This is a genomic window from Rhodococcus sp. OK611 (assembly GCF_003050885.1).
In the GTDB taxonomy this organism is placed as follows: Bacteria; Actinomycetota; Actinomycetes; order Mycobacteriales; family Mycobacteriaceae; genus Rhodococcus_G; species Rhodococcus_G oryzae.
Map to the genome: position 1 here is coordinate 1 of NZ_QAOZ01000014.1, position 111,161 is coordinate 111,161.

The 111,161-nt window shown below is 70.0% G+C and carries 113 protein-coding genes, 1 tRNA gene and 4 riboswitches (1 of these 118 running past the window's edge); of the genes, 75 read left to right on the forward strand and 39 right to left on the reverse strand.

All coding sequences use genetic code 11. From position 1 onward, the window contains the following. The first annotated feature begins 70 nt into the window (after positions 1-70). Positions 71-1,006, forward strand: coding sequence for a hypothetical protein (locus tag C8K38_RS18045; RefSeq protein ID WP_146179118.1), 936 nt, complete (start codon positions 71-73; stop codon positions 1,004-1,006). A 15-nt stretch (positions 1,007-1,021) separates the two neighbouring features. On the opposite strand, the gene C8K38_RS18050 is transcribed toward C8K38_RS18045, so the two are convergent. Further along, positions 1,022-1,471, reverse strand: a complete 450-nt coding sequence (locus C8K38_RS18050; protein ID WP_097212966.1) for a cupin domain-containing protein — start codon at positions 1,469-1,471, stop codon at positions 1,022-1,024. 101 nt (positions 1,472-1,572) lie between these two features. Between C8K38_RS18050 and C8K38_RS18055 the strand changes: the two genes are divergently transcribed. Next, positions 1,573-2,055 (forward strand): MarR family winged helix-turn-helix transcriptional regulator, encoded by a 483-nt coding sequence (locus C8K38_RS18055; protein WP_179800621.1) that lies wholly within the window; start codon positions 1,573-1,575, stop codon positions 2,053-2,055. After that, on the forward strand, positions 2,052-3,308 hold the full coding sequence (locus tag C8K38_RS18060; RefSeq protein WP_097212812.1) for an MFS transporter: 1,257 nt from the start codon (positions 2,052-2,054) through the stop codon (positions 3,306-3,308). Before C8K38_RS18055 ends, C8K38_RS18060 begins: the two co-directional genes overlap by 4 nt. Here C8K38_RS18060 and C8K38_RS18065 read toward each other — a convergent pair. Together C8K38_RS18065 and C8K38_RS18070 are read right to left on the reverse strand one after the other, a co-directional pair. Then, positions 3,287-4,399, reverse strand: coding sequence for an ArsA family ATPase (locus tag C8K38_RS18065; RefSeq protein ID WP_097212813.1), 1,113 nt, complete (start codon positions 4,397-4,399; stop codon positions 3,287-3,289). The two genes, C8K38_RS18060 and C8K38_RS18065, sit on opposite strands and share 22 nt — an antisense overlap. Continuing rightward, positions 4,396-5,412, reverse strand: a complete 1,017-nt coding sequence (locus C8K38_RS18070; RefSeq protein WP_097212814.1) for an ArsA family ATPase — start codon at positions 5,410-5,412, stop codon at positions 4,396-4,398. The genes C8K38_RS18065 and C8K38_RS18070 overlap by 4 nt, the downstream gene beginning before the upstream one ends. Before the next feature lie 54 nt (positions 5,413-5,466). Here C8K38_RS18070 and C8K38_RS18075 point away from each other — a divergent pair, with 54 nt between their 5' ends. From C8K38_RS18075 to C8K38_RS18125, 11 genes are all read left to right on the forward strand, one after another. Further along, positions 5,467-5,631 (forward strand): DUF4177 domain-containing protein, encoded by a 165-nt coding sequence (locus tag C8K38_RS18075; protein WP_072750449.1) that lies wholly within the window; start codon positions 5,467-5,469, stop codon positions 5,629-5,631. Between the two features lie 6 nt (positions 5,632-5,637). Further along, positions 5,638-6,096, forward strand: a complete 459-nt coding sequence (locus C8K38_RS18080) for a RidA family protein (protein ID WP_097212815.1) — start codon at positions 5,638-5,640, stop codon at positions 6,094-6,096. Positions 6,097-6,218: 122 nt separating this feature from the next. Next, positions 6,219-7,004: an MBL fold metallo-hydrolase gene (locus C8K38_RS18085; protein WP_097212816.1), complete on the forward strand. Its 786-nt coding sequence runs from the start codon at positions 6,219-6,221 to the stop codon at positions 7,002-7,004. Positions 7,005-7,086: 82 nt separating this feature from the next. Beyond that, entirely contained in the window at positions 7,087-7,980 is an 894-nt protein-coding gene (locus C8K38_RS18090) for an LLM class flavin-dependent oxidoreductase (RefSeq protein WP_097212817.1), read from the forward strand. Between the two features lie 76 nt (positions 7,981-8,056). Further along, the gene (locus C8K38_RS18095; protein WP_097212818.1) at positions 8,057-9,532 is read left to right on the forward strand and encodes a 2-hydroxymuconic semialdehyde dehydrogenase; all 1,476 of its coding nucleotides are present in this window, start codon (positions 8,057-8,059) and stop codon (positions 9,530-9,532) included. Between the two features lie 2 nt (positions 9,533-9,534). After that, positions 9,535-10,350, forward strand: coding sequence for a 2-keto-4-pentenoate hydratase (locus C8K38_RS18100; RefSeq protein ID WP_257017569.1), 816 nt, complete (start codon positions 9,535-9,537; stop codon positions 10,348-10,350). Between the two features lie 11 nt (positions 10,351-10,361). After that, positions 10,362-11,120: a 2-keto-4-pentenoate hydratase gene (locus C8K38_RS18105; protein ID WP_097212968.1), complete on the forward strand. Its 759-nt coding sequence runs from the start codon at positions 10,362-10,364 to the stop codon at positions 11,118-11,120. Further along, positions 11,117-11,572 carry a RidA family protein gene (locus C8K38_RS18110; RefSeq protein ID WP_097212819.1) on the forward strand — a complete coding sequence of 152 codons (456 nt, stop codon included), beginning with the start codon at positions 11,117-11,119 and terminating at the stop codon, positions 11,570-11,572. Before C8K38_RS18105 ends, C8K38_RS18110 begins: the two co-directional genes overlap by 4 nt. Continuing rightward, entirely contained in the window at positions 11,569-12,090 is a 522-nt protein-coding gene (locus tag C8K38_RS18115) for a 3-hydroxyanthranilate 3,4-dioxygenase (RefSeq protein WP_097212820.1), read from the forward strand. Before C8K38_RS18110 ends, C8K38_RS18115 begins: the two co-directional genes overlap by 4 nt. A 3-nt stretch (positions 12,091-12,093) precedes the next feature. Continuing rightward, positions 12,094-13,089 (forward strand): amidohydrolase family protein, encoded by a 996-nt coding sequence (locus tag C8K38_RS18120; protein WP_097212821.1) that lies wholly within the window; start codon positions 12,094-12,096, stop codon positions 13,087-13,089. A 215-nt stretch (positions 13,090-13,304) separates the two neighbouring features. Then, positions 13,305-14,645 carry an MFS transporter gene (locus tag C8K38_RS18125; RefSeq protein ID WP_097212822.1) on the forward strand — a complete coding sequence of 447 codons (1,341 nt, stop codon included), beginning with the start codon at positions 13,305-13,307 and terminating at the stop codon, positions 14,643-14,645. 82 nt (positions 14,646-14,727) lie between these two features. Here C8K38_RS18125 and C8K38_RS18130 read toward each other — a convergent pair whose 3' ends face one another. From C8K38_RS18130 to C8K38_RS18145, 4 genes are all read right to left on the reverse strand, one after another. Beyond that, on the reverse strand, positions 14,728-15,660 hold the full coding sequence (locus C8K38_RS18130) for a LysR substrate-binding domain-containing protein (protein WP_097212823.1): 933 nt from the start codon (positions 15,658-15,660) through the stop codon (positions 14,728-14,730). Positions 15,661-15,747: 87 nt separating this feature from the next. Beyond that, positions 15,748-16,677, reverse strand: a complete 930-nt coding sequence (locus C8K38_RS18135) for an alpha/beta hydrolase (protein ID WP_245221063.1) — start codon at positions 16,675-16,677, stop codon at positions 15,748-15,750. Positions 16,678-16,849: 172 nt separating this feature from the next. Further along, positions 16,850-17,524 (reverse strand): Crp/Fnr family transcriptional regulator, encoded by a 675-nt coding sequence (locus C8K38_RS18140; RefSeq protein ID WP_077043064.1) that lies wholly within the window; start codon positions 17,522-17,524, stop codon positions 16,850-16,852. Between the two features lie 179 nt (positions 17,525-17,703). Further along, positions 17,704-17,970 (reverse strand): hypothetical protein, encoded by a 267-nt coding sequence (locus tag C8K38_RS18145; RefSeq protein ID WP_097212824.1) that lies wholly within the window; start codon positions 17,968-17,970, stop codon positions 17,704-17,706. Between the two features lie 185 nt (positions 17,971-18,155). Here C8K38_RS18145 and nth point away from each other — a divergent pair, with 185 nt between their 5' ends. The 4 genes from nth to C8K38_RS18165 are packed head-to-tail and all read left to right on the forward strand — an operon-like array spanning position 18,156 to position 21,427. Next, positions 18,156-18,836 (forward strand): endonuclease III, encoded by a 681-nt coding sequence (gene nth / locus C8K38_RS18150; protein ID WP_097212970.1) that lies wholly within the window; start codon positions 18,156-18,158, stop codon positions 18,834-18,836. A gap of 7 nt (positions 18,837-18,843) precedes the next feature. After that, positions 18,844-19,518: a TlpA family protein disulfide reductase gene (locus tag C8K38_RS18155; protein WP_097212825.1), complete on the forward strand. Its 675-nt coding sequence runs from the start codon at positions 18,844-18,846 to the stop codon at positions 19,516-19,518. Between the two features lie 14 nt (positions 19,519-19,532). Continuing rightward, a complete protein-coding gene (locus tag C8K38_RS18160) occupies positions 19,533-20,240 on the forward strand; it encodes an NUDIX hydrolase (RefSeq protein WP_097212972.1) in 708 nt (235 codons plus the stop codon). Beyond that, complete coding sequence (locus tag C8K38_RS18165) at positions 20,237-21,427, forward strand: MarP family serine protease (RefSeq protein ID WP_097212826.1); 1,191 nt, start codon at positions 20,237-20,239, stop codon at positions 21,425-21,427. Before C8K38_RS18160 ends, C8K38_RS18165 begins: the two co-directional genes overlap by 4 nt. Before the next feature lie 62 nt (positions 21,428-21,489). On the opposite strand, the gene C8K38_RS18170 is transcribed toward C8K38_RS18165, so the two are convergent. The 3 genes from C8K38_RS18170 to nhaA are packed head-to-tail and all read right to left on the reverse strand — an operon-like array spanning position 21,490 to position 24,275. Next, positions 21,490-22,419 (reverse strand): alpha/beta fold hydrolase, encoded by a 930-nt coding sequence (locus C8K38_RS18170; RefSeq protein WP_097212827.1) that lies wholly within the window; start codon positions 22,417-22,419, stop codon positions 21,490-21,492. 33 nt (positions 22,420-22,452) lie between these two features. Beyond that, positions 22,453-22,986: a phage holin family protein gene (locus tag C8K38_RS18175; RefSeq protein WP_077043945.1), complete on the reverse strand. Its 534-nt coding sequence runs from the start codon at positions 22,984-22,986 to the stop codon at positions 22,453-22,455. 2 nt (positions 22,987-22,988) lie between these two features. Then, positions 22,989-24,275 carry a Na+/H+ antiporter NhaA gene (nhaA, locus tag C8K38_RS18180; protein ID WP_097212829.1) on the reverse strand — a complete coding sequence of 429 codons (1,287 nt, stop codon included), beginning with the start codon at positions 24,273-24,275 and terminating at the stop codon, positions 22,989-22,991. Positions 24,276-24,483: 208 nt separating this feature from the next. On the opposite strand from nhaA, the gene C8K38_RS18190 reads away from it, so the two are divergent. After that, positions 24,484-25,884, forward strand: coding sequence for an MFS transporter (locus C8K38_RS18190; protein WP_097212831.1), 1,401 nt, complete (start codon positions 24,484-24,486; stop codon positions 25,882-25,884). On the opposite strand, the gene C8K38_RS18195 is transcribed toward C8K38_RS18190, so the two are convergent. Both C8K38_RS18195 and acs read right to left on the reverse strand, forming a co-directional pair. Next, on the reverse strand, positions 25,881-27,068 hold the full coding sequence (locus tag C8K38_RS18195) for a S1 family peptidase (protein WP_097212832.1): 1,188 nt from the start codon (positions 27,066-27,068) through the stop codon (positions 25,881-25,883). The two genes, C8K38_RS18190 and C8K38_RS18195, sit on opposite strands and share 4 nt — an antisense overlap. A gap of 233 nt (positions 27,069-27,301) precedes the next feature. Next, a complete protein-coding gene (gene acs / locus C8K38_RS18200) occupies positions 27,302-29,245 on the reverse strand; it encodes an acetate--CoA ligase (RefSeq protein WP_097212833.1) in 1,944 nt (647 codons plus the stop codon). 377 nt (positions 29,246-29,622) lie between these two features. On the opposite strand from acs, the gene C8K38_RS18210 reads away from it, so the two are divergent. From C8K38_RS18210 to C8K38_RS18235, 6 genes are all read left to right on the forward strand, one after another. Further along, entirely contained in the window at positions 29,623-31,215 is a 1,593-nt protein-coding gene (locus C8K38_RS18210) for a peptide ABC transporter substrate-binding protein (RefSeq protein WP_373560271.1), read from the forward strand. A 33-nt stretch (positions 31,216-31,248) separates the two neighbouring features. Next, positions 31,249-32,175 (forward strand): ABC transporter permease, encoded by a 927-nt coding sequence (locus C8K38_RS18215; protein WP_097212836.1) that lies wholly within the window; start codon positions 31,249-31,251, stop codon positions 32,173-32,175. Beyond that, complete coding sequence (locus tag C8K38_RS18220; protein WP_097212837.1) at positions 32,168-33,148, forward strand: ABC transporter permease; 981 nt, start codon at positions 32,168-32,170, stop codon at positions 33,146-33,148. The genes C8K38_RS18215 and C8K38_RS18220 overlap by 8 nt, the downstream gene beginning before the upstream one ends. 60 nt (positions 33,149-33,208) lie before the next feature. Further along, the gene (locus C8K38_RS18225) at positions 33,209-34,900 is read left to right on the forward strand and encodes a dipeptide ABC transporter ATP-binding protein (protein ID WP_097212838.1); all 1,692 of its coding nucleotides are present in this window, start codon (positions 33,209-33,211) and stop codon (positions 34,898-34,900) included. A gap of 48 nt (positions 34,901-34,948) precedes the next feature. Next, positions 34,949-35,416, forward strand: a complete 468-nt coding sequence (locus C8K38_RS18230; RefSeq protein WP_097212839.1) for a VOC family protein — start codon at positions 34,949-34,951, stop codon at positions 35,414-35,416. A 61-nt stretch (positions 35,417-35,477) separates the two neighbouring features. Beyond that, the gene (locus tag C8K38_RS18235; protein ID WP_097212840.1) at positions 35,478-36,230 is read left to right on the forward strand and encodes an oxidoreductase; all 753 of its coding nucleotides are present in this window, start codon (positions 35,478-35,480) and stop codon (positions 36,228-36,230) included. A 448-nt stretch (positions 36,231-36,678) separates the two neighbouring features. Here C8K38_RS18235 and C8K38_RS18240 read toward each other — a convergent pair whose 3' ends face one another. Continuing rightward, entirely contained in the window at positions 36,679-37,509 is an 831-nt protein-coding gene (locus C8K38_RS18240; protein ID WP_373560274.1) for an HAD-IB family hydrolase, read from the reverse strand. Between the two features lie 378 nt (positions 37,510-37,887). On the opposite strand from C8K38_RS18240, the gene ssd reads away from it, so the two are divergent. The 10 genes from ssd (at position 37,888) to C8K38_RS18290 (ending at position 45,211) form a co-directional block, all read left to right on the forward strand. Then, complete coding sequence (gene ssd, locus C8K38_RS18245) at positions 37,888-39,003, forward strand: septum site-determining protein Ssd (protein WP_097212842.1); 1,116 nt, start codon at positions 37,888-37,890, stop codon at positions 39,001-39,003. Beyond that, positions 39,000-40,190: a TadA family conjugal transfer-associated ATPase gene (locus C8K38_RS18250; RefSeq protein WP_097212843.1), complete on the forward strand. Its 1,191-nt coding sequence runs from the start codon at positions 39,000-39,002 to the stop codon at positions 40,188-40,190. Before ssd ends, C8K38_RS18250 begins: the two co-directional genes overlap by 4 nt. Next, on the forward strand, positions 40,187-40,969 hold the full coding sequence (locus C8K38_RS18255) for a type II secretion system F family protein (RefSeq protein WP_257017590.1): 783 nt from the start codon (positions 40,187-40,189) through the stop codon (positions 40,967-40,969). The genes C8K38_RS18250 and C8K38_RS18255 overlap by 4 nt, the downstream gene beginning before the upstream one ends. Then, complete coding sequence (locus C8K38_RS18260; protein ID WP_097212845.1) at positions 40,966-41,550, forward strand: type II secretion system F family protein; 585 nt, start codon at positions 40,966-40,968, stop codon at positions 41,548-41,550. The genes C8K38_RS18255 and C8K38_RS18260 overlap by 4 nt, the downstream gene beginning before the upstream one ends. A gap of 72 nt (positions 41,551-41,622) precedes the next feature. Continuing rightward, positions 41,623-41,826 (forward strand): DUF4244 domain-containing protein, encoded by a 204-nt coding sequence (locus C8K38_RS18265; protein ID WP_097212846.1) that lies wholly within the window; start codon positions 41,623-41,625, stop codon positions 41,824-41,826. 14 nt (positions 41,827-41,840) lie between these two features. Then, positions 41,841-42,194: a TadE family type IV pilus minor pilin gene (locus tag C8K38_RS18270; protein ID WP_257017579.1), complete on the forward strand. Its 354-nt coding sequence runs from the start codon at positions 41,841-41,843 to the stop codon at positions 42,192-42,194. Beyond that, positions 42,191-42,535: an Rv3654c family TadE-like protein gene (locus C8K38_RS18275; RefSeq protein ID WP_097212847.1), complete on the forward strand. Its 345-nt coding sequence runs from the start codon at positions 42,191-42,193 to the stop codon at positions 42,533-42,535. Before C8K38_RS18270 ends, C8K38_RS18275 begins: the two co-directional genes overlap by 4 nt. A 126-nt stretch (positions 42,536-42,661) precedes the next feature. Then, positions 42,662-42,773: riboswitch (SAM riboswitch) on the forward strand. 22 nt (positions 42,774-42,795) lie between these two features. Continuing rightward, on the forward strand, positions 42,796-43,611 hold the full coding sequence (locus C8K38_RS18280; protein WP_097212848.1) for an AfsA-related hotdog domain-containing protein: 816 nt from the start codon (positions 42,796-42,798) through the stop codon (positions 43,609-43,611). Then, positions 43,608-44,354 carry an HAD family hydrolase gene (locus C8K38_RS18285; RefSeq protein WP_097212849.1) on the forward strand — a complete coding sequence of 249 codons (747 nt, stop codon included), beginning with the start codon at positions 43,608-43,610 and terminating at the stop codon, positions 44,352-44,354. The genes C8K38_RS18280 and C8K38_RS18285 overlap by 4 nt, the downstream gene beginning before the upstream one ends. Beyond that, positions 44,351-45,211, forward strand: coding sequence for a hypothetical protein (locus C8K38_RS18290; protein ID WP_097212850.1), 861 nt, complete (start codon positions 44,351-44,353; stop codon positions 45,209-45,211). Before C8K38_RS18285 ends, C8K38_RS18290 begins: the two co-directional genes overlap by 4 nt. A 126-nt stretch (positions 45,212-45,337) precedes the next feature. On the opposite strand, the gene C8K38_RS18295 is transcribed toward C8K38_RS18290, so the two are convergent. The 3 genes from C8K38_RS18295 to C8K38_RS18305 all read right to left on the reverse strand — a co-directional run bounded on the left by C8K38_RS18295 (position 45,338) and on the right by C8K38_RS18305 (position 48,444). Next, the gene (locus C8K38_RS18295; protein WP_097212851.1) at positions 45,338-46,489 is read right to left on the reverse strand and encodes a phosphoribosylaminoimidazolecarboxamide formyltransferase; all 1,152 of its coding nucleotides are present in this window, start codon (positions 46,487-46,489) and stop codon (positions 45,338-45,340) included. Between the two features lie 24 nt (positions 46,490-46,513). After that, positions 46,514-46,590, reverse strand: a riboswitch (ZMP/ZTP riboswitch). A 26-nt stretch (positions 46,591-46,616) separates the two neighbouring features. Next, the gene (locus tag C8K38_RS18300) at positions 46,617-47,840 is read right to left on the reverse strand and encodes an MFS transporter (protein WP_218840985.1); all 1,224 of its coding nucleotides are present in this window, start codon (positions 47,838-47,840) and stop codon (positions 46,617-46,619) included. Then, a complete protein-coding gene (locus C8K38_RS18305) occupies positions 47,818-48,444 on the reverse strand; it encodes an FMN-dependent NADH-azoreductase (RefSeq protein WP_097212852.1) in 627 nt (208 codons plus the stop codon). The genes C8K38_RS18300 and C8K38_RS18305 overlap by 23 nt, the downstream gene beginning before the upstream one ends. 101 nt (positions 48,445-48,545) lie before the next feature. Between C8K38_RS18305 and C8K38_RS18310 the strand changes: the two genes are divergently transcribed. Further along, positions 48,546-49,127, forward strand: coding sequence for a TetR family transcriptional regulator (locus C8K38_RS18310; RefSeq protein ID WP_097212853.1), 582 nt, complete (start codon positions 48,546-48,548; stop codon positions 49,125-49,127). On the opposite strand, the gene C8K38_RS18315 is transcribed toward C8K38_RS18310, so the two are convergent. Beyond that, positions 49,124-49,900, reverse strand: coding sequence for an SDR family oxidoreductase (locus C8K38_RS18315; protein WP_097212854.1), 777 nt, complete (start codon positions 49,898-49,900; stop codon positions 49,124-49,126). The genes C8K38_RS18310 and C8K38_RS18315 overlap by 4 nt on opposite strands. Positions 49,901-50,089: 189 nt before the next feature. Continuing rightward, a riboswitch (SAM riboswitch) is annotated at positions 50,090-50,203 on the forward strand. 320 nt (positions 50,204-50,523) lie between these two features. On the opposite strand from C8K38_RS18315, the gene C8K38_RS18320 reads away from it, so the two are divergent. From C8K38_RS18320 to C8K38_RS18360, 9 genes are all read left to right on the forward strand, one after another. Further along, positions 50,524-51,672, forward strand: a complete 1,149-nt coding sequence (locus C8K38_RS18320; protein WP_097212855.1) for an ABC transporter substrate-binding protein — start codon at positions 50,524-50,526, stop codon at positions 51,670-51,672. Beyond that, the gene (locus tag C8K38_RS18325) at positions 51,669-53,504 is read left to right on the forward strand and encodes an ABC transporter permease (RefSeq protein ID WP_097212856.1); all 1,836 of its coding nucleotides are present in this window, start codon (positions 51,669-51,671) and stop codon (positions 53,502-53,504) included. The genes C8K38_RS18320 and C8K38_RS18325 overlap by 4 nt, the downstream gene beginning before the upstream one ends. Then, complete coding sequence (locus C8K38_RS18330; RefSeq protein ID WP_097212857.1) at positions 53,485-54,384, forward strand: ABC transporter ATP-binding protein; 900 nt, start codon at positions 53,485-53,487, stop codon at positions 54,382-54,384. The genes C8K38_RS18325 and C8K38_RS18330 overlap by 20 nt, the downstream gene beginning before the upstream one ends. Further along, the gene (locus C8K38_RS18335) at positions 54,371-55,114 is read left to right on the forward strand and encodes an ABC transporter ATP-binding protein (RefSeq protein WP_097212858.1); all 744 of its coding nucleotides are present in this window, start codon (positions 54,371-54,373) and stop codon (positions 55,112-55,114) included. The genes C8K38_RS18330 and C8K38_RS18335 overlap by 14 nt, the downstream gene beginning before the upstream one ends. A gap of 1 nt (position 55,115) precedes the next feature. Then, on the forward strand, positions 55,116-56,138 hold the full coding sequence (locus C8K38_RS18340; protein ID WP_097212859.1) for an LLM class flavin-dependent oxidoreductase: 1,023 nt from the start codon (positions 55,116-55,118) through the stop codon (positions 56,136-56,138). Next, positions 56,135-56,632: a CMD domain-containing protein gene (locus C8K38_RS18345; RefSeq protein WP_143548490.1), complete on the forward strand. Its 498-nt coding sequence runs from the start codon at positions 56,135-56,137 to the stop codon at positions 56,630-56,632. Before C8K38_RS18340 ends, C8K38_RS18345 begins: the two co-directional genes overlap by 4 nt. Next, complete coding sequence (locus tag C8K38_RS18350; RefSeq protein WP_097212861.1) at positions 56,629-57,231, forward strand: peroxidase-related enzyme; 603 nt, start codon at positions 56,629-56,631, stop codon at positions 57,229-57,231. Before C8K38_RS18345 ends, C8K38_RS18350 begins: the two co-directional genes overlap by 4 nt. Positions 57,232-57,444: 213 nt before the next feature. Beyond that, a complete protein-coding gene (locus tag C8K38_RS18355) occupies positions 57,445-59,253 on the forward strand; it encodes an amino acid transporter (protein WP_257017591.1) in 1,809 nt (602 codons plus the stop codon). 13 nt (positions 59,254-59,266) lie between these two features. Continuing rightward, on the forward strand, positions 59,267-61,684 hold the full coding sequence (locus C8K38_RS18360) for a lysylphosphatidylglycerol synthase domain-containing protein (RefSeq protein ID WP_097212863.1): 2,418 nt from the start codon (positions 59,267-59,269) through the stop codon (positions 61,682-61,684). Here the strand turns inward: C8K38_RS18360 and C8K38_RS18365 are convergent. Then, entirely contained in the window at positions 61,681-64,011 is a 2,331-nt protein-coding gene (locus C8K38_RS18365) for a DEAD/DEAH box helicase (RefSeq protein WP_097212864.1), read from the reverse strand. The two genes, C8K38_RS18360 and C8K38_RS18365, sit on opposite strands and share 4 nt — an antisense overlap. Positions 64,012-64,399: 388 nt before the next feature. On the opposite strand from C8K38_RS18365, the gene C8K38_RS18370 reads away from it, so the two are divergent. The 4 genes from C8K38_RS18370 to C8K38_RS18385 all read left to right on the forward strand — a co-directional run bounded on the left by C8K38_RS18370 (position 64,400) and on the right by C8K38_RS18385 (position 69,134). Continuing rightward, positions 64,400-64,603, forward strand: a complete 204-nt coding sequence (locus C8K38_RS18370) for a cold-shock protein (protein WP_005248460.1) — start codon at positions 64,400-64,402, stop codon at positions 64,601-64,603. A gap of 141 nt (positions 64,604-64,744) precedes the next feature. Continuing rightward, on the forward strand, positions 64,745-65,329 hold the full coding sequence (locus C8K38_RS18375) for a hypothetical protein (protein WP_097212865.1): 585 nt from the start codon (positions 64,745-64,747) through the stop codon (positions 65,327-65,329). 101 nt (positions 65,330-65,430) lie between these two features. Next, a complete protein-coding gene (gene topA / locus C8K38_RS18380) occupies positions 65,431-68,355 on the forward strand; it encodes a type I DNA topoisomerase (RefSeq protein WP_097212866.1) in 2,925 nt (974 codons plus the stop codon). A gap of 29 nt (positions 68,356-68,384) precedes the next feature. Next, positions 68,385-69,134, forward strand: a complete 750-nt coding sequence (locus tag C8K38_RS18385) for a helix-turn-helix domain-containing protein (protein ID WP_097212867.1) — start codon at positions 68,385-68,387, stop codon at positions 69,132-69,134. Here C8K38_RS18385 and C8K38_RS18390 read toward each other — a convergent pair. Beyond that, positions 69,071-69,460, reverse strand: a complete 390-nt coding sequence (locus tag C8K38_RS18390; protein WP_097212868.1) for a VOC family protein — start codon at positions 69,458-69,460, stop codon at positions 69,071-69,073. The genes C8K38_RS18385 and C8K38_RS18390 overlap by 64 nt on opposite strands. 91 nt (positions 69,461-69,551) lie before the next feature. Here C8K38_RS18390 and C8K38_RS18395 point away from each other — a divergent pair, with 91 nt between their 5' ends. The 3 genes from C8K38_RS18395 (at position 69,552) to C8K38_RS18405 (ending at position 71,152) form a co-directional block, all read left to right on the forward strand. Next, positions 69,552-70,745, forward strand: a complete 1,194-nt coding sequence (locus C8K38_RS18395; protein WP_097212869.1) for a DNA polymerase III subunit delta' — start codon at positions 69,552-69,554, stop codon at positions 70,743-70,745. Positions 70,746-70,814: 69 nt separating this feature from the next. Then, positions 70,815-70,890: transfer RNA gene (locus C8K38_RS18400), tRNA-Thr, on the forward strand. 76 nt (positions 70,891-70,966) lie between these two features. Continuing rightward, on the forward strand, positions 70,967-71,152 hold the full coding sequence (locus C8K38_RS18405) for a hypothetical protein (protein WP_097212870.1): 186 nt from the start codon (positions 70,967-70,969) through the stop codon (positions 71,150-71,152). A gap of 12 nt (positions 71,153-71,164) precedes the next feature. Here C8K38_RS18405 and C8K38_RS18410 read toward each other — a convergent pair whose 3' ends face one another. Further along, positions 71,165-71,980: an MBL fold metallo-hydrolase gene (locus tag C8K38_RS18410; protein ID WP_257017580.1), complete on the reverse strand. Its 816-nt coding sequence runs from the start codon at positions 71,978-71,980 to the stop codon at positions 71,165-71,167. A gap of 123 nt (positions 71,981-72,103) precedes the next feature. Between C8K38_RS18410 and C8K38_RS18415 the strand changes: the two genes are divergently transcribed. Both C8K38_RS18415 and C8K38_RS18420 read left to right on the forward strand, forming a co-directional pair. Continuing rightward, positions 72,104-72,739 (forward strand): TetR family transcriptional regulator, encoded by a 636-nt coding sequence (locus C8K38_RS18415; protein WP_097212871.1) that lies wholly within the window; start codon positions 72,104-72,106, stop codon positions 72,737-72,739. Between the two features lie 39 nt (positions 72,740-72,778). Next, positions 72,779-73,465 (forward strand): EthD domain-containing protein, encoded by a 687-nt coding sequence (locus C8K38_RS18420; protein ID WP_097212872.1) that lies wholly within the window; start codon positions 72,779-72,781, stop codon positions 73,463-73,465. On the opposite strand, the gene C8K38_RS18425 is transcribed toward C8K38_RS18420, so the two are convergent. After that, positions 73,455-73,820: a PH domain-containing protein gene (locus tag C8K38_RS18425; protein ID WP_077043026.1), complete on the reverse strand. Its 366-nt coding sequence runs from the start codon at positions 73,818-73,820 to the stop codon at positions 73,455-73,457. The two genes, C8K38_RS18420 and C8K38_RS18425, sit on opposite strands and share 11 nt — an antisense overlap. Positions 73,821-74,031: 211 nt before the next feature. Here C8K38_RS18425 and C8K38_RS18430 point away from each other — a divergent pair, with 211 nt between their 5' ends. The 6 genes from C8K38_RS18430 (at position 74,032) to C8K38_RS18455 (ending at position 78,642) form a co-directional block, all read left to right on the forward strand. After that, on the forward strand, positions 74,032-74,766 hold the full coding sequence (locus C8K38_RS18430) for an RDD family protein (RefSeq protein WP_097212873.1): 735 nt from the start codon (positions 74,032-74,034) through the stop codon (positions 74,764-74,766). 30 nt (positions 74,767-74,796) lie between these two features. Beyond that, positions 74,797-75,219, forward strand: coding sequence for a DUF2752 domain-containing protein (locus tag C8K38_RS18435; protein ID WP_245221061.1), 423 nt, complete (start codon positions 74,797-74,799; stop codon positions 75,217-75,219). A gap of 201 nt (positions 75,220-75,420) precedes the next feature. Beyond that, entirely contained in the window at positions 75,421-75,618 is a 198-nt protein-coding gene (locus C8K38_RS18440) for a hypothetical protein (RefSeq protein WP_097212874.1), read from the forward strand. A 63-nt stretch (positions 75,619-75,681) separates the two neighbouring features. After that, positions 75,682-76,338, forward strand: a complete 657-nt coding sequence (locus tag C8K38_RS18445; RefSeq protein WP_097212875.1) for a GntR family transcriptional regulator — start codon at positions 75,682-75,684, stop codon at positions 76,336-76,338. Between the two features lie 98 nt (positions 76,339-76,436). Then, entirely contained in the window at positions 76,437-77,612 is a 1,176-nt protein-coding gene (locus C8K38_RS18450; protein WP_245221819.1) for an MFS transporter, read from the forward strand. Between the two features lie 103 nt (positions 77,613-77,715). Next, positions 77,716-78,642, forward strand: coding sequence for a barstar family protein (locus C8K38_RS18455; RefSeq protein WP_097212877.1), 927 nt, complete (start codon positions 77,716-77,718; stop codon positions 78,640-78,642). 74 nt (positions 78,643-78,716) lie between these two features. Here C8K38_RS18455 and C8K38_RS18460 read toward each other — a convergent pair whose 3' ends face one another. Both C8K38_RS18460 and C8K38_RS18465 read right to left on the reverse strand, forming a co-directional pair. Then, positions 78,717-80,054, reverse strand: coding sequence for a M1 family metallopeptidase (locus tag C8K38_RS18460; protein ID WP_097212977.1), 1,338 nt, complete (start codon positions 80,052-80,054; stop codon positions 78,717-78,719). Positions 80,055-80,056: 2 nt separating this feature from the next. Next, a complete protein-coding gene (locus C8K38_RS18465) occupies positions 80,057-83,947 on the reverse strand; it encodes a Pls/PosA family non-ribosomal peptide synthetase (RefSeq protein ID WP_097212878.1) in 3,891 nt (1,296 codons plus the stop codon). 257 nt (positions 83,948-84,204) lie between these two features. Here C8K38_RS18465 and C8K38_RS18470 point away from each other — a divergent pair, with 257 nt between their 5' ends. The 3 genes from C8K38_RS18470 to C8K38_RS18480 all read left to right on the forward strand — a co-directional run bounded on the left by C8K38_RS18470 (position 84,205) and on the right by C8K38_RS18480 (position 86,504). Next, positions 84,205-84,909, forward strand: a complete 705-nt coding sequence (locus tag C8K38_RS18470; RefSeq protein ID WP_097212879.1) for a YciI family protein — start codon at positions 84,205-84,207, stop codon at positions 84,907-84,909. Then, on the forward strand, positions 84,910-86,127 hold the full coding sequence (locus C8K38_RS18475) for an RNA polymerase sigma factor (RefSeq protein WP_097212880.1): 1,218 nt from the start codon (positions 84,910-84,912) through the stop codon (positions 86,125-86,127). Positions 86,128-86,213: 86 nt separating this feature from the next. Beyond that, positions 86,214-86,504 carry a DUF1905 domain-containing protein gene (locus C8K38_RS18480; RefSeq protein ID WP_097212881.1) on the forward strand — a complete coding sequence of 97 codons (291 nt, stop codon included), beginning with the start codon at positions 86,214-86,216 and terminating at the stop codon, positions 86,502-86,504. 10 nt (positions 86,505-86,514) lie between these two features. On the opposite strand, the gene C8K38_RS18485 is transcribed toward C8K38_RS18480, so the two are convergent. From C8K38_RS18485 to C8K38_RS18500, 4 genes are all read right to left on the reverse strand, one after another. Then, positions 86,515-87,174 carry an SDR family oxidoreductase gene (locus tag C8K38_RS18485; protein ID WP_097212882.1) on the reverse strand — a complete coding sequence of 220 codons (660 nt, stop codon included), beginning with the start codon at positions 87,172-87,174 and terminating at the stop codon, positions 86,515-86,517. Positions 87,175-87,260: 86 nt separating this feature from the next. Beyond that, complete coding sequence (locus C8K38_RS18490) at positions 87,261-87,734, reverse strand: iron chaperone (protein ID WP_097212883.1); 474 nt, start codon at positions 87,732-87,734, stop codon at positions 87,261-87,263. A 67-nt stretch (positions 87,735-87,801) separates the two neighbouring features. Next, positions 87,802-88,020 (reverse strand): hypothetical protein, encoded by a 219-nt coding sequence (locus tag C8K38_RS18495; protein WP_097212884.1) that lies wholly within the window; start codon positions 88,018-88,020, stop codon positions 87,802-87,804. A gap of 56 nt (positions 88,021-88,076) precedes the next feature. Beyond that, positions 88,077-88,433 carry a VOC family protein gene (locus tag C8K38_RS18500; RefSeq protein WP_097212979.1) on the reverse strand — a complete coding sequence of 119 codons (357 nt, stop codon included), beginning with the start codon at positions 88,431-88,433 and terminating at the stop codon, positions 88,077-88,079. A 177-nt stretch (positions 88,434-88,610) separates the two neighbouring features. Here C8K38_RS18500 and C8K38_RS18505 point away from each other — a divergent pair, with 177 nt between their 5' ends. Further along, entirely contained in the window at positions 88,611-91,412 is a 2,802-nt protein-coding gene (locus tag C8K38_RS18505) for an ATP-binding protein (protein ID WP_097212885.1), read from the forward strand. Between the two features lie 20 nt (positions 91,413-91,432). Here C8K38_RS18505 and C8K38_RS18510 read toward each other — a convergent pair whose 3' ends face one another. From C8K38_RS18510 to C8K38_RS18520, 3 genes are all read right to left on the reverse strand, one after another. Next, on the reverse strand, positions 91,433-92,050 hold the full coding sequence (locus C8K38_RS18510; protein WP_097212886.1) for a LysE family translocator: 618 nt from the start codon (positions 92,048-92,050) through the stop codon (positions 91,433-91,435). 42 nt (positions 92,051-92,092) lie between these two features. Beyond that, on the reverse strand, positions 92,093-93,124 hold the full coding sequence (locus C8K38_RS18515; protein ID WP_097212887.1) for an oxidoreductase: 1,032 nt from the start codon (positions 93,122-93,124) through the stop codon (positions 92,093-92,095). 76 nt (positions 93,125-93,200) lie between these two features. Further along, positions 93,201-94,274 (reverse strand): Glu/Leu/Phe/Val dehydrogenase family protein, encoded by a 1,074-nt coding sequence (locus C8K38_RS18520; RefSeq protein ID WP_097212888.1) that lies wholly within the window; start codon positions 94,272-94,274, stop codon positions 93,201-93,203. A 295-nt stretch (positions 94,275-94,569) separates the two neighbouring features. Here C8K38_RS18520 and C8K38_RS18525 point away from each other — a divergent pair, with 295 nt between their 5' ends. The 4 genes from C8K38_RS18525 (at position 94,570) to C8K38_RS18535 (ending at position 97,213) form a co-directional block, all read left to right on the forward strand. After that, a complete protein-coding gene (locus C8K38_RS18525; RefSeq protein WP_097212889.1) occupies positions 94,570-94,851 on the forward strand; it encodes a hypothetical protein in 282 nt (93 codons plus the stop codon). Positions 94,852-94,985: 134 nt separating this feature from the next. After that, positions 94,986-95,101: riboswitch (SAM riboswitch) on the forward strand. Positions 95,102-95,148: 47 nt separating this feature from the next. Next, positions 95,149-96,429, forward strand: a complete 1,281-nt coding sequence (locus C8K38_RS18530) for an aminotransferase class V-fold PLP-dependent enzyme (RefSeq protein ID WP_097212890.1) — start codon at positions 95,149-95,151, stop codon at positions 96,427-96,429. A gap of 9 nt (positions 96,430-96,438) precedes the next feature. After that, positions 96,439-96,531 (forward strand): putative leader peptide, encoded by a 93-nt coding sequence (locus C8K38_RS28110; RefSeq protein WP_354578721.1) that lies wholly within the window; start codon positions 96,439-96,441, stop codon positions 96,529-96,531. 46 nt (positions 96,532-96,577) lie between these two features. Beyond that, the gene (locus C8K38_RS18535) at positions 96,578-97,213 is read left to right on the forward strand and encodes an LLM class flavin-dependent oxidoreductase (RefSeq protein WP_097212891.1); all 636 of its coding nucleotides are present in this window, start codon (positions 96,578-96,580) and stop codon (positions 97,211-97,213) included. Between the two features lie 64 nt (positions 97,214-97,277). On the opposite strand, the gene C8K38_RS18540 is transcribed toward C8K38_RS18535, so the two are convergent. The 5 genes from C8K38_RS18540 to C8K38_RS18555 all read right to left on the reverse strand — a co-directional run bounded on the left by C8K38_RS18540 (position 97,278) and on the right by C8K38_RS18555 (position 100,246). Then, complete coding sequence (locus tag C8K38_RS18540; protein WP_077043011.1) at positions 97,278-97,814, reverse strand: winged helix-turn-helix domain-containing protein; 537 nt, start codon at positions 97,812-97,814, stop codon at positions 97,278-97,280. A gap of 121 nt (positions 97,815-97,935) precedes the next feature. After that, positions 97,936-98,487 carry an NADH:FMN oxidoreductase DszD gene (gene dszD / locus C8K38_RS18545; RefSeq protein WP_077043010.1) on the reverse strand — a complete coding sequence of 184 codons (552 nt, stop codon included), beginning with the start codon at positions 98,485-98,487 and terminating at the stop codon, positions 97,936-97,938. Positions 98,488-98,551: 64 nt separating this feature from the next. Then, positions 98,552-98,623: a putative leader peptide gene (locus C8K38_RS28115; protein ID WP_354578845.1), complete on the reverse strand. Its 72-nt coding sequence runs from the start codon at positions 98,621-98,623 to the stop codon at positions 98,552-98,554. A gap of 41 nt (positions 98,624-98,664) precedes the next feature. Then, the gene (locus tag C8K38_RS18550; protein WP_077043934.1) at positions 98,665-99,138 is read right to left on the reverse strand and encodes a YbaK/EbsC family protein; all 474 of its coding nucleotides are present in this window, start codon (positions 99,136-99,138) and stop codon (positions 98,665-98,667) included. Positions 99,139-99,199: 61 nt separating this feature from the next. After that, positions 99,200-100,246: a hypothetical protein gene (locus C8K38_RS18555; RefSeq protein WP_373560272.1), complete on the reverse strand. Its 1,047-nt coding sequence runs from the start codon at positions 100,244-100,246 to the stop codon at positions 99,200-99,202. A 131-nt stretch (positions 100,247-100,377) separates the two neighbouring features. Between C8K38_RS18555 and C8K38_RS18560 the strand changes: the two genes are divergently transcribed. Then, a complete protein-coding gene (locus C8K38_RS18560) occupies positions 100,378-100,956 on the forward strand; it encodes a TetR/AcrR family transcriptional regulator (RefSeq protein WP_097212982.1) in 579 nt (192 codons plus the stop codon). A 39-nt stretch (positions 100,957-100,995) separates the two neighbouring features. Here the strand turns inward: C8K38_RS18560 and C8K38_RS18565 are convergent, their stop codons facing one another. After that, entirely contained in the window at positions 100,996-102,432 is a 1,437-nt protein-coding gene (locus tag C8K38_RS18565) for an amidase (protein ID WP_097212892.1), read from the reverse strand. A 124-nt stretch (positions 102,433-102,556) separates the two neighbouring features. On the opposite strand from C8K38_RS18565, the gene C8K38_RS18570 reads away from it, so the two are divergent. Beyond that, positions 102,557-103,522, forward strand: coding sequence for a helix-turn-helix transcriptional regulator (locus C8K38_RS18570; protein ID WP_179800625.1), 966 nt, complete (start codon positions 102,557-102,559; stop codon positions 103,520-103,522). Here C8K38_RS18570 and uraD read toward each other — a convergent pair. Further along, positions 103,516-104,037, reverse strand: a complete 522-nt coding sequence (uraD, locus tag C8K38_RS18575) for a 2-oxo-4-hydroxy-4-carboxy-5-ureidoimidazoline decarboxylase (RefSeq protein WP_097212894.1) — start codon at positions 104,035-104,037, stop codon at positions 103,516-103,518. The two genes, C8K38_RS18570 and uraD, sit on opposite strands and share 7 nt — an antisense overlap. Positions 104,038-104,163: 126 nt before the next feature. Between uraD and C8K38_RS18580 the strand changes: the two genes are divergently transcribed. The 3 genes from C8K38_RS18580 (at position 104,164) to C8K38_RS18590 (ending at position 107,362) form a co-directional block, all read left to right on the forward strand. After that, entirely contained in the window at positions 104,164-104,991 is an 828-nt protein-coding gene (locus tag C8K38_RS18580; RefSeq protein ID WP_097212895.1) for a crotonase/enoyl-CoA hydratase family protein, read from the forward strand. Between the two features lie 119 nt (positions 104,992-105,110). Next, on the forward strand, positions 105,111-105,668 hold the full coding sequence (locus tag C8K38_RS18585; protein WP_257017583.1) for a MarR family winged helix-turn-helix transcriptional regulator: 558 nt from the start codon (positions 105,111-105,113) through the stop codon (positions 105,666-105,668). Then, positions 105,665-107,362: an MDR family MFS transporter gene (locus C8K38_RS18590; RefSeq protein ID WP_097212898.1), complete on the forward strand. Its 1,698-nt coding sequence runs from the start codon at positions 105,665-105,667 to the stop codon at positions 107,360-107,362. The genes C8K38_RS18585 and C8K38_RS18590 overlap by 4 nt, the downstream gene beginning before the upstream one ends. A gap of 60 nt (positions 107,363-107,422) precedes the next feature. Here C8K38_RS18590 and lexA read toward each other — a convergent pair whose 3' ends face one another. Next, entirely contained in the window at positions 107,423-108,076 is a 654-nt protein-coding gene (lexA, locus tag C8K38_RS18595) for a transcriptional repressor LexA (RefSeq protein ID WP_097212899.1), read from the reverse strand. A gap of 108 nt (positions 108,077-108,184) precedes the next feature. After that, positions 108,185-108,676 (reverse strand): inorganic diphosphatase, encoded by a 492-nt coding sequence (locus C8K38_RS18600; RefSeq protein WP_031939457.1) that lies wholly within the window; start codon positions 108,674-108,676, stop codon positions 108,185-108,187. A gap of 117 nt (positions 108,677-108,793) precedes the next feature. Here C8K38_RS18600 and dacB point away from each other — a divergent pair, with 117 nt between their 5' ends. Both dacB and C8K38_RS18610 read left to right on the forward strand, forming a co-directional pair. Further along, on the forward strand, positions 108,794-110,212 hold the full coding sequence (gene dacB, locus C8K38_RS18605) for a D-alanyl-D-alanine carboxypeptidase/D-alanyl-D-alanine endopeptidase (RefSeq protein WP_097212900.1): 1,419 nt from the start codon (positions 108,794-108,796) through the stop codon (positions 110,210-110,212). Further along, positions 110,197-111,161 carry the 5' portion of a zinc-dependent metalloprotease gene (locus C8K38_RS18610; RefSeq protein ID WP_373560275.1) on the forward strand. Its footprint extends 112 nt past the window's final position, so only the first 965 of its 1,077 coding nucleotides appear in the window; its start codon is at positions 110,197-110,199; its stop codon lies off the right edge, out of view. Before dacB ends, C8K38_RS18610 begins: the two co-directional genes overlap by 16 nt.

Below are 111,161 nucleotides of genomic sequence, written 5' to 3' on the forward strand. Positions count from 1 at the left end.
CGTGAACCGGACGGCGTCGATCCCGCAAGAACAGGACGACAACAGACCGAGTCGAGGCAAGGAGAAGGGCATGCGTGATTTCACGGAGATCCGCGGTCGGCGACCCGAGCCGCAGCCTCCCCGCGACGAGGTCGTCCTCCGAGCGAGAGAGAACCTGATGCGCACCATCGAGACCGAGACCGCCCCGCAGCCACCCGCCGTCGAGGCCACTGATTCCCCCGCCCCGGTCGTTCGACTCGACCAGCGCCGGCGGCGAATGTGGCGGGTCGTGGCAGGCGTGGGTGCCGCCGCCTGCGTTGCTGTCGCCGCGTCGATATTCGTCGTCGGAGACGACGGACTGGGCGAGTCCGGGCAGGTGCAGGTCATTGAAGCCGGCCCGCAGTTCACCCTGCGGCAAGCGGCACTGGTTGCGGAGAAGTCGGAATTGGTCGGGGCCGGACCGATCCGGCACATGCGGTTCGTCAACCTCACCGACGAGGGCCAGCCGACATACGACGCCTACGTGCGTCCGGACGGAACCGCCCTCGTCGGCAAGGCCGGGGGCGACCTCCAAGAAACGTCCGGGTACCTGACGAGCGCGCAGTTGGCCGAGCTCCCCGCAGACCCCTACCAGCTGCGGACACGAATGTTGAGCCTGTCGAGCGAGCTCGGGCTTGGGTACCCCGGGGAGGCTCCGGATCGGGCGCTGTACCGGTTGGCGACCGAACTGCTGCCTGACCCGGAGGTCACCCCCGAGATCAAGGCGGGGATCTACCGGGTGCTGGCCGGGCTCGACCTCGAGGCGATCAGGGCACGTGATCTGGGTGTCGGCGCGGACCGGGCAGGGCGGCCCGGCGATGTCCTGGAGTTCACCTTCGAGGAGGGCTACGTAGACCGGCTGGTGATCGACCCCCAGACCGGAGCGTTGCTCAGCACCGAAACGGCGGACCGCGAAGGGCAGCCTGCCGGCGGTCAGGTCTACGTATCGGCCGAGATGGTCGACACGATGCCGCTGGCCTACGCCTGAGAATCCATCCGAGAGCTAGCCGTCGGCCAGCCGGAAGTCGGCGAAGTCGAATCCCGGTACGACCACGCAGCTGACCAGGATCGGTTCGTCACCGGCCGGGCGGGCTCGCTGCCAGTGCCGCGCCGGGACCAGGAGCTGCGGGGCCTGACCGGCAACGATGTCGGGGCCGAGGAGGTGTTCGGTGACCCGGCCGGGCCGGTCGCCGTCCCCGCCGAGGTCCAGCAGGAGCGGGCCGCCGCGGTGGTGCAGCCAGATCTCCTCGCTGCGCACCGTGTGCCACGCGGACTGTTGGCCCGGCATCAGCAGGAACAGGATTGCGGTCCCGGCTGCCCGGGCTCCGGGATAGTCGCCGGGCAGGGAGGTCGCCGGGACGGTGATGCCGCTGCGCCAGGTCTCCCGATACCAGCCGCCCTCGGGGTGTGGCGCGAGGTTCAGCTCGCGCGCCCAGTCGGGCAGCTCCGTCATGGCACCGATCATTGCAGCGCCTGCCGTTCCCGTCAGGCGGTCGACACGTTTCCCCCGGAGTTATATGCTTGCCGATAGGCAACTAAACGGGAGGGGTAACGATGGCGACGGTGCACTCGGAGGACGAGGTCACCCGCCTCAAGATCGCCCTCGGCCGGATCGCCCGGTTGGTCGACCGGCAGGTCTCGGGTGACGGCATGACCCGGACGCAGCTCTCCGTGCTCGGGACCGTCGGGCGACTGGGCCCGCTGCGGTTGGGCGCGCTGGCCGAGACCGAGGGGCTGAACCCGACCATGCTCTCGCGGGTGGTCGGCAAGCTCGAGTCCGACGGCCTGCTCGAGCGTTCGACGGACCCGGGGGACCGCCGGGTCGCGCAGGTGCAGGTCACCGAGGCCGGCGAGCGGATGCACCGCCGGCTGCGCGGCGAACGGACCCGACTGTTCACGGACGCGCTCTCTCGGCTGCCGGAGGAGCAGGAGCAGGCCCTTCGATCCGCCCTGCCCGCGCTCGAGTCGCTGGCCAGGGAGATCGCGCCGCAGCCCGCCGGATCCGGTTCGGGCACCGCCGCGCGCGGCCGGCCGTGACCACGCTCGCGGCGACCGCGCACCGGACCTTCGCGTCCCTCGCCACCCCGAACTTCCGCCGGTACTACGGCGGGCAGGCGGTGTCGATGGTCGGTACCTGGATGCAGGCCGTCGCGCAGGCGTGGTTGGTGCTCCAGCTGACCGGGTCTGGCACCGCGCTCGGCCTGGTGATCGCGCTGCAGACCCTGCCGGTGCTGCTGTTCGGCCCGTACGGCGGCGTCGTCGCCGACCGCCTGGACAAGCGCAGGCTGATGATCGGGCTGCAGTCGATGATGGGCGTGCTCGCGCTGGTGCTCGGGATTCTCACGGTGACCCAGACGGTGACGCTGTGGCAGGTGTACGTGCTCGCGTTCCTGCTCGGGGTGAACAACAGCTTCGAGAACCCCGCACGACAGGCATTCGTGCTGGAGATGGTCGGGCCCGAGAACCTGCGCAACGCGGTCAGCCTGAACTCGGTCCTGGTCAACGTGGCCCGCGCGGTCGGGCCCGCGATCGCAGGCATCATCATCGCGGCGGGCGGGCTCGGACTCTGCTTCCTCCTGAACGCGGTCAGCTTCGTCGCGGTGGTCGTGTCGCTGGTCACCCTCGACCTCGGCGCCCTGCGTCCCTCGCCGCCCGCGCACCGGGGGCCGGGTCAGCTGCGGGAGGGCCTGCGGTACGTGCGGCGCACCCCGGCACTGCTGGTCCCGCTGATGATGATGGCGCTGGTCGGCTGCCTGGCCTACGAGTTCCAGGTGGTGCTGCCGGTGCTCGCGCGGGACACCTTCGGGGGCGACGCCAGCGTCTACGGATTCATGACCGCCGCGATGGGATTCGGTGCGGTGGTCGGCGGGCTGTTCGTCGCCGCCCGCGGCAAGACCGGGATCCCCGCGCTGATCTCGGCGGCGACGTCGTTCGGGGTGCTGATCGCCGCGGCCGCCGTCGCCCCGACCTTCTGGCTCGAACTGGTGATCCTGGTGCTGGTCGGCGCCGCGAGCGTCGGATTTCTCTCCATCGGGAACAGCACCCTGCAGCTCGAGGCCGAACCCGGCATGCGCGGCCGGGTGATGGCCCTGTGGTCGGTGGCCTTCCTCGGGTCGACGCCGATCGGCGGGCCGATCGCGGGTGCCGTCGCCGAGCAGTTCGGCGGCCGCGTCGCGCTCGCGATGGGCGCGGCCGCCTGCCTGGTCGCCGCAGGCGCCGCCGCTCTCGTGGTGCGGCAACCCCGGCAGGCGGTGGTCGACGAGGTCGGTCAGCCCCGGCCGGTCAGCTGATCGGCGACCGCCCGCAGCGCCTCGAGGTCGGAGACCTCGAAAGGCAACGACGGCACGCCGACCACGGGCACCCGGGGATGCGCGCCCGTGAACCGGCCGAGCAGCCGCAGCTCCCGCTGCGCGGTGCGGGCCCGTTCGGCGTGGATCTTCAGGACCGCCGCCGTCAACGGGTGCTCGCCCCGTTCCTTCAGCTGATCGGCCGCGGCCGTCGCCCGATCCGCCGACAGGGAGCTCAGGGTCGGATGGGTCCGGTTGAGCACCAGCCCCGCCAGCGGCATCCCCTCGGTGGACAGCCGATCGACGAAGAACGACGCCTCTCGGAGCGCGTCCGGCTCGGCGGCCGCGATGACCAGGAAATGGGTGCCCTCCGCGCGGAGCAGTTGATAAGTGTGGTTGGCCCGCTCCCGGAACCCGCCGAACATCGACTCGAAAGACTGCACGAACGCCGATGCGTCGGACAGCATCTGGCTGCCGACGATGGTGTTCACCGCCTTGAGCGCCAGGCCCATCGCGCCGGTGACCAGGCGTCCGATCCCTCGGCCCGGAGCCGAGAGCATCCGGATCATCCGGCCGTCGAGGAACGCGCCGAGGCGTTGCGGGGCATCGAGGAAGTCGAGCGCGTTGCGCGAGGGCGGGGTGTCCACGACCACCAGATCCCACTCGTCGCTGGCGGCCAGCTGACCCAGCTTCTCCATGGCCATGTACTCCTGCGTGCCGGAGAAGGACGTGGCCACCGTTTGATAGAAGGGGTTGGCGAGGATCTGCTGCGCGGTGTCCGGGGCGGAGTGCTCGAGCACCATGTCGTCGAACGTGCGACGCATGTTCAGCATCATCGCGTGCAGCTCACCGGTGGCGCCAGGGGCCAGCTGCACCGGCTGCGGGGAGTTGTCGAGCTCGCGCACCCCCAGCGCCTGGGCGAGCCTGCGGGCGGGATCGATGGTGAGCACCACGACCCGGCGCCCCTCCTCGGCCGCGCGCAGCGCCATCGACGCGGCGGTGGTCGTCTTGCCGACGCCGCCCGCCCCGCAACACACCACGATCCGTGACGCGGGGTCGGTGAGGATCTCGTCGATGTCGAGAGTCGTGGTCATCGGACGCCCTGCTCGGCCAGCTGCTCGGCCAGCTCGTACAGCCCACCGAGGTCGATGCCGTCGGTCAGCGCCGTCAGATGCAGCCGCGCGACGTCCAACTCGTCGAGGGTGGCGGCGCTGTCGTCCTGGGCGCGCAACGTCGAGGCGTACTCGATGGTCTCGGTGAGCAGGCCCGCGAAGTCGGCTTCGGACAGCGAGATCCCGGCGGCGTCCAGCCCGGCCCGGACCGCGTCCGCGTCGATGGTGCCGTCGGCGGCCTGAGCCATCGCCTTGGTCGGCAGGTAGGCGGTGCCGCTGCGGTTGACGATCACCGTGCCCAGCCGAAGGTCGGCCGCCTCCAGCTCCTCGACCGCGTCGGTGGTCTCCTGCACGGGCAGGGCTTCGAGCAAGGTCACCAGGTGCACCATCGTCTCGTCGGAGTGCAGCAGCCGGACCACCCCCTCGGACTGCGAATACACCGGTCCGCCCTTGGCGAGGTCGGCCATCGCCTTCGTCACGTCGAGGAAGCTGCCGATCCGGCCGGTGGGTGGGGAGTCGACGACGACCTCGTCGTAGATCCGGGCGCCCGACTTGTCCGTGCGCACCACGCACTCCTTGATCTTGCCGGTGACCAGCACGTCCCGCAGGCCGGGCGCGATGGTGGTCGCGAACTCGATGGCGCCGAGCTTGCGCATGGCCCGACCGGCGAAGCCGAGGTTGTAGAACATGTCCAGGTACTCGAGGAACGCGTGCTCGATGTCGAGGGCGAGCGCATAGACCTCGCCGCCGTCGTCGGCCGTGGCGATCTTCGTTTCCTCGGGCGGCAGCGGGGGCACGTCGAAGAGCTGCGCGATGGACTGCCTGCCCTCGACCTCGACGAGCAGGACCCGTCGGCCGCCCGCGGCCAGCGCGAGCGCCAAAGCGGCCGCGACCGTGGACTTTCCGGTGCCGCCCTTCCCTGAGACGAAATGCAGGCGAGCTTTGTCCGCCTTGGCGGGCCACTCGTATACGGGTGCTGTCGCGGGTGCTGCCACCCCCCGAGCCTATAAGTCGCGGGAGCGCGGCGTCGGCCGACTAGGCTCAGCGGCATGAGCGAATTGACTACCTGGGAATATGCCACCGTTCCGCTGTTGACCCATGCGACCAAGCAGATCCTCGATCAGTGGGGTGGCGACGGCTGGGAACTGGTGTCGGTGCTGCCCGGCCCGACCGGCGAGCAGCACGTGGCCTACCTCAAGCGCCCGAAGGGCTGATCGAGCATGACCGACTGGACTGCAAGGCTCGCTGAGCTGCGGATCGAGCTGCCCGACGTGGCGGCACCGGTCGCGGCCTACGTTCCCGCGGTGCGGACCGGGAACCTCGTCTACACCTCCGGCCAGCTGCCCTTCATCGACGGTGAACTGCAGCAGGCAGGCAAGGTGGGCGGCGCGGTCTCCGTGGACACGGCGAAGGCCGCCGCCCGCACCTGCGCGCTCAACGCACTCGCCGCGATCGACGCGCTGGTCGGGCTCGACTCGGTGGTGCGCATCGTCAAGGTGGTCGGCTTCGTGGCCTCCGCGGAGGGGTTCACCGGGCAGCCCGGCGTCATCAACGGCGCCTCCGAGCTGTTCGGCGAGGTATTCGGCGACGCGGGTGTGCACGCCCGGTCCGCGGTCGGCGTGGCCGAGCTGCCGCTGAACGCGCCGGTCGAGGTCGAGGTCATCGCGGAAGTCCGCTAGCTGCGGTGCGCCCGCGCGCGATCGGCCCGACAATCGGTGGGCCAGCGCGCGGGCGTCGGCGCGAGTTTCAATCAGCATGTGGCCCAACGCCCGCGGCGCCGCCGGGGTCGTACAGTGAGCCCATGACCACGGCACATCCGGCGTACGCCCAGCTGCGCCAGGTCACCCCGATCGCGGCGGTGATGCTGGAGAACAACCCGGGCATGATGACGCTCGACGGCACCAATACCTGGATCCTGCGGGCGCCCGGCCGCGAGGAATGTGTGGTGATCGATCCGGGTGACGCCGACGAGGATCACCTGCTGCGGGTGGCGGCGGTCGGCCCGGTGGCGCTGACCCTGATCACCCACCGGCACGGGGACCACACCGGGGGCGCCGAGCGGTTCGCCGCGCTCACCGGCAGCCCGGTCCGTTCCGTCGACCCGCGGTTCCGCACGCACACCGACGCGGGCCTGCCGGACGGTGAGCTCATCGAAGAGGTCGGTCTCGCGATCCGGGTGCTGCGCACCCCAGGCCACACCAAGGACTCGACCTCGTTCGTGATCGAGGGAGAGGGGTCGGTGCTGACCGGCGACACCATCCTGGGCCGGGGCACCACCGTCCTGGACGCCTCCGACGGCGATCTCGGCGATTACCTGGCCTCGCTGCGCGCCCTCATCGACCTGGGCACGGGCCGCGCGGTGCTGCCCGGGCACGGTCCCGACCTGCCGGACCTGCAGACGGTGGCGAAGCAGTACCTGAGCCATCGCGAGGAGCGACTCGATCAGGTCCGCGCGGCGCTCGAGATCCTCGGCGCCGACGCAGGCCCACGCGCGGTGGTCGAGCACGTCTACTCCGACGTCGATCAGAGCCTGTGGCCGGTCGCCGAGCAGTCCGTGCGCGTGCAGTTGGAGTACCTGCGCCGCTGAGCCGGCCTCGGCGACCGTTGCGCATTCGGGCCACGTCGGTGACTGTGGACATCAGGCGCAGTCGAGACCGAGGAGCGCGGCGATGACCGACTACGGACGTCCACTGCAGTTCGGCATGTTCCCCACCCCGGATGCCGACCGGGTCGACGAGATCCTCGACCTCGTCGCGATGGCGGATGACGAGGGGCTCGATCTCGTCGGGATCCAGGACCATCCGTATCAGAAGCGGTTCCTGGACACCTGGTCCCTGATGGCCCTGGTGCTGGCGCGCACCACCCGGGTCCGGGTGTTCCCCGATGTGGCGTGCCTGCCACTGCGACCGCCCGCGGTGATGGCGAAGGCGGCTGCGAGCCTGGACGTGATCTCGGGCGGGCGGTTCGAGCTGGCGCTGGGGGCAGGTGCGTTCTGGCCGGCGATCGGGGGGATGGGCGGACCGGAACGCACGCCAGGCGAGGCCGCGGGCGCGTTGTCCGAGGCCGTCGACGTCATCCGGCTCATGTGGTCGGACCAGAAATCGGTGCGGTACGAGGGTGTTCACCACCGGCTCTCCGGTGCGCATCCGGGGCCGCGGCCCGCGCACGACATCGGGCTGTGGCTGGGGGTCGGGGGTCCGCGGATGCTCGGGGTGCTCGGACGCTCGGCCGACGGCTGGGTCCCGTCGGTCAGCTACTTCCCGCCGCCGGTGCTGCCCGGTCTGCACGCGCGCATCGACGAGTCCGCGAGGGCGGCCGGCCGTGACCCCGCGGCGATCCAGCGGATCTACAACGTGTTCGGCGCCATCACCGACGGACCGAGCAGCGGGTTCCTCAACGGGCCGGTCGAGCAATGGGTCGACGAGCTGACCGAGCTGGTGCTCGAGTCGGGCATGGACACCTTCGTGTTCGGCGCCGAGGACGATGACCCGCACCAGCACGAGAAGTGGGCGGTTGAGGTGGTTCCTGCGGTTCGCGAGGCGGTCGCCGGCCAGAGGGGGTGAAGCTATGTCGATATGTGCATAGCTTGCGAGGAAATTCGCATTTGTTCGGCATGGATTCCCCGCCAATCATGAATGCATGACCACACCCCGCGAAGCCTGGATTCGCAATTACGTGGACGGCAGCTTCGTCGACCCGGACCCGGAGCGCAGCTTCGAGAATCTCGACCCCGCCACTGGGCAGCTGGTGGCCCGAGTGCACGAGGCGGACATCGCTCTCGTCGACCGCGCCGTGCGATCGGCGCGGCGCGCGCTCGACAACGGGTGGGCTGATACGCCCGTGCGGGAGCGGGCGGCCCTGCTGCGCAGGGCGGCAGATCGGATCGAGGAGCGGTTCGAGGAGTTCGTCGCCGCGGAGATGGCCGACACCGGAAAACCGATCACGCAGGCCCGCGAGCTCGACGTGGCCCGCGCGCTGACCAACTTCCGCACCTTTGCGGACGTGGTCGCCGCGGCGGGGCAGGAGTCGTTCCTCACCGACCTCGGCGGCGGGCGGCAGGCGTTGAACTACGCGGTGCGCAAGCCCTTGGGTGTGGTCGCGGTGATCGTGCCGTGGAACCTGCCGCTGCTGCTACTGACCTGGAAGGTGGCGCCCGCACTGGCCTGCGGGAACGCCGTTGTCGTCAAGCCGAGCGAGGAGACGCCCTCCACCGCGACGCTGCTCGCGGAGGTCTTGGAGGAGGTTGGGCTGCCTGCGGGTGTCTACAACGTGGTGCACGGATTCGGTGGGAACTCGGCCGGGGAATTCCTCACAGATCATCCGGACATCGACGGGGTCACCTTCACCGGCTCCTCGGCGACCGGATCCCATGTGATGAAGACGGTCGCGCCGCGAGTCCGTCCCGTCTCCTTCGAACTCGGCGGCAAGAATGCCGCGGTGGTGTTCGACGATGTCGACATCGACGAGGCCCTCACCGGCCTGACCCGCTCGGTGTTCGCGAACACCGGGCAGGTGTGCCTGTGTACCGAACGGGTGTACGTGCAGCGCAACATCTTCGACGACATCGCGGCCGGGTTGGTCGAGCGCGCCGAGGGACTTCGGCTCGGCGCGCCAACCGACGCCACGACCACCACCGGGCCACTGATCTCCCAGGCGCACCGCGAGAAGGTCCGAAGCTACTTCGAGATCGCAGAACAGGCCGGGGCCAAGGTGCTCACCGGCGGCGGGATCCCCGACCTGGGCGCCGACCTCGCAGGCGGCTCCTGGATCGAGCCGACCCTCTGGACCGGCCTGACGAACGCCGATCGTGCAGTGCGAGAGGAGATATTCGGCCCGGTTGCGGCGCTGATCCCGTTCGACACCGAGCAGGAGGCGATCTCGCTCGCCAACGACACCGAGTACGGACTCGCCGCGGCGGTCTGGACGAACGACCTGCGCCGCGGGCACCGCGTCGCGCAGCAGATGCGTGTCGGGATCTCCTGGGTGAACACCTGGTTCACGCGCGAGCTCCGCTCGCCGTTCGGTGGCGCGGGCCTCTCCGGGATCGGCCGGGAGGGCGGCGAATCATCACTCCACTTCTACACCGAACCCACGAATGTGTGTGTGCAACTGTGACTGTGACATCGGGATCGACCACGGCTCTCGATGCGGCCGCAGAGCGGCTCATCGCCGCCAGGGCGTCGCTGGTGCCTGCCGCGCCGGTGCGGGAGTTCCTGGGCGAGAGCGACCTCGACGCCGCCTACGAGGTCCAGCGTCGGGTCGTCGCCGCCGAGGTGGGTCGCGGGGCACGCGTGGTCGGCGCGAAGATCGGGCTCACGGCGCCGGCGGTGCAGAAGCAGTTCGGTGTCTTCCGGCCGGACTTCGGCGTGCTGCTCGACGACATGATGTACGGCCACACCGAGCCCGTGCCCGCCGCCCGGTTCCTGCAGCCGCGGGCCGAGGGCGAGATCGCGTTCGTGCTCGGCCGGGACCTCGATCGGCCGGGAGCGACCGTCGCCGACGTCCTGCGCGCGACCGACTTCGTCCTGCCCGCCATCGAGATCGTCGACTCGCGGATCGCCGACTGGGACCTGGCGATCACCGACACGGTCGCAGACAACGCGTCGAGCGGAGCCGTCGTCCTGGGGACCACCCCGTACTCGCTGACCGGGCTGGATCTGTCACGGGTCGGGATGACACTGGAACGGGACGGCGAGCAGGTGTCCTTCGGTGCGGGTCACGCCTGCCTCGGCTCCCCGGTCGTGGCCGTCGCCTGGTTGGCCAGGGAGCTCGTCACACGTGAGCAGCCGTTGCGGGCAGGCGACATCGTCATGTCCGGTGCACTGGGTCCCATGGTTCCGATCACCGAGGCCGGCAGCTTCCGGCTTCGGCTCGATGGGCTGGGCGAGGTCGACGCCGTGATCGAGTCGGCATTGGTAGGACGTGAGAAGTGAAGGAGCTCAACATGATCAAAATCGACGGGCTCGCGGATCGCCTGGATCTCGCCCAGCGGACCGTGACCGACACGCCCAGCCTCGCGGACAGCCATGAGGTCGACATCGACGATGCCTACCGGATCCAGAACGCCCTGGTCGGCCGCCGGATGGGCCGAGGGGAATCCATCGTCGGGGTGAAGCTCGGGTTCACGAGCAAGGCCAAGATGGCCCAGATGGGTGTGTCCGACGTGATCGTCGGGCAGCTCACCGACGCCATGCGGATCGAGGACGGCGGCGACGTGGACCTGGCCCGGTTCATCCACCCGAAGATCGAGCCGGAGATCGCGTACCGGCTCGCCCGCGACGTGGACCCGGGCGATCCGGCCGTGGACATCGTCTCCTGCGTGGACGCGGTGGCGCCTGCGATGGAGATCATCGACTCCCGCTACCGGGACTTCCGATTCACGTACACCGACGTGGTTGCCGACAACACCTCGGCCGCCGGCTATGTGGTCGGGCAGTGGCAGCGGATGCAGGATGTCGACAACCGAGCGGTTCGGCTGGAGGTGGGTAGCCAGGCCATGGTCGGATCCACCTCGGCGATCCTCGGCAATCCGGTGCGCGCGCTGCACGCGCTGGTGGACATGGCGCGTCGTCGGGCGATCCCGCTGCGGGCGGGGCAGGTGGTGCTCGCGGGTGCGGCCACCGCGGCCGTCACGCTGACCGCTGAGGTCGCGCAGTGCCACATCGCCGGGCTAGGCCGCGTCAGCGTGAGGGGAGTGAAATGAGCGAAGCAAAGGTGATCGGGCGGCTGGCCACGCCACGGGGCCGGTTCCCGCACGTCAAGGTCGCCGGGGATTTCGTGTACGTCTCGGGAACCAGTTCGCGACGGCCGGACAACACGTTCGTCGGCGTCGCGGTCGACGAGATGGGTACCACCTCGCTCGACATCCGCGCCCAGACGCGCGCGGTCATCGAGAACATGCGCGCCATCCTCGCCGAGGTCGGCGCCGAGCTCTCCGACCTTGTCCAGGTCACCTCGTACCTGGTGTCGATGAACGACTTCGGCGGCTACAACGAGGTGTACGCCGAGATGTTCGACGAAGCAGGTCCCACCCGCACCACCGTCGCGGTACACCAGCTCCCGCACCCCCACCTGTTGATCGAGATGCAGGGCGTCGCGTACCGACCCGTCGCCCGCTCGCAGAACCGAACCGCCACATCGGAGGCCACGTCATGACCCGAGTCCCGCCGACCATCAACTTCCAGAAGTGGATCGCCGACAACGAGCATCTGCTCAAGCCCCCGGTGAACAACCAGACCATGGCCCTCGGCAGCGACTTCATCGTCCAGGTGGTCGGTGGGCCGAACCAGCGCACCGATTACCACCTGGATCCGTACGAGGAGTGGTTCTACCAGCTCGAGGGTGATATCCACGTCAATGTCATGACGGAGAACGGCCCCGAGACCGTGCACATCCGTGAGGGCGAGACCTGGCTGCTGCCCGGCAACCTGCCTCATTCGCCGCAGCGTCCGACCGCGGGCTCGATCGGCCTGGTCATCGAGCGCGTGCGCGAGGAGGGCACGCTCGAGAAGTTCCAGTGGTACTGCATCGACTGCGACGCACTGATCCACGAGGTCGAACTCCAGGTCCGTGACATCGTCGCCGACCTGCCTCCGGTGTTCACCCAGTTCTACGAGAGTGTCGAAGCCCGCACCTGTGGGAACTGCGGAACCCTCCATCCGGGCAAGGGGTGAGAGGTGAGCGGAATGATCGACGTCCACACCCACTACGTGCCGAACGGCTGGCCCGACCTGACGGCGGTGGCGGGTCCGGAGGCGCCATGGCTGCGGATCGAGTCCGAGTCCGAGGCGATGATCATGATGGGCACGAAGGAGTTCCGCCGGATCCAGGCGGACTGCTGGGATGCCGAGATCCGGCTGCGGGACATGGACGCGGACGGTGTCCGTACCCAGGTGGTCTCGCCGACCCCGGCATTCTTCAACTACGGCCGGACCGGCGAGCAGGGCGAGCGGATCGCACGGATCTTCAACGACCTGGCGCTGGAGATCGTCGCGCCTGCCGCGGATCGGCTGATCCCGTTCTGTCAGGTTCCGTTGCAGGACACCGATGCCGCGTGCCGCGAGCTCGAGCGGTGCGTCGCCAACGGACATCGGGGCGTCGAGATCGGCAACCACGTCGGCGACCTGGACCTCGACAGCGAGGGCGTGGTCACCTTCCTGCAGCACTGCGCCTCACTGGGGGTGCCGGTGTTCGTGCACCCGTGGGACATGGCGAACTCCCCTCGGTTGGATCGGTGGATGGCGCAGTGGCTCACCGCGATGCCTGCCGAGACCCACCTCTCGATACTGGCGTTGATACTCGGCGGCGTGTTCGACCGGATCGACGAGAGTCTGAAGATCGGATTCGCGCATGGCGGTGGATCTTTCGCCTTCTGGCTGGGGAGGATGGAGAACGCCTGGCACGGGCGCAACGACGTGATCGGAACGTCCGAATTCCCGCCGTCGCACTACCTCGGGCGCTTCTATGTCGACTCCGTGGTCTTCGACGAACGGGCGCTGCGGCTGCTGGTCGACACGGTCGGTGTCGAGCGGGTGATGGTCGGCAGCGACTACCCCTATCCGCTCGGGGAACGTCCGGTCGGAGAGGTGGTGCGCAAGAGTGAGTTCCTCGATGATGCTGCACGGCAACTCATTTCCCGCGGCAATGCCGAGCGGTTCCTGGGGCTGAGCTGACCGGCCGGTGGGCGGGCCTGCAGGCTGTGCGGTACCGATCCTGTTATATCGAAATAGGTATGGCAGATCAGCAAATCGGCATTTGTGTGTCATGGCTCACAGGGTGAGACTGTGATCGTCACCGCTTCCCGCCCTCGGTCCCTCGATGAGCGGAACTTCGACTCGCGCGGCTATCGCAATCACATTCGCTGTCTCCCAACATGATAGGTCCCACGATGAACGAGAACCCGGAACACCGTCCCGGCCCTGCCGCGGCGGCTCGCAGCCGGGTGGCCATGGCCACCCTCGCGGGCACGACGCTCGAGTGGTACGACTTCTTCCTCTACGGCACCGCAGCAGCGCTCATCTTCAACAAGCAGTTCTTCCCCAGCCTGAGCCCGACGGTGGGCACCCTCGCCGCGTTCAGCACCTTCGCGGTCGGCTTCATCGCGCGGCCCCTTGGCGGCCTGGTGTTCGGGCACTTCGGTGACCGCATCGGTCGCAAGGCGACACTGGTCGTATCGCTGGTGATGATGGGCGTCGGATCCACGCTCATCGGTCTCATCCCCAACTACGACTCGATCGGCTTCTGGGCCCCGGTCCTGCTGGTCGCGATGCGGATCGTGCAGGGCATCGGTCTCGGCGGCGAGGGCGCGGGCGCCACCCTGATGTCGATGGAGCATGCGCCCGAGGGCAAGAAGAACCTCTATGCCGGGTTCCCGCAGATGGGCACCCCAGCCGGACTCGTGCTCGCCAACGCCATCTTCCTGACGACGAACGCGGTGCTGTCGGATGAGGCCTTCGAGTCGTGGGGCTGGCGCATCCCGTTCCTGCTGAGTTTCGTGCTGGTCGCGATCGGCCTCGTGATCAGGCTGCGGGTGACCGAATCTCCCTCGTTCGCAGGCATTCTCGAGAAGGGCGACGTGGTCCGCTTCCCACTGAAGGAGTCGCTCAAGGTCGGGTTCCCCCGGCTTTCGCTGACCCTGCTCGCGGTGGTGGCCAACTCCGCGGTCGCGTACGCCTTCATGGTGTTCACGCTCTCCTATGGCACCCAGCACCTGGGATATGACAAGCAGTTCCTGGTGCTCAGCGTGACCGCCGCCGCCGTGTTGTGGTTCGCGACGATCCCGGTGTGGACGACGGTCGCGGACCGCTACGGCAGGCGGACGATGTTCATCGCGGGGTCGGCGGCCATCCTGCTGTGGTGCATCGCGTTCTTCCCGTTGCTCAACACCGAGAACTCGGTGCTCGCGGTGATCGCCTTCCTCGGGATGGGCCTGATCATTCCCGTCACGCACTGCGTGCAGGGCAGCATCATCGCGGACACCTTCCCGGCCCGGGTGCGCTACTCCGGATCGTCGCTCATCCTGCAGACCGCGGCCATCCTCGGTGGTGGGCTCGCGCCGATGATCTCGACGGCGCTGCTGAATGCGACCGGTTCCTCGGTCGGTGTCACCTGGTACCTGGTGGTCATCTGCTCGATCAGTCTGGCCGGTGCGATCGCGCTGTTCCGGCTCGTCCCGTCGAGCTCGAGGGGGCCGGAGTTCCCGGCCGCTGCGGAGCGCGCACACGTGTAGGCCGCATCCGTCCAGGCGCATTCGACGAGCCGCTCACCCGACGGGTGGGCGGCTCGTCGCTGTTCGGTGTCGGGGGAGCGGCTCACCGATCTGTCGGTGCGATCTCCGCCGCGATGCGGCGCAGGTTGCCGACGAGCGCCTCGGCCGAAGGGCTGAGGGTGCGTCCGGGAGAGAGTGTGATCCCGACGCGGTGCCCGATCGGATCCAGCGTCACCGGGAGGGTGGTGAGCCGAGCGTCGTCGCGCGGGATCAGGCTCGGCAGCACCGCGATCATGTCGGTCTCGATGAGCAGTTGGCGGACGGTGAGAAACGAGGTTGCCTCGACCCGGTTCTCGGGCAACGGCATACCGTTCCTGGCGAAGAACTCCTCGAGTTCGCGGCGCAGCGAGGTCTCGACACCCGGCAGGATCCAGGGGTAGTCGGCCAGGTCCGCGAGGGTCAGGCCGTCGAGCTCGGCCAGTGGGTGGTGTGCGCGGGTGACCAGTTCCACCGATTCCTCGTAGAGGGTGTCGCGGATGGCGGACTGGTCGGTGGGGGAGGTGAGCCGGCCCACGATCAGGTCGACACGGCCGGCCTCGAGCTCGACGAGCAGCGTCTCCGGGGTTCCCTCGCGCACGATCACCGTGAGCAGCGGTCGTTCCACCTTCAGGCGCGCGATGGCTCCCGGGAGCAGGACGTTCGATCCGGCGAGGTGGGTGCCGACCACCACGGTCCCGCGATCGGCGTCGGCCAGCTCGACCACATGCCTGCCGGCCTGGGTCAGCTGTGCGATGACGGCCCTCGCGTGCGAGGTGAAGGCCTCGCCGAAGATCGTCGGCGTGATGCCGCGCGGCCCGCGCTCGTACAGCTCCACGCCGAGAATCGACTCGAGGTCGTGCAGGCTGCGGGTGGCCACGGGCTGGGTCACGTGGAGTGCGGCGGCCGCGCCGACCACACTGCCCTGCCGGGTCAGCGCGTCGACAAGCACCAGGTGCCGGAGCTTGAGGCGGCCATCGAGGAGTCGGGGCGTGTCCATGTCGCCGAGCCTATCGGGATTCGACCCGCGGAAATAGCTGAAACTGATAGTTCATGGTCCTCGCTATACCTGTTTTGCTATACCCGCCTATCCCGCAGGTGAGCGCTGCTCCGCGAGTCCGTTGATCAAGCCGACGAGGGCGCGATTGAGCGCCGTCGTGGAGTCGGCCAGATCGAGAAAGATGTCGTAGTGGTTGCGATCGGAAACCACGAGCAGGTCGCAGGGTGAGTGCTCCGCCCAGGCGTCGTGGAACCGGTGGGTCTGCATGAGGAACCCGGCGCCGTCGTGTTCCGCAACGGCGATCACGGCCGCAGGTCCGGGTCCGTCCGCATGGAGCAATGGGCTCAACCCGTGCGCCCGCTCGATGTCTAGTTCGAGCCACTCGTTCGCGAACGAGTCGACGAGCGGGCGGAGGTCGAACAGTCCGCTGATCGGCATGGCGCCACGCACGACGGTCTCGGGCAGGCCGAGCTCACGCTGCCAGCCCGAGACCATGACGGCGCCGGTGAGGTGCCCTCCGGCGGAACTGCCGCCGACGACGATGCGATCGGGGTCGAGCCCATGGCCGGCGCCGTGGTGGTAGACCCATGCGACCGCCGCTCGGACCTGGCGAACGATTTCCTCGAGCGTCGTCTCCGGCGCGAGACCGTAGTCGACAGTGACTGTGGCGATCCCCTCCGAGTCTAGGGCGCGCGCCATGAAGGCCGTGTGGTGTCGGGAAAGGGCGCGCCAGTACCCGCCGTGGATGGCGATGAATACCGGCCGGGGGTCGTCGGAGATTCCCCAGACGTCCAGTTTTTGTTGGCTGTGCGGGTCGTAGTAGATGTCGGTGAATCCGCGCAGGCCCTGTACCGCGCTCTCGGATCGGGCGAGGTATTCGCCGATGATCTCGTCGAAAAGCTCTGGCGACACGGTGTTTCGGACGTTGTACTCGACGTCGGTCTGCGGATCGGACATCGGATGCTCGGTCTGGATACCTCCGTTGCGGCGGATCTCCACCCTCGACCTGCTTCCCATCGCTGTGACCCTCCCTGTCGAACCCGGCAAGGTCAATACTGCGGTCCCGGTCTCATGCCTGTCGAATGCAAAGCTTGCTCGCTGCCATGCCAGTTTGGCTATAGGAGTTGGGGTCAACGCAAAATCGGCCACCCCGGGGATCCGGGATGGCCGATTCGTGCGTGTGGGGGAGTTACCGGGCCCGTCGGGCCAGACGCTCCGAGTCGGAGATCAGCACGCTCTTGCCCTCGAGCCGCAGCCAGCCGCGGTGCGCGAAGTCGGCGAGCGCCTTGTTCACGGTCTCGCGGGAGGCGCCGACCAGCTGGGCGATCTCTTCCTGGGTGAGGTCGTGCGTCACGCGCAGCGACCCGGCCTCCTGGGTGCCGAAGCGCTGGGCGAGCTGCAGCAGCGCCTTGGCGACACGGCCGGGGACGTCGGTGAAGATCAGGTCAGCGAGGTTGTTGTTGGTGCGGCGCAGGCGACGGGCCAGCACGCGCAGCAGCTGCTCCGCGATCTCGGGGCGCTGATCGATCCACGACTTGAGGGCATCGCGGTCCATCTGCACCGCGCGGACCTCGGTGACCGTGGTGGCGGTGGAGGTACGCGGACCCGGGTCGAAGATCGAGAGCTCGCCGAACATGTCGGACGGGCCCATGATCGTGAGCAGGTTCTCGCGACCGTCGGGGGAGCGGCGTCCGAGCTTGATCTTGCCGGACACGATGATGTACAGCCGGTCGCCGGGCTCGCCCTCGTTGAAGATCACGTGCCCGCGCGGGAAGTCGACAGGCTGCAGCTGCTTGACCAGCGCGGCCACCGCCGACGGCTCGACTCCCTGGAAGATTCCGGCTCTGGCCAGGATCTCGTCCACGTGTGCTCCTTCTTCGGGTCGTTGGGGGACGCCATCGTGTGGTCTCCCCCGACGTGATCGACGCACGATCGCGTCGACCCATCGTTGAGTACTCGCTGGAAGTCTATCGTCCCGACGTCGAAGACTAGTGACCGACGCCACGCGCCGCACGCCGAACGGGGCCCGACACTCCGAAAAGGTCAGCTCGCGCGCTGCTCCGGCGCCTGCGATTCGTCCTCGTCCTCATCCTCGGCGCCGCGCTTGCGGCGGAGGTGGAACCGGGCGAGCGCGCGCGGCAGCCCCTCGTTGGCGAGGGTGGCGACGTCGGCATGACTCGCCTTGTCCAGGAACTCCTGGACCTCCTGCTCACGCACGGTCAGTCGGCGCAGCCGGAACTCCACCCGCTCCATTGCCAGTGCAAAAAGAATGAGCAGCACTGGGAAGAGCACCACAGCCAGTCCTTGCATACCGGGTAGTAAACACGGCGTTTGTCTCAGAAGCGAAACGATGTCCAGTTCCGTTTGGCACCGTCCGTAGAGTTGGTCCGGTGTCCACCACCGCATCGCAGACCCCGGGCCCGCGTGGGGCGGCGCCGACCTCGCGACCGGCAAAGGAGGAGACCCGCCTCGGCCTCGTGCGCCGGGCGCGGCGGATGTACCGCACGCTGACCGTGGCGTTCCCGCACGTCTACTGCGAGCTCGACTTCACCACCCCGCTCGAGCTGTCGGTGGCGACGATTCTGTCCGCGCAGTGCACTGACGTGCGGGTTAACCAGGTGACGCCCGCGCTCTTCGCCCGATACCGGACCGCCCGCGACTACGCCGAGGCGGATCGAACGGAGCTGGAGGAGTACATCCGGAGCACCGGCTTCTACCGGAACAAGACTAACTCGATCATCGGTCTCGGGCAGGCGCTGCTCGAGCGATACGACGGCGAGGTCCCTGGCGACCTGAAGAATCTGGTGACGCTGCCGGGCTTCGGCAGGAAGACGGCCAACGTGGTCCTCGGGAACGCGTTCGGTGTGCCGGGGATCACCGTCGACACCCACTTCGGCAGGCTTGTCCGGCGGTGGGGCTGGACGCAGGAGGAGGACCCGGTGAAGGTCGAGCACGCGATCGGCGAGCTCATCCCGCGCAAGGAGTGGACCGACCTCTCGCACCGGGTGATCTTCCACGGCCGCCGGGTCTGCCACGCGAAGAAGCCGGCATGTGGGGTGTGCCTGCTGGCCAAGGACTGTCCCTCCTACGGCATCGGGACCACCGACCCGGTGGCCGCTGCGGCCCTGGTGAAGGGCCCCGAAACCGAACATCTGCTCGAGCTGGCGGGTCGGTGAGCTGACCGTGCGATTGTCGAACACCGGCCGGTGGAGCCTGGCCGCACTCGTCGTCGTGGTGGCCCTGATCGTCGCGATCTGGCCGCGGGGCGACTCGGACGAGACCGGATCGCGCGGCTATGCGGACTCCATCGGCAACTCCACCGTCGCGCCGCAGGAGCGGGCCCCCGGCGACACGCCCGAGGCGCTGGCAGGCGTGCGCGCCGAGGCCGCGCTGAGTGCCTGCCCCACTCCCACACCCGGCGCTGTCCCGGCCGGACCGCTGGCCGGGATCAGGCTCGAGTGCCTCTCCGACGGTGGCAGGATCGACGTCGGTGCCGCGCTGGCGGGCAAGCCCGCGTTGGTCAACCTCTGGGCCTACTGGTGTGGGCCCTGCGCCAGGGAATTGCCGGCCCTGCAGGAGTACGCGGACCGCGCCGGGGACGCCGTCACCGTGCTGACCGTCCACCAGGACCCCAAGGAAGGGAACGCGTTGTCCGCGCTGACCGAATACGGCGTGCACCTGCCGGGCGTACAGGACGGCACGGGCAAGATCGCCGCGGCCGTCGGGGCGCCGAACGTGCTGCCCGTGACCGTGATGGTCCGGGCCGACGGCACCGTCGCAGGGGTACTGCCGGTGCCGTTCGATAGTGCAGACCAGATCGCCGCGGCGGTGCACGAGAAGCTGGGCGTGAGCGCGTGAGCGAGACCAACCACCTGCCGCCGGAATGGCTGCGCCGGGTCTCGACGCTGCCGCCGTCGGACACCAATTCCGTCAACCCCGTGCTGCTGCGGCGGGCGCCGAGCGGAGTGCAGGCGCGCGAGGCTGCGGTGCTGGTGCTCTTCGGTGGTTCCCCCGAGGCCGATCCCATCGCCGTCGGTGGCCTACCCGAGGACGCCGACCTGCTGCTGCTCCAACGCGCCTCCACCCTCCGGCAGCACGGCGGCCAGATCGCCTTTCCCGGCGGCGCCAGTGATCCGGAGGACGACGGACCCGTCGGGACCGCGCTGCGGGAGGCGGAGGAGGAGACCGGGCTCGACCCGGCCGGGGTGCGCACCCTCGCGGTACTGCCGGGGATCTTCGTCCCGCCCTCGGGCTTCGACGTGACGCCGGTGATCGGGTACTGGGATCGCCCCACCCCGGTCCGTGCGGTGGACCTCGCCGAGACCGAGCGGGTTGCCCGGGTGCCGATGCGCACCCTGCTCGACCCGGACAACCGCTTCCAGGTCCGGCACCGGCTCGGATACCAGGGCCCGGCGTTCCTGGTCGACGACATGCTCGTGTGGGGCTTCACCGCGGGCGTGCTGGCCGGGCTCATCGCGATCTCCGGCTGGGAGATCGAATGGGACCGCTCCGACATCCGCGACCTCGAGGTCGCGCTGGCAGAGGTGGAGGCGGGGATCGTGGAGGTACACGAGCGATGACCGGTTCAGCCTGGATCGACCTCGCGATCCTCGCGATCGCCGTTCTCGCGGCCACGTCGGGATGGCGGCACGGGGCGGTCGCGTCCGCGCTCGCGTTCTTCGGCGTCGTGCTCGGTGCGGTCGCGGGGATCCTGATCGCGCCGCACGTGCTGGTGCACGTCGACGAGGGGCGGATGCGCGTGCTCGCGGGCATCACCCTGATCGTCGTGCTGGTGGTCATCGGCGAGGTCGCGGGCATGGTGCTCGGCCGCGCCGCCCGCGGCGGCATGCACAGCCCGGTCGCGCGGTCGGTGGACAGCGTCATCGGTGCCGGCCTGCAGTTGACCGCCGTCCTGGTCGCCGCGTGGCTGCTGGCCATCCCGCTGACCGCGTCCTCGCAACCGGAGGTCGCGAGCGCGGTGCGCGGGTCGCGGGTTCTGACGCAGGTCGACGAGTACGCCCCGAGTTGGATGCGCAGGCTGCCGGACGAGTTCTCGGCGCTGCTGGACACCTCCGGGCTGCCCGACGTGATCGGGCCGTTCGGCCGCACCCCGATCGCCGTCGTCGAGGCGCCCGACCCCGGCGTGCTGCGTAGTCCGGTCGCGCAGCGGCTGCAGACCAGCGTGCTCCGGGTGCGCGGGGTGGCGCCGAGCTGCCAGCGCGCGCTCGAGGGGTCCGGTTTCGTGGTGGCCCCGGAGCGGGTCATGACCAACGCGCACGTCGTGGCGGGGACGACCGGGGTCTCGGTGGACACCGCGGACGGGCCGCTGGACGCCGAGGTGGTGCTCTTCGATCCGGCCGTCGACGTCGCGGTGCTGGCGGTGCCCGGCCTGCGCGCCCCGGTGCTGCCGTTCGCTCCGGGGGCGGCCGCGAGCGGGGACAGCGCGATCGTCCTCGGCTACCCGGGCGGCGGTCCGTACACGGCCAGCGCGGCCAGGGTGCGGGAGACCCTGGATCTGACCGGCCCCGACATCTACCGCGCCGCCGAGGTCGAGCGCGAGGTGTACACGGTGCGCGGCTCGATCCGTCAGGGCAATTCCGGGGGACCGTTGGTCGACGAGCAGGGTCAGGTGCTCGGCGTCGTGTTCGGCGCGGCAGTGGACAACAGCGACACCGGCTTCGTGCTCACCGCCGAGGAGGTCTCGCGCCAGCTGGCGGGGGCCTCCGCGGCGAGCAGCGCCGTCAACACGGGTGGCTGCATCCTCTAGGCGGCTTCGCCGCCCGTGAGTCCTTCTGGCCCCTGTGCGGGCCAGAAGGACTCACGGGCGCGTCAGCGCTTCAGGAACTCCGTCAGCGCGGCGGTCACCTCGGCCGGTCGTTCCTGGTGGGCGAAGTGGCCGGCGCCCGCGATGGTGTGCAGGCTCCGACCCGGTGCCCACCTGGTGTCGCGGCGCAACGCGGCTGCCAGCACGTACGGGTCCTGGTCCCCGTGGATCTGCAGCACCGGGATGGTCATCACCTGGTTCATCGCCTTCATGAACCGGCGGCCGTCGGGCCGCCACTGGCTGCGGAACGCCCAGCGCTGGTACTCCAGCGAGCAGTGCGCGGCGCCCGGGATCTGGATCGCGGACCTGGCCCGCTCGACGACCTCGGCGAACTCCTCGGTCTGCGGCCATTCCGGACCGGATCGGCCGCGCAGCAGCCTCTCGACCTCGGCGCCGTCCTCGCGGGTCAACGCCCGCTCCGGCCGCCACGGCAGCTGGCAGCGCAGGAACGCAGGCAGGAAGGCGGACCGCTGGGCCCGGTCGGCCAGCACCGATCGCTTGAGCGCGATCGGATGCGGCGAGCTGACGAGGGCGATCGAGCGCACCAGCCGTGGATGCAGCACCGCCGTCGCCCAGCACACCAGGCCTCCGTCGGCGTGGCCGACGAGCGTGGCCTCGGTGTGGCCGAGGGCGCGGATCAGACCGGCAACGTCACCGGCCAGGGTCCAGCCGTCGTAGCCGCGCGGCGGCTTGTCACTGTCCCCGTAGCCGCGCAGATCCAACGCGACCGCGCGGTAGCCGGCGTCCGCGAGGGCCGTCAACTGATGTCGCCAGGACCACCAGAAGTCGGCGAAGCCGTGCAGCAGGACGACCAGCGGTGCACCGGGGTCGGACGGGCCCGCCTCGACCGCGTGGAAGCGGATGCCGTTGGCGTGCACGTCGCGGTGCTGCCACGGGCCGTCGAATCGGACTGTGGAGGGATCCGGGTAGGTCACGGGAGGGGTGATGCTCTCGGTTCGACGCCGGGGCTACGGCGCGGTCCGGCGGGCGTACTCGCCGGGCGTGTAGTCGCCGTGCTTGTAGCTCGACTCCGCGGCGTTCGGCAGCACCGTCGCGGCCTGCCGGAGCGAGTCGATGGTCTTCTCCGGGGCACGCAGCTTGCGCACCCGCAGGTAGCCGAACAGCGCCAGCACCGCTGTGGTCACCACCATCAGCAGGAACACGATGAGGAACGCGAGCCAGCGCGGCGTCCAGACGGCGAGGGTCTCGGCGAGGAAGAAGAAAAAGAAGAAGGAGCTGAACAGCAGGACGGTGAGCGCGAGGAGGAAGAACAGCGAGCCCTGCAGGCCCTTCTTGACCTCGCTGGTCACCTCGGCCTTGGCGAGCGCCACCTCGGCGCGGACCAGGGTGGAGACCTGCGTGGTCGCGTCTTTGACCAGGTTCCCGATGCTGGCGGTACCGGGGGCGTGCGCATCGACGTCGGTGAGCGGGATCGACGTGATGGTGTTGGGCACCCCGTCCCCGGTCAGCCGGTCGTATCTGTCGCCGTTGCGGTCACTGATGCTCACGTCTGCGCCCCTCCAGTGTGTCGTCGTCCGGCTCGCCGGAGTGTGTCGTCGTCCGGCTCGCCGGAATGTGGTCGTTTCTGACCGGTCGCGGAACCGGCCGCGGTGGCGCGCGCCTGGTGGACGCGCCCCCGGCGTAACAGTAGCGCCGAGCCGATCAGCGACGCCGTCAGCGAGGTCAACAGGACCGCAGCCTTCGCCGTCTCCACCTCGGCTCCTTCGAGCGCGAGTTCGGCCACCAGAAGGCTAACGGTGAACCCGATCGCACCGAGCACCGACAGCGCGAACATGTCGCGGAAGCCGAGGTTTCCCGGCTTCGTGGCGATGCCGAGCCGGACCGCGGCCCACGAGACGCCGAAGATGCCGACGGTCTTGCCGACCAGCAGGCCCAGGATGATCGCCAGCGCGATGCGGTCGGTGAACATCGACTCGAGCACCTCTGGACCCAGCGGGACCCCGGAGGCGAACAGGGCGAACACCGGCACGCAGAACCCGGCGGAGAACGGCTGGATCCGGTGCTCGAGCCGGGTCGCGGGGGCCTCCGCCTCGCCCGGGTCCTTGCGCACCCTGGTCAGCAGTCCGATGGCGACGCCCGCGAGGGTGGCGTGGATGCCCGCCTCGTGCATCGAGTACCAGGCGAGCAATGCCAGCGGGACGTACAGCAGCGGGGTGGTGATCCGCCGGTGCTGCGCGTACGCGTAGACGGCCAGGCAGGCGACCGCGCCGAGCAGCCACAGCATCGCGATCGAGGTGGTGAACAGCGCGGCGATGATGATGATCGCGAGCAGGTCGTCGACGACCGCGAGGCTGAGCAGGAACACCCTGGCGCTGGCCGGGATCCTCGACCCGGTCAGCGCGAGCACGCCGAGGGCGAAGGCGATGTCGGTGGCGACCGGGATCGCCCAGGCCTTCTCGATGCCGGGGGTGCCCCAGCCGACCGCCAGCGCGATCAGCGCGGGCAGGATCACGCCGCCGACCGCCGCGATGATCGGCAGCAGGGCCTTCTTGCGGTCGGCGAGCTCGCCGACGACCAACTCGCGTTTGAGCTCGAGGCCCGCGACGAAGAAGAACACCGCCAGCAGGCCGTCCTGGGCCCAGGTGTTCAGGCTCAGGTTCAGATGGATCGCGCTCGGCCCGACCTGAAAGTCCCGCAGGGCGGTGTAGGCGTCGGCCCACGGGGAGTTCGCCCAGATGACCGCGACGGCCGCCGCCACCAGCAGGATCGACCCTCCGACGGTCTCGGTGCGCAGATAGCGGGTCAGTTCGGAGCGGAGCGGTTGGATCACGTCAGGTTCTCCCGAAGGTCGCGGGCGTACAGGTGTGCCATGTGCCGACCAGACTTCCCGGCGCTCCGATGGCAGCTTAACGCGATCTTGATACCGCTCGGCGCAAACACCTCGCGCTGGATTGCCCCGGAAACGGCGGGAGTGATCTGCTTCCTGAGGTTTGGGCGGCGGATGTCCATTCCGTGGAACAGGTGTGCAGGAGAATCGGATGAGCAAAGCCCCGGACGTGCTGGTCGACGAGGCGGTTGCCGCGAAGGACGCGGTGCCCCGTAGTCGGATCGTGGTGGCCAGCATGATCGGCACCTCGATCGAGTTCTACGACTTCTACATCTATGCGACAGCGGCGGTCTCGGTCTTCCCGCACCTGTTCTTCCCCAAGGGGAACGGCACCACCGCGCTGCTGGCCTCGCTGGCCACCTTCGGCCTCGCGTTCGTCGCCCGTCCGCTCGGCTCGATCGTGTTCGGCCACTACGGCGACCGGATCGGCCGCAAGGCCACCCTGGTCGGATCGCTGCTCACCATGGGCATCGCGACGTTCGTCATCGGGCTGCTGCCGACATACCACTCGGTCGGGCTCATCGCCCCCGCGCTGCTGGCCCTGATGCGTTTCTGCCAGGGCCTCGGGCTCGGTGGCGAATGGTCGGGGGCGGCGCTGCTCGCGACCGAGACGGCGAAGTCCGGCAAGCGGGCCTGGGCGGCGATGTGGCCGCAGCTCGGCGCGCCGATCGGGTTCTTCCTGGCCAACGGGCTGTTCCTGATCATCACCCTGTTCATGGGCCACGACAACGCGAACCCCGACCTGGACAGCGCATTCCTGACCTGGGGCTGGCGAATCCCGTTCCTGCTCAGCGCGATCATGGTGATCATCGGCCTGTACGTGCGGCTGAAGCTGGAGGAGACCCCGGTCTTCGCGCGCGCCGTCGAGCGCGGCGAGAAGGTCAAGACCCCGCTGGCGACGGTGTTCAAGACGAGCTGGCGTCAGCTGATCATCGGCACCTTCGTGATGCTCGCGACGTACACCCTCTTCTACATCATGACCACCTGGGTGCTGAGCTACGGCACCGGAAAGACCGTCGCCGCAGGCGGCACCGGGCTCGGCTTCAAGTACTCGGATTTCCTTGTGCTGCAACTGATCGCCGTGTTGTTCTTCGCGGCGGGCGTGCCCATCACCGGCTGGCTCGCGGACCGGTACGGTCGGCGCATCACCTTGCTGGTCGCCACCGGCGCGATCATGGTCTTCGGGCTGACGTTCTCGGTGGCCCTCGACCCCGAGAAGATGACCGACGCTCGGATGCTGGTCTTCCTCATCGTCGGAATGCTGTTGATGGGCTTCACCTTCGGCCCCATGAGTGCGGTGCTGCCGGAGCTGTTCCCGACCAATGTGCGCTACACCGGCTCGGGTATCGCCTACAACACGGCGAGCATCCTGGGTGCGGCGGTGGCGCCGTTCATCGCGACCTGGCTCGCGACCAGTTACGGCGTCGGCTGGGTCGGCATCTACCTGCTCGCGGCGGGCGCCCTGACGTTCGTCGCGCTGCTGGTGATGCGTGAGACCAAGGACACCTCGCTGGACGCGCCCGAGCTCGATCCGCGCGGGGCCGAGCTCTAGGCCTGAACCGTCCGCCGGATCACCACCACCACGCCTGCGCTCACCGCCAGCAGGACCGCAAGGGCGGCGAGCAGGCCCCAGTTCGGGCCCGAGTCGGATGGCGCCGCGTCCCCGTACAGATCCCGCTCCTGTTCGGCGCCGGCCCGGAGTTCCGCCGCCCCCGGATAGCCAGGGGCGAGGGTCAGCACCTGGTCGAAGTCGGCGATGGCGGCGGTGTAGTTGCCGTCGTAGTAGTGCTCGATCCCCGCGCGGTAGGCGGTGTCGGCAGGCCCGAGAGCCGGGGTGACGCCCTTCTCGCGCATCAGATCCGTGAGTCCGCGCGCCGGGGCGACGAAGGCGAACGGCTGTGTCTGCCCATGGATTCCGAAGCTGTTGACCCCGACCGCCACGCCGCCGAGGTCGGCGGTGGGGCCTCCGCTCATGGCCTCGGACACCTCCGCGTCGGTCTGGTAGACCGGGACGATTCCGGTGGCCTTCTTGGCGCTGATCTCGCCGCCCGATACCGCGGGCCGTAGCGACGGCTCGGCCGCGGTATCGGTGTTGCCGGGGAATCCGGCCGACACCACCGGCGTGCCCAGGTCGACGCCGTCATCGGTGCTCAGCTCGGCGGCCGCAAGGCCACCCCGCTGGACCTTGAGCAACGCGACATCCCCCGCGGTGAGCGGCACCAGGCCGGTGACCTCGGCGGGGAGTGCCTCGCCCTCGGCGGTCCCACCGGCGATCACGGTCATGGCGGTGGTTGGGCTCGATCCGGGCTCGTCGCCCTCGACCCGCCAGTTCGACTGGGCGGTCTCGTTCACGAGCGCGGGATCGAGGGTGGGGATCACGTGCACCGCCCAGTCGACCGCGGTTCGCAGGAGGGCCTCGCGGGCACCCTCGGCGCAGTGGCCTGCCGTGGCCACCCAGCCGTCCGGGTTGACGACGAATCCGCTACAGCGCCAGCCGGTTACGAAGGGGTCTACCTTGATCGGCTGGCCGTCGGGAAAGCGGACCCAGCCCCTGACCTCCGCCTTGACCAGGACGACGGACGGGGTGACGAGGGCCGCCGCGCGTTGCTCCGGGCTCGGCACGGGACGTTCGGGGGATTCCTGGTCGCCGAGCGCGACGGCGGGGGAGCCGACGAGCGCCGCGAGCAGCAGCACGAGCAGGGCGGCGAACCTCGTTCGCCGGCGCCGATCAGGCATGACGGTCTCCGTTCGAGCTCGGACCCGCGGCTCACCCGTGAGCGTCACTCGGCTCGGCACTCGTCATGAATGGGACTGTGGGCCATCGCTGACGGACCCATGGTAGGCCAATCCGGCACGGCCGGGAAGGTTCGCGAGGGCGGCCCGCGACTGGGCCACACGCGAGACGAGACGGCGGTGCCCCCGTGCGTTCGAGCCGCACGGGGGCACCGCCGTGGTGAGGGGAGCGGGGGTCAGTTGCCCCGGATCGCATCGAACACCTTGGGATCGACCAGCGTCGAGGTGTCGCCCAGATCGCGGCCCTCGGCGACGTCGCGGAGCAGTCGGCGCATGATCTTGCCGCTCCTGGTCTTCGGCAGCTCGGGGACGATGGTGATCTGGCGCGGCCGGGCGATCGGGCTGATCTCCGTCGACACCTGGACCTTGAGCTCGGCGATCAGCGTCTCGCCCGTGTTCTCGGCGCCCTCGCGCAGGATCACGAACGCGACGATGCCCTGGCCGGTGGTCTCGTCGGCGGCGCCGACCACCGCGGCCTCGGCCACGCTGTGGTGCCCGACCAGCGCCGACTCGACCTCGGAGGTGGAGATCCGGTGGCCGGAGACGTTCATGACGTCATCCACGCGGCCGAGCACCCAGAGGTCGCCGTCCTCGTCGTAGCGTGCGCCGTCCCCGGCGAAGTACCAGCCCTCCACGGCGTACCGGGACCAGTAGGTGTCCTTGAAGCGCTCCATGTCGCCCCAGATGCCGCGCAGCATCGACGGCCACGGCTGGTCGAGCACCAGGTAGCCGTTGCCACCGGCGCCGAGCGGCTTGGCATCGTCGTCGACGATCTTCGCGGAGATGCCGGGCAGCGGCGCCATCGCGGAGCCCGGCTTGGTGGCCGTGACGCCGGGCAGCGGGGAGATCATGATCGCGCCGGTCTCGGTCTGCCACCAGGTGTCCACGATCGGGCAGCGCTCGCCGCCGATCACGTCGCGGAACCAGCGCCACGCCTCGGGGTTGATCGGCTCGCCGACGCTGCCCAGCAACCGCAGCGAGGACAGGTCGTGCGCGTCGGGGATTTCGCGGCCCCACTTCATGAAGGTTCGGACCAGGGTCGGTGCCGTGTAATAGATACTGACGCCGTACTTCTCGATGATGTTGAAGTGCCGGTGCTCATCCGGCGAGTTCGGGGTGCCCTCGTAGACCACCTGGGTGGTCCGGTTCGACAGCGGCCCGTAGACGATGTAGCTGTGCCCGGTCACCCAGCCGATGTCGGCGGTGCACCAGTAGACGTCCTTGCCCGCCTTGTGGTCGAAGACGTTGTGGTGGGTGTACGACGCCTGGGTGAGGTAGCCGCCGGAGGTGTGGATGATCCCCTTGGGCTTACCCGTGGTGCCCGAGGTGTAGAGGATGAAGAGCGGGTGCTCGGCGTCGAAGGCCTGTGCCTCGTGCTCGGGCGAGGCCGTGGCCACCGTCTCGTGCCACCAGAGGTCGCGGCCCTCGGTCCACTCGACATCGATGTCGGTGCGCTTGACCACCAGCACGTTCTGGACGGATTCCGCGCCGTCGACCGCGGTGTCGACGGCGGTCTTGAGGGGGGCAGCCTGCCCGCGGCGCCACTGTCCGTCGGTGGTGATGACCAGCTTGGCCTCGGCGTCGTCGATCCGCGACCGCAGCGCGGATGCGGAGAAGCCTGCGAAGACAACCGAATGGGTCAGGCCGAGCCGGGCGCAGGCCAGCATCGAGACGATCGCCTCGGGGACCATCGGCATGTAGATGGCGACGCGGTCGCCTGCCACGAGGCCGAGCTCGGTGAAAGTGTTTGCGGCCCTGCTCACCTCGGCGAGCAGGTCGTTGTAGGTGACGTCGCGGCTGTCGCCGGGCTCGCCCTCCCAGTGGATGGCGACCTGGTCGCCGTGGCCGCTCTGGACGTGCCGGTCGACGCAGTTGTACGCGACGTTGAGCTTGCCGCCGACGAACCACTTGGCGACCGGGGCGTCGGACCAGTCAAGGACCTCGCTCCACGGCTCGTGCCAGTGCAGGCGGGAAGCCTGATCGGCCCAGAACCCCAGCCGGTCGGCATCCGCTGCGGCCTGGAGCTCCGGGCCTGCATTCGCGGTCGCGACGAACTCCGCGCTCGGCGGGTAGCTCGTCGCGTGCTCGGCTGCGTTGGTATCGGCGGTGCTACTGGTCATGTCGCCCGTGCCCTCTTTCGGTGATCCTGGGGGCGCTTTTCGCGCCTTTGTGAGGGTAGTCACATGACACGGTGAGCGCATCGTTGCAATAGGTTGCAACCCCCGGATCTGCGGTGATCGGTCCCGTGGGTGCGCCCGATGGTCGACGTGGGCGACGAACGGATCGATCCACCAGGTATCCGGGGCGTTGCGATTGCCCGACGACTTGGTCCCGACCGGGACAAACGCCGGACACCCGGACACTGTGTGGTTAGTCTTCGCGGTGGTTAGTCTTCGCGGCATCCACGGTCGGCCGTGTGCGCGCCGCGCTCACCCGGCGTGCCGACGGCGGCGTCTTCGTGTGAACGAACAGGAGGCGACTCTTGAAGTTCCACAGGGTGACCGCACTGACAGCGTTCGCGTTGTCCGGGGCACTGGTGCTGTCCGCGTGTTCGTCGACCTCCGACGGCGGCAGCGGCATGGTCACGGCCAACGGCAGCGAACCCCAGAACCCGCTGATCCCGACGAACACGAACGAGAACGGCGGCGGACGCATCGTCGACCGGCTCTTCGCCGGACTCGAGTCGTACGACGCGAGGGGCAACCTTCAGCACGAGGTCGCCCAGTCGATCGAGACCACGGATTCGAAGTCGTTCGCGATCAAGATCAAACCCGACTGGACCTTCACCGACGGGACACCGGTCACCGCGAAATCCTTCGTGGACGCCTGGAACTACGGCGCCCTCTCGACGAACGCCCAGCTGCAGTCCAGTTTCTTCGAGCCGATCGTCGGCTACGACGAGGTCGCCGCAGGCCCGCCAACCGCGCAGACGATGTCCGGGCTCAAGATCGTCGACGACACCACGTTCACGGTCGACCTCAAGCAGCCGACCGCGGACTTCCGGCTGCGGCTCGGCTTCACCCCGTTCTACCCGTTGCCGGAGGTGGCGTTCCTGGACATGGCCGCGTTCGGCGAGCGGCCGGTCGGAAACGGTCCCTACGAGTTCGCGGACGGCGACGCGTGGCAGCACAACGTCAAGCTGGACCTGGTGCCGAACCCCGACTACCGCGGCAACCGGAGCCCGAACAACGGCGGCCTGAGCTTCGTCTTCTACAGCTCGCTCGACACCGCCTACTCGGACCTACAGGCCGGAAACCTGGACGTCCTCGACACCGTCCCGGAGAGCGCGCTCAGCACCTTCAGGTCGGATCTCGGTGACCGCGCCCTCGAGGCCCCGACCGCGCAGAATGCGCAGATCGGCATCCCGGGAAACCTGCCGCACTTCGCCGGGCCGGAGGGCGGTCTGCGCAGGCAGGCACTGTCGCGGGCGATCGACCGCGGGCAGATCACCCAGCAGATCTTCCAGGGCATGCGCACGCCCGCGCGCGACTTCACCGCGAGCTCGCTGCCCGGGTTCAACGCGAACCTGCCGGGAGTTCGGGCGCTCGAGTACGACGCGGGGGTCGCGAAGTCGCTGTGGGCGCAGGCCGACGCACTCTCCACGTGGAGCGGCCGGTTCGAGATCGCCTACAACTCCGACGGCGGCCACCAGGCGTGGGTCGACGCGGCCGCCAACAGCATCCGGAACACGCTCGGCATCGACGCGGTCGGCGCGCCGTATCCGACGTTCAAGCAGATCAGGACCGAGATCACGAACCGGACCATCGGGTCCGCGTTCCGGTCCGGCTGGCAGGGCGACTACCCGTCAATCCTCGAATTCCTCGAGCCGCAGTTCGTCACCGGTGCCGGCTCCAACGACGAGGACTACTCGAACCCGGCGTTCGACGACCTGGTCCGCAGGGCCGAGGCCGCAACCGACGAGGACGAGTCGTTCGCGCTCGCCGGGCAGGCGCAGGAGATCCTGCTCCTGGACCTGCCCGTGCTCCCGCTGTGGGACTACATCGCGGCGGCCGGGCACTCCGAGGCGGTGAGCGACGTGCAGATCAGCTGGAACGGCCTGCCGATGTACGAGGCGATCAAGAAGTCCTGACGCCGTGCCACACGGCCGGAAGGAAGTGACCTGGTGGGGTGGTACATCGGGCGGAGACTGCTGCAGATGATCCCCGTGTTCATCGGGGCGACGCTGCTCATCTACGCGATGGTGTTCCTGATCCCGGGCGACCCCATCCAGGCGCTCGCGGGCGACAAGCCGCTCAGCCCCGCCGTGGCGGACCAGCTGCGCGAGCGATACCACCTCGACCGGCCCTTCATCGTGCAGTACCTGCTCTACCTCAAGGGCATCTTCACCCTCGACTTCGGCACCTCGTTCTCCGGCCAGCCGGTGCGGGACGTGCTGGCCAGGGCGTTCCCCGTCACCATCAGGCTCGCGTTCATGGCGATCGTCATCGAGGCCGCGTTCGGCATCTTCTTCGGTGTCATCGCCGGGTTGCGCAAGGGCAAGGCGTTCGACGCGACCCTGCTGGTGCTCAGCCTCTTCATCATCGCGGTGCCGGTATTCGTGATCGGCTTCCTGGCTCAGTTCTTCCTCGGCGTGCGGTGGGGGATCGCCCCGGTCACCGTCGGTGCCGATGCCAGCTTCTCGAGACTTCTGGTGCCCGCCATCGTGCTTGGCCTGGTCTCCTTCGCGTACGTGCTGCGGCTGACCAGGACATCCGTGGCCGAGAACAAGGACGCCGATCACGTCCGCACCGCCACAGCCAAGGGCTTGAGTCGTCGCCGCGTCGTGGTGGTGCACATCCTGCGCAACTCGCTGATCCCGGTGGTCACCTTTCTCGGCGCCGACCTGGGAGCGCTGATGGCGGGCGCGATCGTCACCGAGGGCATCTTCAACATCAACGGCGTCGGCGGCACGATCTACCAGGCCGTGATCCGTGGCGAGGCCCCGACCGTTGTGTCCTTCGTGACGGTGCTGGTGGTCGTGTTCCTGGTGGCCAACCTGCTGGTGGACCTGCTGTACGCCGCGCTCGACCCGAGGATTCGCTATGCCTGATCCGGACCTCCCCGGGACACCCGATCGCGCATCCCCGCAGGCGCGCGCCGGGCAGAACTACTTCGTCGCCGGACCGGACGAGGTGGAGGCGCTCGGCGTCGATCGGCTCGACGAGGCCTCGCCGCCGACCAGCATGTGGCGCGATGCCTGGCGCGGACTGCGGCGCAACCCGATGTTCCTCGTCTCGGCCCTGCTGATCCTCTTCGTCCTCGTTGTGGTCGCGGTGCCCGGACTGTTCACGGGTCAGGACCCGCGAATGTGTCTGGGGCAGAACAGCATGCGGGGACCGGGCGCCGGGCATCCGTTCGGGTTCGACCTGCAGGGTTGCGACATCTTCGCCCGCACCGTGTACGGCGCGCGGGCCTCGGTGCTCACCGGCGTCGGCGCGACCGCCATCTTCCTGCTCATCGGTGGCACCGTCGGTGCCCTCGCAGGGTTCTACGGCGGTCGGCTCGATGCGGTCGTCTCCCGGATCACCGATGTCTTCTTCGGCATCCCGCTCATCCTCGCGGCGATCGTGATGATGCAGCTGTTCCGGAACCGGAGCATCTGGACGGTGATGCTGATCCTGGCCCTGTTCGCCTGGCCGCACGTGGCCAGGATCGCAAGGGGTTCGGTCATCTCGGTGCGCGGCAACGACTTCGTACTCGCGGCGACGGCGCTGGGCGTCTCCCGATTCCGCATCCTGTTACGGCACGTGCTCCCCAACGCGATCGGTCCGGTGATCGTGGTCACCACGATCTGGCTCGGCGTCTTCATCGTCACCGAGGCGACGCTGTCCTATCTGGGCATCGGGCTGCCGCCGAGCGTGGTGTCCTGGGGAGGGGACATCAGCACCGGTCAGAGCCGACTGAGGTCCGGTTCGGGGATCATCTTCTACCCCGCGGCGGCGCTGGCGGTCACGGTCCTTGGCTTCATCATGCTCGGCGACGCCCTGCGCGATGCGCTGGATCCGAAGGCGAGGAAGCGATGATCGAGCTCATGTGCGAGCCGAGGAAGCGATGATCGAGCCCATGTGCGAGCCGAGGAAGCGATGAGAGACCGCGAGCCCGGTCCGCTGCTCGAGATCCGCGACCTCAGCGTCGACTTCCGCTCCGGCGGTCGCGCGGTACCCGCGGTGCGCGGGGTGAGCCTGACCGCCTATCCGGGGCAGACCGTGGCGATCGTGGGGGAGTCGGGCTCGGGCAAGTCGACCGTGGCCCACGCCATCATCGGCCTGCTGCCGGGTACAGGAATTGTCACCTCGGGGGAGATCCGTTTCGACGGGAGGGACCTGGTCGGGGCGTCGAAGGCGGACCTGGTGGCGGTCCGGGGCCGCGGCATCGGGCTGGTTCCGCAGGACCCGATGTCGAACCTGAATCCGGTGTGGAAGATCGGCTTTCAGATCGCGGAAACCCTGGCGGCCAACGGGATCGCGAGGGGGAAGGCGGCCAGGGCGCGAGCGGTCGAGCTGCTCGCCGAGGCGGGCCTACCGGATGCGGGGCACCGGGTCGATCAGTATCCGCACGAGTTCTCGGGCGGTATGTGCCAGCGTGCGCTCATCGCCATCGGGCTGTCCTGCCGGCCGAAGCTCCTGATCGCGGACGAGCCGACCTCCGCCCTTGACGTGACGGTGCAGCGGCAGATCCTCGACCATCTCGCCGGGCTGACCGGCGAACTCGGCACGGCCGTGCTGCTGATCACGCACGACCTGGGCCTCGCGGCGGAACGGGCCGAGCATCTGGTGGTGATGCACCAGGGGCGGGTCGTCGAATCCGGACCGGCCCGCCAGATCCTCGGCGATCCGCGGCACGCATATACCCGGAAACTGGTGTCCGCCGCGCCGTCCCTGGCCTCGCAGCAACTCGAGTCCGTCCGGGCCCGCGCGCGCGCCGTGGAGGTGGCCGAACACGCCGCGGCGGCGGACGGCGGGCCCCTGCCGGCAGGCGGCGACGTCATGGTGGCCTCGGACCTGGTCAAGGAATTCAGGACCCGGGGCGGTGCGCCGTGGCGGCACACCGCATTCACGGCGGTCGACTCCGTGTCGTTCCGCCTCGAGCGCGGGACCACGACGGCGATCGTCGGTGAGTCCGGGTCGGGTAAATCGACTGTGGCGCACATGGTTCTGGGGCTGATGAAGCCGACCTCGGGGACCGTCACCTTCGAGGGGCGCGACCTGGCGGAGTTCGATGCGAAGGCCACATTCGCATTCCGGCGCCAGGTGCAGCCGATCTTCCAGAATCCGTACGGATCGCTGGACCCGATGTACTCGATCTACCGCACCGTCGAGGAGCCGCTGCGCACCCACCGAGTGGGGGACAGGGGCGAGCGGGAGCGGATCGTGCGCGAGCTGCTGGACAGGGTGTCGCTGCCGAGCTGGGTGCTGCGGCGGTACCCCAACGAACTCTCCGGTGGCCAGCGGCAACGGGTGGCGATCGCGCGGGCACTGGCACTGGGGCCCGAGGTGCTCGTCTGCGACGAGGCGGTCTCGGCGCTGGACGTGCTCGTGCAGGCGCAGATCCTGAACCTGCTGGGCGATCTGCAGGCCCAGCTCGGCCTGTCGTACCTGTTCATCTCACACGATCTGGCGGTGGTGCGGCAGATCGCCGACGACGTGGTGGTGATGAGCAGGGGCCGGGTGGTCGAGGCCGCCACGACGGTGGAGGTGTTCGACAACCCGCAGCACGAATACACCAGGAGGCTGCTCGAGGCGATCCCCGGCCGCGATCTCGTGCGGGGGTCCTGAGACCGAACGGTCTGGCTCATATGACGTGCACGGTGGTTCAGTGGAGGGGTGGACCAGCATCTGAGTGTGCTCACCCTCGGCGTCGTCGACCCGGCGCGATCGCACGCGTTCTACGTCGGCGGACTGGGATGGACGCCGACGCTCTACGTCCAGGGCGAGGTGCTGTTCCTGCAGATCGGCTCCGGCATGCTGCTCTCGCTGTGGTCGGTCGACGAGATGGTGCGGGAGGCCGGGCCGACGGCGCCGGTGGCGGGCGAGCAGGGTCGGGCCCCCATCACCCTCGGTCACAACGTCGGCAGCCCGGGGGAGGTGGACGAGGTCCTCGCGACCGCGGCGCGAGTAGGGGGAACGGTGCTGGTGCCGGGTGCCCAGCGGGCCTGGGGCGGGTACAGCGGGTACTTCACCGATCCGGACGGCTACCGCTGGGAGATCGCGCACAACCCGGGCCTGGTGGTGCACGAGGGCGGTCGCGTCACCATCGGGGAGGCCGGCCCCGCGGGCGCGGGGGACCGATAGCCGTGCCGCCCGGCCTCCTCGCTCGCGTGACCGATGGGGCCGCCGGGTAGCGTTGAGCAGCGTGAACGACCCCCTGCAGCCCCTGGTGGACCTGCCCGGCGTGCGCGAAGCCGCCGACCGGGCACGCGATGCGCTCGGCGAGGTGCACCGGCACAAGACCAATCGCCGTGGTTGGCCGACGACCGCGGCCGAGGCGGCCATCCGCGCAGCGCGGGCGTCCGCGTCCATCGACGGGGGCAGCACCGAACTGCCCGCCGAGGGCGAGGAGGGCGACCCGATCCTGGCGGGTGCGCTGCGGGTGGCCCAGGCCATCGACGGCGACGCGCTCACCATCATGGTGCCGACCTGGCAGCGGGCGCCGCTCCAGGCGCTGGCCCGGCTGCACCTGCTCGCGGCGGCCGACCTGGTCACCGACCAGTCCACGCTTGGCCGACCGCGGACGGACCCCGGGGTCGCGGAGCGGCTCGACGGTCTCGCACAGTTGGTCACCGGCGGAACGAAGGCGCCCGCTCCGGTCCTGGCGGCCGTGGTGCACGGGGAGTTGTTGTCGTTGTCCCCGTTCGGTGCCGCCGACGGGGTCGTCGCGCGGGCCGCGTCCCGACTGGTGGCGGCGTCGACCGGGCTGGATCCCCACAATCTGGGTGTGCCCGAGGTGAGTTGGCTGCGGCGGCAGCAGGCGTACCGCGACGGTGTCACGGGCTTCGCGTCGGGAACCGCAGAGGGTGTCGGCAGCTGGGTGATCCTGTGCTGCGGCGCGATGGAGGCCGGGGCGCGGGAGGCCATGTCGATCGCGGACGCCGCGGCCGCGGGCTGATCCGCTCGGGGTCGGACTTCGTCTGGGAGGCAACGGCACTGGGCTCGGTGCGTCAACGGCCCCGGACGCAATGCGAGCGGCGCTGCCGACTCTCGTCGACTTCGCCGCCCGCTAGCACGGATCGCCGGGTTACCAAGCGTGCTTTGGTGGGTTGTGTGTCCGGCCTCGGCGTAGGCTCGAGCATCGTCAGTTCGCCTCTGCAACTCGTGCAAGGTCCTCGCTGCCGAATGTCCGAGTCACGCAGGCCCACAACGCTGCTGCCCTTATAGTGGCTTGCGGCTCCGCGTGGGTGCCTGGTGTCCGTGCTGGGACTTCGCGGCCGGGAGACCGATCCTTCTCTTCCGGGTCGACCTTGGCCTGCCGTTCATCCGTAACTCCTTTGTACCCTGTGACCGCACTCGCTTCAAGGGGTTCGCACACCTGGATTGATCCCAGTCTTCGGTCCAGGTCAGCGCCGACGGCGCAGCATTCCGTACGTCAGCGCGCCTGCCGCCAACGCGCCGAAGCCGACCGCTGCTGTCGTCGCGACGGTGGATCTCGACGGCGGCTGAAGGCGGGCCCGCAGAGACACCGGATTGGAGAAAGTCAGTATGGGCCAACCGTTTCCGGCGGCTTCCTTCCGAAGGGCGCGGTCCGGGTTGACGGCGGTGGGGTGGCCGACCGCGGCGAGCATCGGTAGGTCGGTCACCGAATCCGAGTAGGCGAAGCTCAGGTCGAGATCGTAGTTCTCCCTCAGCGCCAGTTCGCGGATCGCGTCGACCTTGCCCTCGCCGTAGCAGTAGAAGTCGACCTCGCCGGTGAAGCGTCCGTCCTTGACCTCCATCCGGGTCGCGGCGGCGTGGTCGGCCCCGAGGGCTTCCGCGATCGGAGACACCACCTCCTCGCCCGATGCCGACACCACGACGACATCGTGGCCGCGGAGCTTGTGGTCGGCGATCAGATCGGCCGCCTCGGCGAACACGAGCGGGTCGACGATGTCGTGCAGCGTCTCGGCGACCACCGCGCGCACCTGCTCCACGTCCCAGCCTGCGCACATATTGGTCAGGTGGGTGCGCATTCGCTCCATCTGGTCGTGGTCGGCGCCCGCGAGCAGGAAGAGGAACTGGGCGTAACTGCTCTTGAGGACGGAGCGTCGATTGATCAGGCCCTGGTCGAAAAAGGGCTTGCTGAACGCGAGCGTGCTCGACTTTGCGATGATCGTCTTGTCCAGGTCGAAGAACGCCGCGACCCGGCCGTTCCCGGGCTGTCTGTTCGCCTCTGCGGTCACGGAATCCAGGATAGAGCCCCCAGGTGAATCGTGGATCGGAGCGCGATTCTCAGTGTTCACCTTCGGATCTCCGACAGGAAATTCGAATTTGCAAACTCGGATCGCGGCGGGTGTAGTATCAAAATCACCTGGACTTGATCTGGGTGTGTTCAGCCCGACCCCCCGGGGCTGAACTCTGAAGACCCCCGCCTCCTCCCCCCCTGGCGGGGGTCTTCCTCCATTTTCTGGCCGTCCGGGCCTCGTCCTCTCCCGCGTCGACGCGGTCGTTCCGCACGGTCCTCGACGCCGGAGTGGTTCGCGGATACCGGAATCCATCCCCAGGCCCGATTCTGTCCACATCCGGCGAGATCTCCGGCCTGCGGTCCCGTCCGGTCGCGCAGGCTCGTCGGTATGGAACCCCCACATGCATCGGGTGCCCCGCATCCGCCGAATGTCCGGCCGGTCCTCGCGGTGCTCGCGGAGGACGGCTTGTCCCTGAGCGTGCGCCGTGCCGCGGCCGCGGCCGACCGCGCCCTGGACGAGCGGGTGCTCCCCATTCCCCGGCAGGTGTGGGACGGCGCGGCGTCGATCGCGCTGGATCCGGCCGCCGCCCGGGCCTGCGCCGCCGACGCGTTGCCGCGCAGGTCGGCCGTCCATGTGGTGTGCTCGGGCCCGCCCGGCCTCCTCGAGTGGCAGGCCGCCGCCGCGGTGGGGGCGGAGTCCGTCCTCGTCCTGCCCGCCGATGAACCCGCCCTGGTCGAGTCGCTGGCGCAGCGGCGCGACCGCGCGGTGGCGGGTGGCTCGGTGGTCGCCGTGGTCGGTGGATGTGGCGGTGCCGGGGCGTCCACCCTGGCCGCGGCGATCGCGCTGACCGGCCCCACCCGGAGGACCGGGAGTCGCGCGTTGCTGGTGGATGCCGATCCGCAGGGCGGTGGCCTCGACCTGCTGCTCGGTCTCGAGGATCGCCCGGGGCTGCGCTGGCCGGCGGTGGTCGTCGAGGGCGGGCGGGTGTCGGCGGCCGCACTGCACGACGCCTTGCCCGGCGCGGGTGCCGGGGTGGCCGTGCTGTCCTGCGGGCGTGGCGGGGACGCGGGACGGCCGTCGGCGGCGGCGATGCGGGCGATGGTCGAATCGGGCTGCGGTGCCGGTGATCTCGTGGTGTGTGATGTCGGACGAGGCCTAGGCGACCTGGCCGCCGTGGTGTTCGACCTGGCCGATCTGGTGGCGGTCGTCGTGCCCGCCCAGGTGCGGTCGGCGGCGGCGGCCGAATCCGTGGTGGCCGCGGCACGCACCAGGAATCCGAACGTGGGCGTGGTGGTGCGCGGTCCGGCGCCCGGTGGGCTGCGCGGCGCGGACGTCGGTGAGCTCCTCGGGCTCCCGGTGCTCGCGGTGATGCGGCCGCAGCCCCGGCTGTCGGCTGCCCTCGAGCGCGGCGGCCTGCGGCTGCGCAGGCGATCGCCGTTGGCCGTGGGCGCGCGGGCGGTCCTCGAGGTGCTCGGGCCCGGCGCCGGGGGGCGGGCCGCGTGAGCTCCCTGGTCTCGCCCGAACTCCTGGACCGGGTCAGGGAGCGATTGTCGCGGACGTCGGCGCAGCCCAGCCCGGCGATGGTGGCGGCCGCGATCCGGGCGGAGGCCTCCGGGGTGCTCGGGGACACGGACCTGCTCGACGCGCTGCAGGTGCTGCAGACCGAGCTCACCGGTGCCGGAGCGCTGGAACCGCTTCTCGCACAGCCGGATGTCTCCGACGTCCTGGTCACCGCGCCGGACCAGGTCTGGGTGGACCGGGGCTCGGGTCTCGAGCGGGCCCCGGTCCGGTTCGCCGATGAGGCCGCGGTGCGGCGGCTGGCGCAGCGCCTCGCGCTGGCGGCGGGAAGGCGACTCGACGACGCCCAGCCCTGGGTGGACGGCCGCCTGCCGGCGGCGGCGGGGGCCGGGTTCGGGGTGCGGTTGCACGCGGTGCTCGCCCCGCTCGCTTACGGCGGGACCTGCGTGTCGTTGCGGGTGCTTCGGCCCGCGACGCAGGGTCTCGACGCGCTCTGCTCGGGCGGCACGGTGCCCGCCGAGGCCCGTGAACTGCTCGTGCGGATCGTCGCCGCCCGGCTGGCGTTCCTGGTCGTCGGCGGGACGGGCGCGGGCAAGACCACCCTGCTCGCGGCGTTGCTGGCGCAGGTCGACCGCCGTGAGCGGATCGTCTGCGTGGAGGACGCGGCCGAGCTGGCACCGACTCACCCGCACGTGGTGCGGCTGGTCGCCCGTGCCCCGAACGTCGAGGGGGTCGGCGAGGTGACGGTCCGGCAACTGGTGCGGCAGGCGCTCCGGATGCGGCCGGACCGCATCGTGGTCGGGGAGGTGCGCGGCGGCGAGGTGGTAGACCTCCTCACCGCGTTGAACACCGGTCACGACGGCGGGGCCGGCACCGTGCACGCGAACTCGCCGGAGGAGGTGCCCGCCCGGTTGGAGGCGTTGGCAGCACTCGGCGGCCTGGACCGCGCCGCCCTGCACAGCCAGCTCGCGGCCGCGGTACAGGTGGTGCTGCACGTACACCGTGCGGCGGACGGCAGGCGCAGGCTCGCTCAGATCGGCGTGCTGGATCGGGACGAGCGCGGGCAGGTCGGCGTGTTGCCGGCATGGACCCCGACCGCCGAGAGCTGTCCGGGAGCGCACCGCCTCGCGGACCTGCTCGAGCGACGCGGCGTCGGGGCGGGGTCGTGGTGATCGCGGCGCTGACGGTCGCCGAGCTCGCGCTGGTCGTCGCGCCCACCACCAGGACGATGACGAGGCTGAGCCCACCGCGTCGCGGCGCAGGGCTGCGGGGACATGCCCGGTTGTGGGCGGCCGTGGTGCTCGGATCGATTGCCGCCGTGATGATCTACGCGCCGACGGCGGGGTGTGCGGGTGCCGCGCTCACGCTGACGACCGCGTATCGACGCGCACGCCGTCGCCGCGAGGGCACGCGGAACGCGGAACTGTGCGGGCTGCTCGGCTGCCTGGAGGCGGCGACGGGGGAGCTGCGGGTGGGCGCCCATCCGGCGAACGCCTGCACCACGGCGGCGAGGGAATCGAGTGGTGCGGCGGCTGATGCGTTCCGGGCCGCCGCGGCCCGCGCCCGGCTCGGGGGCAGCGCCGCCGACGGATTGCAGGGCGCAGGGAGCGCGATCGACGCCGAGTTGGCGCGGGTATCGGCGGCATGGCGGGTGGCCGACCGGTACGGCGTCGCGCTGGCGGACCTGCTCGATGCGGTCCGCGCGGACCTGGTGGGGCGCATCAGGTTCCGGGACCGGGTGGAGGCGGGGCTGTCGGGGGCCAGGGCCACGGCGGCGGTGCTCGCCTGCCTGCCATTGCTGGGGATCGCGCTGGGCCAGTTGATGGGCGCGAGCCCGCTGCGGGTACTGCTGTCCGGCGGTCTCGGGGGGACGCTGCTGGTGCTCGGCACGTTGTTCGTCTGCGCCGGCCTGCTCTGGACGGACCGCATCACCGGGCGGGTGACCCGATGAGCGCCGCGGTGGCGGTGCTGTTGGCGGGCGCCGCGCTCGCCACTCCCGGTGCCGGCCCGGCGGCGACGCGGCTGCGGGACCCGGTGGCGGCGCCCGCCGGCCGGGCCGAGCGTGCGCGGCACCGCGTGGCCACCGATCCCATGGCGATCGCCGCCGGATTCGACCTCCTGGCCGCGTGCCTGCAGTCGGGGATGCCCGTCGCCGCGGTGGCGGAGGCGGTCGCGGTGTCCGCTCCGGAGCCGCTGGGCAGCGCACTCGACTCGGCCGCGAACCTGCTGGCCCTCGGCGCGGAGCCCGAGATCGCCTGGGAGCGTGCGGCGGCGCACCCGGAGACGGAGGGGCTCGCGCGGATGGCTCGCCGCTCCTCGCGGTCCGGCGCGGCCTTTGCGGGGGCGGTGGCCGAGTTGGCGGCCCACCGCAGGCTCGCGCTCGAGGACAGGGCGGTGGCCGCGGCGGAGCGGGCGGGTGTGCTGATCAGCGGTCCGCTCGGGCTGTGTTTCCTGCCCGCCTTCCTCTGCCTCGGAATCGTCCCGGTGGTGGTCGGTCTGGCCACCCGGGTGCTGAGCGGCGGTGTGCTGTGAGTCGGCGCAGTCGCAGGGCCGAGAGAACCCGTCGCGGAGATACCGCGACGGTGATCGAGAGGGGGGAACATTATGGTGACCAAGGGGATTGGCGCGCTGCGCACCCGATTGCTGCTCGCGGCGGCCGCCGAGGACGGCATGTCGACCGCGGAGTACGCGATCGGCACCATTGCCGCGGCGGCATTCGGGGCGGTGCTGTATTCGGTGGTGACGGGCGACTCCATCGTGACTGCGCTGACCGGGATCATCGACAAGGCACTGAACACCGCGGTCTGAACGATGTCGGTGCGGTGACGGTGGAGGCCGCGATCGCGATCGCCTCGATCACGGTGGTCGTGGTGCTGTGCCTGGGTTCCTTTCTCGCGGTGTCCGCGCATGTTCGCTGCGTGGATGCCGCGCGGGAGGCGGCCCGGCTCGTCGCGCGCGGCGACCGGGCGGAGGCGATCCCCGCTGCGCAGCGGGTGGCTCCGCGGGGTGCGCGCATCACTGTGCGGGAGGTCGACGGGTTCGCCACGGCGGCGGTCGAGGTCGCGGTGCCGCTGCTGCCGGCACTCGACGTCTCTGCGGAAGCGATTGCCGCCGTGGAGGACCCGGGCTCGGCGGGACCGCCGTCGGATTCGTTGCCGAGGGGAGCCGGCGGGTGAAGGACGAGCGTGGAGCGGCGACCGTCCTCGCCTGCTGGGCGATGCTGGCGCTGATCGCGGTGGCAGCCCTGGTGATCCACCTCGGTTCGGCGGTGTCGGCACGGCACCGGGCGCAGTCGGCGGCGGACCTGGCGGCCCTCGCGGCCGCGGCCGCCCTCGAGCGAGGCACGGAGGCGGCCTGCGCCGCGGCGACCACGATCGCCGGGCGGATGCGGGGGACGGTCCGCGACTGCCGGATCGAGGACTGGGACGTGGTGGTGACCGTCGGGGTCCGGCTGCCGCTACCGGCCGTCGGAGGTGGCGATGCCGTCGCCGCGGCCAGGGCGGGCCCGGTCCCGTAGCGGCATATCCCGGTGCGTCCGCCGGCGAACGCCCTTACCCGATCGCAAACTTGAGCCCCACCTCACAGCAACCAATCGGTTGGTTGGGTTGACGCGCGATTCGGGTGGACCTAATTTTCTGTCCACGGTCATGAGTATCAGCGTCAAGCCCCGGCTCGCTGATCGGCAACCCTCCAGTGCGGCGGGGTGCTCCGGGTGACGACCGGATGGCGGTCGTCCGACGCCATAAGCGCTCAATTCAGTCCTCGAAGGGGATACCCATGTCCGCAGTTCAGCTCGCCCCGGCGGCCCTCTCACCGCAGCACCCGGCCGCCGAAGTCGTCGCCGCGATCCCGCTCACGGATCTGGTCGTCGTCGCCGATCGATTCCGTGGCTTCGCCGATGGCACCCGCGTCCACACCGTGTCGGGTCTCGTCACCGCGCTGCGCGGCGGCGCGTTCCGGAACGCGTCCACCGATCTGACCATCCGGCTCGGGCAGGGGATCAAGCGGCACGACAAGGAATACGTCGAGCACGTCGCGTCGATCCATGCCCCCGCCGCAGAGGTCCGCCTGCTCGGCGACATCGCCTCCCCGGCGCCGCGCCACCACGTGCACAAGTACCAGGAGACCAACGTCCTCATCGCCAACCTGGCGCGCGCCGAGGACGGGAGCTTCACCGCCGACCTCCGGATCGACGGGGACAACGAGCTGCTCATCGATCATCAGACCGGCGAGCACGTCCAGGGACTGGTGATCGTCGAGGCGGCACGGCAGCTGTTCCTCGGGGCCTTCGAGCTCGAGTACGGCATCCGCTCGCCCGAACAGCACTACTACGTCGTGTGGAACTCGATCGACCTGTCGTTCAAGACCTTCCTGTTCCCGTTGCCCGCATCGCTGCACGCCCGGTTCGGAGCGGTGTCGATCCAGGATCCGGCCAAGCTGCAGTTCACGATCGACATCGAGGTGACCCAGTTCGGCCGCAGCGTCGCGACAGCGACGATCTCGTTTGCCGCGCTGGAGAACTCGACGATCAGCCAGATCGAACGACGCAAGGCAGCGAAGGCCATCGAGGCCTTCCTCGGGGCCACCGCGTGACGCACACCGGCTCCCGTCCCGTGCAGGTCGCCTTCTTCGACGTCGACGAGACGCTGATCACCGTCAAGAGCATGTTCGCATTCCTCGAGCACTGGCTGCGCGAGCGGGGCGACGACGGCAGCGCGTACTCGAGGCTGCTCGGCGCACTGCGGCGGGCGTCGGATGACGGCACCCCGCGGGAGGAGGTCAACCGCAGCTACTACCGCACGTTCCGTGGGGTGCCACTCGTCGAGCTGGAGGAATCGGGTCGCCGGTGGTATCGGGAATTCGAGTCCACCGCAGCCCCGTACTACGCGGACACCCTCGCCGCGTTGCGTGACCATCGCGACGCCGGTGCCGCGATCGTGCTGCTGTCGGGCTCGTTCGGGCCCGCACTGGGGCCGATCGGGGAGGCCGTCGGTGCCGACCGGATCGTGGCGAGCCGCCCGGTCACGGACGGCCGGGGGCTGCTGACCGGTGAGGTCGAGCGGCCGATGATCGGGCAGGCCAAGGCGGAGGCCGTCACCTCGGTACTGGACGAACTCGGGATCGATGCCGGGAACAGCTACGGGTACGGCGACCACGACAGCGACCTCGCCTTCCTCGAGGCGGTCGGGCACCCGGGGCTCCGCGGCAGCGATCCGGTACTCCGGGCGCACGCGGCCCGGGATCGGTGGCGGGTACTGGGCAGCGCCACCACCGGTCTGGCCGGGGCCGTCCCGCTGCTCGCCGTCACCAGTGCCGGACAGCGAGGTCTTCGATGACAGAACGGGTTTCGGCCGAATCCAAGCTCTACGAGCTCACACCCACCACGCAGGGCCCGCTCTATCCGCCAAGCGAGGCGGTCGACCGCGACGGCAATTTCGTCGTGGTCGGGTGGATCACCCGGGACGCAGGCGACGGCTCCGTCGGGCGGGAGTGGGGGAGCGCGATCGTCGATGCGGGGACCCCGGTTCCCGAGTTCGGGAGCGTGGAGCCGTACACGATCGTGCGCGAACTCGGGACGGAGCTGTCGGCGGAGGACGGGGCGACGGTGCTGCACACCCTGCCGCTCCCGTTGCCCGCCAACAACTATCCGATCGTGTTCGCGCCCGACCAGGTTCCCGAGGCCGCGCAGGTCCGGCGGCCCAGTTACGCGTTCCACGAGACGCCGATCCCGGACCTCCGGTACGAGGACGGTAGGCGCCTGACCCGGCCGGTCACCCTCAGGGACTGGCTGCAGGCGCGGGGCACCGTGCGGGTGGGGGTCAGCGCGGACGGCAGGGACGGCGAGTTCTCCTTCGAGTTCTCGGGTCTGATCCCGGAGTCGCTGTACACCGTGATGTCGCTGCGCCAGCGGGACCTGGACCCGGCCGCGCCGACGCGACCCGGGCCGCTGGGGGTGCCGAACGTGTTCGTCACCGACCAGGACGGCCACGCGACCTACCGGGCCTCGCTGCCGAATGCGTTTCCGCCCCCGGACAGCCCGGGGGCCAATCGCATCGTCAGCGTCGTGGTGCTCTGGCAGAGCTACCAGCAGAACTACGGCGGCGCCATCGGTCAGTTCGGGCTCGGCGGCGACATCCACGCGCAGCTGAAGATCCCGGTTCCCGGCTTTGCGGAGTTCACGACAAGGGACTGAGCCCCGGGGCGCATGCCATCGGCCGAGGATCAGGCCGGCGAGACCCCCGTGGAAGGTGTGGTGTCGCCGGCCTGCGGTCTCTGGACTCGAGGAGGAGGTCCGCTCGCGGGCTGCAGAGTCGGCTCGTCAGTGGTGGAACAAGCGTGTTCCGGTGTGGATCAGGGTCAGTCCCAGCTCTCGGCATGCATCCACGACTTCGCCCGTTCGGGTGGAGCCGCCGGGCTCGACGATGTAGCGCACTCCGAGTCGGCTTGCGTGGTCGATGTTGTCGCGAAACGGGATGTATCCGTCGGAGACGAGGGTGGCATCGGTGAGGCGAGCGAGCCATTCCAGGCGGTCGGCCTCTTCTACCTCCGCGACCTGGGCTGTAGAGGTCACCTGAGCGGTGAGCGCCGTCCGCTGGGAGTCCGTCACAGCGTTCTCGGCAAGGCGAACCTGCCAGTTCAGCCGGTCCTGCCGGGACGTCCCCTCGGCGAATTCGAGTGACTGAATGGCAGGCAGGCGGCGCAGCCACCAGATGCCGGCCTTCGCGCCGGCGAGCCGAGTGCAGTCCACTCGGGACTGCTGACCGGCACCGACGCCTATCGTCATGCCGTCCTTCACGTAGGCCACGGAGTTCGACTGCGTGTAGCGCACTGTGACCATGCCCAACAGTGCGTCGCGGATGGTGTCCGGGCGCGGCGCAGAACCATGCACCACCCGCAGTAGGTCCGCCGTGATTGGCAGCCGATCGCGTTCTTGCTCGAGCACCATTCCGAACACCTCGCGCTGTTCCCATGGCGGCGGCTCGTAGGACGCATCTGCCTCGAGGGCGAGGAATGTGCCGCGCTTTTTCCGCGCCAGAATCTCCACCGTGCCCGGCTCGAACCCCGGCGCGATGATTCCGTCGGAGACGACACCCGCAAGTAGGTCCGCCAACTCACGGTCCACCGGCTCCGAGACTGCGATCAGATCCCCGAACGATGATTTCGGGTCGATGTCCCGCGCACGTACATAGGCAGCGGTAGCGTCGCCGACCGCACCGTCGCCGAGATCCCAAGCGCGGCGCATGGTCTCGTCCAGATCGCCCGCCAGGGCAGCGCCGGCTGGGGAGACATGTTTGAACGAAGCTGCTGCTGCGTCGCCAGTGACCGCCGCAGCCTCTCGAACCAACTGCCAACCGTTCAGCGCATCGAGGTAGTTGATCAACGATGGGGATCCGTGAATGACTCGAACCGGTGGCGCCGGTGAGGTGACGCGGGCGCGCTGATGCGGGTTCATTCCGTACCGCAGTTCCATGTGGGTGCTCCTCAGTAGTCAACTGAGGAGCACCCAGGCGTACGACGCTCCGAATTCGCTTCCTTGTGGTGTCCCACCAAACGCCAGTCGCGATACGCGCGACGTTAGCACTCTTGCCGCTTCCGGCTCAGTCGATCCTCGCCGCCACGTAAGCGAGGGCGGCGCCCGCGAGGGCCACCGCGGCCATCGCGCCCGCGACGGCCCAGTAGCCGACCCCGGCGAGCAGATTGGCCACCTGCGGTCCGGTGCTCGCGCCGACGAACAGCGTGAAGGTGTACAGCGAGGTGGCCGCGCCGCGCGCTGCGCCAGCCCGCTCCGCGATGGCCTGCACCAGTGCCGGCGCCGCAACCGCGATCGCCGCCACGAAGATCAGCAGGCACAGCGCGACCCACGCGTTCCCGAACGGCGCCGCCGTGGCCGCGGCGGTGATCGCCGCCGCGAGCAGCGCCGACACCACCCGGGTCGTCGGAGCCACCCGAGCCAGCCGGCCCGCCAGCAGCGGGACCGCGATCATCGCGGGCAGGGCGCTGGCCCGGAGCGCCAGCATGCCACCGCCGTCGATACCGTCCGGGGGGCTGAGCTGGATCCCGGTGTACAGGCCGACGAACACACCGAGAACGCTGACGCCGCTGACGAACAGCAAGGCCAGCACCGGGTTTCGCAGCAGGGCGACGAAGGGACCGAACGAGGCGCGCAGGCCGCGCGGCTCGTTAGCGGGCGGGCCGGGGACCGGTGCCCGCGGCGCGAGCACGAGCCACGCCGCCACGCCGAACAGCACGAATCCCAGGCTGCTCAACAGGAATATCGCGCTCGGGCCCCAGGCGGCCGCGACCGCCTGCGAGGCCACCTGCGCGAGCACGCCCGCTGCGAGGAAGGAGCTTGTCAGGCAGGTGAGCGCGAGCACCCGACGCCGCGGGTCGATTTGCTCGGCGAGATAGGCGAACGCGGCGGGGGCGAACAGCGACGCGGTCGCGCCCTGCGCGATCCGGGCCGCGAGGCCGAGCTCGAGACTCGGGGCGAGTGCCACGAGCAGGGTCGTCACCGAGGTCGCCAGCAGCCCGCCGACGATCACCGGGCGCCTGCCCCAACGATCGGAGAGCGGACCCGTGACGAGAAACCCCAGCGCGTACGCGAGCCCGAAGCAGGTCGTCGTCCACGTCACGGCCGAGCGCGTCGCCCCCCACTCCCGCGACAGGTCGTCGAGGAGTGGGAGGACGACGTACAGCTGCCCGACGACGAGGGTGCCCGCGAGACAGATCAGGCCGATCGTTCGTCCCGTGGGTGCCCAGCGCGGCTCCGCCGCCGCAACGGCGGGCACCGCCGCGAGATCAGAAGCCGGCTGCGAGCTCACGTGCCCGCTCCTGGGCGACGGCCAGGCCCGCCGAGGGGTCGGGCGTCAGGACCGTCGGGGCGTACCGGATCTCGGCGACCGAGTCGATGCCGACGAAACGCAGCCAGTCCTCGACGAACGGGGTCGCGAAATCGGCTCCGAACTCCAGGGGGACGCCGGGGCTGTGGACACCGCTGGTGTAGACGGTGACGGCGCGCTTGCCCGCGAGCAGCCCTGAATACCCCTTCGCGGGGTCGAACTCGAACGCCCACCCCGGCTGGGTGACGAGGTCGATCCACTGCTTGAGGATGTACGGGATCCCGGAGTTCCAGATCGGGATGCTCAGGACATAGAGGTCGGCCGCCGCGAAGCGGTCGAAGACCTCTCGGGCCTGGTCCCAGGCCCGACCCTGTTCGAGCGTCTGCTCCTGGCCTGTGAAGACGGCGAGTTTCGCGCCCGCGGCGGCGGTGCCGAAATCGGGCAGCCGCTCCTCGAACAGGTCGAGCGTGTCGACGGTGAGCGACGGGTCCTGGACGGCCAGGGCGTCCAGGAACGTCGTGGCGATGCTGCGCGAGTCGCTCGATTTGCCGCGCGCGGAGGCGTTGATGTGCAGGGCGTTGGTCATCGAAGGGTCCTTCCATTGTGGGCAGGACATACTTCTACCAACCAGTTGGTTGGAGCACAAGGGTTCCGCGATCCCGGAAATGTTGCGGATAGGATTCGCGCATGAATGAGCATGCCGAGGGATCATCGACGCGACGAAAACTCCTGGACGCGGCGCGTTCTGAGTTCGCGGAGACCGGCATCGCCGGCGGTCGGGTCAACCGGATCGCCGAGCGCGCGGGGGTCAACAAGGAACGCATTTACGGGTACTTCGGCAGCAAGGAGAAGCTGTTCGACGCGGTGATCATGGAGGCGCTCACCGAGCTCGGGCAGGCGCATCCGCTCACTCCGGAGACCGACCTCGACGACTACATCGGGGCGGTCTTCGACTTCCATCGCGCGCGCCCGGACCTGCTGCGGCTGTTGATGTGGGAGTCGCTGCACTACCGGAAGGAGGACCTGCCGAGCGACGAGGCGCGCGGCCAGGTGTACCTGGACAAGGTGCAGAGCCTCGCACAGCTGCTCGGCCGCGAGGCCGACGCGCGCACGGCGATCTCCCTATTCACGCTGATCGGGATCGCCGCCTGGCCGTCCACCGTGCCTCAGCTGCTCACGATGGTGACGGGCGGGACCGAGCCCGCGGTGGACGAGGCCACGCTCCGGGCGTCGATCATCGAGCTCGGTAAGCGTGCCATCGGCACCTAGCGCAGGCTCTGGCCGCCGTCGACGCCGAGTGTGACGCCCGTGATGTACGTGTTCGCCATCAGGAAGAGCGCGGCGTGCGCGGCCTCGTCGGCCGTGCCGACCCGCCCGAGGGGAATGGAACGTCCCGCGGCCGAAACCGATTCGTCGTCGACCGGGCCGCCCGCGTTGCGGGTGAGCGCGCCGCGCAGCATCGGGGTGTCGATCCGTCCCGGCCGGATGGCGTTGACGCGATTTCTCGGCGCTACCTCGAGCGCGAGCCCCCTGACGAACGTCTCGAGCGCGGCCAGTCCGGCGGCGACGACGCTCGTATCGGCCGCGGGCCGGACCGCGAACCCGCCGGAGGTGAAGACGAGCGAGCCCCCGGGCGCCAGTGCAGGCGCCGCGCGTTGCGCGACGGCATAGGCGGTGGCGAGCCGGTCGGTGTACGCCGGTTCCAGCGCCGACCACGGGGTGGTCCGAGTGGGGCCGGTCGCGGCGAATCCCGCCGTCAGCAGCACGTGATCGACCGTGCCTGCGCGAGTGAAGATCGACTCGAGTCCGGCCGGATCGCGGACGTCCGCGGCGATCGGTAGCAACCGGTCGGTATCCGATTCGTCGATCGCGGCGAAGGACCGCTTCAGGCCCGCCTCGTCCCGGGCGACGCCCGCGACGGAGGCCCCCGCCCGGTATGCCATCGCGGCGGCCGCGCGACCTATCCCGGTGCTCGCGCCGATGACGAGTATTCGGCCGTCGGGCACGAAGGGGTTGACCGGTGGCCAGCTGGATTCGTTCACCTCGCGAACACTACTGAATTCGGTTCGGGCCCATTGTTTTCACGGTGATCCGAATTATCGGGAACCGTTTCGGCAAGGTAAATGTGCAGCGCTGGGCGGGTGCGGGAAGGCCGGCGCGGGGCGAGGCGGGCGGCGAACCCAACCGAACGGTTGACACGTCGTAGGGGCCCGGATACCTTCTCTCCCAACGGTCATGAGTATCAGCTGATAGCCCCGGCTTGCTGATCGGCAACCCTCGCGGAGCGGTGGGGTGCCCCGGGTGAGGACCGGGCTGTATCCACGCGGATACGGCAAGCGCCCCTACTGTCGCGAAAGCTGAATACGTTGATTGTCACCACGGAGTGTAGAAGCCGATCAGTGTGAGAACTGATCGGTAATTCGAGTCGAGCGCTCGTGTTGCGTTGGGCAGACCAGTCGAGAATCCCAAGAAGCGGATATCGACGTCTATGCCCGCCTTTTCGAATGACGGGCCGAAATCGGCGATCGGATTGTTTGGCAATGCCGCCGTCCTTTCAGTTCGCCTTCCTATTCCCATTCGCCGCCACGACAACGAGGTCGTGCGCGGTGGCTTCCTGTCTGTCGCGGCGCGCTCGCGTGGACGAATACCCGGAGGAATTCGCAGAATGAGTACCAATCCAGCTGTCCCCGGACGCACCCGCAGGTTAGTGGCGGGAATGGTCGCCTCGGTGTCACTGCTCGGCTTGACCGCCGCGTGCAGTGACTCGGAGGCGGCCACGGCCGGCACCGTCTACTTCGGTGTGTCGGGACCCAAGACGGGGCCGTCGGCAGAGTACGGGCGACTGTGGCAGCAGGGCTTCGACCTGGCGCTGGAGGAGATCAATCAGAACGGCGGCATCGACGGGCGCAAGGTCGAGCTCAAATGGGAGGACTCGCAGTCCGATCCGAAGCAGACCGTGCCGATCGCGACGAAGTTCGTCGACGACCAGTCCGTGATCGCCGAACTCGGGGACTTCTCCTCGCCCGCGTCGATCGCCGCCTCCCCGGTGTACAACCGGGGCAAGCTGGTGCAGTACGGATTCACCAACTCCGCGGTCGAGTTCACCAACGGGGGTGAGTACTCGTGGAGCCCGTCGATCACCCTCGACGTGTTCCAGGAACGCAACGCCGAGTGGGTTTCCCGCAAGGCGAAGAAGGTCTCCGTGGTCTATCTCGAAACCGACTGGGGCAAGCAGGCATTCAAATACTTCTCGCAGTTCGCGGCAGAGAAGGGCATCGAGATCGTCTACTCGTCGCCGATCCTCCCGGACTCGACGGACGTCAAGCCGATCCTGATCAAGGGTCGTGAGGCGGCGCCGGAGGCCTTCGTGCACCTCGGCTACGGCCCCGACGGCGCCCTGGTGGTCAAGCAGCTCCGGGATGTCGGGTTCGACAAGCAGTTCTTCGGTGGCCAGAACACACCGCAGTTCATCACGCTGGCGGGCCCGGCGGCGGAGGGCGACATCGTGAACGGGATCTTCAGCCCGGCGGACACCGATCCCCGTATCCAGGACTTCGTCGGCAAGTTCCGGGCGAAGTTCGGGGTCGACCCGGGCGACTTCAACGTCTACGCCTATGACGCGCTGAAGGTCCTCGTCGACGCCGCGAACCACGGCGGTGCGACGAGGGAGGGTGTCCTCAAGGGCCTGAAGGAATCCGAGTTCAACGGAATCGGGCTGGGCGAGTTCGCCTTCGATCAGCAGTCCCGCCGTCCCGATGGCGTGGCGCCCCGCGAGCTCGTGCTCCAGAACGGGAAGTTCGTACCCACCACATGATCGACACCCTGCTCGCCGGACTCATCCACGGCAACGCCTATGCGCTGATCGCCGTCGGGATCACCCTGATCTTCGGGGTCACCAACGTGATCAACTTCGCCCACGGCGCGGTGTTCGCGTTCGGGTCGATATTCGCGTGGTGGCTGATCGCCGAACTGGGGCTGTCCCTGTGGACCACCATCGTGGTGGTGGTCGCTGTCTCGGGTCTGCTCGGGTTCGTCGTCAACGTCGTTGCGGTGCGACCGCTGAGCCGGGGTCCGGCCGTAGCGGCGCTGCTGGCCACCGTCGCCGCGGGCATGATCATCGAGAACCTCGTCCAGATGATCTTCGGCCCCGAGACACGACCGTTCCCGCAGGTGCTGCCGACCAACAACTTTCAGATAGGTGGAGTGCGGTTCGGGACTTCGGATCTCGTGATGTTCGCCATCACGATCGTGGTCATGGCCGGCCTCGCAGGCTTCCTCAAGTACGGCAGGTACGGGCTGGCGATCCGGGCGACGGCGCAGGACCCCGATGCGGCGCTGCAGATGGGGATCCCGGTACCCCGCGTGCAGAACCTGGCGTTCATCATCGCGTCGGGCCTCGGCGGTCTGGCGGGAATCTTTGTCGGACTGTACAACTCGAACATCTCGCCGACCAGCGGCACGATCGCCGGGATGAGCGGATTCGTCGCGGCGACGATCGGTGGACTGGGATCGATCCCCGGCGCGGTGCTCGGAGGCTTCGTGCTCGGCATCATCGAGGCCGTGGGGATCTACCAGTTCGGGGACGGATACCGGGACCTGATCACCTTCGGCGTGCTGATCGCGGTGCTCGTCCTGAGGCCGGGGGGACTGCTGGCGAAGGCGCCGTCGATCTCGAGCGAACCGTTGACCGGCACCTTCCTCGGCTCGGGTCGACAGATCCGGGTGCAGTGGTGGCAGGCGGCCGCCGCCTTCGCCGTCGTCGGGATCGGGGTGCCCCTGGTCTCGGGCAGCTACGGACTGGTGGTCGGGACCCAGATCATCGCCTACGCCATAATCGCGGTCTCGATGACGCTGGTGGCGGGCTCGGCCGGTCAGCTCACCATCGGCCAGGCCGGTCCGATCGCGATCGGTGCGTACACCTCGGCCATCCTCACGATCAGCTACGACTGGCCCTTCCTGGCGGCGGTGGCCACGGCCGCGCTGACCGCTGCGATCGTCTCGTCCGTCCTGGCGGCTCCGGTCTGGAGGCTCTCCGGTCACTACGTGGCGATCGCAACGCTCGGGATCGGTGTCGTCACGGTCGCCATCATCCGCAACTGGGAGTCGGTGACCCGGGGCAGCTACGGACTGTTCGGGATCCCGCCGCCGCGGATCTTCGGGTACGAGTTCTCTACCGCTACCGACCTTTTCCGCCTCGATCTGGTGTTCCTGGCCCTGACCGTGGTGGTGGTGGCCGCGATCCAGCGGTCACACCTCGGCACGGTGCTCAGGTCGGTCGGGTCCGACGAGGTGGCGGCGAGGTCGTCGGGCGTGCGGGTGCGCGACTACAAGGCGCTGGCCTTCGCGATCAGTGCGATCTTCTCCGGCATCGGGGGAGCGCTCCTCGGACACCAGTACTCGTACATCGATCCGACGGTGTTCAACCTGGGGCTCTCGCTCCTGGTGGTCACCATCATCGTTCTCGGCGGGACCGGGTCCCCCTACGGCGCGATCCTCGGCTCGGTTGTCCTGATCGGCGTCCCGGAGCTGTTCCGGCTGGCGCCCGAGGTCCGCATTCTGCTCTACGGGGTGATCCTGCTGTTGATCATCCGATTCAGGCCACAGGGAATCTGGACGAGGAGGGACCGTGTCAGCGCAGCAGTCTGAGCAGATCCTGTCGGTGGCGGGGCTGCGCCGCGCCTTCGGCGGCGTGCGCGCCGTCGACGGGATCGACTTCGAGGTCAACAGGGGTGAGTTCGTCTCCATCATCGGGCCCAACGGGTCGGGAAAGAGCACTACGATCAACCTGGTGTCCGGCGTTCTCCGTCCCGACGCCGGACGGATCTTGCTGCGCGGCAATACGGTACGGCCCGGATCCCCGGAGGCGGCTGCCGAGGCGGGCATCGCGAGGACCTTTCAGAACGGCCGGGTCTTCGGGAACCTCACGGTGGCCGAGAACGTGGAGGTGGGGCTGCACAGCACCCTCCGGGCCGCGCGACCGCTGCGCTCCCTGGTCCGGTATCCCGTGATCCGTTGGGTTCCGATCCTCGCGGAGACGGCGCTCGCGCTGGTGCCCACCCGGAAGGTGCGGGCCGAGCGGGAACTCCTCCGCGCCGAGGTGGACTCCGGGCTGGCGAGATTCGGGGAACGGCTGGCTCCCCGCGCGGGCGACCCGGCGTACACGCTGTCCTACGCGAACCGGCGACGCACCGAGATCGCAAGGGCCCTCGCCCTCGACCCCGTCCTGTTGCTGCTCGACGAACCAGCGGCGGGCATGAATCAGAGCGAAACCGCCGAGGTCGCACGTCAACTGGCCGAGCTCAAGGCGCACGGGCAGACCATCGTCCTGGTCGAGCACAAGCTCGAACTCGTCAACCAGCTCTCCGATCGGGTGATCGTGATGGACGAGGGTTCGATCATCGCGGTCGGGACCCCGGCAGAGGTGCAGGCCGACGAGCGGGTGATCGAGGCCTATCTCGGTCGTCGCCGGCTGCGACCTGCCACGGTCGGCGCGGAAGGACAGGTGGACTCCGATGGCGGTCGATGAGCACGCGCCCCCGATCCTCGAACTCGACGGGGTGAGCGTGTATTACGGACGCTCGCGAGCCCTGAACGAGGTGTCCATCCGAGTCCGGCCGGGCGAGATCGTGTCCCTGCTCGGGGGGAACGCCTCCGGCAAGTCGACGACCATGAAGACCGCCCTCGGGCTGCTGACCCCCACGACCGGGCGGGTGCTGATCGACGGGGAGGACGCCACCGCGGTGGCCCCAGCGGGCCGGATCAAGGCCGGGTTGGCCTCGGTTCCCGAAGCGCGGCGGGTCTTTCCGGAGATGACGGTCGAGGAGAACCTGTACGTCGGCGGCTATGTGCACCGCGAGCGGCGCTCGGTGCTGGCCGAGCGGGCAGCCGAGTTGTTCGATCACTTCCCGCGGCTGGCGGAGCGACGCAGGCAGCACGCGGGGACGCTGTCCGGTGGCGAGCAGCAGATGCTGGCGTTCGCCCGGGCACTGATGAGCCGGCCTCGGCTGATCTGCATGGACGAACCGACGATGGGATTGTCCCCGCTGTTCGTGGACCGGGTGCTGGACGAGATCGTCCGGCTCAACGAGCGGTTCGGGCTCGCGATCCTGATCGTCGAGCAACAGGCCGAGCTCGCGCTGTCCATCGCGCATACCGGCAATGTCCTGGTGAGCGGCGAGATCGTGCTGCACGGCGAGGCCACCGATCTGTTGGGCAATCCCGCGGTACGAGAAGCATATTTGGGAAAGGTGGCATGACGTGACCGGGAGCAAGCGGCTCGGATGGTTCACCCGGCTGGTCGGTGACGAGAGCCGGGACGCGGGAGATCTCTACCGCGACGCGCTGGCGCAGTTCGCCCTCGCCGAGGAGGTGGGTTTCGACGTCGGCTGGGTGGCCCAGCATCACGTCGATCCGGCGGAGGGTGGCCTGCCGTCGCCGTTCGTCTTCCTGGCGCACGCGGCGGCCCGGCTGAGCACGATCCGCCTCGGAACGGCCATCGTGACGCTCGGGCTGGAGGACCCGATCCGGGTCGGGGAGGACGCCGCGGTCCTCGATGCCCTGTCCGGCGGCCGGCTCGAACTGGGTCTCGGCACCGGGGGGTCGGCGAGCGCCTTCGCGTTGTTCGGTCATGCCGACGCCGATCGACGGGCCCTCTACGACAACAAGATCAAGCGTCTGACGGCCGCATTGTCGGGGGCCCCGACGGGCGACGGCAAGGCGCTGTACCCGCGGGCGTCGGGGCTACTCGAGCGTCGCTGGCAGGCGACCTTCTCGGGGTCGGGCGCCGTGCGGGCTGGCGAATCCGGGGACGGCCTCCTGCTGTCGCGGACCCAGCCGAGGGAGCCCGGTCTCGCGGATGCCTCCCTCGGACAGGTCCAGGGGCCGCTGATCGCGGCATACCGGGAGGCGCTCCCGGCGGGCGCGCGGCCGCGGATCGGCGCCTCGCGCAGCGTGTTCGTCGCCGACGACCACGAGGCGGCCTGGGAACTCGCGCGCCGAGGCGCGCTGCGTTTCCGGGCCTACCTGCAGGAGATCGGCCTCGCCGACGGCAGCGAGAGCGCCGAGGAGATCCTGCGTGATTCCGTGGTCGGCACCCCGGACGAGGTGACCGACCTGCTCGCCGCCGATCCGGCGGTGCAGCAGTCGACCGACCTGATCTTCCAGGTTCATCCGATCGACCCCGACCAGGCGGCCACGTTGCACTCCATCGAACTCATCGCCACGAAGGTGGCCCCGCGCCTCGGCTGGAATGGCGCTCACCGGAAGGAATCACGACCATGACGAGGTCATCGACCCAAGCCCCACCGAACCCGACGGCGGACGTGCTGGACAGGGTGATCGGCGCCCCGCTTGCAGACGCCGTGTCCCCGCTCAGATCGGCGAGGCCCGCGGTCGCGGAGCACACCCAGCGGCTGCACGACGCATTCTTCGGAGCGCAGTCCCCGCACCGCGAGCAGCTCACCGCGATCGCGTTGCGGGTGACGGTGCTCGCCGCGCAACCCACACTCGTCGAACACTATTCGGCGCTGCTGCCCCCGGACCTCGTCGCGGCGGTGACGGCGGGAACCGTCGACGACCCGGAGCTCGCGGCGTTGCTGCGGCACGCAGAGCTGCTCACCCTCGACCCCGCCGCCGCCACAAGGGAGGCAATCGAGAGCCTGCGCTCGGCGGGCCTGACGGAGGCCGCGATCGTGACCGCGTCCCAGCTGATCGGCTACGTCAACTACCAGATCCGGCTGGTCGCCGGGTACACCCTGATCGGAGAATCGGTATGAGCGAGGTACGCGAGGTCGAGCAGCATCGCCGCCCAAGCGATTTCACCCAGGACCACCTGGACTGGGTGCCCTGGCTGGAGCCGATCCGGCTCGAGGACGCGACCGAGGAGCAGCGGACGCACCTGGTGGGATTCCGCGGCGAGAGCCCGTACTTCCGGCTGCTGGCCCGCGACCCGGAAGTGCTCGGCGAGCGGAGCGCGAACGACAAGGAGATCTTCTACGGGCACGGTGGGCTCTCACGCACCGAGCGGGAGCTCGCGGCGACTGCCACCTCGCGGCTCAACGGGTGCGTGTACTGCACCTCGGTGCACGCACGTTTCACCTCCGAGCTGTCGAAGCGGCCCGCCGACGTGCAGAAGATCCTCGACGAGGGCGTCACCGCCCGCGTCGACGATCGGTGGGACGCCGTCGTCGACTTCGCGGCGGCGCTCGCCGCACAGCCGCCACGCGCCGACTCGGGTCACCTGGCGCGGCTTCGTGCGGTCGGCATCACCGACGAGGAGATCGGCGACCTGGTCCTGTCCACCGCGTCGTTCTCGTGGGCGAACCGGCTGATGCTCAGCCTCGGCGAACCGGAGGTCCCCGCGCAGGCGGAGTGAGGTCCGAGCCGGCGCGGCGACAGCACCACAGGACGCGTTTTCCCGGGTGAGACCCCCTGCCGGTGGCAGTATCGGCTTGTGACCACCAGGGATCGAGCACCGTCACGGGTGCGGTCCTGGCTGTTCGAGAACATCACCGAGGAGCCGTCCGGGCACCAGGGGCCGTTCCGGGTGGTGTCGAAGCCGGAGCACAAGCACCCGTGGTGGAAGGTCATGTGCCTGACGGGCGTCGACTACTTCTCCTCGCTCGGGTACCAGCCGGGCATCGCCGCCCTGGCCGCCGGTGTGCTCTCGCCGATGGCGACCGTGGTCCTCGTCGCGCTGACGCTGTTCGGCGCGCTGCCGGTGTATCGCCGTGTCGCGCAGGAGAGCCCGCGCGGTGAGGGCTCGATCGCCATGCTGGCCCGACTGCTTCCGAAGTGGGGCGGCAAGATCTTCGTCCTGGTTCTGCTGGGGTTCGCGGCGACCGACTTCATCATCACCATGACGCTGTCCGCCGCCGACGGTGCGGCGCACGTCGTACAGAACCCGTTCGCGCCCGCGGCCCTGCGCGGGGAGAACCTGCTGGTCACGCTGGTCCTGCTGGGTCTGCTCGCGGCCGTCTTCCTCAAGGGCTTCGCCGAGGCGATCGGGATTGCGGTCGCACTCGTCGCGGCCTACCTGGCGCTGAACCTCGTGGTGGTGGCTGCCGGACTGTGGCACGTGGCGACCGCGCCCTCCGTGGTGACGGACTGGACCGCTGCCCTGACCGCCGAGCACGGCAACCCCTGGATGATGGTCGCGATCTCGCTGCTGGTCTTCCCGAAGCTCGCGCTCGGCCTGTCCGGCTTCGAGACGGGGGTCGCGGTGATGCCCCAGATCGAGGGCGATCCGAGCGACACCGGATCCGCGCCGCGCGGCCGGATCCGCGGGGCGCGGCACCTGCTGACCACCGCCGCGCTGATCATGAGCGCATTCCTCATCGTGACCAGCTTCCTGACCACCGTGCTGATCCCGGCGGACGAATTCAAGGCAGGGGGACAGGCCAACGGGCGCGCGCTGGCCTACTTGGCCCACGAGTACCTCGGCAGCGTCTTCGGAACCGTGTACGACGTGAGCACCATCGCGATCCTCTGGTTTGCAGGCGCCTCGGCCATGGCGGGCCTGCTCAACCTGGTCCCGCGGTACCTGCCCCGGTTCGGGATGGCCCCGGACTGGGCGCGTGCGGTGCGCCCGCTGGTGCTGGTGTTCGCGGCGATCGCGTTCGGCATCACCTGGTATTTCGACGCCAGCGTCGACGCCCAGGGCTCGGCCTACGCCACCGGTGTCCTGGTGCTGATCACCTCCGCCTCCGTCGCCGTCGCGCTGTCCGCATACCGGCGGGGCCAGCGACGCAAGGCGATCGGCTTCGCGGTGGTCGCGGTCATCTTCGTCTACACGACAGTCGTCAACATCGTCGAACGCCCCGAGGGCCTGCATCTGGCGATCCTGTTCATCCTCGCGATCCTGGGCGTCTCGTTCGCCTCCCGCTTCACGCGGGCCTACGAACTGCGTGCCTACTCGGTGAGCTACGACGCCACGGCGCGGGAGCTGATCGACGAGGCCGCGCGGGGGGTCATCCGGGTCATCGCGCACGACGCCGACCGTCCGGACCCGGCGGCGTATCGGGCGAAGGAGTCGGCCCGGCGCCGGGTCAGCCGGATCCCCGCCGCCGATCCCATCCTCTTCCTCGAGGTGAGCGTGACCGATGCGTCGGAGTTCGCCACCGACCTGCGGGTGCACGGGCACCGCCGCGAGGGGTTCCGGGTGCTGACGGTCCGCAGCGCGGCCATCCCCAACTCCATCGCCGCGATCCTGCTCGACATCCGGGACCTGACCGGGACCGTCCCGCACGTGTACTTCGAGTGGACGGAGGGAAACCCGGTCCGCAACCTGCTGCAGTTCCTGTTCTTCGGGCACGGTGAGGTGGCGTCCGTGACCCGGGAGGTGCTGCGGCGCGCCGAGCCCGACGTGGCCCGCAGGCCGCACGTGCACGTCGGATAGGCTCGATCACCCCATGCGAGTCGACGGACGAGAGATCCCGGTCCAGGGCAGCCTCCTGCAGCCTTTGCGTCGGCGTACCAATGATCAGCTCCGTGTCGTGCTGGCGGCGCTGTGCTTGGGCGCGGTGATCGCCACCTCGCTGATCACCCGCGGCCGCTGGGAGGCCGTGGAGAACTCGGTGTCGGACCTGATCGGCGTCGCGTCGCCGGAGGCCTCGACCCGGATCTACCTGCTGTACGGCGCCGCGATCGTCATCCTCCCGTTCGCGATCCTGGTCGGCCTCGTCCTCGGCCGACGCTGGAAGCTGCTCGCGGGGTACGCGACCGCGGGCTTGCTCGCCGTCGCCGCGCTGTCCATCACCGGCACGGGGGTGTCCGCGCCGAAGTGGCACCTCGATCTGGACGGGCACCTCGACACCTTCCTGTCGCAGTTCCTCGACGACCCGCGCTGGATCGCGATGCTGGCCGCGATGCTGACCGTGTCCGGTCCGTGGCTGCCCGCCCGCTGGCGTCGGATCTGGTGGCTGCTGCTGTTCGCCTTCGTGCCGATCCACCTGTTCGTCAGCGCCGTCGTCCCCGCGCGGTCGGTGTTGGGGCTGACCGCCGGCTGGCTGATCGGCGCGCTGGTGGTGCTGTTCGTCGGCACTCCCGCGCTGGAGGTCCCCGTCGATCTCGCGGTCCGGATCCTCGGCAGGCGCGGTCTGCGGGTGGACGCGCTGTCGGTGCTCAGCCCCACCGGGCCGGGCCCGCTCGTGCTCGCCGCCGACTGCAGCCCCGGTTGGCGGAAGGTCGATCTCGGGGTCGATCTCAGGAAGGCGGGCGCGGACGACGAGGTGATCCTCGAGCTCTTCGGGCCGCACCAGCGCAGCGAGGGCGCGCTCCGTCAGGTCTGGCACTGGCTCACCTTCCGGAGCGCGGAGACGCCCGCGCCGTACGCGTCGCTGCGCCGGGCGGTCGAGCACCGGGCGCTGATGTCGACCGCGGTCGGACGGATGGGGCTGTCGTCCAGCCTGGCCGTCGCGGTGTCCCCGCTCGAGCGGGGCTGGATGCTCTACGCGCATTCGGTGCCCGCAGGGACCCCGCTCGAGCAGGCGCAGCCCGAGCACCTCGAGGCGGCCTGGTCCGGCCTGCGGGTCTTGCACGCGAATCAGGTCGCGCACGGCGACCTGCGCCCGGACAACCTCCGGATCAGCGGGGACCGAGTGCATTTCGAGGGCTTTGCGCACGCGGAGGTCGGTGCCTCGGACGCGCAGCTCGAGTCGGACATCGCCCAGTTGCTGCTGACCACCGGGGCGCGGTTCGGGCCGGAATCGGCGGTGCGGGCGGCGCTCGAGACGCTGGGCGAGGACGTGGTCCTCGCGGCGTCGGGCAGGTTGACCAAGTCCGCGATGCCCAAACGGGTTCGCCGGGCACTGCCGGATGCGGACAAACTGATGTCGGCCACCCGGCACCAGGTCCGGACCCAGACCGACTCCGAGGTGATCAAGACCGAGCAGGTCACCCGCTTCAGCCGGAACCAGATCATCCAGCTGGTGCTGTTGATCGGATTGGTCTACGTCGCCTACCCGTTCGTCAGCCAGGTGCCGACATTCCTCACCGAGCTGCGGACCGCGAACTGGTGGTGGGCGCTGCTCGGTCTGGTGGTGTCGGCGTCGACGTACATCGGGGCGGCGGTGGCGCTGTGGGCCTGCGCGTCGGAGTCGGTCCGGCTCAAGAACCTGGTGATCATGCAGTTCGCCAACACCTTCGCGGCCACCACCACGCCCGCTGGGGTCGGGGGCCTGGCGCTCAGCGTGCGGTTCCTGCAACACAACGGGCTCGGCGGGGTGCGGGCGACCGCGGCCGTCGCGCTGCAGCAGACGGTCCAGGTGGTCACCCACATCGGTCTGCTGATCCTCTTCAGCATCGCGGCGGGCAGGAGTGCGGACCTGTCCGGCTTCATCCCGAACGCGACGGTCATCTACCTGGTGGTCGGTGTCCTGCTCGGTGTGGTCGGGGCCTTCATGATCGTGCCGAGGTTGCGGCGCTGGCTGATCGACGAGCTGCGTCCCCAGATCGCCGACGTGAGCACCGAGCTGCTTGACCTCGCGCGCGACCCGGGCCGGTTCCTGCTCATCGTCGGCGGGTGTGCGGGCACCACCCTCGGTGCCGCGCTCGCTCTCTGGGCGAGCGTCGCAGCATTCGGCGGCGAGACCAGCTTCGTCACCGTCACCATCGTGACGATGATCGGCGGCACGCTGGCGTCCGCCGCGCCGACCCCCGGCGGCGTCGGCGCGGTCGAGGCGGCGCTGATCGGTGGACTCGCGGCCTTCGGAGTGCCCGCCGCGGTCGCGGTGCCGTCGGTACTGCTGTACCGGGTGCTCACCTGCTGGCTGCCGGTGTTCGCCGGCTGGCCGATCCTGCGCTGGATGCAGAAGACCGACCTGATCTAGGTTCCCCGGAGCGAGTCGACCACCGCGGTCAGCAGCCGGACCGCGCCGTCCTTGTCGAGGGGGTCGTTCCCGTTGCCGCACTTGGGGGACTGCACGCACGACGGGCACCCCGCCGTGCACTCGCAGGACCCGATCGCGTCCCTGGTGGCGCGCAGCCAGCGCAGCAGCTCGGCGTGCCCGCGGTCCGCGAACCCGGCGCCGCCCTGATGGCCGTCGTAGACGAACACCGTTGGCAGCCCGGTGTCCTGGTGCAGCGCCGTCGACACCCCGCCGATGTCGCCGCGGTCGCAGGTGGCCACCAGCGGCAGCAGTCCGATCGCGGCGTGTTCGGCGGCGTGTAGCGAGCCGGGGAACCGGTCCGGGGTGATGCCGGCCCGTTCCATCAGTTCCGGTGTCACCGTGTACATCACGGCCCGCGTGTTCAGGCGCTGCGGCGGCATGTCGAGCTCGATGGAGTCGAGGACCTCGCCGGACGGCAGCCGCCGGAGGTAGCCCACCACCTGGTGGGTGACCTCGACCTCGGTCAGCGCCACCGTGACCGGGCCGTGCTCGCTGTGCTCGAGGAGGGAGGTGATGACGATCTCGGTGGTCTCGCGCGCCGAGGTGCTCCACTCCGGGGTCTCGGCGTGCACCAGCGCCAGGCCCTCCTCCAGATCCAGCATGTCCACCACGAAGGACTCGCCCTGGTGCAGGTGCACCGCCCCCGGGTGGGCGGTCGCGGGGGCGCGGCCGCCGTCGACGGTGCCGAGCATCCGGCCGGACTCGGCGTCGACGATGGCGACCTGCTTGCCGATGCCGCCTCGGATGTCCACGGACGCATGGGGGTTGGATTCCGCGGTGACGAACCAGCCATGCGCGCGACGCCGGATCAGACCCTGCTCGGCGAGCCGGCCCAGCAGCTCGACGGCGCCGAACTGCTCGACCTCGGCGTCGCTGAGCGGCAGCTCCATCGCCGCGCACAGCAGCTGCGGGCCCAGCACGTACGGGTTCGACGGATCCGTGACGGTGGCCTCGACGGGTTTGTCCAGCAGCGCGGCCGGATGGTGGACCAGATACGTGTCGAGCGGATCGTCGCGGGCGACCAGCACCACAAGGGAGCCTTCGCCGCGGCGGCCGGACCGCCCGGCCTGCTGCCAGAACGAGGCGACGGTGCCGGGGAAGCCGGCCACCACGACCGCGTCCAGGCCGGCGATGTCGACCCCGAGCTCGAGGGCATTGGTGGTCGCGGCGCCGAGTAGGGTCCCGTCCGCGAGCGCAGCCTCCAGCTCGCGTCGGTCCTCGGCAAGGTAGCCGGCCCGGTAGGCGGCGACCCGTTCGGTCAAGTCCGGGGCGGACTCCGCCAGCAGCCTTTTCGTGCCCATCGCGGTCAGCTCGGCGCCGCGGCGCGAGCGGACGAAGGTCAGGGTCCTGGCGCCCTCGATCATCAGGTCGGCCATGATCCGGGCGGCTTCCGACCCGGCGGCGCGGCGGACCGGGGCGCCGTTCTCGCCGGTCACCTCGGCCATCAGCGGGGGCTCCCAGAGCGCGACCGTTCGCGGGCCGTGTGGCGAGCCGTCGACGGTGACCTCCGCGCAAGGGGCGCCGATCAGCCGGGACGCCGCGGCCCCCGGTGCCGCGGTGGTGGCGCTGGCGAGGATGAACACCGGGTCGGCGGCGTAGCGGCGGGCGATCCGCTTCAGCCTGCGCAGGACCAGCGCCACATTCGAGCCGAAAACGCCTCGGTAGGAGTGACATTCGTCGATCACGACGTAACGCAGGTTGCGGAAGAAGTGGGCCCAGCGCTGGTGCGAGCGCAGCATGCCGATGTGCAGCATGTCCGGGTTGGTGAAGATCCAGCGCGAGTTGGTCCGCACCCACTGGCGTACCTCGGTCGGGGTGTCGCCGTCAAAGGCGTTGGGGTAGACGGTGGCGAGCGATTCGGCCTGCTCGGTCAGCGCGATGGTGGACCGGATCTGGTCGGCCCCGAGGGCCTTGGTCGGGGCCAGGTAGAGGGCGGTCGCGCGCGGGTCCTCGGCGAGCGCGGTGAGGATGGGCAGCTGGTAGGCCAGCGACTTCCCGGATGCGGTGCCGGTGGCGACCACGACGTGCTCTCCCGCCGCGGCGAGCGAGGCGGCGGCCTCCTGATGTGTCCACGGCAGCGGGATTCCGTTGCCGCGCATGGCATCGACGACATCGGCGTGAATCCACGGTGGCCATTGCGTGAACTGGGACTCGCGTGCCTGCAGTTCCGCCACGTGGGTGAGCGGGTCCTCGCCGCGAGGGGTGCCCGCCAGCACCCGATCGAGCAATGACTGCCCGTAGCTGGCTGCGGCGGCCGGTTGGCTCACTGATAACTCCGAGTTCGTTGGGTGGCCGCGTACACGTGCCGGTTCACCTGCGGTTTTGATCGTACTTGCCGGGATGTGTTTAACACTGTGCAGCCCTTGTCAATAACTTGACGAGTGTCCAATAGAGCGGTTGCCGACGCGTCGTCGGATACAAGATCAATTCTTTACGACCATTGTTGGATTTCGACTGTTGTCATCGCGCGAACCGTGCTTGACTTATAAGTGGTCGCAGCTTCTGTGTTCGTGTACGCGCTCGCAGGATCGATGTTGCGAGCGCGGTGGCGATGCTTTTCCTGAGGGGGAAATCAGCGGTACAGCGGTCGGAACCGGCCCGGTGGACTGTTGACTGCTGTTCACCGAATCCGGTGTTAGAAAGTGAAGGAAAAGCATGGCACAGGGCACTGTGAAGTGGTTCAACGCGGAGAAGGGCTTTGGATTCATCGCCCCCGAGGACGGCTCCGCTGACGTCTTCGTCCACTACTCCGAGATTCAGGGCAGCGGGTTCCGCACGCTCGAGGAGAACCAGCGCGTCGAGTTCGAGGTCGGTCAGGGCACCAAGGGTCCCCAGGCCACCGGCGTTCGCGCGGTCTGATTCATTCGTTCCTCGAGACGGATCAACTCGTCCCCCACCACCGTGAGGTGGTGGGGGACGAGTCGTTTCCCGCCCGGCGCCGCGCGTGGTCCCGCCGTGTCAGCGCGGCCCGAGCGGCCGGATCTGTCCTACTGTCCTCTTGTGAACCAGCTGTCCTTCTTCTCCGCGGAGGCGGTGCCGCCCGCGGTATCGGACCTGAGCGGTCTGCTGGCCGCGCAGGGGCAGGTCTCCGTCGCCGCCGGCCGGGCCAGGGTCTCGGTGGTCGTCGACGCCTCGTGGCGGGCGGACGCCGTCGCCGAGTTGATCGAGGAGGCCGGCCTGGCCGCCGAGATCACCCGCTCCGACGAGGGCAGCCCGCTGGTCCGCACCGCATCGGTACCCGAGTTGGCCGCGCTCGCCGCTCAGTGGACCAAGGGTGCGGTCAAGGCCGTGCCGGTGGGCTGGATCCCGGACTCGCGTGCCCTGCGGGCCTGGGTGCTGGCCGCGGGCAGGTCCGAGGGTGAGGGCGATCGGTTCGTGCTCGGGCTGGACCCGCACGCCCCGGACACCCACCCGATCCTCGCCCAATCGCTGATGCGGGCCGGGATCGCGCCCACCCTCATCGGCACCCGCGGAGCGGGCCCCGGGCTCCGGATCGTGGGGCACAAGCGGCTGATGCGGCTGGTCGAGAACATCGGTCAGGCCCCTGACCGGCAGGAGGCGCGAGAGGCCTGGCCGCAGGTGTAGAACAGTCGACACGGGATTGATCTGCAAGGATGGTCTCGCGGTGTGTCACTCTGTTACTGAAGTGATCGCCGATTCGAGTCGAGGAAGGTGCAGGCAGCAAGGTGGCAGCTCGGGAGAAGGACACGGCGGGCGACAGCCCCGCCACAGCCGACCAGACGCGCCGTCTCGTGATCGTCGAGTCGCCGACCAAGGCCAGGAAAATTGCCCCCTACCTGGGCAAGAACTACGTCGTCGAGGCCTCGGTCGGTCACATTCGCGACCTCCCGCGGGGCGCGGCGGACGTGCCCGCCAAGTACAAGGGCGAGTCGTGGGCCCGGCTCGGCGTCAACGTCGACCACGACTTCGAGCCGCTCTACGTGGTGAGCCCGGACAAGAAGACCAAGGTCGCCGAGCTCAAGAGCCTGCTCAAGGACGCCGACGAGCTCTACCTCGCCACTGACCCTGACCGCGAGGGCGAGGCCATCGCCTGGCACCTGCTCGAGACCCTCAAGCCGAAGATCCCGGTCCGCCGGATGGTCTTCCACGAGATCACCAAGCCGGCCATCCTGGCGGCCGCGCAGGACACCCGCGACCTCGACCAGGACCTGGTGGACGCGCAGGAGACCAGGCGCATCCTCGACCGCCTCTACGGCTACGAGGTCAGTCCGGTGCTGTGGAAGAAGGTCATGCCGAAGCTTTCGGCAGGCCGCGTGCAGTCGGTGGCGACGCGCGTCATCGTGCAGCGCGAACGCGAGCGGATGGCCTTCCGGTCCGCCGAGTACTGGGACATCTCCGCCACCCTGGACGCGGGCGCCGAGGCGAATCCGCGCAGCTTCGGGGCGCGCCTGGTCAGCGTCGACGGCAGCCGCGTCGCCGCGGGCCGCGACTTCGGGGCAGACGGCCAGCTGAAGTCGACCGGCGTCACGGTGCTGGACGAGGGCTACGCCCGTCGCCTCGCCGAGGCGCTGCACGGCACCGATCTCACCGTCTCGTCTGCCGAGGACAAGCCGTACACCCGCAAGCCGTACGCGCCGTTCATGACCTCGACGCTGCAGCAGGAGGCGGCACGCAAACTGCGCTTCACGTCCGAGCGCACCATGCGGACCGCGCAGCGGCTGTACGAGAACGGCCACATCACCTACATGCGTACCGACTCGACGACGCTGTCGGCGTCGGCGATCGCCGCGGCAAGGGCGCAGGCCACCGAGCTGTACGGCGCCGAGTACGTCAGCCCGTCGCCGCGGCAGTACACCCGCAAGGTGAAGAACGCGCAGGAGGCGCACGAGGCGATCCGTCCCGCGGGTGACGTCTTCGCCACCCCGGGGCAGCTGCACTCGCAGCTGGCCGCCGACGAGTTCAAGCTCTACGAGCTGATCTGGCAGCGCACCGTCGCCTCGCAGATGGCCGACGCGCGCGGCACCACCCTGACGCTGCGGATCACCGGCACCGCGGGCACCGGCGAGGAGTGCACCTTCTCCGCGTCCGGCCGCACCATCACGTTCGCCGGCTTCCTCAAGGCCTACGTCGAGAGCGTCGACGAGGAGGCGGGCGGCCAGTCCGACGACGCCGAGTCGCGGCTGCCCGTGCTCGTCGCCGGGCAGGCGGTCACCGCCACCAAGCTGGATCCGGACGGTCACACCACGAACCCGCCCGCCCGCTACACCGAGGCCAGCCTGATCAAGACCCTCGAGGAGCTGGGAATCGGTCGCCCGTCGACGTATTCGTCGATCATCAAGACGATCCTGGACCGCGGCTACGTCTACAAGCGCGGCAGTGCCCTGGTGCCGTCGTGGGTGGCGTTCGCCGTGATCGGGCTGCTGGAGGCGCATTTCGGCCGGCTGGTCGACTTCGACTTCACCGCGGGCATGGAGGATGATCTCGACGAGATCGCCGGTGGCCGCGAGCAGCGCGGGAACTGGTTGTCCAGCTTCTACTTCGGCGGGGAGCGCGGCGCCGAGGGCTCGGTCGCCCGCTCTGGCGGTCTGAAGAAGATGGTCGGCACCAATCTCGAGGACATCGACGCCCGCGAGGTGAACTCGATCCGGTTGTTCGCCGATTCCGAGGGCCGCGATGTCGTGGTGCGGGTCGGCCGGTTCGGGCCGTATCTCGAGCGGATGGTCGCTGATCCCTCCGGAGAGGGCGGCCCCGATGCGAATCTTGTTTCGCAGCGCGCAAACCTGCCCGACGACCTGCCCCCGGACGAGCTGTCGCCCGAGTACGCGGAGAAGCTGTTCGCCACCCCGCAGGACGGTCGCAAGCTCGGCGTCGACCCGCTCACCGGGCACGAGATCGTCGCGAAGGAGGGGCGTTTCGGTCCGTACGTGACCGAGATCCTGCCCGAGCCGGAACCCGAACCCGAGCCGGACATCGTGCCGGTGACGGCCGAGGGGGAGGGTGCCGTCACCACCAAGGCGCCCGCGAAGAAGGCCGCCGCGAAGAAGACCGCCAAGAAGGCCGCCGGCCCGAAGCCGCGGACCGGCTCGCTGCTCAAGTCCATGGATGTGGCGACCGTGACGCTCGAGGACGCGCTGCGGCTGCTCTCGCTGCCGCGCGTGGTCGGCATCGACCCGGAGTCGAAGGAAGAGATCACCGCGCAGAACGGGCGCTACGGCCCGTACCTGAAGAAGGGCACCGATTCTCGTTCGCTGGAGAACGAGGAGCAGATGTTCACGGTGACCCTCGAGGACGCCCTGAAGATCTACGCGGAGCCCAAGCGCCGGGGCCGCACGGGTGCGGCGACCCCGCCGCTGCGTGAGCTCGGCAACGACTCGGCGACGGACAAGCCGATGGTGATCAAGGACGGCCGCTTCGGCCCCTACGTCACCGACGGCGAGACGAACGCGAGCCTGCGCAAGGACGACGATGTCGCGACCATCACCGACGAGCGTGCCTCGGAGCTGCTCGCCGACCGGCGTGCGCGTGGCCCGGTGAAGAAGAAGGCGGCCGCGAAGAAGGCGCCTGCCAAGAAGGCGGCGGCGAAGAAGACCGCGGCCAAGAAGGCGCCCGCCAAGGCGGCTGCGAAGAAGGCCGCCGCGAAGAAGTCCTGACCGGTCCACACTGAGGTGGTGTAGACGAGGTGGCGTATCGGGAACTGCGAGCGGAAGTTCCGGGAGCGGTCGCCTGGTCGGTGACGTCGGATCCGCCAGGCCGGTCGAGGCCGGACGAGGGCGCCCTGGTGCTGCCCGACGGGTGCATGGATCTGATCTGGCACGAGCGCGGGCTGCTGGTGGCCGGTCCGGACACCCGGGCGCACCGCACCACGGCCGCGGGTAGCAGGGCGATCGGTCTGCGGTTCGCGCCAGGCGTCGGACCGCACGTGTTCGGTGTCCGCGCCGACGAGCTGCGAGACGTGCGGGTGCCGCTGGAGCAGCTGTGGCCGGATGCGATGGTGCGCAGCCTCTTCCATGCCGCCGAGCCGGATCCGCTGCGGGCGATCAGTGCGGCGGCACGCGACCGTCTCGGCGGGATCGGGCGTCCCGTCGAGACCGCGATCGCGGCGCAGCTGGCGCGCGGCGTCACGGTGGCGCAGGTCGCCGCGAGCCTGGGCTGGAGCGAACGCCGCCTACATCGAAAGTCCTTGTCCGCATACGGGTACGGCCCGAAGACGCTGGCCCGGGTGCTCCGCTTCGACCGCGCGCTCGGGCTCGCCCGAGGGGGCATCCCGCTCGCGCGGGTCGCGGCGGATTCCGGGTTCAGCGATCAGGCGCACCTGGCCAGGGAGGTCCGGGCGCTGGCGGGGACCTCCCTGACCGGGCTGCTCGGTCAGCCGGGCAGTGCCGCGAACAGTTCGATGCCGTGGCCGTCCGGGTCCCTGACGACCGCGTAGCGCTGTCCCCAGAACGCGTCCCACGGCTTCGATTCACCGGTGCACCCGGCCTCGGTGAGCTCGGTGTACTTGGCGTCGACGGCCTCGGGCGTGCCGCAGTCGAAGGCCAGCGACGGGCCACCGGTCCCGGGGGTGAAGTCGGGGGCGAAGCCGCGGATGACCTCGAGGGTGTCCCAGCCCACCCGCAGGCCGCCCGGCAGGGTGATCTCGTGGTGTTGCTCCTGGCCGGGATCGGCGGGCAGGTCGAGGCCGAGGCGTCGGTAGATGTCGAAGGAGCGGGGCAGGTCCGCGACGGCGAGACCGATCATGGAGAGCTGTGGCGTCATGCCCGCGACGGTAGTTCCCCGCGGTCCGGACGGTCTTGAACGTTTCGGACGCCCGCCCGGCGGCGTCGGACCCGCCCGATAGGCTCGGCCCGTGGCGGGAGTATTCGATCGACTGGTCGGCCAGGAGCATGTCGAGATGGAGCTGACCGGTGCCGCGAGGGCGGCACGGGGCGGCGCCGCCTCGGCAGGTTCGCTGATGACGCACTCCTGGCTGTTCACCGGGCCGCCCGGCTCCGGGCGCTCCGTCGCGGCGCTGTGCTTCGCCGCCGCGCTGCAGTGCACCGACGAGGGCGAGCCCGGGTGCGGGCGATGCCATGCCTGCACCACCACGATGGCGGGCACCCACGGCGATGTGCGTCGGGTGATCCCCGAGGGCCTGAGCATCAGCGTCGCGGAGATGCGCGGCATCGTGCAGACCGCGTCGCGTCGCCCCAGCACCGGGCGCTGGCAGGTTGTGGTAATCGAGGACGCGGACCGGTTGACCGAGGGCGCGGCCAACGCGCTGCTCAAGGTCGTCGAGGAGCCGCCGGCGCGGACCGTCTTCCTCCTGTGCGCCCCCTCGGTGGACCCGCAGGACATCTCGGTGACGCTGCGGTCCCGGTGCAGGCACGTGGCGCTGGTGACCCCGTCGGTGGAGGCGATCGCCGGGGTGCTGCGCGAGCGCGATCAGCTCGACGCCGAGACCGCACTGCTGGCCGCTTCGATCAGTGGCGGCCACGTCGGCCGGGCCCGACGGCTGGCGACGGACGAGGAGGCGCGGGCGCGCCGCGGCCAGGCGCTGGGCATCGCGTCTGCCGCGACCCGGCCTGCCACCGGATACGCGGCGGCTGACGAGCTGGTCCGGGCGGCGGAGGCCGAGGCCAAGGAGATGAGCGCGGCCCGCGACGAACGCGAGACCGAGGAGCTGCGCACCGCCCTCGGCGCGGGCGGTACCGGCAAGGGCGCGGCGGGCGCGCTGCGCGGCTCGGCCGGCGCCCTCAAGGACCTCGAGCGCAGGCAGAAGTCGCGGGCCACCAGGACCGGCCGCGACAGCCTCGACCGTGCCCTGATGGACCTGGCCGGGCTCTACCGGGACGCGTTGGCGGTCGCGCTGGGGTCGGGGGCACAGCCGAACCACCCGGACAAGGCGGACCAGGTCAGGAAGATGGCCGCGGCGGGCAGCCCCGAGGCGCTGCTGCGGTGTGTGGAGGCGGTGCTGGAGTGCCGCGAGGCGCTCTCGATCAACGTCAAGCCCCGGTTCGCGGTGGCGTCCATGGTCGCCAAGCTGGGTGCCGAGCTGAAGTAGCGGGGCCCGTTTTCGCATCCGCGGGGTGAGCCGCTAGACTCCCTCTGGCTCGACCGCGAGGTCGGGCACGCCGCCTTAGCTCAGTCGGTAGAGCATTTCACTCGTAATGAAAAGGTCAAGAGTTCGATTCTCTTAGGCGGCTCCACTCGAAAGGCCCCTCACCCGCACCCGCGGGAGAGGGGCCTTTCGAGTTTTGCGCGAGAGTGCGGGAGACTCCTCGCATGACCTCCACCGAACCCGAGCCGACGAAGTCCACCCGCGCATGTCGCCGCGTCGTGACGGGGGCCGTGGTGGGCGCACTCATCGCGCTCGGGTTCGTCGTCGTCAACCGGTTCCGGGCCCGGCCGCCGGTCACCCAGACCCTCTGGGATGCCGACCCGATCGGCCCGGACGACCTCGCCGGATAGCCGGAAACGCGCTCAGTCGGTGACGGCGGCCAGCGCCTCGAACTCGCTCGCGTCGTGCGCGCAGATGATGGTGACCTCGTCGCCGTGGGCGGCGTGCAGCTCGCGGAGCCTGCCCTGGTTGGCGATTCGCGACCGGCGATCCATCTCCATCAGGACCTGTGTCGCCCGCAGGCCAGGCGGGCACGAGGGCGGGGTCAGCTTCTCGTCGGCGAAGTAGTAGCCGTCGCCCGCGTGCAGGTACCAGCCGCCGCCGGGACGACGCACCGCCACCGCGCTGTGCCCGAAGGTGTGTCCACGCAGTGGAATCAGCAGCACGTCCTCGCTGACCGCCTGCACCGATTCGAACCCGAACCACCGGTCACCGCCCGGACGGTGCTCGACCCAGGTCGGATCGTGCGCCCACTGCTTCGCGCTGTACCGCGTCTTGTCGAGCAGGGTTGGCCGTGCGCGGGCGGTCGCGAGCTCGTCGGCGTGTACGTGCACGCGCGCCCACGGAAAGTCGCCGAGGCCGCCCGCGTGGTCGCCGTCCAGATGGGTGACCACGATGTCGCGGACATCCGACGGGTCGTAGCCGAGCGCGCGCACCTGGGCGATTGCGGTGAGCGCGAGGTCCATCCTGGCGCCGACCGACATCACGAACGGCCGGCCCAGCCGGCCGATCGGATCGGCGACGTCGGCCGTGCCGAAGCCCGTGTCCACCAGCGTCAGGCCGTCGGGTCCCTCGACCAGCAGGCAGTGCGCGACCAGGCGAGACGGGGCGAGGCCGGGCACGAGGCCGGCGCTGGGGCACATCGTCGCGCAGCTGAGGTGGTGGATGCGATGGCTCACGGGGGACCACTCTCCGGCCTGGGTGTGCTCGGCGCAACCGCGGGCCCAAGGACTTAAGTAGTCAGACTTAAAGAATAAGTATTAGGCATTGACCTCGGTGATGTGTGACCCTACCTTTGAGCGGTGAAGGTCGGGGAAGGGCTGCGGGAGGGATCGGCTCCGCACGCCATCATGCGTGCCGCGGAGGTGCTGATCGCCGAGGCCGGGATCGACGTCCCGCTGCAGGACATCGCCCGCGCGGCGGGTCAGCGCAACAAGTCGGCGGTGCAGTACCACTTCGGTTCCCGCGACGGCCTGATCGCCGCGATCGTCGAGTATCACCTCCGCGGGCTGGAATTCCGGCGGATGGAGCTGCTCGCCGAGTGCGAGGGTGCGCCAGGGGGCGAAGACATCCGGGCACTGCTGACGGTGCTGGCGCTTCCCCTCGTAGAGGTGGTCGATCAGCCGGGATCGACGCATTTCGCCCGGTTCTTCGAGCGCGTGCGCCACCACCGCTCCGTCGCGGACGAGATGAACCTGGACGGCGACAGTCGGCCGACCGTCCGCATCGTCATGTCGCGGCTCGATCACCTGATCGGCGATCTGCCCGCCGTCGCTCGCCGGTACCGGCTCGAGTCACTGGCGACTGTCCTGCTCGCATTGATCGCCGACTACGAACGGATGTCCGACGCCGACCACCGCGGCCGGCCGGAACCCGACGACGTGATCGACCTGCTCGTCGGATTGCTCACTGCGGCCCATTCGTCCACGACGGGCTAGGCCAACGCCGGAATGCCAGGCCACGGAAAGGATTCGACGATGAAGTTGATGTACGCCCTGTGGGGGTCGCGATTGCAGGAGGCGTTGTTCGCGGAGCGTCTCCGCGAGCAACTGGCCGCGCTCGGCGCCACCAGGCTCCAGGTCAACATCGCCGACGCCGACGTCGCTCCCGCCCAGCTTCGTCTCACGACCTATGAGCAGCCGGTGGGTGCGATCGTCAGCGTCTGGATTCCAGACGAATTCGCGGCCGTCACCGGCCTCCTCACGGCGGCGGCCGACCGGGTCGCGGGATGGGTGGTCGACGAACGGACGCCGATCCCGCCTCCGGAGTCGGACAACGGAGTTCGCGCCGACGCCCTCGCCGGTCTCGCGCTGTTGCGGATACCCGCGGGCATGGATCGGTCGGAATGGCTCCGCCGCTGGCAGGATGACCACACCACAGTGGCGATCGAGACCCAGGCCACGTTCGGCTACGTGCAGAACACCGTGATCGAGACGCTCACCGCCGACGCTCGCGCCGACGCCCTTGTCGAAGAACTGTTCCCGATGGCCGCGATGACCGATCCGCACGCGTTCTACGGGAGCGGCGGGGACGACGCGGAGCTCGGGCGCCGGGTGTCACGAATGATCGAGAGCACGTCCACGTTCGGCGCGAGCACCGACGTGGACGTGATCCCCACGAGCCGATATGTGTACGACCTGACCGGAGTTCGGCCTACCGGGTGATCTGCTCGAGGATCACCCGGTGCACGTGCTGCGCCTTTTCGATGCCGCGGAAGTCGGCTTCATAGGTCTGCTGGCCGATGTCCACGGCAATGCTGCTCGACGAGAAGAAATGTCCGGCCCATGATTTGTTGCTGAGAAAGGACACCGACCGGACATTCTTGTACGGAATGGACGTGATCGCGGTTCGGCTGCCGACGAAGCTCTTGTCCTGAATGACGAGGCGAAGATTGGTCAGTCCCATGAATCCGGTGCCCGCACCGATGCAGTCGTAGACGGCAATGATCGTCTCGCCCGCGAGAATCGCCTGTTGTACCTGCTTGAGTTGTTCGGACTTGTCGAATATCGGTTCGGTCATGTCTGTCTCCTTGTCGCTGCCGCACGTCTCGCAGTCTCAGGAGCCGACGTCGGAGGCCCTCGACGGTAGCGATCCCGGCGTCGGTGCCCGTGCTTTCGGATCAGGCGAAATGTAGCCCCCGCGAACCGGACGGACAAGGAACGTGGCCGAATGTCGTTCGGGGCTATGGTTTGGGAAGTGAACCACCACCCTGCGGACAGGAAGTGGCGCCATGTCGGACCCGAATCAGCCCCAGCAACCCGATCCCGCGCAGCCAGGCCCGCCGCCGGGTCCTCCTCCGCCCCAGCCCCAGTACGGCCAGCAGCCGCCGCAGTACGGTCAGCCGCAGTACGGTGCCCCGCAGTATCCGCCTCCGGGCCAGCCGCCCTACGGTGCCCCTCAGTACCCGCAGCAGCCGGGCTATCCGCCGCCGGGCCAGCCCTACGGCGGTCCGCCGCCGCCCGCCTATCCGTATGCCTCCTGGTGGTCTCGGGTCGGCGCATATCTGCTCGACCGGATCGTGGTTCCGCTGCCGGGCTACCTACTCGCGGGCCTCGGGGCATTCATCGCGTTCAAGGACGCGAGATCGGTCACGACCACCTACTCGGGCGACTACTACTACGACTCAGACAGCGAGCTCACGAACGTCAACGGCGTCGGTATCGCCATCATGGTGGCCGGCATCCTGCTTGCGCTCGCGTTGCTGGTCTGGAACATGGTGTTCCGGCAGGGCAACACCGGGCAGACGCTCGGCAAGAAATGGCTGAGCATCTCGGTGGTCCGCGAGGCGGACGGACGCCCGCTCGGCCCGGGCATGGCATTTGTGCGGTGGTTGCTGCTGTGGATCCTCGGCGACCTCTGCTTCCTGAACTTCTTGTGGCCGCTGTGGGACCCGCGGCACCGGTGCTGGCACGACATGCTGGTCACCTCGGTCGTGATCAAGGGCGCGGTGACCGCACCGCAATGAGAGTGAAAGTGACGCGATGACGGTGACCCGATGACGATGACCAAGCCGGAGACCCGGGCCCGCTCGCTGCGCGCGCCGCTCGCGGTCGCGGCGGCGGGCCTCGGCGCGGCGACCCTGCTGTACCTGCGGGACCCGCACCGCGCGGGTGCCTACGGCTTCTGCCCGTTCCACGTGATCACCGGCTGGTGGTGCCCGGGCTGCGGTGGACTGCGCGCGGTGAACGACCTCACCCACGGGGATCTGATCGGGTCGCTGTCGAGCAACGTGCTGATCCTGCCGCTGGTCGTGGTGCTGGTGGTGGCGTGGATACGCTGGCTGCGGCGGCGATGGGGCGGAGTCGACGACCGGATGATCGTGCTCGGCCGGTCTGCCACGGCAGGGATACTGGTGGTGTTGGCGGTGTTCACCGTGGTGCGTAACACCCCGTGGGGAGCGGTGCTCGCCCCGACGTGACGGCGAGGCGGTCCTCGCGCCGACCTGACGATCGACGAACTCGACCCGGAGGTTCCGATGGCAATGCAGATCTTCTCGCTGATCGTGCTCGTCGGCGCGCTGGTCGTGCTGATCCCGATCGCGCGTCGGGTGTTCCGCAAGCACGACGACTGATTCGGCGCGTCCGGTCGACAGGGCGGCTGCTCTGGTCAATGCTCAGCTATGGCCGATTCGCTGAAGGACCGCGTCCGGGAGAAGCTGTTGCGTCAGATCGCCGAAGACGGCGGCTATCCCTCCGAGCGCGGCGAAGGCAACGATCCGCGACTGGTCGCGCTCGACGACGACCTGGCCGCATTGGATGAGGCGCTCGACGACGATCCCGTGATCGAGCACCTCGCGGCCAAGTACTGGGTCCCCTAAACCCGCACCCGAAATGCCACCCACCTGCGGTGGTGCCGCCTGCGGTCAGTATAAATACATCTTGTGTCTAAGTTGCATTCGGCGGCGGAGGTCGTCTACCGCGAGGTGAAGGAGCGGATCCTGTCCGCCGCGCTGCCCGGTGGTGAGCTGATCAGCGAGGGCGAGATCGCCGCCGAGATGGGCACCAGTCGCACCCCCGTCCGCGAGGCCTTCCTCCGGCTCGAGGCCGAGGGCTGGATGCGGCTCTACCCCAAGCGCGGGGCGCTGATCGTGCCGGTCGCCGACGGCGAGGCCGAACACGTCGTCGCCGCGCGCAGGCTCGTCGAGACGGACGCCGTCCGGACCGTCACCGGCCACGAGACCGCCCGGACCGAGCTGGTCGCGGCCCTGCGCGCGAACCTCGTCGGCCAGCGCGAGGCGGCGGCGAGCGGGGACGTGGACGGCTTCAGTGGCCTCGACGCCGACTTCCACGGATTGATCGTGCGCGCGGGCGGCAACCCGCTGCTCGTCACCTTCTACGCAGGCCTGCGCGAGCGGCAGCGCCGGATGACCGCTCGCTCGCTGGCCAGGGACCCACTGCAGCTGGCGTCGATCATCGACGACCACACGGCGCTGGCAAACCTGGTCGAGGCGGTGGACGCCGACGGCTACGACGCCGCCGTGACGGTGCACATGCGCCGCGTGCACGGCCTGCCGCTGCTGCAGGCCGGTGCCCGATGAGCGTGCGGACCGACCTCGCGGCCGAGACGGCACCGGCCGCGAACGACGGCCGTTCGCGGAAACGGGTCGTGGCGCCGTGGGCGCTCGTGTCCGCGGCGATGTTCGCCGTCGCGTGGGGCGGCAACGAGTTCACCCCGCTGCTGGTGATGTACCGCCTCGACCACGGCTACTCCCCGGTCGTGGTGGACAGCTTCCTGTTCGCGTACGTGTTCGGCATCGTGCCCGCCCTGCTCATCGGCGGCCCGCTGTCCGACCGGCTCGGGCGGCGGCCGGTGATGCTGCCCGCTCCCTTCATCGCGGCGGCCGGCTCGCTGGTGCTCGCCACCGGCGCCGACAGCTCCGCGCTGTTGGTCGCGGGCCGCATCCTCAGCGGCGTCGGCCTCGGCATCGGCATGGCGGTCGGCGGCAGCTGGCTCAAGGAACTGTCGACGTCGCCGTGGGATCGGCGCGCGGGCACGGGTGCCGGAGCCAGGCGTGCGGCCATGAGCCTGACCGCGGGGTTCGCCCTCGGCGCCGGGGTCGCGGGTGTGCTCGCGCAGTGGGCGCCGTGGCCGAGCGCGCTGGCGTACCTGGTGCACATCTCGATCGCGGCGGCGGCGGGGGTCGCGCTGTTCGCGGCGCCGGAGACCCGGCCCGCGGTCCCGGCCGACCAGCGGGTACCGCTGCGCGAGGACCTGCGGATCCCGGCCGCGGGGCACCTGCGGTTCCGGTACGTCATCGCCCCGCTGGCGCCGTGGGTGTTCGGCTCGGCCAGCTGCGCCTACGCGGTGATGCCCGCGCTGATGGCCCCGCACAGCGGCGGTCGCCCGGTCGCGTTCTCGGCGCTGCTCTGCGTGGTCGCGCTGGCCGCCGGGTTCTCGATCCAGGCCGTGGGCAGGCGCATCGACACCCCGCGCAGCGCAAGGGCAGTCGCCGTCGCGCTGGCGATCCTGGTGGTGGGCATGACCGTCGCCGCGGTCGCCGCCGACCGGCTGACGGTCCCGCTGGCGCTGGCCGCGGCCGTCGTGCTCGGCGGTGGCTACGGCATGGCGCTGGTGTCCGGGCTGCAGGAGATCCAGCGGATCGCGCGCCCCGACGACCTCGCCGGGCTCACCGCGGTCTTCTACTCGCTGACCTACATCGGGTTCGCGGTGCCCGCGGCGATGGCGCTGTGCGTGCAGGTCTGGCCGACGGTGTTCAGCTACCCGATGCTGTTCGTGATCGGCGCGGTGGTCGCCGCCGCGTCCCTGGTGCTGGTACTGGCCAAGAGCCGATCGCACCTGCCGACCCGCTGATCGTCGGGTGGCGAGCTGGGTGAGGGCGGCGCGGCCACACCGACCTGTTCAGCGCCGTGCCGACGCGCCTTGGCCGGACCGACCACTCCTCTACGATTCGTGCATGCCTCGCGGTCCTGTCTTCGACCCGCTCGATCGAGAGCTCTTCGACACACAACGGCAGCGCTTCGACTGGAGCCTGTTACAGAACGGATCCGTCTACAGGTACGACACTCGATTCGGGCTCGACTGCGCTTCTAGGCGACTCGACGAACTCGGTTACCTGGTCCATCGGATCGATCTGCAGCACAGCACCACCGTCGTCGACGTCCACGCGGCGTTGGCCGGTGCACTGTCGTTCCCCGCTTTCTACGGCAAGAACCTCGACGCCTTCAACGATCTGATGTACGACGTCGGCGAGTTCCGATACGGCAGCGACCCGGACACCGCCGGCACAGTCCTCGCCCTTGCCGGCTACGACGCCCTGGTGAACCTGGACCGCCGGACGGCAGATGTGCTGCTGACCATTTTCGCGAAGCATGCGCGCCTGGCGGCGCTCTTCTCGCACCCGATGCTGTGCATCGTCGAATCGACCGCCCACGATCTCGGTCCCGTCAATGGACGACCGGTCCAGACCGGGAGTCTCTGGGACACACCACCGAGTTCCTGGCCGATCACAGCGAAGGAGATCGTCGAGTTCGAATTCGAAACGACCAACGCTGACGCCGCGGGGATGATTGAGGTCATCGCGTCCACGCTCGAGGAGCGCGTTGGCGGGTGGGCGAGGTGGCAGATCCTCGACCCGGTCCAACTCGACGGTTCAGCTGAGCATCTCGCAGAACCGCAGCGACAGCGTTGCGATGTGGTCGTGTCGGTGGGTGTGCGAGGGGAGGGCGACCTCGTTGAGATCGACGAGGACATCTATCGGGCTTTGGATCATGCAGGCCTGAGAGTGGGTTCTTCAAGCGGTTCGGGCTACCCCTTCGGTGCGGAGAGGGAGCGTGTTCTCGGTAAGTACAGCGAGCTGCGCGATCTGTCCGAGGATCAGTGACTGGTCAGGATTGAGCCACCCTCGACCTCCGCGGGCGATCCGCAGCGCTGCGGTTCCATCAACAACTCGTGCGGCTAGGGCATCGCCTTCTGGAACAGCCACGCGTCCCACAGCGGGCGCAGCGAGCGATCGGTGTAATGCGCTGCCAGGTCGGTGAATTCCTCGGTGGTGACGGTGCCGTGGCGGTGCTTGGCGGTCCACTGCCGGAGCAGGTCGAAGAAGGCCCCGTCGCCGAGCGCGGTCCGCAGCGCGTGCAGGGTGAGGGCGCCGCGCTTGTAGACCCGGTCGTCGAACATCAGCTCGGGCCCGGGGTCGCCGAGCAGCACGTCGTACGGCAGCCCGGTGAGGTTACGGTGCGCCTGGGTGGCGATCTCCTCTGCCGACGGTCCGCCCGAGTTCTCCGACCACAGCCATTCCGCGTAGCACGCGAAGCCCTCGTGCAGCCAGATGTCGCGCCACGACCCCAGCGTCAGGCTGTTGCCGAACCACTGGTGTGCCAGCTCGTGCGCGACCAGCCGTTCCGCGCTGCGCCTGCCGTCGCAGTGGTTCGCGCCGAACACCGAGATGCCCTGCGCCTCAATGGGGATCTCCAGTTCGTCGTCGGTGACGACGACGGTGTAGTCCGCGAACGGGTAGGGCCCGAACAGCCGGACGAAGGTCTCCATCATCTGCGGCTGCCTGCCGAAGTCGTGCTCGAACGCCGTCCGCAGCCGGGGCGGGAGCACCGCGTACATGGGCAGGCCGTCGTGATCGGCGTGCCTGCGCTCGTAGTGCCCGATCTGGATGGTGGCCAGGTAGCTGGCCATCGGCTCGGTCTGCTCGTACACCCAGGTGGTGTGGCTGGCCCGGACCTGCTTGCGCACCAGCGCGCCGTTCGCCAGCGCGAAGTACGGCGAGTCCGTGGTGATCGAGATCTGGTAGCTGGCCTTGGAGCCCGGGTGGTCGTCGCAGGGAAACCAGGACGCGGCGCCGTTCGGCTGGCTGGCCACCAGCGCGCCCTCGGTCAGCTCCTCCCAGCCCACCTCGCCCCAGAGGCTGCGGATCGGCCTCGGGGTGCCCGCGTACTGCACGGTGACCGACAGCGCGCCGCCCGCCGGGATCGCATGCGCCGGGGTGATCGTCAGCTTCCCGTGCTGGTGGGTGTATTTCGCAGGCCTGGCGCCGTTGACCGACACCTTCGACACCGACAGGCTCTGCGACAGGTCGAAGGCGAACTTCGTCCGGATCTCCGTGGTGGCGGCCGTGATCGACGCCTTGCCGGACAGCCGGTTGCCTGCCACCTTGTAGGTCAGGTCCAGCTCATAGCGCGACACCCGATAGCCGCGGTTGCCGACGTGCGGCAGGTACGAATCGAGCGGTTCCTCGTAAAATTTGCCGGCACCGCCGGCGGCGAACTTCCCTGGCTTGACCATCGTCACGCCCACGGGGTGATCGGGTTGCCCTGCCAGCGGGTGTTCGGCGGCACCGTGTCGCCGCGCATCACCAGGGACGCGGGGCCGACCGTGGCGCCGTCGCCGATGCCTGCCGCGGGCAGCGCGACGCAGTGCGGTCCCAGGGTTGCTCCGTTGCCGAGGGTGACGGTGTCCATGGCCATGATCCGATCATGGAACAGGTGGGTTTGCACGACGCAACCCCGCTCGACGGTCGCGCCGTCGCCGAGGGTCACCAGGTCGGCCTCTGGGAGCCAATAGGATTCGCACCAGACGCCGCGGCCGATCGTCGCACCCATGCCTCGAAGGTAGACGGTGAGGACGGCGGTGCCGGTGGCGGCGCGCGCGAACCAGGGCGCGGCGACGGTCTCGACGAACGCGTCCGACACCTCGTTGCGCCACACGAAGGAGCTCCACAGCGGGTGCTCCACCTTCCGGATCCGCCCGACGACGAGCCACTTCGCCACGATCGAGGCGGTGCCCGCCACCGCGCCCGCGACCAGCAGCACGATCCCGCTGAACAGGGCGGCGAACCAGAAGCCGATCGCGCCCGCCATCGCCTGCAGCGCGAACAGCACGCCGAGGCCGATGCCGAAGGTGATCATGACCGGGATCAGCCGGCACGTCTCCACCACGGCCCTGGCGATCTTGAGCCGCAGCGGCGGTTCGAACGTCCGGGAGGAGTCGGTGTCGTTGGCGGACCGGCGCAGCCGCACCGGCGGGCTGCCCAGCCACGACGAGCCGGACTTGGCCTTGCTCGGCGCCGCGGACAGCACCGCGACCAGACCGTTCTTCGGGACCCGCCGACCGGGCCCGGCCATCCCCGAGTTGCCGAGGAAGGCGCGCTTGCCGACCTTGGCCTCCTTGATGTGCAGCCAGCCGCCGCCGAGCTCGTAGGAGGCGACCATGGTGTCGTCGGCGAGGAACGCGCCGTCCGCGACCGTGGTGAACTTCGGCAGCACCAGCGCCGTGGAGATCTCGGTGTTCTTGCCGATGTTCGCGCCGAGCAGCCGCATCCAGACCGGGGTGAGCAGGCTGGCGTACAGCGGGAACAGCAGGGTCCGCGCCGAGTCCATCAGCCGCTCGGTCGCCCAGACCTGCCATCCGACGCGACTGCGCACCGGGTGGTAGCCCTCGCGAAGGCCGATGCCGAGCGCGCGGACCGCGATCAGGGTCAGCGCCGCGAACACGGCGAGCGTCAGGATCGTCGCGGCGGGCAGCCAGGCGAGCGCCAGGACCACAGCGGCGCCGAGGTCGGGGGTGTCGCGGACGCCCCAGCCGATCAGCGCGATCCCGGCCGCGAGCGCGAAGATCGGCATGCCTGCGATGACGACGGAGGTGAGCCCGAACACCGGCACCCACTTGGTCGCCAGCGGCGGGCGCTCGGTCGGCCACGGGTGGGCGGCCTTGCCGACCTTCACGGCGGGGGAGCCGGCCCAGCTCTGCCCGGCCTTGACCCGCCCTGTCACCGCCGAGCCGGGCGCGACCTCGGCGTTCTTGCCGACGCGGGCGCCGGGCAGCAGCGTGGAGCGGGCCCCGATGGCCGCGCCCGCGCCGATCCGGATCTCCCCGATGTGCACCACGTCGCCGTCGATCCAGTGCCCGGTCAGGTCGACCTCCGGCTCCACCGAGCAGCCGTCGCCGAGCACGAGCATCCCGGTCACCGGCGGCAGCGTGTGCAGGTCGACGTCGCGGCCGACGGTCGCCCCGAGGGCCCGCGCGTAGTAGATCATCCACGGGGCGCCGGACAGGTTGGCCGCGCCGCTGGCCTCGGTGAGCCGGTGCGCGACCCACAGCCGCACGTGTTCGCTGCCGCCGCGCCGGTAGGTGCCGGGGCTGAGCCCCCGCAGCAGCAGCCGGCACCCGGCGACGGAGATCGCCATTCGGCCGATCGGGGTGATGAAGGCGACGAACGCGGCCAGCAGCACCCACCAGGACACGGTCGGCGCCCACGGCACGTCGGTGAACAGGGCGAAGACGTTGTTGACGATCGCCAGCCAGGTCACCCACTGCAACCCGGTCAGGGTGGTCAGCGGGATGGTGAGCAGGATCTGCGCGAGCTGGGTAGACCGCGGGGTCGGCTCGACGTTCCTCGGCTCCGCGGTGACGCTCGGGGCGAACTCGTCGAGGAACCCGGCCAGCGAGCCGAGCCGCGGATGGTCGTACACCTGGGCGACGGTGACCTCGGGGAAGCGTTCCCGCAGCGCGGTCACCACCTGGGCGGCGGCCAGCGAGCCGCCGCCGCTGGCGAAGAAGTCGTCGTCGGGGCCGGTGATCTGCGCGCCGAGGATCGACGCCCACAACCCGGCCACCCAGGCCGCGGTGCCCTCGAGCCCGGCGGCCTCGGCGGCGTCCCCGGCGCCCGCGCCCGGCAACGGCCACGGCAGGGCCGCGCGGTCCACCTTGCCGGAGGTGCGGGTCGGCAGCTCGTCGAGCAGGGCCAGCCTCGGCACCAGCGCCGCGGGCAGGCGTTCGGCGAGCAGCTCGCGGGCCGCGGCGACGTCGAAGTCGGGGTCGGTGCTGGCCAGGTACCCGACCAGGATCGAGTTCCCGGCGGCGGTCTTGCGGACGGCGGCCGCCGCGCCGCTCACCCCGGGCAGGTTCTGCAGCGCGTTGTCCACCTCGCCGAGCTCGATGCGCCGACCCCCGAGCTTGACCTGGTCGTCGGCGCGACCCTGGAACAGCAGCCCCTCCAGCTCGAGGCGGACCAGGTCGCCGCTGCGGTAGGCGCGGTCCCAGCCGAGCGAGGGCATCGGCGCGTACTTCTCCGCGTCCTTCGCCGCGTCGAGGTAGCGGGCCAGGCCGACCCCGCCGATCACCAGCTCGCCGACCTCGCCGACCGCGACCGGGTTGCCCTCGCCGTCGACCACGGCCAGGTCCCAGCCGTCCAGCGGCAGCCCGATGCGCACCGGGCCGGTGCCGTCCATCAGCGCGCCGCACGCGACGACCGTGGCCTCGGTCGGGCCGTAGGTGTTCCACACCTCGCGACCGTCGACCGCGAGTCGTTCGGCCAGCTCAGGCGGGCAGGCCTCGCCGCCGAAGATGAGCAGCCGCACCGCCTCGAGCGCCTCGGCGGGCCACAGCGCGGCCAGCGTCGGGACGGTGGAGACGACGCTGACATCTCGCGAGACCAGCCACGGGCCCAGGTCCATGCCGCTGCGGACCAGCGCGCGCGGCGCGGGCACAAGGGTGGCGCCGTGCCGCCAGGCCAGCCACATCTCCTCGCAGGAGGCGTCGAAGGCCACCGACAGCCCGGCGAGCACCCGGTCGCCCGGCCCGATCGGCGCCTGCTGCAGGAACATCCGGGCCTCGGCGTCGACGAACGCCGCCGCGTTCCTGTGGCTGACCGCGACGCCCTTGGGTGTCCCGGTGGATCCCGAGGTGAAGATGATCCACGCGTCGTCGGCGACGGTGGGGACCCGCGGCGCGGGCGGGTCCTCGCGCTCGGGGGCGGTGCCTGGCTCGATGGAGTCGCCGGTGATGATCGCGGCGACCTGGGCCTCGCCGAACACCAGCTCCGCCCGCTCGTCGGGGTCGTCCGCGTCGACCGGCACATAGGCGCCGCCCGCGGCGAGCACCGACAGGATCGCCACGTACAGCGAATACGAGCCGGACGGCATCCGGATGCCGACCCGGTCGCCCGCGCCGACCCCGGCCTCGCCGAGCTGCTGCGCGCCGCGGTACATCTCCTCGAGCAGTTCGAGGTAGGTCAGGGTGGTGGTGCCGTCGTCGATGGCGAGGGCCTCGGGGTTGGCCTCGGCGGTCGCGATGACGATGTCGATCAGGGTGCGTGGCGCGGGAGCCAGCGACGACCGAAGGTACTCGGTCGGGATCAGCTGGGATCGGTCCGTTTCCGGTTGGGACTGCAGTGGCACCCGGATTTCCTGTCTGAGTCGGCTGATTGTCGAGTCGTTATCTCATGACAAGTTTGCTAGCTGGTGAACTCGCGGACGAGCGCGGCACGCAGTGGAGGGGTATCGGAGCCTGCGCAACGACGGAAATTGCCGCTGAGACATGCGAGCAGACTACGCCCGAAAAATTCTTCGGCCGTGGTGTCGTATCCGGGGTGGCGCCTTCGTCGCCTGGGTAGAGAGGCTTCCCGGCCCCTCACCCACACGGAAGGATGACAACCATGCACTACCTGGCATTGCTGGCGGGCGAGGAGAACGGTGCGGTGTCGACCCCGGGGACCCCGGAGTTCGGGGATGCGGTGGCCCGGCACGAGAGGTTCTGGGAGGCCGCGGGCACCGCGCTCGTCGGTGGCGGCGCGCTGTACCCGACCGCGGAGGCGGTCACGATCCGGCACGAGAACGGCGGCACGCTCGTCACGGACGGCCCGTTCGCCGAGTTCTCCGAGGTCGTCGGCGGGTTCTATGTGCTCGAGGCCGACGATCTGGACGCGGCGCTGGAGCTGACCCGGCAGATTCCGGACGCCTCGGAGGGATTCGTCGAGCTGTGGCCGATGGTCTTCTGGCGGCTGGAGGACGAGCACGCCGGGTGCTATCTGGCGGTGCTGCGCGAGCCGCCGGGTGCGGCGAACACGCCGGGGTCGGCGGAGTGGGACGAGGGCATCCGGGCGCACGGCTGGTTCGGGGAGTTCGCGGGGCAGGCCCTCCGCGGCGGTGGCGCGCTGCACCCGCCGTCGTCGGCCACCACGGTCCGCGTCCGTGACGACGAGTTGCTGCTGACCGACGGACCGTTCACCGAGGCGGCCGAGATCGCGAACGGCGTCTACCTGCTCGCGGCCGCGGATCGGGAGGCGGCGACGGCCCTGGCGGCGCGCATCCCGCTCGGCCCCAAGGGCTGCATCGAGCTGCGGCAGATCGTGGACGAGTAAATGCACGTCGACCCGGTGTTTCGGGCGGAATCGGGCCGCGCCATCGCGACGGTGGCGCGGCTGGTCGGCGATCTCACGCTGGCCGAGGACGCGGTTCAGGAGGCCTTCGCCGAGGCGATCCGGAGCTGGCCGCAGACCGGGATGCCAGAGAACCCGGGGCCGTGGATCACCACGGTCGCGCGCAACCGCGCGCTGGACCGGCTGCGGCGGGAGTCGTTGCGGGGCAACAAGGAGCTCGACGCCACGCGGCTGTTCCCGCCGACGGAGGAGGAGGTGTGGCCGGTGCGCGACGATCAGCTTCGCCTCATCTTCACGTGCGCGCACCCCGCGCTGGCCCCGCAGGCGCAGGTCGCGTTGACGCTCCGCCTGGTCTGCGGCCTGACGGTGGCGGAGATCGCGCGGGCGTTCCTGCAGCCCGAGCCGACGGTGTCACAGCGGCTGACCCGCGCGAAGAGCAAGATCCGGACGGCCGCGATCCCGTTTCGCCTGCCGCCGGAACACCTTCTCCCGGAGCGCGTTCCGCAGGTGCTCGCGTGCATCTACCTCGTCTTCACTGAGGGATACTCGGCGACCTCGGGGAGCTCGGCGATCCGTGACGAGCTGTGTGAGGAGGCGATCCGGCTGGGTCGCTTGCTGTGCGAGCTGATGCCCGACGAGCCGGAGGCGTGGGCGCTGCTCGCCCTGATGCTGTTGCAGGACAGCCGCCGGGGAGAGCGGATCGCCGCCGACGGTGCGGCCCGGCCGCTCGAGGAGCAGGACCGCTCACGGTGGGATCGCGGCCGGATCGAGGAGGGGATGCGGTCCCTGGCCGTGGCCCGGCATTCCACGGGCCAGTACTTCCCGCAGGCGGTGATCGCGGCCGCGCACGCGGGCGCACCGAGCTGGGACGCGACCGAATGGGCGGTGATCGTCGCGGCCTACGAGCGGTTGCTCGAGCTGACCGGTTCGCCGGTGGTGGCGGTGAACCGGGCCGTGGCGGTGGGTTTTCGGGACGGGCCCGAGCGGGGCCTTGAGGCTCTGGACGCGGTCCCCGACGATCCGCGGCTGGCCCGGTTACGGGTCCCGGCCCGGGCCGAGCTGCTGCGCCGGATGGGCCGGACCACCGAGGCCGAGGACGCCTACCTCGCGGCGTTGGCGTTGGCGGGCAACGAGACGACCGAGCGGTTCCTACGGCGCCGGCTCGAGGAGGTCCGTGCGACCCCCGCGGACCGGAGCTGACTGCCGGGCGGACCGCGGGTCGATGAGTTTCCGTCTGCTCGGCCGTCTACATCGGTAGGCGCCGGCAGAGGCCTCAAAGGAGGACGATGATATTGGAGGCGGAATTCACCGCGACCATGCGCAAGAGCGCGAGCAAGGGTGGCTGGACGTATGTGCTGTGGCCGGAGTCGGTGACGTTCTTCGGGACCAGGGGATTGGTGAAGGTCCGGGGCACGATCGACGGCTACCCGTTCCGGAGTTCGTTCATGGCGATGGGCGACGGAACGCACAAACTGCCGGTCCGCGCCGACATCCGGCGGGCGATCGGCAAGGGCGAGGGGGACACAGTGACAGTCCGGCTCATCGAGCGGATCGATCAGGCGGGCTCCGGTTCCTGAGGCCGCGCGGTCATTTCGCGGTGAGCGAGTCGAGCGCGTCGTCGATCGGGGTGTCGCCGGTGTTGAAACCGACGAACCGGCCGATGGTCGCCGGCTTGACCAGCACCGCCGCCGCCACCCGCGCGACGTCCTCGCGGGGCACCGTGCCCGACTCGAGGCCAGGCCCCACCTCGATCCGACCCGTGCCCGCGTCGAGGGTGAGCGTGCTGGGACCGAGGATCGTCCAGGCGAGGGCGGTGCCGCGGAGATGGTCGTCGGCCGCGGCCTTGGCCTCCGCGTAGGGGAAGAACGAACTGTCGCGCGGGACGCCGTGATCGGCCCGAGCCCCGAAGTAGGACACCATCACGTACCGGTCGACGCCTGCGCGGGCGGCCGCGTCCATCGAGCGGATCGCCGCGTCGCGGTCGACGGCGTAGGTGCGGGCGGGGTCACCGCCGCCCGCACCGGCCGACCACACCACGGCGTCGTGCCCGCGGATCAGCTCGGCGATCCGGTCCGTGTCGAGTCCCTCGACATCGGCGACGACGGCGGTGGCGCCGGTCTCCTCGACGTCCTGGGCGTGCGCTGGATTGCGGATCAGGGCGGTGACCTCGTCGCCCCGGCCGGTGAGAATCCGCGAGAGCTGCCGGGCGATCTTGCCGTGACCGCCGATGATGACGACGCGTGCCATGCTGGTTCCTTCCGTCGGTGCCGCTGCCAGTACAGCGCGTCGGTCCGGCCCCGCGCAACGGAACGCGGGGCCGCCTCGTTCGGTCCTCAGCCCGCGGCCTTCTTCACCAGCTCGCCGATCCTCTCCGCGTCGGCGTCGGTCAACGTGGTCAGGGCGAAGGCGGTCGGCCACATGGTGCCGTCGTCGAGGTTCGCGGTGTCGTTGAAGCCGAACGTCGCGTACCGGGCCTTGAACTTCTCCGCGCTCTGGAAGAAGCACACGACCTTGCCGTCCTTGGCGTAGGCGGGCATGCCGTACCAGGTCTTCGGCGCGAGGTCCGGCGCGTTGGCCTTGACGATGGCATGAATCCGTTCGGCCATGACGCGATCGGATTCCGCCATCGCGGCGATCTTCTCGAGCACGTCCTTCTCCCCGTCCGCCTTGGCATTGCGGGATCCGCGACGGGCCGCCGTCTTCAGTTCCTGGGCGTGCTCTTTCATCGCGGCACGTTCTTCGTCCGTGAACCCGACCGCGGACTTGGACTTCGCAGTGGTGCGTGTGGTCGATTTCTGAGCAGTCATCGCCTTGATTCCTCCGTGTGAGTGATGGTGAGGACGAAATTGATGCTAGGGAGCAGATGCACCCGAGTCACTGCACGACGAGGGTGCGCCGCGCGCTGCGCCGGGTGTACGGCAGCACGAACAGGTAGAGGCCGCTGAAGAGCAGCACGGCCAGCGGGAGCAGCGGCAGGTAGGAAAACCAGATGGCGGCCTTCATCGACACCGCGACCGTGGCGACGATGACGGTGACCGTGAAGACGATGGCCGTCCAGCGGTGGATCTGCCGAAAGCTGTTGTTCGAGTTCATGGGGACTCCTTGGGGAGATGAGCGAGGGGGCGCCGAGCGCGGCAGCGGGGCGGGACTCAGCGGTCCTGGATCAGCCCGAGGACGTTGCCGTCGGCGTCGGTCACGGTGGCCACCAGGCGGCCGCCGCCGACCTCGTTCGCGGCTTCCTTCACGATGGCGCCCGCGGCGGTCAGCTCGGCCAGCTTCGCCTCGATGTCCGGCACGTGCCAGTAGGCCACCGGTCCGGTCATGCCCTGCGGTCCACCGCCCGGCACCAGCCCGATGTGCTGGCCCTCGGCCTCGAAGCCGACGTAATAGGGCGAGTCGGTCTGCGGCTCCACGCCGAGCAGCGCGGCGTAGATCGTCTTGGCCGTCGCCAGGTCGGATACGGGATGCAGCACGGTCTTGATTCCCTGGGTGGTAGAGCTGGTCATGGTCACTCCTGAAGTTGGGGTGGATCGGATGTGTCACAACCATCGCTCTCGGTGGGGCCACTCCACATCCGTGGTGACCACGGAACCGTCCACGGAAAGGGGGCACGGATCGTCCGTGCCCGACACGGAGAACGTCCGAAGGTGCTGAGGGCGAAGCGGATACTGCAAGATGAGCCCATGATGGCGACGGTGGAGATCTCCGCTCGGGAAGCCGAGGTGCTCGCGTTGGTGGGGGAGCACCTCAGCAACGCCGAGATCGGCGCGCGATTGTTCATCTCGGTGCGAACCGTGGAGAGCCATGTCTCCTCGCTCCTGCGCAAGCTGGAGGTTCCGGATCGGCGGGCGCTCGCCCAGCGCGCGTCCGAGCCGGCGCACACCGATCGGTCGCACCCGGCGCCGGTCCTGCCCGCACCGCTGACCTCGTTCATCGGCAGGAAACTGGAACGGGCCGAGCTGACCGCGATGGTCAAGAACGATCGGCAGGTGACCGCGGTCGGCCCCGGCGGAGTCGGCAAGACCCGGCTCGCGTTGACGGTCGCCGCCGAGCTGGCCGAGGAGTACTCGGACGGGGTGTGGTTCGTCGACCTGGTACCCATCACCAGCCCGGACATCTCCGTGGTCGCCGGTACGGTCGGCCTCGCACTCGGTCTCGGCGAGCAGCCCGGCCGTGGCATGGACGAGTCGGTGCTTGCCGCGCTGGCCGACCGTCACGCCTTGCTGGTGCTGGACAACTGCGAACACGTTCGGGACGGGGTGGCACTCTTCATCGAACGGCTGCTCGCGGCGTGTCCACGAGTGACGGTGCTGGCGACCAGCCGGGCTCGGTTGATGGTGCCCTTCGAACGGGCGTACACGGTCCCGCCGATGTCGTTGACCGGTGACGGCGAATCGGACGCGGTCGCGTTGTTCATGGATCGCGCGGCGGCGGGCGGCTGGCCGCCGAATCATGCTCTGCGGGAACAGGTTGCCGCGTTCTGCGGGGGTTTGGACGGGATGGCGCTTGCGATCGAGCTGGCCGCGGCCCGCTGGACCACTCTCGGGCTGGACGGACTGAGCGACGGATTGTCCGACCAGCTCCGGATGCTCGCGGGCGGAGCCCGCACGGATGACCGGCACCGCTCGGTGCGGGCGGCGCTGGACTGGAGCCACGCCCTGCTGGAGCCGGACGATCGAGTGCTGCTGCGCCGGTTGTCGGTGTTCATGAAGTCGTTCACCGTCGCGGCGGCGGCGGAGGTGACCGCGTCGGAGAAGGGCGTCGTCGCGGATGGGCTGGCCCGGCTCGCCGAGCAGAGCCTGCTGGTGGTGATCGCGTCACCGACCGGGACCCAGTACCGGGCGCTGGAAACCATCCGCCAGTACGGGATGGAGCGGCTCGTCGAGGCCGGTGAGCGCGACGAGGTCCGGTCCCTGCACCTTCGCTGGTGCCTGGCCGAGGCGGCCGACCTGGCGGTGGTCCGGGCGGACTGGCGGGCCCGATTCGACGCGGTGGCCGACGATCTCCGCGCCGCCCTTGCGTGGGTGGCCGACCGGCCTGCGCAGCGCGCGGAGGCGTACGGCCTCGCCCGGCAGCTGGCGGAGCTGACCTTCACCCGTCACCTGATCGGCGAGTCCCAGCAGCGCTACGAGCAGGCGGCCGCGCTCGCGGACGAGGCGGCCGCCGCCTCGATGTTCCGGCAGGCCGCTGCGGTGGCCGGGTGCCGGATGCGTGGTGACGACATGTACCGACTGAACCGGGCGGCCGCGGACGCGGCGAAGCGAGCCGGGGACACCGCAGGCGCCGCCGCCGACCTCGCGACCGCCGCCACGAACGCCTACCGGTTCGCGAGCAAGTTCGTCCGGACCCTGCCGCCGGAGGAGGCGATCGCGCTCATCGCCGAGGCGAGGGAGCTGGCGGGCGATGACCAGGCCGCCGAGGCCGCGGTGGCGCTTGCCGAGGCCGGGAGGGGTCTCACCGAGGCGTTCGGTGCCGCCGAGGGCGCATCCGACGACGCGGTAGCGGAGACGATCGCCCGCGCCGAACGGGCGGTCGAACTCGCCCACCGCACGGGCGACCCCCTCGCCGAGTCCGCCGCGCTCGACACGCTCACCGGCGCCCAGAGCTGGGCCGGTGACGCGTTCGCCGCCGCGGCCACGGCGCGGCGCCGGATCACGCTGCTCGCGTCCGCGCCGCCAACTCCGACCGGCACCCACGAGCTGATCGACGCGCTCGGTGAGGCCACCGAGGCCGGACTCGGCGTGGGGGACCTGCCGGGTGCCCGCCGGTGGGCACGGCAACTCGCGGATCATCCGATGCTGGTCGAGGTCGGCCATCGTGCGACGAGCCAGCTGTTGGTGGCCGACGCGTTGGCGGGCAATGTCGACGAGGTACTGACCCGCAGCGCACGGTTCCTCGAGGCGTGGCAGCGGTCCGGCAGACCGACCGGATCGGTTCTCGGTGCGGCGGTGGCCGGTGTGGGGATGATCCACGGCCTACGCGACGACGACGGTGCGCGGCGCGAATGGGCGGAGGTCATGGATCAGCTCGCCACCCCGGCGGAACATGCCTACGGCTACCGGGCGGTCTACGACTCGATGCTGTTGCTGCACAACGGAGATGCGGGCGAGGCGCTGGAGCGGATGGCGCCGGAACCCGGCGAGGTGTGGAGATGGGTCACGTGGGTCTGGCTGCACTGGTACGTGGCGCTGCGCGCCGAGGCCACCGTGCTGACCGGCAGCCCCGATGCCGCCGATCGCCTGGCCGAGGCCCGGACAATCGTGGCGTGCAACCCCGTCGCCGGGGCCATCGTGGAGAGGGCTGAAGCGATGCTCGCCCGGGACCGGGAGCGTCTGCTCGCCACGGCGGATGCGTTCGACGCCGCCGGTTGCCGCTACCAGTCGGCGCGGACCAGGGTGCTCGCAGGCGGCGACCACGCCGACCGCGGGGCGGCCGCGCTCGCCGATCTCGGTCTCGCCCCGATGGCCACGCCCCGGCCGTCCTGACCGAGGCGGGTCCGCTTCGGTCAGGAACCGCCGGCGGAGGCGAGGGTGCCGATGCCGAGGGCTGCGAGGATTCCGGCGCTGACGGTCTCCAGTCGCTGGGTCACCTTGGGCCTGCGCAGCAGCGCGACCAGGCGTGACGCGGCGACCGCGAAGGCGCCCATCACCACCAGCGCCACGACGGCCTCGACCGCCCCGAGGGTCATCGCCGAGCCGAAGGTCACCTGGTCGAGGAACTGCGGGACGACGGCGAGATAGAACAGGCCCATCTTCGGGTTCAGGGCGCACGAGAGCATCCCGGCGCCGAACGCGGATCCGGTCGAGGCCGCGACCGGTCCCGTCGCCGCGGGTCCTGCCGCCCGCCGCCGGAGCAGGGCGCGGACCCCGAGGTAGAGCAGGTACAGCCCGCCCGCGATCTTGACGACCCGGTAGGCGGACGCGGACTGCTCGAGCAGTGCCGCGACGCCGAGGGCCACCACCACCGCCCAGAACAGGCTGCCGATGGCCACCCCGATGGCCGCGGCGACGCCAGGGCGGATGCCGCCGATGCTGTAGCGGAGCACCAGGAACGAGTCGGGTCCCGGCATGAGCGCGAGCAGCAGGCAGACGCCCGCGAAGCTGAGCAGGGTGGCGGCGGTCATGGCGACAGGAAACCGCGGATCAGGACGCGAATCAAATCGGCGTCATGGGCGCAGCGCCGCGAAGTCGGCACCGGTCATCTCGACGGACAGCTCCCACAGTTCCCGCGCCAGCTCGGGATCCCGCGCGCTCTGGCTGCGACCGCACCGGGTCACGGGTCCGCGCATGCCGCGCAGACCCTCTGGGCCCAGGTAGTCGCCGTTCTCGACGTCGGGCATCGTCGCGCCGTAGAGCTGGCTCAGCGCGCCGTCGGCCTCGCTGTTGACGACGATCCGCATGCCCAGCCGGGTGAGCGACGCGAGTCCGGGGATCGGCGGCAGCATCGAGTCGAAGAGGTTGGTCGCGGCCACACCGGGGTGCGCGCCGATCGAGATCAGCGGGCTACCCGCGGCCGCGGCCCGCCGGGCGAGCTCGGCGCTGAAGATCAGGTTCGCGAGCTTGGACTGCCGGTACGCGGCCATGCGCTCGTACGGGCGTCGGTCGAAGTTCGGGTCCTCGAGGTCGATGGTCCCGCCGTAATGCGCGATGCTCGCCAGGGTGACCACCCGCGGTGCCTCGGCCCGCAGGAGCAGCGGCAGCATCGCGTCGGTCAGCGCGAAATGGCCGAGATGGTTGGTGCCGAACTGGGTCTCGAACCCGTCGGCCGTCGTGCCCTTCGGGATCGCCATCACCCCGGCGTTGTTGATGAGCACGTCGACGGACCCCACGGCCGCCGCGGTCTCGGCGGCCGCCGCCCGCACCGAGGCCAGGTCCGACAGGTCGAGCCGGACCAGCTCGTGTTCGGCGGCGGATCCGGCGGCGCGACCCGCCGCCCGGACCGATTCCAGCGCGCTCGCGGCGCGCTCGAGGTCGCGGCAGGCCAGCACCACTCGGGCGCCCGCGCCCGCGAGCGTGGTCACGGCCTGCAGCCCGAGACCGTTGTTCGCGCCGGTGACCATGATCGTCCGGCCGCGTTGGTCGGGCAGGTCCGCCACCCCGAACCGCGGCTTCACGAGCGGCCGCCGGGCCGCGCGCCCGGCCTCGATGACCGGGCCGGGGTCCCGTCGGTGGGATTCGGGCGGCTCGGATTCGGGCATGGCTTCTCCAGACGTTGCGGCGCGGTCCTCGTGCCCGACCCTACGGCCGACCGCGCCACCACGCCCGGAGATGCGCTCAGCCGCGACCGAGTCGCTCGTCCGCGGCCGCGTGTGCGGCGGCCAGCGGGGTGATGCCCGCGCGCTCGGCCCGGTCGAACAGCTCGCCGAGGGTGCTGCCGATGAGATTCACCCGGGCCAGGACCTCGTCGTAGCCCCGGTTCTCGCCGTCGGCCAGGATCGCGAACAGGGCGCCGCCCGCGTTGGCGACGAAGTCGGGTGCCCACAGGATCCCCATGGCGGCCAGGCGATCCGCGCCGTCCGGGCGCGCGAGCTGGTTGTTGGCCGGACCCACGACCGCGCGGCAGTCGAGTCCGTCGATCACCTCGTCGGTGAGCACACCGCCGACACCGGCAGGGACGAAGAGGTCCGCGGGCACGAATGGGGCGTCCTCGGGCCGGACCCACTTGGCGCCGATCTCCTCGGCCAGCGCCCGCTTGCCGAGATCGATGTCGCTCACCGTGAGGACCGCGCCCTCCGCGGCGAGCGTGCGTGCCAGCCGAGAGCCGACCTGTCCGAGCCCGCTGATCGTGACCCTCAGGCCCGCGAGGCCGGCGCCGGGGAAGGCCCGATCGACCGTCGCGCGCAGGGCGGAGTAGACGCCGACCGCGGTGGGCTCGGCCGGTTCGCCGATTCCGCCCGTGGCGGTGGGCAGGCCGAAGACGTGCGCGGTCCGTTCCCGGACGATCTGCATGTCGGCCGCGCTGGTGCCGACGTCCTCGGCGGTCCGGTAACTGCCGCCGAGCCCGTCGACGATGTCGGCCAGGTCGAGCATGGCCGCGCGGCGCCGGTCCCCGTCGAGGACCTCGCCCGGCGCCAGGGCGATGACGGACTTGCCGCCGCCGGTGTCCAGGCCCGCGACCGCACACTTGAGGGTCATCGCGGCGGACAACCGGAGCGCGTCCTGCATGCCGTCCTGCCAGTTCGGGTACTGCCACACCCGGCAGCCGCCGAGCGCGGGTCCCAGCCGGGTGGAGTGCACGGCGACGGTGATCGGGAGGCCCGAGCGCGCACCGGCCTCGAGGGCGACGTGTTCGTGGTCGAAACCGCCGTGCGGGGTGCGGGTGACGGGTCGGGCTTCCAGGGTGGTCATCGTTGACGTCCTTCCGATAGCTGGGCTGGGTGGCGCTCAGAGCAGTGTCGAGGTGCGCTGTGTGTCGCCACTACAGTCGATATGGCTGGCAGAACAGTCAATAGTGAGATTTCTGGCTGATCGCAGTGATCAGTAGGCGGGGGTGACGCGGGTCACTTGTGTGACGTAGCGCTCAGTTGTCCACCGATCGGTGGACCCGAGGTTCCACCGGCGGACCCGCCGATCGGCGGACAGACACGAGCGGCGCCCCCGACGAGAGTTGATTGCGTACCCGAACCCCAGGAAAGGGAATCGCATGACGACAACACAGGCGCCGCTGCAGCTCCGGAGGGTTCTGTTCATCGGAACCCCGGCGGCCTTCGTCGAGGCCGAGCGGTGGGTCGCGGCGCACGGTCTGGAGTCCACGCGGACGCTCGGCGACGACCTGCTCGTCGCGATCGCCACCGAGGACGTGCTCGACGGGATCTGCTCGGCCGCAGACGCGGCGGCGGTGCAGCACGTGCGCGCGCTGGGGGTGCCGTGCGTCGGGGTGGCTCCCACCGTGCCGGTGTTGTCCCTCGCGGCCTATCTGATCTGAACCAAAGGGGCTGCACACCACGGTATTCCATACGAAACAGAAGAAGCCATCGGGCGTCAGGGGCCGGCTCGCGGATCACGCGAGCCGGTCCTTGCTGTTGACAACCCGCGGACCGAACTGCCATCCTCGCCGTAGGTCATGAGTGCCAGCAGATAGCCCCGGCTTGCTGGCCGGCAACCCTCCACCGCGGTGGGGTGCCCCGGGTGACGACCTGGCTGTGGTCCAACACCGGACCCGGCAAGCGCGGGCTCGTTGTCTTCCACAAGGACACGGGTCCCTGAAACCGAGGGATGTCTGATGACTGCTGTTCTCACCGCCACCGCCACCGCCACCGCCGTTCGCTCCGACGAGCGTTGCACCGACCGGCCGTTCGCCGAGGTCTCCGGGGCCGACCTGACCGTCCCGCTTTCCGGCGGCGGGACCTGCACCTACGCGAACTTCGACTACGCGGCCAGCGCGCCGGCGTTGGCTCAGGTCACCGCGCGGGTGCAGGAGTTGCTGCCGTACTACGCCAGCGTGCACCGGGGTGCCGGGTATGCCTCGCAGGTGTCCACCGCCAGCTACGAGGGAGCCCGCGACGTGGTCGCCGGGTTCGTCGGGGCCCGGTCCGACGACGTGGTGGTGTTCACCAGGAACACCACCGACTCGCTGAACCTGCTCGCCGGCTGTGTGCCCGGTGAGACCGTCGTCCTCGACATCGAGCACCACGCAAATCTGTTGCCCTGGAAGAAGAACGGGGCGCGGGTCGTCCGGTCCGCGGACACCGTAGCCGAGACGGTGGAGCGGATCGTCGCCGAACTGTGCAGCAAGCCTGCCGCGCTGCTCGCCGTCACCGGCGCCTCCAACGTGACCGGCGAGGTACTGCCGATCGCCCGGCTCGCCGAGGTCGCGCACGCCTGCGGGGCGCGGATCCTCGTCGACGGCGCCCAGTTGCTGCCGCACCGGCGGGTGGACATCGCCGCGCTCGGCGTCGACTACCTGGCCTTCTCGGGTCACAAGCTGTACGCGCCGTTCGGGGCGGGCGCGCTCATCGGCAGGCGGGACTGGCTGGATGCCGCCGAGCCGTACCTGGTCGGCGGCGGCGCCACCCGCGACGTCTCGGCGGAGGGCGTCGACTGGGCGCAGGCCCCGCAGCGGCACGAGGCAGGCACCCCCAACGTGCTCGGCGTCGCGGCGCTGGCCGCGGCCTGCACGGCATTGGCAGGCCTCGACGAGGAGGCGTCCGAGCTGCACGAGCGTGCCCTGTGCGCTCGGCTCGTCGACGGGCTGCGCGGCATCGACGGCGTCGAGCTGCTCCGGATCTGGTCCGACTCGCCGGATTCGGTCGGCATAGTCACCTTTGCCGTCGACGGATTCGCGCCCCGCGAGGTGGCGAGCTACCTCTCGGACCGGCACGGCATCGGGGTCCGCGACGGCCGGTTCTGCGCGCACCCGCTGCTGGCCCGGCTCGGCAGGCCGGACGGCGCGGTCCGGGCGAGCCTCGGCCTTGGCAGCCACGCCACCGATGTGGACCGGCTGGTCGCGGCGCTGCGGGAACTGGTGGACGGCCGCCGCCCCGCCATCGGCCTCGCCGGGTAAACTCGCGCCATGGCACCCGTGACGACCGTGGCGACTGACGCCCGGTGGTGCCGTCGGCATGTGGATCTCTGCCGTACCGCGTCGGGCATGTGTCTGGGCTGAGCTCGCCCCCAGCTCATCAGCTCGCACGCATCTCTCGAGGAGACCCATGTCCATCGATTCGTCTTTCCGTACCCGGCCGCTGCACGTCGCGGTCGAATTGTCCGGCGCCGGTCACCACCCCGCGTCCGCGGCGCACACCGACTTCCGGATCCCGCTCGGGCTCACCGACTACTGGGTAGACCTGACCGCACCCGCGGACCCCGACGCGCAGCTCGATCTCGCCGCGATTCCCGGCACCGTCGTCCGCATCCGAGCGCACGACCTCCGCGGGGCGCAGCAACAGCGTGACCGGATCCGGGCGGACGCCGCGGCCGATGGCCGGGACCCGGACTCGGTCACCGTGCTGCTCGACGTCGAGGTGCTCCTCGGCGATGATTCACGTTCCGCGCGAAGGGAACTGGCGCTGCTCGACGGTGGGCTCCGGGGTGTCCGGGTGCCCGATTCGATCTCCTATGTCGGGACGGCATCGGGCCTGGCCGGGCTCATCGCCGACATCCGCGCGGCGGGGGTCGCCGACGGGGTGACCCTGCTGCCGCTGGTCCTGCCCCGAGTGCTCGACCGCGTGGTGGACGACGTGCTGCCACTGCTGCACGAGCGCGGCGTCACCCGCCCGTCGGCGGCGCTCGGCGAGGTGCTCGGGCAGTTCGGGTTGACCTCTGGCAGAAGCATTCTCGCGTCATAGCGGGTATCCGACGGCGGGAGCCATCGTCCGGTCGCACCGGTCGATGGCTCCCGCCGTTCGTCGGTCAGGCCGCCGCGGTTTCGGTGATGATGCGGACCCGGGGGTCGGGATCGAAGCGGTAGCCGGTGCCGCGGACGGTGGACACCAGCCAGCCGTAGCGCCCGAGCTTCATCCGGACCCGGGAGACGTGGACGTCCACGCTGCGCCCCGCCCGTTCCCGCTCGCCGAGGGTGCCGCTCAGCTCGAGCAGCCGACGCCTGGAGACCACCACCCGCGGCCGCCGGGCCAGGTGGGACAAGATCTCGAATTCGGTGTGGCTCAACGAGACCGGCTCGCCGCGGGTGAACACCTGCCGGGCCGGGAGGTCGATGACCAGCGGAGCGTCGATGGCCGTCGGCTTCGGGAGAGCGGCGGCAGGCGCAGGCGCGGTGTCCATCCGGGCCCGGGTGCTGACGCCGGGGAGGAGCTCCTGCGCGGTCGCGCGGAGTGCGTTGGCGAGGGCGACCAGCTGCTGCCGGTCGGTGGATCCGGTATTGCTGAACTGCAGGGTGAGGATCAGGTCGGGATTCGAATCCCGCTGTCCCAGTGCGGAATCAACCATGGGTAACTCCCAATTTCGAGTGTGTTGGTGTGCGCCGGTCGTGGTCAACGACAGCTGCGACACTCACTCCGAACGGGGGAGAGGACGGTGGAGGTGGGCATGGTGGTGTTCGCCGCCGGGATCATTCGCCGAGCGGGGTCGGACGGAAGTACCGGCCGTCGTGGTACAGCAGGGGAGCCGCTGCCGCCTCCGCGTCGTCCTCGTCGTGCACGCGCGTGACCAGCCCGATCACCAGCGTGTGGTCGCCGATCGGGATGAGCTGGTGGACGGTGGTGCGCAACCAGATCGGTGTGCCGTGCAGCACCGGCTCGCCGGTTTCGAGGCGCTTCCACAGCGATTCGTCGGCGAAGCGCTGGTCGGCGCTGCGCGAGAAGCGCTGGGCGAGGTGCTGCTGGTGTTCGCCGAGCAGGTGGATCACCAGCGAGTCCGCTGCGTGCAGCGCCTTGATGCTCGAGGAGTTGTGCGCGATGTTGAACGAGACCAGCGGCGGGTCCAGCGAGATCGATGCGAAGGAGGTGGCGGTGAAGCCGACCGGGCCCGCCCCGGCGTCGAGCGTGACGATGGTGACGCCCGCCGGGTAACGGCGCATCGCCGCCCGATACTGGTCGGCGGTGATGCCGATCGGGTCCTCGGGGGTGGCCGCGTTGGGCAGGTTCTCGAGTGGCTGTGACAACGGATTCTCCGGATCTTCGGCTGCGTGAGAAGCACGCACTAGGGGTGCGTGCCGACGAGTCGGATCAGCGCGGACACCGGCTCGCGGAGGTGCGGCACAGGTCGACGTGTCGGCGGCTCCACACTCCGTCAGTCACTTCGCCTCCAGGGATCTGTTTCGCCCACTATAAGACCCGGGTCAGTCGACGTCGATGGCCAGCCCGGCCGTGATGCGGAGCAACTCGGAGAAGGTGGTGCGGAACACGGTCGCGGGATGGCCGGCCGCCGCCCACAGCTCGGGGTACTGCGCGAGCGCCGCGTCCACGTAGGTGGGCAGGTTCGTCGGGTGCCCCACCGGGGCGACGCCGCCGATCGGCTGGCCCGTCACCTCCCGGACCGTGTCGGCGGGTGCCCGGGTCAGGGTGCCCTCGAGTCGCTTGCCGGTGTGCTCGATGTCGACCCTGTGCGCGCCGGAGACCAGCAGCAGGATGGGGTCGTCGTCGAGCAGGAACACCAGCGACTTCGTGATCGCGCCGACGTCGACCCCCAGCGCGGCGGCGGCCGCCTCCGCGGTGTGGGTCGACTCGTCCTGGGTGACCACCACGCCGTGATGGCCACGGGAGATCAGGACGCGCGCGACGTGGGCGGCGTTCGGGTGCAGGAGCCTGGCCATGCCCCACAGTAGGACCGGCGCGGCGGCCGCGCACGGCATCCGGGCCGACGTGTCGCGGCACTCACGCCGTTGCGGGTGCGCGCCTGCTGGTTCTGGCGGCGAAGCCGAGCATCAGTGCGACCCCCACCACGGTGTAGATGGCGAGCGTGACGATCGGCTGGCCGACTCCGGTGCCCTGGAAGTAGACGATCGACCGCACCCCCTCGGTGCCTGCCCCCGGGGTGATCCAGCGCCCGATGGCGGCGTAGAAGCCCGGCAGCACATTGGAACCGAAAGCGCCTCCTGCGCTCGGGTTCCCGAGCACGACGAAGATCAGGATCGCCAGCGGCACTGCCAGGATCCCGACGGCCGCCCGTAGCCCCATGGTGAAGATGCCCGTCGCGAAGACCACCCCCGCGCCCAGGAGTGAGAGCGGCAGCAGGTGGCCGGTGAAGGTGCCGAGCAGGTGCGTGGTGATGAGCGCGCCGAGGAATCCCGAGACCGCGGCGTATCCGGCCATGATCGCGATGTGCTTGCCCGCCTCGCGCAGGGTGCTCGGTGCACCGATGAGCAGTCCGATGGCGGCGGCGAGCAGGTAGCCGCCCACCACCCAGCCGAGCGAGAGGTAGAAGCCGGACAGGCCGCGGTTGTCGTGCACCGCGACCGGCACCTCGTCGCGGACGACGAACGTGCGGTGCTTGACGGTGTCGACCTCGGTGAAGATGCCCTCGAGCGCGGTCGCGGCCGAGCTGCCCGCGGCGTTGGCGGTGATGAGGGTGTCGGTGCCGGCGGGGCTGATGACGTAGGCGCCCATGATCTCGCGGTCCCGGATCAGCGAGCGCGCCTCGTAGGTGTTCGCCGCCGTGCGCGCCTCGACCGGGTGGCCGTCGATGCCGTTGAGCTCGTCGGTGACCTGCTGGCCGATGCCGTCGGGCAGTCCGGACTCGGTGACCACCGCGATCGGGATGTCGCGCGGGGTCGGCTGGTGGAACGCGGCCACGTAGCTGGTGATGAAGCCGAGCTGCAGCAGCAGCACGCCAAGGACCACCGCGACCATGATCTGCCGCGGGCTGTAACGGTCGGTCGGGCTGGTGGACCGGTGCGGTTCGGTGGTGGTGGTGGTCGTCATGGCTTCCTTGCTCTCGCGGCGCGTCCTTGCCGATACTCTCGGTATTGAATACCGTAGGTATCGTGAACGAGGTAGGTCAAGGGAGAGCTGCGTCACCGCCGGGCCCGCTCGCCCGGCCGGGACGCGACGTGGTGCGCCAACGGCTGATCGACGCGGCCGCCGAGGAGTTCGTCGAGAACGGCTTCGCCGCGGCCACGCTGGCGGACATCGCCCGCAGGGCGGGGTTCACCAAGGGCGCGGTGTACTCGAACTTCGAGTCCAAGCAGGACCTGTTCGCGGAGCTGTTCGCGCAGCGGTCCCTCGAGCTGGCCGGGCGGGTGCTCGCCGAGATCGCGGGGCTCAGTCCGACCGCCGCCGCGGGGCGGGGCGGCGAGACGATCAGCTCCTGGCTGGTCTCCGACCCCGGCTGGGCGTTGCTCGTGCTCGAGTTCGGCCTGCAGGCCGCAAGGGACCCGAAGATCGCGCAGGCCTACCTGCGCGAGCGGCGGCACCTGCGCGGCCAGCTCGAGGAACTCATCGCCGAGCGGGCATCGGATTGGGGCGTCGGGCGGCGCCTCGACGCCCGCAACACCGCGATCACGCTGATGGCGCTGATCTCCGGGCTGATGCTCGAGCACGCGGTCGACCCCGAGCAGGTCGACCGGCGCGCTGTTCAGACGGCCGTGTCCGAGCTGTTCGCCGGGGCGATCGCGAGCGCCACCCGCGGTTGAGCGGGCCCCTCACGGGGTCACTCAACCGCGGTGGGGCGGTCAGTACACCGATACCGGCGGGCGCCGGCCGGCCCAGGGCATCGCCCGCTCGAGGTCGCCCGCCAGCGCCAGCAGCGTCCCCTCGTCGCCGTACCGGCCGACGAACTGCATGCCGATCGGCCAGCCCTGCGTCGACTGGGCGAGCGGGAGCGAGATGGCGGGGTGCCCGGTCGCGTTGAACAGCGCCGTGAACGAGGCGTACTCGAAGATCCGGTCGTACCAGCCGCGTGCGTCCAGCGCGGGGTCGTCGGCGTCGAGGCGGCCGAGCGGGATGGTCGGTCGGCTCGTCGTGGGCGTCAGCAGAACATCGAACCCGGTGAGGAACCGTGCGACCTCTCGCGTCACGGTGTTGAACACCCGCTCGGCGGCGTAGATGTCGAAGGCGGACAGCGTCTTTCCATGCTCCACGCACGCGAGGGTGGTCGCCTCGAGGTGTTCCCGTCCGGGGGTCAGGCCCAGCTGAGCCGCGGCACCCGTCACGGCATCGCCGAGGAAGCTGCACCAGGCGTCGAGGTTTGCGCGGTCGAACGCCACGGAGTCGATCGACGGCGCGGCCTCGTGCACCTCGTGGCCCAGCTCCGACAACTGCTGCGCGACCATCTGGACCGCGGCCACACTCTCCGGGTCCACCGCGCGGTCCGGGTCGGCGGGGCTCGTGGTGAAGGCGATCCGGAGCCGCCGAGATCCGGTCCGCGCCAGCTCGGCGAAGGGCCGTTCCGGTGCGGGGAAGAGGTAGCGGTCGCCCGGCTCGGAGCCGTGCACGGCGTCGAACAGCGCTGCGCAGTCGCGCACGCTCCTGGTGATCGCGAACTCGACGCCGAGACCCATGAGTGGATCGGCGAAGTCCGGCCCCGCGGTGATCCGACCCCGGCTCGGTTTGAGGCCGACGGCCCCGCAGGCCGCTGCCGGGATCCGGATCGACCCGCCGCCGTCGTTGGCGTGCGCCATCGGCAGTGCGCCCGCGGCGACCAGCGCGGCCGAACCTCCGCTGGAGCCGCCCGCGCTACGGGTGAGATCCCACGGATTGCGGGTCGGCCCGCCGTAGGCCAGCGCCTCCGTGGTGGCGTTGAAGCCGAACTCGGGCGAGGTGGTCGTCGCCATCGTGGCCAGGCCGGCCCGGCGGAAGCGGGCCATCAAGTGGGTGTCGTACGGATAGACGACACCCGGGCCGAACAACCTGCTGCCGCTGCGGGCCGGGACGCCCGCCGCATGCACGATGAGGTCCTTGATCGCGAACGGAACTCCCGCGAAGACCCCCGTCTCGTCGAAGCCGAGCGGGGCCTCGTACCGCTCGCCGGCGATCGCGGACAACTGCGGATCGATCTTGTCGAGCGCCTGTCCTGCGGCCGCCGCGACCTCTGCCGCGCTGACCTGCCGGTCGCGGATCAGGGCCGCAAGGCCCGTCGCGTCCTGTGCCGCGTATTCACCGATGTCCATACGGTCCTCCTCGTGGTGGTGTGGGTTCCGCGGACGGTATGGCGTGCCGGCGTTCTCGGCCTCCGTCGTTTTGCGGAGGCGTGAATCGCGGTGGGCGCGGCCGGGGGCGGGGCATACTCCTGCCATGAGTGCGTCGTCCGCGCGTGAGCGTCTGGGAGCCGCCGTGCGTCTGCGCGCGGAGGTCGGCGCGGGCGCGCGGGCTCCGGAGGCGGGCCGGTTGCTGTTCGCATTGCGCGCCGCGGTCCCGCACGATCACGCGGCGCTCTCCCGTTGGGACCCGATGCGGCGGCAGCATCTGACGTCGGCCAGCTTCGGCTATTCGCCGGAGGCGGCCAGGACACTGAACCAGCGGATGCAGGATCTGCCCCTGTTCGCCGATCTGCAGCAGCACCGGATCCCGCTGCGGCTGCACGACATCGAGCCCGGCCGCAGGCATGGGGCGATCTTCGACGATGTCATCGGGGTGCACGGATACCGGGACGGGCTCAGCCATTGCCTGTTCTCCCCGGACGGGCGGTACGTGGGGATGCTGAACCTGAGCACCTACGCGGAGGACGGCGTGGACGACCAGTCGCTCGCGCTGGTCTCCCTGCTGGCGGAGACGCTGGCGGAGTCCATCGATCCGCTGGCAAGCGCAGAGGGCGGCCGGGTTCGCGTCGAGCCCGGCGAGGAGGCCTTCGTGGTGGACGCCGCGGGTCGGCCGTGGCCGGTCACCGCGGGCGCCTCGCCGCGTCTGCTCGGCGCGGGGGAGCCGTGGCGGGATCAGTGCGCGGCCGGCGCGGAGTTCCGGATCCTGATCGTCGACGGGGAGGTGTTCCGGGTGCGCCTGGAGTCGGTCCGGGCGGGCACCCTGGTCCGGTACCGCGGCGTCGAGGCCCCCGCCGAGTTGACCCTGCGCGAGCTGGAGGTGCTGGTACTCGTCTCGGGCGGGCGATCGAATGCCCAGATCGCCGCCGCCCTCGGCGTCGGCGCCGCCACCGTGGCGACCCACGTCGAGAACATCCTGCGAAAGACCGGCTCGCCGAATCGGACGGCGGCGGCCGTGTTCGCGACGAGGGTCGGGCTGAGCGCGGTGCCCGCGCGTCAGTAGTCGAGGTAGCCGCCCTCCGGACCGAGCATCCGCTCGATCCGGCTCCGGTTGATCTTCGCGAGCTCACCGAGCATGGTCTTCTGCTCGGCGTCGGGGGAGTTGTCCAGCCGGTGGGCCAGGTCGTCGAGCAGGTCCGTCGCCTCGCGACCGGCGGCACACCACAGGTAGACGTGGCCGAATTTCTCCTCGTAGCGCGCCGTCGCCTCCAGTACCGCGGACATGGTGGCCTCGTCGGGCGCCCAGACCGCGCACTGCTCCTGGCTCGAGGCCGTGGTCTGGGCCCGGCGGCCGATGCCGGGGTGACACTCCAGCGCCTGGTCGATGTCCGCCTCGGACAGCTCGAACAGCTCGGAGTCCGCCGCGGTGAGCAGCTCGCGGTGCGATCCGTACGGCCTGCCCTCCGCGACATGCCTGGCCCAGGTCGCCGAGCAGCAGCACTCGAACAGCGCGTGCACCGCGCCCCGCTCGGACAGCGCGTTGAACCTGTCGAGTCCGATCCCCTGATGCATCAACATGGCATCTCCGATCTCGCCCGGCTCCTGAAAGCCGATTCTGCGCTTCAGTCTGACCCCGGAAAAGACCCCGCGGGTGGAGTTTGCGCAGCCTTAACGTGCGCCGCCGGGGATTGTTACTCTTGAGTAATGACCGAGCAGACCTGGAATGCCTTCACCGTCGAGCGCAAGGACCGCGTCGCGCAGGTGACCCTCATCGGGCCCGGCAAGGGCAACGCGCAGGGTCCCGATTTCTGGCGCGAGCTGCCGCTGATCTTCGCCGAGCTGGACGCCGACCCCGAGGTGCGGGCCGTGGTCCTCGCCGGAGCCGGCAAGCACTTCTCCTTCGGCCTCGACCTCGCGGCGATGGCCCCGATGATGGCGCCGGTCCTCGGCGACAAGGCACAGGCCGCACCGCGGACCGCCTTCCACGAGGACATCAAGCAGATGCAGCGCTCGATCAACGCCGTGGCCGACTGCCGCAAGCCGGTCGTCGCGGCCATCCAGGGCTGGTGCATCGGTGGCGCCGTCGACCTCGTCACCGCGGCCGACATCCGTTACGCGAGCGCGGACGCGAAGTTCAGCATCCGCGAGGTGAAGGTCGCGATCGTCGCGGACATGGGCACCCTCGCCCGGCTGCCCGCGATCATCGGCGACGGCCACCTGCGTGAGCTCGCGCTCACCGGCAAGGACATCGACGCGGCGCGGGCCGAGAAGATCGGCCTGGTCAACGACGTGTTCGCCGATGCCGACGCTGTCCTGGCGGCCGCACACGTCACCGCCGCCGAGATCGCCGCGAACCCGCCGCTGGTGGTGCACGGCATCAAGGACGTGCTCGATCACCGCCGTTCGGCGGGCGTGGACGACAGCCTGCGGTACGTGGCGGCCTGGAATGCGGCATTCCTCGCCTCCGAGGACATCGGCGAGGCCATGGCCGCGGTGTTCCAGAAGCGCACCCCGGACTTCCAGGGTCGCTGACCTCCCTCCCCTCCGTTTGTGGGAACCCTCGTCCGGCCGAACCGGACGGGGGTTCTCGTCATTTGTCGCTTGCCCAACGGCGTGGCCCCGTCACATACTTGCGGCCAGAAACTAGTTGAGTGACGCAAGCATTGGGGCGCGGGATGCGAGACGAGATCGAGCCATACGCCGACGAGATCGGCAATTTCCTGGTTCGGCTGCAGCGGGTGCGGGAGCGGACCATCGCCCACGCGAAGTCCACCGACGGGATCGACCCGGCGGCCTATGGCTGCCTGTTCCGCCTGCTCAAGGACGGCCCGATGCGGTCGGGCGCGCTCGCGGAATCGATGTACACCGACCCGTCGACCGTCAGTCGCCAGGTGGCGCAGCTCGTCGAACGCGGGCACGTGCAGCGCCAGGCCGACCCCACAGACGGCAGGGCCAGCGTGCTCGCCGTCACCGAGTCAGGACGGGCCGCCGCGGGCCGGATCCGCGCCCTGCGCAACGAGCGGCTCGGGATGATGCTCGACGAATGGTCCATCGAGGACCTGCAGGACTTCGCGCGCCTGATGGACCGGTTCGTGACGGACTACGAGCGGATGCGTCCACTGTTCACACCCGAGCGGAGCCTGCCGAGCGAGAGTGTCGCCGAGCGGAGCCTGCGGAGCGACTCTGATGCGGAGCGGGGTGTCCGATGACCAAATCGCCCGAACACACCGCCCCCGCCCCCGCACCTGCCGCCGGGGAGTTCAGCCATCGCGAGATCCTGGTCATCCTGAGCGGACTGATGCTTGGCATGTTCCTGGCCTCGCTCGACCAGACCATCGTCTCGACGGCGATCCGGACGATCGCCGACGACCTGCAGGGTTACGCGCTGCAGGCCTGGGTGACCACCGCATACCTGATCACCGCCACGCTCTCCACCCCGCTGTACGGCAAGTTGTCCGACATGTACGGCCGAAAGCCGTTCTTCATGGCCGCGATCGTCATCTTCGTGCTCGGCTCGCTGCTGTGCACCCTCGCCCAGTCGATGTACGCGCTGGCCGCGTTCCGCGCCTTCCAGGGCCTCGGCGCGGGCGGGTTGATGTCGTTGGCGCTCGCCATCCTCGGCGACATCGTCGGTCCGCGCGAACGCGCCAAGTATCAGGGTTACTTCCTCGCGGTCTTCGGCACGTCCAGCGTGCTGGGGCCGGTGCTCGGCGGCCTGCTGGCCGGCCAGGAGACCATCCTCGGAATCGACGGCTGGCGTTGGGTTTTCCTGGTCAACGTCCCGATCGGCGTGTTCGCGCTGGCGGTCGTCTCGAAGGTGCTGCACCTGCCGAAGGTCCGCCGTCCCGGGGTGCGGATCGACTGGTGGGGCGCGCTCGTCCTCGCGATCGGCATCGTCCCGCTGCTGGTGGTCGCCGAGCAGGGACGCGAATGGGGCTGGGGCAGTAACCTTTCGATCGCCTGCTACGTCATCGGCGTGCTCGGCGTGCTCGGGTTCATCTTGGTGGAACGCGGGATGCGCGACGCCGCACTGATCCCGCTGCGGATGTTCCGCAACTCCACCTTCGCGATGGGCGTGGTCATCTCGATCGTCGTCGGGGCCGCGATGTTCGGTGGCATCACGTTGCTGCCGCAGTACCTGCAGGTGGTCCGCGGGTCGAGCCCCACGTTGGCGGGCATGCAGATGCTGCCGATGGTGCTCGGACTCATGGCGGGCTCGATCATCTCGGGTCAGCGGATCTCCAAGACGGGGCACTACCGGGCCTACCCGCTGATCGGCGCCTCGCTGCTCACCCTCGGTATGTTCCTGCTGCACTTCGTGCACGCGGATTCGCCGCTGCCGCTGGTCATGGTCTTCATGGCGATCACCGGCTTCGGTCTGGGCAACCTGATGCAGCCGTTGACGTTGGCGATCCAGAACGCGCTGCCCCCGCAGGACATGGGGGTGTCGACGGCGGCCGCGACCTTCTTCCGCCAGATCGGCGGCACCCTCGGCGTCGCGGTGTTCCTGTCGATCCTGTTCACGCAGCTGACCCCGAACATCAGCGACGAGCTGCGTTCGGCCGCCAAGGATCCGGCCTTCCAGCAGGCGGTCGTGGACGGGCTGCACAGCGCCAACCCTGCCGATGTCGCGCTGTCGACCGGGTTGGCGAGCCAGGACGTCACCTCGGCCGGTCGGGTCCTCGAGGACAGCTCGATCATCCAGCAGCTCAGCCCGGTGCTGGCCCAGCCGTTCAAGGTCGGGTTCTCCGAGTCGATGTCGACGGTGTTCCTGTCCGTGACCGGCGTGGCGTTGGTCGGACTGGTGCTGGTCTTCTTCTGGAAGGAGGTCCCGCTGCGCACGGCAGGGGGACTGGCGGCCTCGGCGGCCGCCCGCAAGGAGAACGGCGACGGCGAGGAATAGGCCGAAACGTGCATGAGTGGTCTCGCCCGGCTGCCGGGCGAGACCACTCAAGTGCGTCGTTCAGACTCGGCGCATCACCGAGACGACCTTGCCAAGCACCACGGCTTCGTCGCCGTCGAGGACCTGGTAGGCAGGGTTACGCGGTTCGAGATAGGTGTGCCCGTTCCGGCGCCGGTACACCTTGACGGTGGCCTCGCCGTCGATCATCGCGGCGACGATCTGGCCCGAATGTGCCTCGTGCTGTTGCCGAACCATCACGATGTCGCCGTCGAGGATCGCGGCGTCGACCATCGAATCGCCGCGCACGCGCAGGCCGAACACCGTGCCGGATCCGACCAGTTCGCGCGGCACGGTCAGCATGTCGTCGGCGTGCTGCTCGGCGAGGATCGGGGTGCCTGCCGCGATGTCACCGACCACGGGCACCTGCACCGAGTCCTTCGCCGATTCCCGCGTCGTCGATCCCCGGAGGAACAGGCGCACGTCGATCGGCCGCGACACCGAGTCGCCGCGCCGCAGAAAGCCGTTCTCCTCCAGGCTCTTCAGGTGCTTCGACACCGTCGATGGGGACCGCAGGCCCACCGCGTCCCCGATCTGCCGGGTGCTGGGCGAATACCCCTTCTCGACCACGAAGTCCCGGATGACGGCCAGAATCCGCTGCTGGCGGGGCGGCAGCGCCGAGGTGTCGAGGTGGTCGAGATCGTCGTATCCGTTCACCTCGGGAATCCTAGTGAAGGCCTACGACGAGAAAAGTGTGGGATCCCGCCCGGAAACCGGGTGGGATCCCACACTTTCGGTGATTCAGTGGTCCAGAGGACCCTCAGCTCAGTGGCCGCCGTTGGCCTTCAGCCGCTCGACGGCCTCGGTGATGACCTTTTCGGCCTCCGCGCGGCCGACCCAGTCGGCGCCGGTGACGTGCTTGTTCGGCTCGAGGTCCTTGTAGTGCACGAAGAAGTGCTTGATCGCGTCCAGCTCGAACTGCGAGACGTCGGCGAGATCCTGGATGTGATCCCAGCGCGGGTCGCCGGCGGGCACGCACAGCACCTTGTCGTCGCCGCCGGCCTCGTCGACCATCTTGAACATGCCGACGGGGCGGGCCTCGACGATCACGCCGGGGAAGACCGACTCGGGCAGCAGCACCATCGCGTCGAGCGGGTCGCCGTCCTCGCCGAGGGTGTTCTCGATGTAGCCGTAGTCGGCGGGGTAGCCGAAGGAGGTGTAGAGGTAGCGGTCCAGCTTGACGCGGCCGGTCTCGTGATCGACCTCGTACTTGTTGCGCTGACCCTTGGGGATCTCGATGGTGACGTCGAACTCCACGCCTCTTCCTCGCTTTGTCTCGGTGGATGGTGCGGGGTCAGGGTAGCCCGTCCGGGATAATGTGGAGGCAATAGACGGACCTGCGGCGCAGCGGCGGGCCGGAAAACAAACGGAGGGGTGTTGGCAAAGCTCGGATCCAAGGACCGGAAGCTGGGGTCCTTGGCGGCGCGACGGCGCAAGCGGGTCCGGCTCCTCCTGTCCGCGGGGCTGGTCCTCGTCGTTGGCGCGGGCGCGGCGGTGTTCGCCGGCCAGCGATTCGACGGCGACTCCTCCGCCGACGCGGCGACCACCACCATGCCGGAGCCGCCGCCGATCCTGCCCGACCCCAAGGTCGCGCCGGTGCCGACGGATGCCCCGGTCCCCGATCCCGCCGCCCTCGCCGCCGCTCTCGGTGCCGCGTTGGCCGACCCAGGTCTCGGCAACTTCACCGGCGCCGTGTCCGACGCGGCGACCGGCACCGTGCTCTGGAGCCAGCGTCCCGAGGTTCCGATGACCCCGGCGTCGACGACCAAGATCGCCACCGCGACGGCGGCGTTGCTCGCGCTGCCCCCGGAGCACCGGGTAGCCACCAGGGTGGTGCAGGGCGCCGTGCCCGGCCAGATCGTGTTGATCGGTGGCGGCGATCCCACCCTCACCGCGCAGCCGGCGGGCCAGCCCGGCTTCTACCCGGGCGCGCCGCGCGTGGAGGATCTGGCCGCCCAGATCCGGGGCGCCGGGGCCCCGGTGGACAGCATCGTGGTGGACACGAGCGCCTACGCCGGGCCGACCATGGCGCAGGGCTGGTTCCCCGCGGACATCGGAGCCGGCTACATCGCGCCCATCGAGTCGCTGATGCTCGACGGAGGGCGACTCAACCCGCTCGAGGACGAGTCGCCCCGCACCGCGACCGCGTCCCTGGACACGGGCCGCGCGCTGGCCGCCGCACTCGGCGTCGACCCCGCCAAGGTCACCCCCGGGATCGCGCCGCCGGGCGCGGCGCCGCTGGCCTCCGTCGAATCCGCCGCCCTGCGTGACCGACTCGCCCAGATGATGGGCCACTCGGACAACGTGCTCGCCGAGGCCATCGGACGGGAGATCGCCATCGCGGTCGGGACCGAACCCTCGTTCGCGGGCGCGGTCACCGCGATCGGCCAGACCCTCGACTCCGCGGGCATCGACACCAACGGGATGACGCTGCACGACGCCAGCGGGCTGTCCGTGGACAACCGCATCCCGGCGCGGCTGCTGGACCAGGCGCTCACCGACGCCGCGGGCGACGCCGACCAGCGGCTGCGGCCGATGCTGGACTACCTGCCGGTGGCCGGGGCCACCGGGACACTGTCCGACCGCTACGCCTCGGGCGATCGACGCGGCGCCGGATGGGTCAGGGCCAAGACCGGGACGCTGTCCAACGCGAGCGCGCTCGTCGGCTACGTCACCGACGTCGACAACCGGGTACTGACCTTCGCGCTGATGTCCAATGACCGACCGCCGGAGGTCAGTCGCCCCGCTCTCGACGCCATCGCGTCTGCCCTGCGATCCTGCGGGTGCCTGTGAGCCGCGAGGCGGCGAACTCTCCACGATCCGGCGGATTCGCCGGCGTCGTCGACTGGGACCTGGCTTCCCGAACCGGGGTGCGGCTGACCAAGCCCGGCCCGAGTACCACCAGATACTCCGCGGAAGCGGCGGTCGCGGAGCTGTCCGCGGCCTCGATCCGTGCGGAGGGACCGGTCAGGGACGTCACCGGCCTGGCCGACGGGCTGCCCGTCCCGGAGGCGCAGGTCGTGGACCGGGCCGGCTGGGTCCGCGCCGCGGCCCGATCGATGGCCAACCTCACCGGGGACGACGCGGTCACCGACCGCGGCCTGCTCGGCGGTGTGCCCGCCGGGTTGCAGGCGGGTGCGATGCTCGCGTTCCTGTCCTCGGCGATCCTCGGCCAGTACGACCCCTTCACCGGCGAGCACGGCACGCTGCTGCTGGTGGCGCCCAACGTGGTCAGCGTCGAGCGGGCGTTGAAGGTGGTGCCGAGCGACTTCCGGATGTGGGTGTGCCTGCACGAGGTCACACATCGGGTCCAGTTCTCCTCCTCGCCCTGGCTGGCCGGTTACATGCGGGACAACGTCGGCGCGATCGGCGAGGGCGGCGACGAGTCCGTCGCCGAGTTGCTCGGCAGGCTCACCACGGTGCTCCGTCAGCGCAGGGGCGACGATGCCGCGCCCGAGGACCGCGGGGTGCTCGGGCTGCTTCGCGCCACCCAGACGGAGTCGCAGCGGGCCGCCCTCGACCGGTTGCTGATGCTCGGCACGCTGCTGGAGGGGCACGCGGACCACGTGATGGATGCGGTCGGGCCCGCGGTCGTCCCGTCGGTGGTGGCGATCCGGCGGGCGTTCGACCGCCGCCGCGCCCGGCAGGTGAACCCGCTGCAACGGCTGGTCCGCGCGCTGCTCGGGATGGACGCCAAGATGGCCCAGTACGTGCGGGGCAAGGCCTTCGTCGACGCCGTCGT

Bases quoted from the DNA above. Each gene is read 5' to 3' on its own strand.
- C8K38_RS18045 (WP_146179118.1), top strand. From the start codon at position 71: ATGCGTGATTTCACGGAGATCCGCGGTCGGCGACCCGAGCCGCAGCCT.
- C8K38_RS18050 (WP_097212966.1), bottom strand. From the start codon at position 1,471: ATGACGGAGCTGCCCGACTGGGCGCGCGAGCTGAACCTCGCGCCACAC.
- C8K38_RS18055 (WP_179800621.1), top strand. From the start codon at position 1,573: ATGGCGACGGTGCACTCGGAGGACGAGGTCACCCGCCTCAAGATCGCC.
- C8K38_RS18065 (WP_097212813.1), bottom strand. From the start codon at position 4,399: ATGACCACGACTCTCGACATCGACGAGATCCTCACCGACCCCGCGTCA.
- C8K38_RS18075 (WP_072750449.1), top strand. From the start codon at position 5,467: ATGAGCGAATTGACTACCTGGGAATATGCCACCGTTCCGCTGTTGACC.
- C8K38_RS18080 (WP_097212815.1), top strand. From the start codon at position 5,638: ATGACCGACTGGACTGCAAGGCTCGCTGAGCTGCGGATCGAGCTGCCC.
- C8K38_RS18085 (WP_097212816.1), top strand. From the start codon at position 6,219: ATGACCACGGCACATCCGGCGTACGCCCAGCTGCGCCAGGTCACCCCG.
- C8K38_RS18090 (WP_097212817.1), top strand. From the start codon at position 7,087: ATGACCGACTACGGACGTCCACTGCAGTTCGGCATGTTCCCCACCCCG.
- C8K38_RS18095 (WP_097212818.1), top strand. From the start codon at position 8,057: ATGACCACACCCCGCGAAGCCTGGATTCGCAATTACGTGGACGGCAGC.
- C8K38_RS18105 (WP_097212968.1), top strand. From the start codon at position 10,362: ATGATCAAAATCGACGGGCTCGCGGATCGCCTGGATCTCGCCCAGCGG.
- C8K38_RS18110 (WP_097212819.1), top strand. From the start codon at position 11,117: ATGAGCGAAGCAAAGGTGATCGGGCGGCTGGCCACGCCACGGGGCCGG.
- C8K38_RS18115 (WP_097212820.1), top strand. From the start codon at position 11,569: ATGACCCGAGTCCCGCCGACCATCAACTTCCAGAAGTGGATCGCCGAC.
- C8K38_RS18125 (WP_097212822.1), top strand. From the start codon at position 13,305: ATGAACGAGAACCCGGAACACCGTCCCGGCCCTGCCGCGGCGGCTCGC.
- C8K38_RS18130 (WP_097212823.1), bottom strand. From the start codon at position 15,660: ATGGACACGCCCCGACTCCTCGATGGCCGCCTCAAGCTCCGGCACCTG.
- C8K38_RS18135 (WP_245221063.1), bottom strand. From the start codon at position 16,677: ATGGGAAGCAGGTCGAGGGTGGAGATCCGCCGCAACGGAGGTATCCAG.
- C8K38_RS18145 (WP_097212824.1), bottom strand. From the start codon at position 17,970: ATGCAAGGACTGGCTGTGGTGCTCTTCCCAGTGCTGCTCATTCTTTTT.
- nth (WP_097212970.1), top strand. From the start codon at position 18,156: ATGTACCGCACGCTGACCGTGGCGTTCCCGCACGTCTACTGCGAGCTC.
- C8K38_RS18165 (WP_097212826.1), top strand. From the start codon at position 20,237: ATGACCGGTTCAGCCTGGATCGACCTCGCGATCCTCGCGATCGCCGTT.
- C8K38_RS18190 (WP_097212831.1), top strand. From the start codon at position 24,484: ATGAGCAAAGCCCCGGACGTGCTGGTCGACGAGGCGGTTGCCGCGAAG.
- C8K38_RS18195 (WP_097212832.1), bottom strand. From the start codon at position 27,068: ATGCCTGATCGGCGCCGGCGAACGAGGTTCGCCGCCCTGCTCGTGCTG.
- acs (WP_097212833.1), bottom strand. From the start codon at position 29,245: ATGACCAGTAGCACCGCCGATACCAACGCAGCCGAGCACGCGACGAGC.
- C8K38_RS18220 (WP_097212837.1), top strand. From the start codon at position 32,168: ATGCCTGATCCGGACCTCCCCGGGACACCCGATCGCGCATCCCCGCAG.
- C8K38_RS18225 (WP_097212838.1), top strand. From the start codon at position 33,209: ATGAGAGACCGCGAGCCCGGTCCGCTGCTCGAGATCCGCGACCTCAGC.
- ssd (WP_097212842.1), top strand. From the start codon at position 37,888: ATGGAACCCCCACATGCATCGGGTGCCCCGCATCCGCCGAATGTCCGG.
- C8K38_RS18260 (WP_097212845.1), top strand. From the start codon at position 40,966: ATGAGCGCCGCGGTGGCGGTGCTGTTGGCGGGCGCCGCGCTCGCCACT.
- C8K38_RS18265 (WP_097212846.1), top strand. From the start codon at position 41,623: ATGGTGACCAAGGGGATTGGCGCGCTGCGCACCCGATTGCTGCTCGCG.
- C8K38_RS18280 (WP_097212848.1), top strand. From the start codon at position 42,796: ATGTCCGCAGTTCAGCTCGCCCCGGCGGCCCTCTCACCGCAGCACCCG.
- C8K38_RS18290 (WP_097212850.1), top strand. From the start codon at position 44,351: ATGACAGAACGGGTTTCGGCCGAATCCAAGCTCTACGAGCTCACACCC.
- C8K38_RS18295 (WP_097212851.1), bottom strand. From the start codon at position 46,489: ATGGAACTGCGGTACGGAATGAACCCGCATCAGCGCGCCCGCGTCACC.
- C8K38_RS18305 (WP_097212852.1), bottom strand. From the start codon at position 48,444: ATGACCAACGCCCTGCACATCAACGCCTCCGCGCGCGGCAAATCGAGC.
- C8K38_RS18310 (WP_097212853.1), top strand. From the start codon at position 48,546: ATGAATGAGCATGCCGAGGGATCATCGACGCGACGAAAACTCCTGGAC.
- C8K38_RS18320 (WP_097212855.1), top strand. From the start codon at position 50,524: ATGAGTACCAATCCAGCTGTCCCCGGACGCACCCGCAGGTTAGTGGCG.
- C8K38_RS18325 (WP_097212856.1), top strand. From the start codon at position 51,669: ATGATCGACACCCTGCTCGCCGGACTCATCCACGGCAACGCCTATGCG.
- C8K38_RS18335 (WP_097212858.1), top strand. From the start codon at position 54,371: ATGGCGGTCGATGAGCACGCGCCCCCGATCCTCGAACTCGACGGGGTG.
- C8K38_RS18345 (WP_143548490.1), top strand. From the start codon at position 56,135: ATGACGAGGTCATCGACCCAAGCCCCACCGAACCCGACGGCGGACGTG.
- C8K38_RS18350 (WP_097212861.1), top strand. From the start codon at position 56,629: ATGAGCGAGGTACGCGAGGTCGAGCAGCATCGCCGCCCAAGCGATTTC.
- C8K38_RS18355 (WP_257017591.1), top strand. From the start codon at position 57,445: ATGTGCCTGACGGGCGTCGACTACTTCTCCTCGCTCGGGTACCAGCCG.
- C8K38_RS18360 (WP_097212863.1), top strand. From the start codon at position 59,267: ATGCGAGTCGACGGACGAGAGATCCCGGTCCAGGGCAGCCTCCTGCAG.
- C8K38_RS18370 (WP_005248460.1), top strand. From the start codon at position 64,400: ATGGCACAGGGCACTGTGAAGTGGTTCAACGCGGAGAAGGGCTTTGGA.
- C8K38_RS18390 (WP_097212868.1), bottom strand. From the start codon at position 69,460: ATGACGCCACAGCTCTCCATGATCGGTCTCGCCGTCGCGGACCTGCCC.
- C8K38_RS18405 (WP_097212870.1), top strand. From the start codon at position 70,967: ATGACCTCCACCGAACCCGAGCCGACGAAGTCCACCCGCGCATGTCGC.
- C8K38_RS18420 (WP_097212872.1), top strand. From the start codon at position 72,779: ATGAAGTTGATGTACGCCCTGTGGGGGTCGCGATTGCAGGAGGCGTTG.
- C8K38_RS18425 (WP_077043026.1), bottom strand. From the start codon at position 73,820: ATGACCGAACCGATATTCGACAAGTCCGAACAACTCAAGCAGGTACAA.
- C8K38_RS18430 (WP_097212873.1), top strand. From the start codon at position 74,032: ATGTCGGACCCGAATCAGCCCCAGCAACCCGATCCCGCGCAGCCAGGC.
- C8K38_RS18435 (WP_245221061.1), top strand. From the start codon at position 74,797: ATGACGATGACCAAGCCGGAGACCCGGGCCCGCTCGCTGCGCGCGCCG.
- C8K38_RS18440 (WP_097212874.1), top strand. From the start codon at position 75,421: ATGGCCGATTCGCTGAAGGACCGCGTCCGGGAGAAGCTGTTGCGTCAG.
- C8K38_RS18450 (WP_245221819.1), top strand. From the start codon at position 76,437: ATGTTCGCCGTCGCGTGGGGCGGCAACGAGTTCACCCCGCTGCTGGTG.
- C8K38_RS18455 (WP_097212877.1), top strand. From the start codon at position 77,716: ATGCCTCGCGGTCCTGTCTTCGACCCGCTCGATCGAGAGCTCTTCGAC.
- C8K38_RS18460 (WP_097212977.1), bottom strand. From the start codon at position 80,054: ATGGTCAAGCCAGGGAAGTTCGCCGCCGGCGGTGCCGGCAAATTTTAC.
- C8K38_RS18470 (WP_097212879.1), top strand. From the start codon at position 84,205: ATGCACTACCTGGCATTGCTGGCGGGCGAGGAGAACGGTGCGGTGTCG.
- C8K38_RS18475 (WP_097212880.1), top strand. From the start codon at position 84,910: ATGCACGTCGACCCGGTGTTTCGGGCGGAATCGGGCCGCGCCATCGCG.
- C8K38_RS18480 (WP_097212881.1), top strand. From the start codon at position 86,214: ATGATATTGGAGGCGGAATTCACCGCGACCATGCGCAAGAGCGCGAGC.
- C8K38_RS18485 (WP_097212882.1), bottom strand. From the start codon at position 87,174: ATGGCACGCGTCGTCATCATCGGCGGTCACGGCAAGATCGCCCGGCAG.
- C8K38_RS18490 (WP_097212883.1), bottom strand. From the start codon at position 87,734: ATGACTGCTCAGAAATCGACCACACGCACCACTGCGAAGTCCAAGTCC.
- C8K38_RS18495 (WP_097212884.1), bottom strand. From the start codon at position 88,020: ATGAACTCGAACAACAGCTTTCGGCAGATCCACCGCTGGACGGCCATC.
- C8K38_RS18500 (WP_097212979.1), bottom strand. From the start codon at position 88,433: ATGACCAGCTCTACCACCCAGGGAATCAAGACCGTGCTGCATCCCGTA.
- C8K38_RS18505 (WP_097212885.1), top strand. From the start codon at position 88,611: ATGATGGCGACGGTGGAGATCTCCGCTCGGGAAGCCGAGGTGCTCGCG.
- C8K38_RS18510 (WP_097212886.1), bottom strand. From the start codon at position 92,050: ATGACCGCCGCCACCCTGCTCAGCTTCGCGGGCGTCTGCCTGCTGCTC.
- C8K38_RS18515 (WP_097212887.1), bottom strand. From the start codon at position 93,124: ATGCCCGAATCCGAGCCGCCCGAATCCCACCGACGGGACCCCGGCCCG.
- C8K38_RS18520 (WP_097212888.1), bottom strand. From the start codon at position 94,274: ATGACCACCCTGGAAGCCCGACCCGTCACCCGCACCCCGCACGGCGGT.
- C8K38_RS18525 (WP_097212889.1), top strand. From the start codon at position 94,570: ATGACGACAACACAGGCGCCGCTGCAGCTCCGGAGGGTTCTGTTCATC.
- C8K38_RS18530 (WP_097212890.1), top strand. From the start codon at position 95,149: ATGACTGCTGTTCTCACCGCCACCGCCACCGCCACCGCCGTTCGCTCC.
- C8K38_RS28110 (WP_354578721.1), top strand. From the start codon at position 96,439: ATGGCACCCGTGACGACCGTGGCGACTGACGCCCGGTGGTGCCGTCGG.
- C8K38_RS18535 (WP_097212891.1), top strand. From the start codon at position 96,578: ATGTCCATCGATTCGTCTTTCCGTACCCGGCCGCTGCACGTCGCGGTC.
- C8K38_RS18540 (WP_077043011.1), bottom strand. From the start codon at position 97,814: ATGGTTGATTCCGCACTGGGACAGCGGGATTCGAATCCCGACCTGATC.
- C8K38_RS18550 (WP_077043934.1), bottom strand. From the start codon at position 99,138: ATGGCCAGGCTCCTGCACCCGAACGCCGCCCACGTCGCGCGCGTCCTG.
- C8K38_RS18555 (WP_373560272.1), bottom strand. From the start codon at position 100,246: ATGACGACCACCACCACCACCGAACCGCACCGGTCCACCAGCCCGACC.
- C8K38_RS18565 (WP_097212892.1), bottom strand. From the start codon at position 102,432: ATGGACATCGGTGAATACGCGGCACAGGACGCGACGGGCCTTGCGGCC.
- C8K38_RS18570 (WP_179800625.1), top strand. From the start codon at position 102,557: ATGAGTGCGTCGTCCGCGCGTGAGCGTCTGGGAGCCGCCGTGCGTCTG.
- uraD (WP_097212894.1), bottom strand. From the start codon at position 104,037: ATGTTGATGCATCAGGGGATCGGACTCGACAGGTTCAACGCGCTGTCC.
- C8K38_RS18580 (WP_097212895.1), top strand. From the start codon at position 104,164: ATGACCGAGCAGACCTGGAATGCCTTCACCGTCGAGCGCAAGGACCGC.
- C8K38_RS18590 (WP_097212898.1), top strand. From the start codon at position 105,665: ATGACCAAATCGCCCGAACACACCGCCCCCGCCCCCGCACCTGCCGCC.